This is a genomic window from Sphingobium sp. B8D3B (genome assembly GCF_025961875.1).
Classification (GTDB): Bacteria; Pseudomonadota; Alphaproteobacteria; order Sphingomonadales; family Sphingomonadaceae; genus Sphingobium.
On the sequence record NZ_JAOQON010000001.1, the window covers coordinates 3,318,015 to 3,431,800 of the forward strand.

104 protein-coding genes (1 of these 104 only partly in view) are annotated in these 113,786 nt (G+C 65.8%); 36 read left to right on the forward strand and 68 right to left on the reverse strand.

All coding sequences use genetic code 11. The features are described from left to right. Positions 1–16: 16 nt before the first annotated feature. The 3 genes from M2343_RS15550 to M2343_RS15560 all read right to left on the reverse strand — a co-directional run bounded on the left by M2343_RS15550 (position 17) and on the right by M2343_RS15560 (position 4,480). Positions 17–1,186, reverse strand: coding sequence for an MFS transporter (locus M2343_RS15550; protein WP_264577324.1), 1,170 nt, complete (start codon positions 1,184–1,186; stop codon positions 17–19). A gap of 68 nt (positions 1,187–1,254) precedes the next feature. Further along, positions 1,255–3,492, reverse strand: a complete 2,238-nt coding sequence (locus tag M2343_RS15555; RefSeq protein ID WP_264577325.1) for a TonB-dependent receptor — start codon at positions 3,490–3,492, stop codon at positions 1,255–1,257. Between the two features lie 85 nt (positions 3,493–3,577). Then, complete coding sequence (locus M2343_RS15560) at positions 3,578–4,480, reverse strand: 3-keto-5-aminohexanoate cleavage protein (RefSeq protein WP_264577326.1); 903 nt, start codon at positions 4,478–4,480, stop codon at positions 3,578–3,580. Between the two features lie 283 nt (positions 4,481–4,763). On the opposite strand from M2343_RS15560, the gene M2343_RS15565 reads away from it, so the two are divergent. Next, complete coding sequence (locus M2343_RS15565) at positions 4,764–5,654, forward strand: MarR family winged helix-turn-helix transcriptional regulator (RefSeq protein ID WP_264577327.1); 891 nt, start codon at positions 4,764–4,766, stop codon at positions 5,652–5,654. Positions 5,655–5,960: 306 nt separating this feature from the next. Then, on the forward strand, positions 5,961–8,402 hold the full coding sequence (locus M2343_RS15570) for a TonB-dependent receptor (RefSeq protein ID WP_264577328.1): 2,442 nt from the start codon (positions 5,961–5,963) through the stop codon (positions 8,400–8,402). Between the two features lie 181 nt (positions 8,403–8,583). Here M2343_RS15570 and M2343_RS15575 read toward each other — a convergent pair whose 3' ends face one another. From M2343_RS15575 to M2343_RS15605, 7 genes are all read right to left on the reverse strand, one after another. Next, positions 8,584–9,426: a c-type cytochrome domain-containing protein gene (locus M2343_RS15575; RefSeq protein ID WP_181560657.1), complete on the reverse strand. Its 843-nt coding sequence runs from the start codon at positions 9,424–9,426 to the stop codon at positions 8,584–8,586. A gap of 42 nt (positions 9,427–9,468) precedes the next feature. After that, a complete protein-coding gene (locus tag M2343_RS15580) occupies positions 9,469–11,073 on the reverse strand; it encodes an ankyrin repeat domain-containing protein (protein ID WP_264577329.1) in 1,605 nt (534 codons plus the stop codon). Continuing rightward, positions 11,073–12,395: a DUF1552 domain-containing protein gene (locus M2343_RS15585; RefSeq protein ID WP_181560655.1), complete on the reverse strand. Its 1,323-nt coding sequence runs from the start codon at positions 12,393–12,395 to the stop codon at positions 11,073–11,075. The genes M2343_RS15580 and M2343_RS15585 overlap by 1 nt, the downstream gene beginning before the upstream one ends. Before the next feature lie 52 nt (positions 12,396–12,447). After that, a complete protein-coding gene (locus tag M2343_RS15590; RefSeq protein WP_264571326.1) occupies positions 12,448–13,305 on the reverse strand; it encodes a VOC family protein in 858 nt (285 codons plus the stop codon). Next, positions 13,305–15,692, reverse strand: a complete 2,388-nt coding sequence (locus M2343_RS15595) for a DUF1592 domain-containing protein (RefSeq protein ID WP_264588452.1) — start codon at positions 15,690–15,692, stop codon at positions 13,305–13,307. The genes M2343_RS15590 and M2343_RS15595 overlap by 1 nt, the downstream gene beginning before the upstream one ends. Before the next feature lie 164 nt (positions 15,693–15,856). Next, positions 15,857–17,191: a spinster family MFS transporter gene (locus M2343_RS15600; protein ID WP_264577331.1), complete on the reverse strand. Its 1,335-nt coding sequence runs from the start codon at positions 17,189–17,191 to the stop codon at positions 15,857–15,859. Between the two features lie 110 nt (positions 17,192–17,301). Further along, positions 17,302–18,111, reverse strand: coding sequence for an IclR family transcriptional regulator (locus M2343_RS15605; RefSeq protein WP_264577332.1), 810 nt, complete (start codon positions 18,109–18,111; stop codon positions 17,302–17,304). A gap of 288 nt (positions 18,112–18,399) precedes the next feature. On the opposite strand from M2343_RS15605, the gene M2343_RS15610 reads away from it, so the two are divergent. The 3 genes from M2343_RS15610 to M2343_RS15620 all read left to right on the forward strand — a co-directional run bounded on the left by M2343_RS15610 (position 18,400) and on the right by M2343_RS15620 (position 22,135). After that, complete coding sequence (locus M2343_RS15610; RefSeq protein WP_264577333.1) at positions 18,400–19,230, forward strand: hypothetical protein; 831 nt, start codon at positions 18,400–18,402, stop codon at positions 19,228–19,230. A gap of 43 nt (positions 19,231–19,273) precedes the next feature. Continuing rightward, positions 19,274–19,927, forward strand: a complete 654-nt coding sequence (locus M2343_RS15615; protein WP_264577334.1) for a YceI family protein — start codon at positions 19,274–19,276, stop codon at positions 19,925–19,927. A 120-nt stretch (positions 19,928–20,047) separates the two neighbouring features. Next, positions 20,048–22,135, forward strand: a complete 2,088-nt coding sequence (locus M2343_RS15620; RefSeq protein WP_264577335.1) for an AsmA family protein — start codon at positions 20,048–20,050, stop codon at positions 22,133–22,135. Here M2343_RS15620 and M2343_RS15625 read toward each other — a convergent pair. Then, positions 22,132–22,596: a hypothetical protein gene (locus tag M2343_RS15625; RefSeq protein ID WP_264577336.1), complete on the reverse strand. Its 465-nt coding sequence runs from the start codon at positions 22,594–22,596 to the stop codon at positions 22,132–22,134. The two genes, M2343_RS15620 and M2343_RS15625, sit on opposite strands and share 4 nt — an antisense overlap. A gap of 99 nt (positions 22,597–22,695) precedes the next feature. Here M2343_RS15625 and M2343_RS15630 point away from each other — a divergent pair, with 99 nt between their 5' ends. After that, positions 22,696–23,226, forward strand: a complete 531-nt coding sequence (locus tag M2343_RS15630; protein ID WP_264577337.1) for a nuclear transport factor 2 family protein — start codon at positions 22,696–22,698, stop codon at positions 23,224–23,226. 21 nt (positions 23,227–23,247) lie between these two features. Here the strand turns inward: M2343_RS15630 and M2343_RS15635 are convergent, their stop codons facing one another. The 7 genes from M2343_RS15635 to M2343_RS15665 all read right to left on the reverse strand — a co-directional run bounded on the left by M2343_RS15635 (position 23,248) and on the right by M2343_RS15665 (position 29,388). After that, on the reverse strand, positions 23,248–24,234 hold the full coding sequence (locus M2343_RS15635) for an FAD:protein FMN transferase (RefSeq protein ID WP_319799415.1): 987 nt from the start codon (positions 24,232–24,234) through the stop codon (positions 23,248–23,250). A gap of 2 nt (positions 24,235–24,236) precedes the next feature. Further along, complete coding sequence (locus M2343_RS15640) at positions 24,237–25,085, reverse strand: DUF4198 domain-containing protein (protein ID WP_264577338.1); 849 nt, start codon at positions 25,083–25,085, stop codon at positions 24,237–24,239. A 30-nt stretch (positions 25,086–25,115) separates the two neighbouring features. Further along, entirely contained in the window at positions 25,116–25,592 is a 477-nt protein-coding gene (locus M2343_RS15645) for a DUF2271 domain-containing protein (protein WP_264577339.1), read from the reverse strand. Between the two features lie 14 nt (positions 25,593–25,606). Further along, the gene (locus M2343_RS15650) at positions 25,607–26,269 is read right to left on the reverse strand and encodes a PepSY-associated TM helix domain-containing protein (protein ID WP_264577589.1); all 663 of its coding nucleotides are present in this window, start codon (positions 26,267–26,269) and stop codon (positions 25,607–25,609) included. Positions 26,270–26,521: 252 nt separating this feature from the next. Beyond that, positions 26,522–28,315 carry a glycoside hydrolase family 127 protein gene (locus tag M2343_RS15655; RefSeq protein ID WP_264577590.1) on the reverse strand — a complete coding sequence of 598 codons (1,794 nt, stop codon included), beginning with the start codon at positions 28,313–28,315 and terminating at the stop codon, positions 26,522–26,524. A 347-nt stretch (positions 28,316–28,662) separates the two neighbouring features. After that, positions 28,663–28,950, reverse strand: a complete 288-nt coding sequence (locus tag M2343_RS15660) for a DUF3297 family protein (RefSeq protein WP_264571315.1) — start codon at positions 28,948–28,950, stop codon at positions 28,663–28,665. A gap of 117 nt (positions 28,951–29,067) precedes the next feature. Next, positions 29,068–29,388: a hypothetical protein gene (locus M2343_RS15665; protein ID WP_264577340.1), complete on the reverse strand. Its 321-nt coding sequence runs from the start codon at positions 29,386–29,388 to the stop codon at positions 29,068–29,070. A 218-nt stretch (positions 29,389–29,606) separates the two neighbouring features. Between M2343_RS15665 and M2343_RS15670 the strand changes: the two genes are divergently transcribed. Continuing rightward, positions 29,607–30,230 (forward strand): DUF4157 domain-containing protein, encoded by a 624-nt coding sequence (locus M2343_RS15670; RefSeq protein WP_264577341.1) that lies wholly within the window; start codon positions 29,607–29,609, stop codon positions 30,228–30,230. 341 nt (positions 30,231–30,571) lie between these two features. Here the strand turns inward: M2343_RS15670 and typA are convergent, their stop codons facing one another. Continuing rightward, positions 30,572–32,404 carry a translational GTPase TypA gene (gene typA, locus M2343_RS15675; protein WP_264577342.1) on the reverse strand — a complete coding sequence of 611 codons (1,833 nt, stop codon included), beginning with the start codon at positions 32,402–32,404 and terminating at the stop codon, positions 30,572–30,574. Between the two features lie 306 nt (positions 32,405–32,710). Between typA and ybaL the strand changes: the two genes are divergently transcribed. Both ybaL and M2343_RS15685 read left to right on the forward strand, forming a co-directional pair. Continuing rightward, positions 32,711–34,363 carry a YbaL family putative K(+) efflux transporter gene (ybaL, locus tag M2343_RS15680; protein WP_264577343.1) on the forward strand — a complete coding sequence of 551 codons (1,653 nt, stop codon included), beginning with the start codon at positions 32,711–32,713 and terminating at the stop codon, positions 34,361–34,363. 113 nt (positions 34,364–34,476) lie between these two features. After that, the gene (locus M2343_RS15685; RefSeq protein WP_264577344.1) at positions 34,477–35,343 is read left to right on the forward strand and encodes a class I SAM-dependent methyltransferase; all 867 of its coding nucleotides are present in this window, start codon (positions 34,477–34,479) and stop codon (positions 35,341–35,343) included. Between the two features lie 92 nt (positions 35,344–35,435). On the opposite strand, the gene M2343_RS15690 is transcribed toward M2343_RS15685, so the two are convergent. From M2343_RS15690 to mbhE, 7 genes are all read right to left on the reverse strand, one after another. Beyond that, on the reverse strand, positions 35,436–36,044 hold the full coding sequence (locus M2343_RS15690) for an outer membrane protein (protein WP_264577345.1): 609 nt from the start codon (positions 36,042–36,044) through the stop codon (positions 35,436–35,438). Between the two features lie 186 nt (positions 36,045–36,230). After that, positions 36,231–36,590 carry a monovalent cation/H(+) antiporter subunit G gene (gene mnhG, locus M2343_RS15695; protein WP_264577346.1) on the reverse strand — a complete coding sequence of 120 codons (360 nt, stop codon included), beginning with the start codon at positions 36,588–36,590 and terminating at the stop codon, positions 36,231–36,233. Next, on the reverse strand, positions 36,587–36,862 hold the full coding sequence (locus M2343_RS15700) for a monovalent cation/H+ antiporter complex subunit F (protein ID WP_264577347.1): 276 nt from the start codon (positions 36,860–36,862) through the stop codon (positions 36,587–36,589). The genes mnhG and M2343_RS15700 overlap by 4 nt, the downstream gene beginning before the upstream one ends. Then, on the reverse strand, positions 36,859–37,194 hold the full coding sequence (locus tag M2343_RS15705; protein ID WP_264577348.1) for a Na+/H+ antiporter subunit E: 336 nt from the start codon (positions 37,192–37,194) through the stop codon (positions 36,859–36,861). Before M2343_RS15705 ends, M2343_RS15700 begins: the two co-directional genes overlap by 4 nt. Then, positions 37,191–38,675, reverse strand: coding sequence for a complex I subunit 5 family protein (locus M2343_RS15710; RefSeq protein ID WP_264577349.1), 1,485 nt, complete (start codon positions 38,673–38,675; stop codon positions 37,191–37,193). The genes M2343_RS15705 and M2343_RS15710 overlap by 4 nt, the downstream gene beginning before the upstream one ends. Further along, a complete protein-coding gene (locus tag M2343_RS15715) occupies positions 38,668–39,048 on the reverse strand; it encodes a sodium:proton antiporter (RefSeq protein ID WP_264573620.1) in 381 nt (126 codons plus the stop codon). Before M2343_RS15715 ends, M2343_RS15710 begins: the two co-directional genes overlap by 8 nt. Continuing rightward, positions 39,045–41,774 (reverse strand): hydrogen gas-evolving membrane-bound hydrogenase subunit E, encoded by a 2,730-nt coding sequence (mbhE, locus tag M2343_RS15720; RefSeq protein ID WP_264577350.1) that lies wholly within the window; start codon positions 41,772–41,774, stop codon positions 39,045–39,047. Before mbhE ends, M2343_RS15715 begins: the two co-directional genes overlap by 4 nt. Positions 41,775–41,919: 145 nt before the next feature. On the opposite strand from mbhE, the gene bla reads away from it, so the two are divergent. After that, entirely contained in the window at positions 41,920–42,816 is an 897-nt protein-coding gene (gene bla / locus M2343_RS15725) for a class A beta-lactamase (protein ID WP_264577351.1), read from the forward strand. Between the two features lie 159 nt (positions 42,817–42,975). Here bla and M2343_RS15730 read toward each other — a convergent pair whose 3' ends face one another. Both M2343_RS15730 and M2343_RS15735 read right to left on the reverse strand, forming a co-directional pair. Further along, positions 42,976–43,791 carry a ferredoxin--NADP reductase gene (locus M2343_RS15730; RefSeq protein ID WP_264577352.1) on the reverse strand — a complete coding sequence of 272 codons (816 nt, stop codon included), beginning with the start codon at positions 43,789–43,791 and terminating at the stop codon, positions 42,976–42,978. Then, on the reverse strand, positions 43,784–44,095 hold the full coding sequence (locus M2343_RS15735) for a hypothetical protein (RefSeq protein ID WP_264603904.1): 312 nt from the start codon (positions 44,093–44,095) through the stop codon (positions 43,784–43,786). The genes M2343_RS15730 and M2343_RS15735 overlap by 8 nt, the downstream gene beginning before the upstream one ends. A 557-nt stretch (positions 44,096–44,652) precedes the next feature. On the opposite strand from M2343_RS15735, the gene M2343_RS15740 reads away from it, so the two are divergent. Further along, entirely contained in the window at positions 44,653–45,783 is a 1,131-nt protein-coding gene (locus M2343_RS15740; RefSeq protein WP_264577354.1) for an alanine--glyoxylate aminotransferase family protein, read from the forward strand. A gap of 93 nt (positions 45,784–45,876) precedes the next feature. Here M2343_RS15740 and M2343_RS15745 read toward each other — a convergent pair whose 3' ends face one another. The 4 genes from M2343_RS15745 to M2343_RS15760 form a co-directional block, all read right to left on the reverse strand. After that, positions 45,877–46,218 (reverse strand): hypothetical protein, encoded by a 342-nt coding sequence (locus tag M2343_RS15745; protein WP_264577355.1) that lies wholly within the window; start codon positions 46,216–46,218, stop codon positions 45,877–45,879. 142 nt (positions 46,219–46,360) lie between these two features. Then, positions 46,361–46,951: a JAB domain-containing protein gene (locus tag M2343_RS15750; RefSeq protein ID WP_264603905.1), complete on the reverse strand. Its 591-nt coding sequence runs from the start codon at positions 46,949–46,951 to the stop codon at positions 46,361–46,363. 140 nt (positions 46,952–47,091) lie between these two features. Beyond that, positions 47,092–49,629: an ABC transporter permease gene (locus M2343_RS15755; protein WP_264577357.1), complete on the reverse strand. Its 2,538-nt coding sequence runs from the start codon at positions 49,627–49,629 to the stop codon at positions 47,092–47,094. Positions 49,630–49,637: 8 nt separating this feature from the next. Next, positions 49,638–50,339: an ABC transporter ATP-binding protein gene (locus tag M2343_RS15760; RefSeq protein WP_264577358.1), complete on the reverse strand. Its 702-nt coding sequence runs from the start codon at positions 50,337–50,339 to the stop codon at positions 49,638–49,640. Here M2343_RS15760 and M2343_RS15765 point away from each other — a divergent pair. Then, positions 50,338–51,096, forward strand: a complete 759-nt coding sequence (locus M2343_RS15765) for an arylesterase (RefSeq protein ID WP_264577359.1) — start codon at positions 50,338–50,340, stop codon at positions 51,094–51,096. The genes M2343_RS15760 and M2343_RS15765 overlap by 2 nt on opposite strands. A 664-nt stretch (positions 51,097–51,760) precedes the next feature. Here M2343_RS15765 and M2343_RS15770 read toward each other — a convergent pair. Continuing rightward, positions 51,761–52,657, reverse strand: a complete 897-nt coding sequence (locus M2343_RS15770) for a hypothetical protein (RefSeq protein WP_264577360.1) — start codon at positions 52,655–52,657, stop codon at positions 51,761–51,763. A gap of 144 nt (positions 52,658–52,801) precedes the next feature. On the opposite strand from M2343_RS15770, the gene M2343_RS15775 reads away from it, so the two are divergent. Next, positions 52,802–54,427, forward strand: coding sequence for an NAD(P)/FAD-dependent oxidoreductase (locus M2343_RS15775; protein ID WP_264577361.1), 1,626 nt, complete (start codon positions 52,802–52,804; stop codon positions 54,425–54,427). A 176-nt stretch (positions 54,428–54,603) separates the two neighbouring features. Here M2343_RS15775 and M2343_RS15780 read toward each other — a convergent pair whose 3' ends face one another. Both M2343_RS15780 and M2343_RS15785 read right to left on the reverse strand, forming a co-directional pair. Continuing rightward, positions 54,604–55,044 carry an aconitase X swivel domain-containing protein gene (locus M2343_RS15780; protein WP_264577362.1) on the reverse strand — a complete coding sequence of 147 codons (441 nt, stop codon included), beginning with the start codon at positions 55,042–55,044 and terminating at the stop codon, positions 54,604–54,606. Next, positions 55,041–56,330, reverse strand: coding sequence for an aconitase X catalytic domain-containing protein (locus tag M2343_RS15785; RefSeq protein ID WP_264577363.1), 1,290 nt, complete (start codon positions 56,328–56,330; stop codon positions 55,041–55,043). The genes M2343_RS15780 and M2343_RS15785 overlap by 4 nt, the downstream gene beginning before the upstream one ends. 201 nt (positions 56,331–56,531) lie before the next feature. Here M2343_RS15785 and M2343_RS15790 point away from each other — a divergent pair, with 201 nt between their 5' ends. Further along, a complete protein-coding gene (locus M2343_RS15790; protein WP_319799416.1) occupies positions 56,532–57,347 on the forward strand; it encodes an arginyltransferase in 816 nt (271 codons plus the stop codon). Positions 57,348–57,931: 584 nt separating this feature from the next. Here the strand turns inward: M2343_RS15790 and M2343_RS15795 are convergent. Next, on the reverse strand, positions 57,932–58,420 hold the full coding sequence (locus M2343_RS15795) for a GAF domain-containing protein (protein WP_264577364.1): 489 nt from the start codon (positions 58,418–58,420) through the stop codon (positions 57,932–57,934). A gap of 119 nt (positions 58,421–58,539) precedes the next feature. On the opposite strand from M2343_RS15795, the gene M2343_RS15800 reads away from it, so the two are divergent. Together M2343_RS15800 and arfB are read left to right on the forward strand one after the other, a co-directional pair. Further along, complete coding sequence (locus M2343_RS15800; RefSeq protein ID WP_264603906.1) at positions 58,540–59,421, forward strand: hypothetical protein; 882 nt, start codon at positions 58,540–58,542, stop codon at positions 59,419–59,421. Positions 59,422–59,482: 61 nt separating this feature from the next. Beyond that, positions 59,483–59,905, forward strand: coding sequence for an alternative ribosome rescue aminoacyl-tRNA hydrolase ArfB (gene arfB, locus M2343_RS15805; RefSeq protein ID WP_264577366.1), 423 nt, complete (start codon positions 59,483–59,485; stop codon positions 59,903–59,905). A 30-nt stretch (positions 59,906–59,935) separates the two neighbouring features. Here the strand turns inward: arfB and M2343_RS15810 are convergent, their stop codons facing one another. Both M2343_RS15810 and hemW read right to left on the reverse strand, forming a co-directional pair. Then, positions 59,936–61,267, reverse strand: coding sequence for a hypothetical protein (locus tag M2343_RS15810; protein WP_264577367.1), 1,332 nt, complete (start codon positions 61,265–61,267; stop codon positions 59,936–59,938). A 122-nt stretch (positions 61,268–61,389) separates the two neighbouring features. After that, positions 61,390–62,541 (reverse strand): radical SAM family heme chaperone HemW, encoded by a 1,152-nt coding sequence (gene hemW / locus M2343_RS15815; RefSeq protein ID WP_264577368.1) that lies wholly within the window; start codon positions 62,539–62,541, stop codon positions 61,390–61,392. A 179-nt stretch (positions 62,542–62,720) separates the two neighbouring features. Here hemW and M2343_RS15820 point away from each other — a divergent pair, with 179 nt between their 5' ends. Further along, a complete protein-coding gene (locus tag M2343_RS15820) occupies positions 62,721–63,317 on the forward strand; it encodes a CAP domain-containing protein (protein WP_264603907.1) in 597 nt (198 codons plus the stop codon). A gap of 15 nt (positions 63,318–63,332) precedes the next feature. Here M2343_RS15820 and rdgB read toward each other — a convergent pair whose 3' ends face one another. The 3 genes from rdgB to rph are packed head-to-tail and all read right to left on the reverse strand — an operon-like array spanning position 63,333 to position 65,297. Next, positions 63,333–63,956, reverse strand: coding sequence for an RdgB/HAM1 family non-canonical purine NTP pyrophosphatase (rdgB, locus tag M2343_RS15825; RefSeq protein ID WP_264577370.1), 624 nt, complete (start codon positions 63,954–63,956; stop codon positions 63,333–63,335). 5 nt (positions 63,957–63,961) lie between these two features. Next, positions 63,962–64,549, reverse strand: a complete 588-nt coding sequence (locus tag M2343_RS15830) for a hypothetical protein (protein WP_264577371.1) — start codon at positions 64,547–64,549, stop codon at positions 63,962–63,964. Between the two features lie 31 nt (positions 64,550–64,580). Beyond that, entirely contained in the window at positions 64,581–65,297 is a 717-nt protein-coding gene (rph, locus tag M2343_RS15835) for a ribonuclease PH (RefSeq protein WP_264577372.1), read from the reverse strand. A gap of 91 nt (positions 65,298–65,388) precedes the next feature. Here rph and hrcA point away from each other — a divergent pair, with 91 nt between their 5' ends. Genes hrcA through M2343_RS15850 form a run of 3 tightly spaced genes read left to right on the forward strand, consistent with a single transcriptional unit; the run spans position 65,389 to position 67,378 of the window. Further along, positions 65,389–66,432, forward strand: a complete 1,044-nt coding sequence (gene hrcA, locus M2343_RS15840; protein WP_264577373.1) for a heat-inducible transcriptional repressor HrcA — start codon at positions 65,389–65,391, stop codon at positions 66,430–66,432. An 8-nt stretch (positions 66,433–66,440) separates the two neighbouring features. Then, the gene (gene grpE, locus M2343_RS15845; protein WP_413715579.1) at positions 66,441–67,001 is read left to right on the forward strand and encodes a nucleotide exchange factor GrpE; all 561 of its coding nucleotides are present in this window, start codon (positions 66,441–66,443) and stop codon (positions 66,999–67,001) included. 23 nt (positions 67,002–67,024) lie between these two features. After that, entirely contained in the window at positions 67,025–67,378 is a 354-nt protein-coding gene (locus M2343_RS15850; protein ID WP_264577374.1) for a hypothetical protein, read from the forward strand. A 26-nt stretch (positions 67,379–67,404) separates the two neighbouring features. On the opposite strand, the gene M2343_RS15855 is transcribed toward M2343_RS15850, so the two are convergent. Beyond that, positions 67,405–67,734, reverse strand: a complete 330-nt coding sequence (locus tag M2343_RS15855; protein ID WP_181561513.1) for a heavy metal-binding domain-containing protein — start codon at positions 67,732–67,734, stop codon at positions 67,405–67,407. Between the two features lie 65 nt (positions 67,735–67,799). Continuing rightward, entirely contained in the window at positions 67,800–68,039 is a 240-nt protein-coding gene (locus M2343_RS15860) for a DUF2312 domain-containing protein (protein WP_181560613.1), read from the reverse strand. Between the two features lie 198 nt (positions 68,040–68,237). Between M2343_RS15860 and M2343_RS15865 the strand changes: the two genes are divergently transcribed. Together M2343_RS15865 and M2343_RS15870 are read left to right on the forward strand one after the other, a co-directional pair. Continuing rightward, complete coding sequence (locus M2343_RS15865) at positions 68,238–68,702, forward strand: carboxymuconolactone decarboxylase family protein (RefSeq protein ID WP_264577375.1); 465 nt, start codon at positions 68,238–68,240, stop codon at positions 68,700–68,702. Positions 68,703–68,719: 17 nt separating this feature from the next. Further along, entirely contained in the window at positions 68,720–69,580 is an 861-nt protein-coding gene (locus tag M2343_RS15870; RefSeq protein ID WP_264577376.1) for a sigma-70 family RNA polymerase sigma factor, read from the forward strand. Between the two features lie 66 nt (positions 69,581–69,646). Here the strand turns inward: M2343_RS15870 and M2343_RS15875 are convergent, their stop codons facing one another. Further along, positions 69,647–71,452: a DEAD/DEAH box helicase gene (locus tag M2343_RS15875; RefSeq protein WP_264577377.1), complete on the reverse strand. Its 1,806-nt coding sequence runs from the start codon at positions 71,450–71,452 to the stop codon at positions 69,647–69,649. A gap of 325 nt (positions 71,453–71,777) precedes the next feature. Between M2343_RS15875 and M2343_RS15880 the strand changes: the two genes are divergently transcribed. Beyond that, the gene (locus M2343_RS15880; RefSeq protein WP_264577378.1) at positions 71,778–72,197 is read left to right on the forward strand and encodes a GNAT family N-acetyltransferase; all 420 of its coding nucleotides are present in this window, start codon (positions 71,778–71,780) and stop codon (positions 72,195–72,197) included. A 54-nt stretch (positions 72,198–72,251) separates the two neighbouring features. Here the strand turns inward: M2343_RS15880 and M2343_RS15885 are convergent, their stop codons facing one another. The 5 genes from M2343_RS15885 to M2343_RS15905 all read right to left on the reverse strand — a co-directional run bounded on the left by M2343_RS15885 (position 72,252) and on the right by M2343_RS15905 (position 76,322). Continuing rightward, positions 72,252–73,295 (reverse strand): aspartate-semialdehyde dehydrogenase, encoded by a 1,044-nt coding sequence (locus M2343_RS15885; protein WP_264577379.1) that lies wholly within the window; start codon positions 73,293–73,295, stop codon positions 72,252–72,254. A gap of 282 nt (positions 73,296–73,577) precedes the next feature. Next, positions 73,578–73,925: a glycine zipper 2TM domain-containing protein gene (locus M2343_RS15890; RefSeq protein WP_181560607.1), complete on the reverse strand. Its 348-nt coding sequence runs from the start codon at positions 73,923–73,925 to the stop codon at positions 73,578–73,580. 112 nt (positions 73,926–74,037) lie between these two features. Next, entirely contained in the window at positions 74,038–75,387 is a 1,350-nt protein-coding gene (locus M2343_RS15895) for a PepSY-associated TM helix domain-containing protein (protein WP_264577380.1), read from the reverse strand. A gap of 159 nt (positions 75,388–75,546) precedes the next feature. Continuing rightward, a complete protein-coding gene (locus M2343_RS15900) occupies positions 75,547–75,969 on the reverse strand; it encodes a hypothetical protein (protein WP_264577381.1) in 423 nt (140 codons plus the stop codon). Between the two features lie 59 nt (positions 75,970–76,028). Beyond that, entirely contained in the window at positions 76,029–76,322 is a 294-nt protein-coding gene (locus tag M2343_RS15905; RefSeq protein WP_181560605.1) for a DUF1244 domain-containing protein, read from the reverse strand. A gap of 98 nt (positions 76,323–76,420) precedes the next feature. On the opposite strand from M2343_RS15905, the gene pyk reads away from it, so the two are divergent. Continuing rightward, the gene (pyk, locus tag M2343_RS15910; RefSeq protein WP_264571276.1) at positions 76,421–77,878 is read left to right on the forward strand and encodes a pyruvate kinase; all 1,458 of its coding nucleotides are present in this window, start codon (positions 76,421–76,423) and stop codon (positions 77,876–77,878) included. Between the two features lie 203 nt (positions 77,879–78,081). On the opposite strand, the gene M2343_RS15915 is transcribed toward pyk, so the two are convergent. The 4 genes from M2343_RS15915 to M2343_RS15930 form a co-directional block, all read right to left on the reverse strand. Next, positions 78,082–78,660: a nuclear transport factor 2 family protein gene (locus M2343_RS15915; protein WP_264577382.1), complete on the reverse strand. Its 579-nt coding sequence runs from the start codon at positions 78,658–78,660 to the stop codon at positions 78,082–78,084. Continuing rightward, positions 78,657–79,655 carry a hypothetical protein gene (locus M2343_RS15920; protein ID WP_264577383.1) on the reverse strand — a complete coding sequence of 333 codons (999 nt, stop codon included), beginning with the start codon at positions 79,653–79,655 and terminating at the stop codon, positions 78,657–78,659. Before M2343_RS15920 ends, M2343_RS15915 begins: the two co-directional genes overlap by 4 nt. Positions 79,656–79,762: 107 nt before the next feature. Then, entirely contained in the window at positions 79,763–82,342 is a 2,580-nt protein-coding gene (locus M2343_RS15925; protein ID WP_264577384.1) for a TonB-dependent receptor, read from the reverse strand. A 282-nt stretch (positions 82,343–82,624) separates the two neighbouring features. Then, entirely contained in the window at positions 82,625–84,103 is a 1,479-nt protein-coding gene (locus M2343_RS15930; protein ID WP_264577385.1) for an MFS transporter, read from the reverse strand. 139 nt (positions 84,104–84,242) lie between these two features. Between M2343_RS15930 and M2343_RS15935 the strand changes: the two genes are divergently transcribed. After that, positions 84,243–85,145, forward strand: coding sequence for a CmcJ/NvfI family oxidoreductase (locus tag M2343_RS15935; RefSeq protein ID WP_264577386.1), 903 nt, complete (start codon positions 84,243–84,245; stop codon positions 85,143–85,145). Between the two features lie 98 nt (positions 85,146–85,243). Beyond that, positions 85,244–85,726 carry a MarR family winged helix-turn-helix transcriptional regulator gene (locus tag M2343_RS15940; protein ID WP_181560599.1) on the forward strand — a complete coding sequence of 161 codons (483 nt, stop codon included), beginning with the start codon at positions 85,244–85,246 and terminating at the stop codon, positions 85,724–85,726. A gap of 16 nt (positions 85,727–85,742) precedes the next feature. Here M2343_RS15940 and M2343_RS15945 read toward each other — a convergent pair whose 3' ends face one another. After that, positions 85,743–87,242: an ATP-binding protein gene (locus M2343_RS15945; RefSeq protein ID WP_264577387.1), complete on the reverse strand. Its 1,500-nt coding sequence runs from the start codon at positions 87,240–87,242 to the stop codon at positions 85,743–85,745. 187 nt (positions 87,243–87,429) lie between these two features. Between M2343_RS15945 and M2343_RS15950 the strand changes: the two genes are divergently transcribed. From M2343_RS15950 to M2343_RS15960, 3 genes are read left to right on the forward strand one after another with little or no spacing between them, the layout of a single operon-like run. Continuing rightward, a complete protein-coding gene (locus M2343_RS15950; RefSeq protein ID WP_264577388.1) occupies positions 87,430–88,590 on the forward strand; it encodes a PepSY-associated TM helix domain-containing protein in 1,161 nt (386 codons plus the stop codon). Continuing rightward, positions 88,587–88,766, forward strand: a complete 180-nt coding sequence (locus M2343_RS15955) for a hypothetical protein (protein ID WP_264577389.1) — start codon at positions 88,587–88,589, stop codon at positions 88,764–88,766. Before M2343_RS15950 ends, M2343_RS15955 begins: the two co-directional genes overlap by 4 nt. Positions 88,767–88,808: 42 nt before the next feature. Beyond that, positions 88,809–90,992, forward strand: coding sequence for a TonB-dependent receptor (locus M2343_RS15960; protein WP_264577390.1), 2,184 nt, complete (start codon positions 88,809–88,811; stop codon positions 90,990–90,992). 74 nt (positions 90,993–91,066) lie between these two features. Here M2343_RS15960 and M2343_RS15965 read toward each other — a convergent pair whose 3' ends face one another. From M2343_RS15965 to M2343_RS15990, 6 genes are all read right to left on the reverse strand, one after another. Then, a complete protein-coding gene (locus M2343_RS15965) occupies positions 91,067–92,107 on the reverse strand; it encodes an amidohydrolase family protein (RefSeq protein ID WP_264577391.1) in 1,041 nt (346 codons plus the stop codon). After that, on the reverse strand, positions 92,104–93,375 hold the full coding sequence (locus M2343_RS15970) for an MFS transporter (RefSeq protein ID WP_264577392.1): 1,272 nt from the start codon (positions 93,373–93,375) through the stop codon (positions 92,104–92,106). The genes M2343_RS15965 and M2343_RS15970 overlap by 4 nt, the downstream gene beginning before the upstream one ends. 125 nt (positions 93,376–93,500) lie before the next feature. Next, on the reverse strand, positions 93,501–94,694 hold the full coding sequence (locus M2343_RS15975; protein ID WP_264577393.1) for a glycosyltransferase family 2 protein: 1,194 nt from the start codon (positions 94,692–94,694) through the stop codon (positions 93,501–93,503). A 102-nt stretch (positions 94,695–94,796) separates the two neighbouring features. Further along, the gene (locus M2343_RS15980) at positions 94,797–95,681 is read right to left on the reverse strand and encodes an EpsD family peptidyl-prolyl cis-trans isomerase (RefSeq protein WP_181560593.1); all 885 of its coding nucleotides are present in this window, start codon (positions 95,679–95,681) and stop codon (positions 94,797–94,799) included. Between the two features lie 367 nt (positions 95,682–96,048). After that, positions 96,049–96,519 (reverse strand): PRC-barrel domain-containing protein, encoded by a 471-nt coding sequence (locus tag M2343_RS15985; RefSeq protein WP_264577394.1) that lies wholly within the window; start codon positions 96,517–96,519, stop codon positions 96,049–96,051. Between the two features lie 93 nt (positions 96,520–96,612). Beyond that, complete coding sequence (locus tag M2343_RS15990; RefSeq protein WP_264577395.1) at positions 96,613–97,203, reverse strand: anthranilate synthase component II; 591 nt, start codon at positions 97,201–97,203, stop codon at positions 96,613–96,615. Positions 97,204–97,276: 73 nt separating this feature from the next. Between M2343_RS15990 and M2343_RS15995 the strand changes: the two genes are divergently transcribed. Next, the gene (locus tag M2343_RS15995; RefSeq protein ID WP_264577396.1) at positions 97,277–97,783 is read left to right on the forward strand and encodes an asparaginase; all 507 of its coding nucleotides are present in this window, start codon (positions 97,277–97,279) and stop codon (positions 97,781–97,783) included. A gap of 119 nt (positions 97,784–97,902) precedes the next feature. Here M2343_RS15995 and M2343_RS16000 read toward each other — a convergent pair whose 3' ends face one another. Together M2343_RS16000 and M2343_RS16005 are read right to left on the reverse strand one after the other, a co-directional pair. Next, positions 97,903–99,438, reverse strand: coding sequence for an anthranilate synthase component I family protein (locus M2343_RS16000; RefSeq protein WP_264577397.1), 1,536 nt, complete (start codon positions 99,436–99,438; stop codon positions 97,903–97,905). Positions 99,439–99,448: 10 nt separating this feature from the next. Next, a complete protein-coding gene (locus M2343_RS16005; RefSeq protein ID WP_264577398.1) occupies positions 99,449–101,398 on the reverse strand; it encodes a peptidylprolyl isomerase in 1,950 nt (649 codons plus the stop codon). 189 nt (positions 101,399–101,587) lie between these two features. On the opposite strand from M2343_RS16005, the gene tpiA reads away from it, so the two are divergent. From tpiA to M2343_RS16035, 6 genes are all read left to right on the forward strand, one after another. Continuing rightward, complete coding sequence (gene tpiA / locus M2343_RS16010) at positions 101,588–102,337, forward strand: triose-phosphate isomerase (protein WP_264577399.1); 750 nt, start codon at positions 101,588–101,590, stop codon at positions 102,335–102,337. Between the two features lie 41 nt (positions 102,338–102,378). Next, positions 102,379–103,113, forward strand: a complete 735-nt coding sequence (recO, locus tag M2343_RS16015) for a DNA repair protein RecO (protein ID WP_264577400.1) — start codon at positions 102,379–102,381, stop codon at positions 103,111–103,113. Between the two features lie 97 nt (positions 103,114–103,210). After that, positions 103,211–104,254: a 3-isopropylmalate dehydrogenase gene (gene leuB, locus M2343_RS16020; protein WP_264577401.1), complete on the forward strand. Its 1,044-nt coding sequence runs from the start codon at positions 103,211–103,213 to the stop codon at positions 104,252–104,254. A gap of 46 nt (positions 104,255–104,300) precedes the next feature. Continuing rightward, a complete protein-coding gene (metZ, locus tag M2343_RS16025; RefSeq protein ID WP_181560584.1) occupies positions 104,301–105,506 on the forward strand; it encodes an O-succinylhomoserine sulfhydrylase in 1,206 nt (401 codons plus the stop codon). A 58-nt stretch (positions 105,507–105,564) separates the two neighbouring features. Next, the gene (apaG, locus tag M2343_RS16030) at positions 105,565–105,963 is read left to right on the forward strand and encodes a Co2+/Mg2+ efflux protein ApaG (RefSeq protein ID WP_181560583.1); all 399 of its coding nucleotides are present in this window, start codon (positions 105,565–105,567) and stop codon (positions 105,961–105,963) included. Then, a complete protein-coding gene (locus M2343_RS16035) occupies positions 105,960–106,754 on the forward strand; it encodes a LysR family transcriptional regulator (protein WP_264577402.1) in 795 nt (264 codons plus the stop codon). The genes apaG and M2343_RS16035 overlap by 4 nt, the downstream gene beginning before the upstream one ends. A 274-nt stretch (positions 106,755–107,028) precedes the next feature. On the opposite strand, the gene M2343_RS16040 is transcribed toward M2343_RS16035, so the two are convergent. The 6 genes from M2343_RS16040 to lepB form a co-directional block, all read right to left on the reverse strand. Then, positions 107,029–108,825, reverse strand: a complete 1,797-nt coding sequence (locus M2343_RS16040; RefSeq protein WP_264577403.1) for a monovalent cation:proton antiporter-2 (CPA2) family protein — start codon at positions 108,823–108,825, stop codon at positions 107,029–107,031. A 269-nt stretch (positions 108,826–109,094) separates the two neighbouring features. Next, positions 109,095–109,994 (reverse strand): 3-keto-5-aminohexanoate cleavage protein, encoded by a 900-nt coding sequence (locus tag M2343_RS16045; RefSeq protein ID WP_264577404.1) that lies wholly within the window; start codon positions 109,992–109,994, stop codon positions 109,095–109,097. Between the two features lie 106 nt (positions 109,995–110,100). Continuing rightward, positions 110,101–111,132 carry a helix-turn-helix transcriptional regulator gene (locus M2343_RS16050; RefSeq protein WP_264603908.1) on the reverse strand — a complete coding sequence of 344 codons (1,032 nt, stop codon included), beginning with the start codon at positions 111,130–111,132 and terminating at the stop codon, positions 110,101–110,103. 223 nt (positions 111,133–111,355) lie between these two features. Further along, a complete protein-coding gene (gene era, locus M2343_RS16055; RefSeq protein ID WP_264571252.1) occupies positions 111,356–112,270 on the reverse strand; it encodes a GTPase Era in 915 nt (304 codons plus the stop codon). A 51-nt stretch (positions 112,271–112,321) separates the two neighbouring features. Beyond that, positions 112,322–112,993, reverse strand: coding sequence for a ribonuclease III (gene rnc / locus M2343_RS16060; protein ID WP_264577406.1), 672 nt, complete (start codon positions 112,991–112,993; stop codon positions 112,322–112,324). Continuing rightward, on the reverse strand, positions 112,990–113,786 hold the 3' portion of the coding sequence (gene lepB, locus M2343_RS16065) for a signal peptidase I (protein ID WP_181560576.1). 22 nt of this gene lie beyond the right edge of the window; the window shows 797 of its 819 coding nt (coding positions 23–819); its start codon lies beyond the right edge, outside the window; its stop codon occupies positions 112,990–112,992. Before lepB ends, rnc begins: the two co-directional genes overlap by 4 nt.

A 113,786-nucleotide genomic window follows, 5' to 3' on the forward strand; every position in this document is an offset into this window, starting at 1 on the left:
CCTGCCGCCTCTGGGATTATACCCCCTCAGTCGCGACTCCACGCCTCTTGAACACCTTCATGGCGATCAACGCAATCGCTGCCGCGATGGCCGGCACCGCAAAGGAGGCCAGAATGGTGGTCTCCGCAATGCCCGCCTCGAGCTGCGCGCCAATCAGGACCGGCGCCGCGACCGTTCCGATGCGGCCGACACTCTTGGCCCATCCGATACCGGTCGATCGCAGGCGCGGCGGGTAGAAGCTGGCGAGGATGACATTCACGCCGCCATAAGCGCCGAGGGCAAAGAAGCCGCATGCCGCGAGCACGAGTTGAAGGATCAAGGCCGAGGACGCGCCCACAATCTGGCGGGCCACGAAGAAGAACGCTGCTGCGATGAGCAGGGACGAGACGAGAACGCGATAGGCGCCGTAGCGGTCGATCAAAAGCCCCATGCAGAGCGCCGCAGCGATGCCGCCGAAGGAAAAAATGGAGAGCGCCAAGGCTGCGAAGGCCGGCGCATAGCCGAGGCGGACGAGCAGAACCGGCAGCCACGAGCTGAGGCAGTAGCTGATGGTCAGCATGGCAATGAAGACGAGCCATAGCATCAGCGTGCCCAGCCGATAGTCGGGCGCCAGAAGGTTCAAGGGGGTGGCCCTGGGTTGGGGCGCGTGGCTTTGCGATGCTGTGTCCTCGGCATCCCGCAGAACCATGATGGTGATGACTGATGTCGCGAGGCAGAGCAGTCCCACGGCGCCCATCGCCACGCGCCAGCCGCCTAGTCCGGTAAAGGCGATGGCGACGATGCCCGCGATGGTGGCGCCGAGGCCGTAGCCGGTGAACAGGAAGGTGATCGCCAGGCCGCGGCGTTCGAGGGGGGCGGCTGCGGTGACGATCGCCAGGCAACTCGGCAGACAGCCACCCAATAGGACGCCGGTTATTAGCCGCATCCAGAACAACTGCTCGCCACTGTTCGCCAGACCCGTCAAGGCCTGAGCGGCGCCAAAGCCGGCGAGGGTCAGCCCCACCGTCCACCGGTCGCCAAATCTCGCGGCCAGCGGAGGAAGCGCAATCAGGCCGATGCACTGGCCGATCAGGTTGGCCGAAAAGATCGGACCGAGATCGGCATCGCCAAGGCCGAGCATCGGCGCGAATTCGGGAGCGAGCGGCCCCATGATCGTGTGGACCAGCCCGTCCAGAAAATAGACCATCGCGCAGATCGACACGATCAGAAGCGTCGAGACTTTTGCGCCAGGCTGTGGGAGCGTTGCGGGTGAAATCAGAAGGTTCCCGACAGTCGCACGCCATAGGTCCGTGGCGGGCGCAGCGACGTCGCGACCACACCAATGGTCGAATAGGCCGGGTTTGGCGCCACATTGTTGACGACGACGTCATCCTCGATGTTGTTGACGAATGCGCTGATGCTCAGGCCCTTGCCTTCGAACGCATAGGTCAGCACCGCGTCAGTCCGGGTCGAACCGCCAACGCGCGTTTCCGGCGTGTAGGCCAGATCCAGCTCGCGCGGCCCTTCATAGCGGCTGAAGATGTTCGCGATGATGCGGTCGCCCGATCCGACCGTGAAACTTTGTTCCAGCGAGGCGGCGACCACCCATTCAGGCGACTTGAGCGCGCGAAGCCCGCTGCAATCGACCGTCGTGCCGGAGGTGCGGCATTGTGAGGTCGGGCCGGGGGTCGAAACCGAGTTGTAGACGAGCTGTTTCACCCGCGCATCCAGCCATTGGGCCTGCAACCCGATCCGGGTGGACGGAGTGACCAGCAGTTCTGCTTCGGCTTCTACGCCCTTGGTGCGAACCTGGCCGATATTCTCCGTCACCAGAACCACGGCCGGGGGAATGAGCTTCACATAGCCAAGCTGCTGGTCCTTATAGTCCAGCAGGAATGCCTCCACATTGAATTGCAGGCGGTTGTCGAGGAAGCGGTTCTTCGTGCCGATGGTATAGGCGGTAACCTTTTCCGGCTCGAAGCTGTTGGCGCCCGGTGGGCCGAGGAAGAAGCCGCCCGCTTTGAAACCGGTGCCGACATTGGCGTAGACCAGCGAGCGCGGTCCCGCGTCAAACTCGAGGCCGGCGCGCCAGGTGACGGCTTCGAACGTCAGCGATCGGTCGACGACAAATGCCGGCGCGCCGACCGGAACGAGCGGGATGACGGGGTCCGGCCCGGGGGCATTGCGGATGGTGTACCGCTCGCTGTCGCTGGTCTTGCGTTCCCAGGTGTAGCGCAGGCCCCCGGTCACGCGGAATGCGGGCACGATCGCAAAGGTCAACTGGCCAAAGCCGGCGGCGGTCTTGCCCGATGTGTCGATGATCTGATCGCTATAGGTGAGGGCGGCCGCGCTTTCCGTATTGGAGCGGGCGGTGACATGCGTGTCGAGATAATAGCCCCCGACGAGCCAGCCAAAGCGATTGCCCGATGGCGAGGCGAACCGCGCTTCCATCGAAATCTGCTCGGGCTGCTGCTGCTCAATGATCTGGAAGCCGGTCTGGGCGCTGTTGTAGCTTAGCCTGGATGTCCGATAAGCGGGGATCAGCGTCAGCGTGCCGGCATCGGTCTCGACATTCACATTCGCGAGCAGCCCATAATAATCGCTGTCGATGAACGAATTGTCGGTCTGCCGCGCGAGTGGGGCAAATGCCGCATCTTGCTGGGAAAGGCTGGTGCGTGGGTCGCCGAAATAGCAGATGTCCGGTCCGCAGCGCTTGCGCACGGTCGAGCCGCCGCCGCGGCCACCCTGATGGGTATAATCTCCGACGATGTCGATGGTGACGGCGCTGCTCGGCTGGAGCCGATAGGAGAGTCGAACGGCCTGACCGCGCTCGTCGTCGAGCCCGTCCGAGAAGAAGCCATCGCGTTGCAGGATTTGGAATGCGGCGCGGAAGGCGCTGTTCTCGCCGACCGGAAGGTTGACAGCGCCGGACGCGGCAACCCGCGCATAATTGCCGACTTCAAAATTGAGTTGCGCGCCACGCTCACCGATGCGGGCGTGCTGCGGCAGGATGTTGATAGCGCCGCCCGTCGCGTTGCGGCCATATAATGTGCCCTGCGGGCCTTTGAGCACCTCGACGCGCTCAAGATCATAGAACAGGCCCTGCACCGCCGTGGGACTGGCAAGATACACGCCTGAGAAATTGACGGCGATGGCCGGGTCGGAGAAGGCATTGCCCCCAAAGTTGCTGACGCCCCGGACCGTCAGGACGGTATAGGGTCCGGTTCCTGCCGTGACCTGCAGCGCAGGAGCCACCTGGGTCAGCGCCGCTGCCGTGGTCACGCCTCGCGTCGTCAGATTTTCGCCGGAAAGGACGGTGACAGAGACGGCCGCGCGCTGCAGATTCTCTTCCCGCCGTTGCGCCGTGACGACGATATCCTCAAGCCCTGCCGCAGCGTCCTGCCGCGCGGACGGCACAACCGCCCGATCGGCAGTGTCGGTTTGCGCGTGCGCGAGTGCGGGCATGATGCTCAGGGCTGTGCCCGATAACAGCGCGAGTAGCCGGCTCGACATACAATCTCCCTTTGTTTCTGTTTATTCTTGTGACGTAGCGGCTCTGCGGGCCGAAATATGTCCTTCATCCGAAGGACAGGCGGCCTCATGATTTGAGGCCGAACCTTGCCCGGGCTTCCTCGACCGTCGCGGGCTTTGCGCCATAGAGCGCCGCGATCTGCGCGGCGGCGCGCACCATGTCGGTATTGTCCCGCGCTATGGAGCCGTCCGGCATGTACAGGCTGTCTTCCAGGCCGACGCGCACGAGATCGCACCCCATGGCGATGCCCAGGGTGACGAAGCGGAACATGTCCTGCCCGGTGGCGGTGACACCGACGATGGCCTTGGGGAAAAGCCGCAGGCCCTCATCGATCGAGAAGATCACATTGCGGGCGATCGCCGGCGTTGCCCCGAAGCCACCGCCGTGGAGCAGCCACATATTGTCCCGATCACGATCGAAAATGCCCTCATTGGCATAGCGCAGCAGGCGATGGAGGGCGCTGGCTTCCACCACCTCATATTCAAGTGCCGAGCCGCGTTCATAGACCGCCTTGATCGTGCTCTTGAGCAGTTCGGGCGAATTCACATAGGGCGTTTCGCCCGGATAATTGCCGCCCGGATTGTAGAAATCCGCCGAGCCCGCGGCGATGCCGAACAAGTCCTGCGACGGCTCAATGGAGAGAATACCGAGCCGCTCCTTGTCCGATGGCCAGTGCAATTGCCCGGTTAGCTTGTCCCGGCGAACGCCAATGCCGTTGGTGGTCTGCACAAGGATCGGCGAACGGGCGCGAATTTCGCGGATCGCCTCGGCATAGATCGCGGGATCACCGCTGTTCATGCCATCGGGGCCGCGTGCGTGGAAATGGACCATCGCCGCGCCCGCCTCGTAGCAACGCGCGGCCGCTTCGCCGATCTCGACCGGCTGCTTGGGCACCACCGCTCCATCGCGGTCCTGCTGCATTCCGCCGTTGATCGCGACTGTAATTATGACCTTGTTGTCAGCCAGCATTCCGCTCTTCTCCAGATGATGTCTGGAGCAATATGGAAGCGCCGCCGCGCCGTCTGTCCTTCGGATGAAGGACAGGATCAGGGCGATGAGCCGGGACCAACCAGTACGTTCGCTACCCCAGTGTCCCGCCCTGATCTCCCCGCGCTCGCGATTTCCGGTTGGCTTTGGCGCGTTTCATTGCATAACGCGCATCATGTCGCGAGAACCGGAATTATCCGCTGGCAAGGCGCCCGAGCGCACGCCTTTTGGCAGGCTGATCAACAGTCTTCTTGCGACCGCGCAAATGTCCAGCGCACGGCAGATCGATGCCGAGCTGGATCTTGCCAATCTCGATCGGCGGCTGCTGTCGTTGATCGGTCGCCGGGGCAAGGTGACCTTCACGCAGATTGCGCGCCTCTCTGGCATTCAGCGTGCGCAGATCAGTCGGTCGCTGGCGCATCTGACCGCCAAGGGCCTCGTCCACCGCCCCGACGTGCGCTCCAAGGCGGAGTTCACCGAAAAGGGCCGGGCGGTCTACGAGGAGATTCTGGCGGTTGCCATTGCTCGCAATGTGGAGGTCTGCGGCGGGCTCGATGCGCCGACGCGGGACTTTTTCATCCGCGCGACCCGCTTCATGATCGACGAGGCGGCGGCGATGCTCGACGCGGAAATCCAGCTGTCCGGCGGGACACAGGAGCTGGGAGCCGAGCGCAAGTCGGAGCGGCGCCCCAATGAGCGGAACGAGCCGGGCATTGCCGATGCGCGCGTCCATGTGATGGTTCTGCCGCCGTTGACGACGCTGGCCTCCTATCTCAACCGCACCGCCACCCTGCTGGCCAAGCGGGTCGGAGCGATTTCATCTTTTGAGGCGGATATGCTGGTGCTGATCGGCAAGAACGAGCCGATGACCCAGCTCAGCCTGACGCGCACGACGGGGGCCAGCAAGAGCCAGATCGTGCGCGCGTTGACGCGCATCGAGAGCATCGGGCTGGTCAACCGCACGAAAGTGCATGGCCGCCGCGATATCCTGCTCGATCTTTCGGCGGAGGGGCGCGGTTTGTGGCGCCTGCTGACCACGGCAGAGGCTGATCGCGACGCGCGGTTGCTCGGGGTTCTGGAGCCGGGAGAAGAGGCCCGCTATCGCGCCGTTCTCACCTTGCTGATGGAAAATGCCCGCGCGATGGCGCGCGGCTGATCGATCGATCAACCGGTCCCCGGCGATCGTTCGGCGGTATTCAAATCAACAACAGCATTAGGCAGAAACGCGTCGCGCAGATGTGCGTGACGTGCTGATTCTGGCTGGAATGCCGCTGGTTTCTGGGAAACTGTTTTGGCTGTTCGAGACCTCGTCAAGCTATCTGCCTAAACGGATGATCCATTTCGTTATCAAAATCAACAAAACTCTTGTGCATCGATAATTGGCCTGCAATACCCCTCCCTGCTTCGGTCACCGACAAGGTGCGGGGCCGGAAGCCAGAGGTTTCCATCTAGGGGAGGTTACATGCAGATCGTTCGACGGGCGCCCTTGCGGCGCAATGGATTGCTATTGGCTGGCGCCGCGTTGATGGGGGCGGGCGGCGTCTCTCCGGTTTCCGCGCAAGACGTTGATAATGACGATGAGGACAAGACCTCCGTCATCCATGACATCGTCGTCACCGCCGAGCGGCGCGCGATGAACCTGCAGGATACCCCGCTCTCGATCGTCGCCGTGAACGAAGAAATGGTGGAAGCCCGCGGCATCGAGGATCTGGAGGATCTGGCCAACCAGACACCCAATCTCAGCATCGCCCCGCAGCGCGGCGGCAGCACATCCACCCCCTCCTTCACGATCCGCGGCATCGGCGGCGGCGGTGGCGCACTCGGCGAGCGCGGCGTGGGCCTGTATATCGACGGCATCTACATGCCGCGCACCGCCGGCTCGGTTCTCAAAGTGATCGATATCGACCGGATCGAGGTGCTGCGCGGCCCGCAGGGCACGCTGTTCGGCCGCAACTCCACGGGCGGTGCGGTGCGTTACTTCACCAAGCAGCCGCGCCTCGGCGAGACGGAAGGCTATGCGCAGGTGACGGCCGGCAATTATGACCGGGCGGATATCGTCAGCGCGATCAATATTCCCATCGGCGATACGCTGGCCGTGCGCGCGCAGGGCGCCTATCTGCATCAGGGCGGATGGGTGCAGCGCGGTACCGAGAAGAACGGCGCGTCCACGGACTATGTCGGGCGCGTGCAGGCGTTGTACGAACCCAATGACCGCTTCAGTGCCACGCTGGGTTTTCTCTACACCGATTCCCGCGCCAACGGGTCGCCGATCGTCACCGAGGAGCTCGATCTGCGACCGGGCATCGAGCCCGCCCCGGGCTTTGTCGGCATTCAGGGCAATTATGGCGACTGGCTCAACGATGCCTTCAAGTCCGTCGGTCAGGCGCCGATTGCGCCTTATAACGATCCGCGCGTGGTGACCGGCGACAAATATCGCCAGCACGACATCTGCCTGCTCGATGATTTCAATCCCGACTTCGGCGAAGAGTGCGTGCAGCGGAACACGTCGGTCTATTGGCAGGCCGATCTGCGAATGTCCTACGAGCTGTCCGATGATGTGACCCTGTCCTCGACCTCGGGCTTGTCGAAGCTCGATTTCAACGGGGTGATCGATTATCAGCAGTTGGGCACGGAAAATCGCAAGCTCGATACCGGGTCGAGGGTTTTCTATCAGGAACTGCAGCTCAACGCGGCGCCGTTCGGTGGCGCGCTCGATGTCGTCGGTGGCCTCAATTATTTCTACGAAAAGTCGGATGAGCAGGGCCTAACCATTACCCGCAAGGGCACCAGCGTCTATCCGAACAGCCCTAACGGCAATGCCGATGGCGGCCTGGTCCGCCGGCAGGACGCCGACACGACGCAGGTGGCCAACTCTTTCGGTGCCTTCGTCAGCGCGACCTGGCACGTGACCGACCGGCTCAATTTTACGGGCGGCCTGCGCTATGCGTATGACCGCAAGCGGATCGAATCGATCGAATATGCCTCGTCGGACTTCACACCGGCGCCCGGCACAACATCGACCTTCGTCGACAGTTCGCGACATTGGCAGCAGGTCGATTATCGCGCGACCATCGACTACAAGATTACGCCGGATATCCTCGCTTATGCGACGATTTCCAAGGCGTACAAGGCCGGCCTCTATAGCTTCTCGATCGCCGACAACATTCCCGGCCCGGCGCAGAGCGGCGACGGCGTGCCGACCGTGCCGCCCGAGACCGTCCGTAACTATGAAGTCGGCCTGCGTATGGCGCTCTTCAACCGGGCGTTCATCGTCAATCCGACCGTCTTCTACATGCAATGGGGCAACCGGCAGTCAGCGCGTCGCGTGACCTGCACGACGGGGCCGTCCTGCCCGCTGGGGTTCAACCTTCAGGTTGTCGACGCCGGCGACATCGACGTTTACGGACTTGAACTGGATAGCCGCCTGCGCCTCTCGCGGAACTTCTCGCTCGATGCCAGCGGCTCGCTGACCGGCGTCAAGCTCGATCCGGTTCGTAATGGCGGACCCTTCCTCTTCCCGGATATCCCGCGCAAGCAATTGAGCCTCGGCGGAACGCTCAACGTGCCGGCCGAATTCGGCGAGTTCACGGTCAACATGAACTGGAGCTACACCGACGACCAGGCCACGCTGAACCTCGACAACCCAGATTCGAAGTACCAGCTTCCGGCCTATAGCCTCGTTAACGCCCGCATTCGCTTCATGCCGAAGAATGTGCCGGTGGTGATCTCGGTCTTCGCGAATAATCTGTTCGACAAGACGTATGCGACGGGCGCCACCCGCTTCGGCGGCGCGTATTTCGACAGCTTCACGCCCACCGGCGTCGGCGCGCCGCCGCGCAACATGCTCTCGGTGGTGCGCGGAAAGCCGCGCATGATCGGCGCGTCGATCCGCTACGACTTCTGACGGGGGCGGGTGCCCGGCACCCGCTACAACATTGCGGCGGGCGGATCGGACACCGATCCGCCCGTTTTTCTTGAGACTGGTTTTCCATTGCGCGGGCGGTGCAGGGTGGCTGGCCCCCCAGCGGGGGACCTCATAAAGATTTTGAAGACTGGCCCGGCCGGCCGCGCGTCACCGCTTGGAGTTAAAGCCCCAGCACCTTGGCGATTTTGGCGCGGATGTCCTCGGGTGCATTCAGCTTGCCCACCGTGCCTTCCGGCAGGGCGCCGGCCTCGATCCACCAGCCGATGACCGCAACTTCATCCGGGGTGAGCGGCGTGCGGCCGTTCTTGGGCATGAAGTCCTTATGATCGGCGGGCAGGGTGATGCGGCGATACAGGTCGCTGCGCTGCTTCTCGCCCGGATCGATCACCGCGCCGCTCTCGCCGCCTTCCATCAGGCTCTTATAGGTTGCCATGGAGAGGGCGCCGCGGCGCTTGTCATCATTGTGGCAGGAGGCGCAGCGCGTCTGCAGGGTGGGGTGGACCACATCGAGGAAGATGTCCGCATCGGCAACATTGGTCACCGGAGGCCGGCCACCGGGGCCAGAGCGCAGCGGGCCGGGCGCGAATTCGGTGAGGTAGGTCGGGCCGTGCGTCAGATTGCCGCCGAAATGGCCGGTGGCCACGAGCAGCCCGCCCGTGACAAGGCAGGCAAGCGGCCAGCCTCGGTCATAGATGTTCGGGAATTCTCGCTGCCAGGCCCAGACCAGCAGCGCGCTGGCTGCCAGCAGCACGCCGCTCCAGCGGTGCCAGTTGACCGCCTCGCCGGTGAAGCCGGGCTCGCTCGCGTGCATATAGCCCAATGTCACCGTGAGGAAGGCGCAGAGCGCGCCGATCAACCATGTCGCCGAGACAGCAGGACGCAGGGCGGCGAAGCGCGGCCAGCGCGTCGCGATCTCCAGTCCGATCGCCAGCATCAGGATGCCGATCGGCAGGTGCAGCACGAGAACGTGGAAGCGGCCGAGGAAGAAGATGAAGTCCTGCACGAAAATCCCCCGAATGATGCGGTCCGCTGTGTCCGGACGATGTCAGTTGATGCCGCAGGATTGCCCGGTACGCGTGCAGACCTGCTCGATCAGCTTCATAGACTCCGGCTTCGGCTCTGCGGCGGTCGTCGCCAGGAACACGCCCTTCGCCCAGGTGTAGGGCGTGCGGCCCTCGGCATCCCGAATGTCGAAGCGCGCGCCCTTGCTCGCCAGATAGGCCAGGATCTTGTTCGATCCGCGATTGGCAGCCCCATGAACGGCGGCCAGCCCCATGGCATTCGTCGCGTTCAGATCCTGCCCGAACCGCTCGTGGCAGAGCCGCACGGCCTCAAGCAGCTTGTCCTCGCCCTCGTCGAAGGTCTGGAAGAACACCCAGTTGATGCCGGCAGCGGCCATGAGCGGCGTGGTGCCGTTGTTCGTCGTGATATTGGGGTCGGCGCCCTTGCTGGCGAGCAGCTTCATGGCGTCCACATCGCCGGAGAGGGCGGCGCGCAGAAACGCCGTCTGCCCCGTGAAATCGACCCAGGACAGGGAGCCAGCCGTCAGCAGCCAGAAGCGGGTCGGCGGATAGCGCGTCACCCGCGCATTGGGGTTGGCGCCCTTGTTGAGCAGCGCGCCGATGAACTTGAGCGCACGGGGACGATCCACGCCCTTTTGTTTGGCGGTGTCGGTATCCAGCTCCATGTTGCGCACGTCGACAGCGGCCCAGAGCGGCGTGCGGCCGTACCAATCGGCGGCGTTGGGATTGGCGCCCTTGTCCAGCAGATATTGGGCGACCGGCACATTGTCATTGAGCACCGCCACGAGCAGCGGGCGCGCATCATTGGCCTCGGGCTGCTCGATCTTCGCCCCGGCCTCGACCAGCGCCTTGGCCATCTCTACCGTGCCCTCGCGGGCGGCGAGGTGGAGCGGGGTGATCTTGCCGGGCCACTCGGCGCGCGAGCCCTCGGGCGGCACGCCGCCGCGCACGATGCCGTCGCCATGCGAGCCGCCGCCTTCGCCGGGTGCACGGAACGCGGGCTTCCTGCCCAGCTTCGTGGCGGCGTTGACGTTGGCGCCGGCCTCGATGAGCGCCTGCACCGCCTCCACGCTGCCGCCGCGCACCGCGAGCATCAGCGGGGTCTGGCCATAGGCCTTGTCGGTGAAATTGGGGTTCGCGCCGGCCGCCAGCAGCGCCTTGACGTTGGCGCCGTCGCCCTCGCCTGCGGCAATCATGAGCGCGGTCTGGCCGGTGTGGGAGAGGGTGTCCACAGGCGCGCCGGCCCTGAGCAGGCGGCGCAGCACAGCGGAGGCGCCAAATTCGGCGGCCACATGCAAGGGCGTCAGGCCATATTCGTTCGCGAGCCCCGCATTGGCGCCAAGATCAAGCAGGCGGTCGACATCGTCCGCGAGGTTGCGCCGCGCCAGCCAGTGCAGCGCGGGCGTGCCGTCCGGCGAGCGCGCATCGAGATTGGCGCCGCTGTCGACCAGCTCGTACATGCGCTTGAGCTGATTGTCACGTGCCGCCGAGGCCATCTGCACGCCCAGCTCCTGCGCCTTGGCCGGCGGCAGCACCGGCCGCTGCGGACGCAGCAGCAGGAAGGCGACAAGGGCGAGCGCCAGGAGCGCCAGGCCTGCCAGCGCGATGCGTTTGCTTGTGGCCGGCATCAGATGTCGATCGTGCCGTCGCTGTCGCCGAAGCTTTCCACCGGTGCGCCCGCCTTTTGCAGGATGGAGAGCAGCAGGTTGGAGAGCGGACGATCCTTGCCGACGCCGCCGCTGATGTGGCGCTTGCCGGCGATCTTGCCCGAGCCGCCGCCCGCGAGGACGATCGGCAGGGGGCCGTGATTATGGACGTTGGAATCGCTCATCCCACTGCCCCACATCAGGATGCTGTTGTCGAGCAGCGAGCCATTGCCATCGGGCGTGCTGGCCATCTTGTCGAGCAGATAGCCGAACATGGAGACGTGATAGGCATTGAGCTGCGCCAGCCGGTCCTTGTTGGCCGGGACGTTGCTGTGGTGCGAGAGCGGATGGAAGCTCTCCATCACGCCGCTGCCCGGGTAGATGCGGTTGCTGTTCTCGACCGCCAGCATCAACGTGGAAATGCGGGTCAGCTCGGTCTGCCAGGCCAGAACCTGCAGATCGAACATCATCTTGATGTGCGTCTCGAAATCCTCGGGAATGCCGATCGGCTTTTCCGGCACCACGATATCGTGGCTGGTCTGTGCCTGGGTGAGTTCCAGCCGCCGTTCGACCTCGCGCACGTCGGTCAGATACTGGTCGAGCCGCCGCCGGTCCTCGGCCGGCAGATCGGCCGAGAGCTTGCGCGTCTGGTCGGTCACCGTGTCCAGCATGCTGCGCGATTCACTCCAGATCGCGGCGCGTTCCTCCGGCGTGCCACCGGCGCCGAACAAGCGCTCGAACAGCAGTTGCGGGTTGCGCTGGATCGGCAGCGGTGTGTTGGCGTCCTGCCAGCTGATCGTATCGCGATAGGCGCAGCTCCACCCTTCACCGCAGATTGCCGAGGGCTCCTCGATACCGAGTTCGAGCGAGGGCAGGGGCGTATCCTGGCCGAGATGCTTGGCGGCGACCTGGTCCGCCGTCATGCCGAGCTTGTTCACATTCTTGGTCATCGCCGTACCGGAGAGGTAGACGGCGGAGGAACTGCTATGATTGGCCGCGGCCGAGGCATCCTGCGTGTAGGCGAGCGGCAGGGTCAGATCGCTGATGACGTTGATCTTGTCGTGAAAGGCCGCAAGCGGGCGCAGCGTGGGCGACAGCTCGAAGCCGGCGCCCAGCGTCGCCGGGCGGAACCTGTCCATCACCGCGCCATGGGGCACATAGAAGAAGCCCAGCCGCGTCCGCGCCGGTGGCAGCCCGGACGATGCGGCGGGTATCATCGATTCCAGGAAGGGGAGCGCAAGACAGGCGCCGGCCCCGCGAAGCACGGTCCGGCGCGAAAGCGATTTGCGGGTAAGGTAGGTCATCGACGTCTCCAGACCTCAGAGCCAAGCGGAAAGGGCGGGGCGGGCCGGCGCATCAGCCGGCCATCTTCATCGTGAGCGGCAAACCATTGGGATCGAGCAGGCGCAGCGTGCCGGGCGCGGAAGGCAGGATGACTGCCCCCATCTGCGCGAGCGCGGCGGCGACCTTGCCACTGTCGAAGCGGCGGCAACTCACCGTCCAGTCATCCACGGCCGGCTTTTCCCGGCCGACCGTCTGGCGGATGGCGATGGGCGTGTTCGCCGCGGCAAACCAGCGCTGGCCCGGCGCCGGCGCGCGCATCTCCTTGAAGAAGAGCGACATGAACTTGCTGGTGGCAGCGAGATCGCTGACGCGCAGCAGGATGCTTTCCATCTTGAGCGGGGTGACGAGGGGCGCGCCCTCCACGATGTTTCCGGCCGGCACCGTCGTGCTGGCGAGGCCGGCCGGTTCTTCCAGCAATTGCAGGCCAATGTGATCGGGATCGTAGACGATGCCGCGCATGGCAGGGGCCAGCCCTTCACGCTCGAGGCGCGCATCCATCGCCTTGCGGTCGTATTTCTCGAGCAGCACGCAATAATGGTCGATCGCCGGATCGGGCGCGGTGGCGCGCGATCCCAGAGCGATATAGCCCTTGCCCAGCACGACATAATAACGCAGCGGCGGATCGGCCTCCTTGTGGACCGCCGGATTGAACAAGCGGCCATAGAATTGCGCGGCCTTCGTCACGTCCGGCACCAGCATGCCGATATGTTCCAGACCCGTGGTGCGCAGCGGTAGTTCGTCACCGCGCAGGGCTTCCGCGGCCATCGCCACACCCGACGAGAGCGCCAGCGAAAGCAGCGAGCCGGCGGCGATCACGCTGCGCCGGTCGAATATGCCCGCGCCATCGCCCGAAAAGTCATCGCCGTTCATCACTTCTTTCTCCCAATCATGGCGGGCGGCTGCCGGCTGGTGTTCCAGGTCAACTGGCTGGGCGACACGCGCAGCCGATCTTTCTGGCTGCCCGCCGGCATCCGGAACTGCCGGCTGGTGACGACGCCGCGCAGGATCGTCTGGAAGCGATCGCCATTGCCGGCGCTGGTCCGGGCGATCCGGCGTACTTCCGGCATGTCGGCAAAGGTAAGTTCGCGGCCGATGGCGAAGGTCATCAGTTTCTCGATGAAGGTGTGGGTGAAGGCGTCCGAGCGGGCGAGGATGGCGTTGCGCAGATCGCGCGGGCCATTGATCTTGGTGCCGTCGGACATCACGCCGGAGGCATCGACGGGAAAGGCGCCGTCCCGCGTCCGCCACTGGCCGACCAGATCGTAATTCTCCAACGCCAGGCCGATGGGGTCCATCATATTATGGCAGGAGGCGCACACCTTGTTCTCGCGATGCACGGCAAGGCGCTGGCGCAGGCTCGTCGCCTCGGCATTCGCGTCGAGATTGGTCTCCACGCCGGGCGGCGGCGGCGGCGGCTTCACGCCGAGGATGTTCTCCAGCACCCACGCACCGCGAATGACCGGCGAGGTTCTGTTGGCGACGGAGGTGACGGTGAGGATCGCGCCCTGCCCGAGCAGGCCACGGCGCACGCTGTCCTTGGGCAGGCTGACCTTGCGGAAATAGTCGCCGCGCACGCCGCTAATGCCATAATGCTGGGCCAGCCGCTCGTTGACGAACGTGTAGTCGGCATCGAGCAGATCGCGGATCGGGCGGTTCTGCAGCATCACATAGCGAACGAGGCCCTTGGTCTCATTCTCGAAGGCGACGCGCAGATTGTCATCGAATGCCGGGCTCTCGCGCTGGACCGAGCGCAATTCCCGCAGATGCAGCCACTGGGTCGCGAAATTGTCGACCAGCGCTTCCGCCCTTGGGTCGGCGAGCATGCGGTTGACCTGCTGGTCCAGCACAGCCGGGTCGCTGAGCTTGTTCTGCGCCGCCAGATCGAGCAATTGCTGGTCGGGGATGCTGCTCCACAGGAAGAAGGAGAGGCGCGAGGCGAGGTCGAGATCGCTGATCGCGAACTTGTCCTGCGCGACCGGCTGCTCGAACCGGTAAATGAAGCGGGGATCGACGAGAATGTAGGAGAGGCCTGCGCGGACGCCGTCCTCGAACGTGCCTTGCGCCCGGCCCGCATCATACATCTTCATGATCGCGTCCACCTCGCCGCCCATCGGCTTGAGCGGGCGGCGGAAGGCAAGGCTGCCGAGGCGCGTCAGGATCGCGCGGGCGCAGGGCTTTTCCTCCATCCAGCTCTTGGGGCGGCAGGAGAAGACCGTGGCGCGCGGCGCGCTGCGGCCCGGCCCCTGTGTCGTGAATGGCCCGTTGACCGCGACGTTGAGGACGAGGCCCTTGGTCAGATAATTGGCATAGATGTCGTTCACACCCGCGCCGGCGACCTCGTCGAGCAGCGCCGCCGTGATTGTGCGCCGCCCGGCGCCCAGCTTCACGCGGACCTTGTCGCCCTTGCCCAGCGCGACCCGGCGGCCATCGATGGTGAGGTTGACGGCCGGCATGGGGGCCGGCGCCCGGCGTCCGGCGATGAATCCGCCGGTGCTGGTGCGCACGCTGATCTCGTAGGTGCCGTCGACCGGGAAGAAATGGTTGACCCGCATCCCGCCCCGGGTGCCGAGCGGCAGCCCTTCCAGATGCTTGGTCTGCACGAGTTTGCCCGGCGCGTTGTAAACAGTCCGCGTCAGTTCGAGCGTTGAAGCGCCCGTGGCGATGCTGCTGATCTTGAGCCCGGCATTGAGATAGCCCTGAATGAGCGCCGGGGAGGTGGTCAGTACGCTGGAGATATTGTCGAACCCGCCGGTCGCGGCATCGGGCGGCAGGAAGTCCGCCGGATTGATTTCCAGCCCGATGAGATCGCGCACGGCATTGGCATATTCGGTTCTGTTCAGGCGGCGCAGGTTGGCCGAGGGGAGTGGCGCGGGCGTGGAATCGAGCCGATCGGTCAATTGGCCCAGAAAGGAGGCCAGTTCGCTCGCCTCGGGCCGAGGGCTGTTGAGCGGCGGCATGGCGCCCGCGCTCACCTTGCGCACCACCTTTTCCCAAATGGCCGCATTCTTGCCGGTATGGTCGAAGTCCATGCCCTCGAAGGAGAGGCCGGCGACCCGCTCCTCCGAATCATGGCAGGACATGCAGTATTTGCCGATCATCGGGTGCGGTGCATTCTCCGCCACGGCAGTCGGCTCGTCGCCCTGCACAGGGAAGGCAGCGCCGAGCGCGGCCAGATAGACTGCGCCCGCCGCAAGAATCACAGCAGCGCCCTGGCGTGATCCGCCGAACCGGGCTGCCTCTCCTGCCATCGCGCTCATTCTCTTGCGCGCCGTTTCAGAAATCCCCTTCATGAGTCTCGGTATACAAAATCAATTTTCTTTTGTCACGCAATGAAGGCAGGATTTCTAATATATGGAAGGAGGGCATGGCGGCGTTGAGCAGCGAACACGATTTCCGAAATCAACTCTTCGCGCGGTGCTGCTCAACCCTCCTCATTCGCGGTGCGCACGTAGAGGCGCGAGGCTTGCCAGAAGCAGGCGCCGGCACAGAGCGGCGTGATCGCGATGAGCAGCAGGGAATAGCGGATGGCGGACTGGCCGAAGTCCGCGGCCAGCACATCGTTCAAAATGCCGACCGCCGTCGGGCCAATGATGTTGCCGACGAGACCGCCGCCCAGCAGCAGCATCGCGATGGCCAGCGCGCGCTGGTCGGGCGCCACCACATTGACGACGGCGGCGTAGATCGGCCCCTGATGCAGCAGAGTGAAGAAGCTGGCGCCGGCAAAGCCCAGCACCCAGATCGCGGTCTCCTCGCCGAGCAGAAACAGCAGTTCCGCGGGGCCGATCGCCAGGCAGGCGAGCGCCGGAATGCCGACCCGCCAGCGCAACTGGCTCTTGCGCAGCCGATCCACCAGCAGGCCGCCCAACAGAATGCCCGCCGCGCCGAGAAAGCCGCGCGAGGGGCCGATGATCGTCGCCGCTTCCGCCATGGTCAGGCCGTGGACGCGCTGGAAGAAGGTCGGCGTCCAGGAGCCGGTCGCCCAGATGTTGGACCCCATGAACGTCATGCCGAGCAGCATCCAGGCATAGCAGCGGTTGGCCAGCAGCGCGCGCACGTCGGTTTTGATCGCGGCAATCGGCGAGCGGTTGTGCGCCGGCCGAGCAGCAGTGCGGGCCGGCTCGCGGACCGTGAGCCGAAAGATCAGCGCCGCCGCGATGCCGGGCACGCCGGCCGCGATGAACATCGCGCGCCAGCCATAGGCTTCCGCGATCCAGCCGGCGACCGGAAACAGTACGATGTGTGAGATGGTCGCCGCGACGCCGTAAATCGCCAAGGCCAGCGGGCGCCTTGTAGGGTGAAACAGGTCGGCGATCATCGAATTGGCCGGCGCCGTGCTGCTGGCCTCGCCCGCGCCCAGGCAGAAGCGCGCGAAAGCGAGCTGCCAGATGTTGGTCACCCAGCCGGTTGCGAGCGTGACGGCGCTCCAGAAGGCGAGGCCGATGGAGATGATCGTACGGCGATTGAACCGGTCGGCCGCCCACGCGATGGGCAGGCCCATCAGCGAATAGATCACGATGAACGCGACGCCCGAAACCAGCCCGAGCGCGGTGTCGGAAACGCCCATCTCCGCCTTGATCGCCGGCAAGGCGAGCCCGAGCAGGGACCGGTCCAGATAGTTGAAGATGGAGACGACCATCAGCATTGCGAATGGCCATGTCGATTGCCAGGGCCAGGGCGCCCGCTGTTCCTTGGGCAGAGAGGATGGGGCGGCCGCGCTCTCCCGGCCCAGGGGCAGCGGCTCAGTAATCGGCCGCATGGCGCTTGCCCCGTAATCCGCCAATATGTGTCACCCCGCCTCTCCCCCTTGCGCACTGTGTGCAGCTTTGCCTGCCAGACAGGGGTGGGGGCGCCATGGCGTCAATCCTCTCAATGGACATCGGGCCGCAATTCCGGAATGTGGAAGGAATGGGCGCGCCCTGTGCTGTCCGCGGCGCGGCCTGCGAAGCTGCTCGCGGCCCTCACCACGTCACGGACGAGATCGGCATCGCGCGCCGCGTGGAAGCGGGGCAGGGGCATCACGATGCCAAGCGAGCCGATCAGCCGTCCCGCGCCATCGAAAACCGGCGCCGCGACCCCGGCGACGCCAAGCTCCTCATCCAGATTGCGCGCGACGCCCTCGTCGCGGATCCGCCGCATCTGCTCGAGAAACTGCGCGCGCTTTGCCGGCGGTCTGCCCGCGATGGGGCTGCGGGTGATGGACCGGAAGATGGCCTCGCTCTCGCCCGGTGGCAGGCTGGCGAGAATGGCCTGGCCGAGCGATCCCCAAGGTAGCTCGATCTCGATGCCTTCTTCCAGCGCCGGGCAATGGTCGCAGGCGGCATTGGCCACAGCGGCGACCACGGCGCGGCGCCGAACCGGGGCATAGAGGCACAGCACGGCCGTCTCCGACCATTTGCGCACCAGCCCGGCAAGCAGCGGCCGCGCGCTGCGCACCGGATCGAATTGTGCCAATAGCTGCGAGGCCAACCGGGTGAGTTCGCGTCCGGTGCGGTAGGTCTGGCCATCGCCGCGCTCGACGATGCCTTCGGTGAGCAGGGGGCGCAGCAGGCGGTGGACGGAACTGAGCGGCAGGCCCGACCGCTCCGCAAGCTCGCCGAGCGTGAACTGCTCGCTGCCCTCGATCACCAGCCTGAGGAGATAGATGACTCGCTCTGCCGAGCCGCGCGGGCTGGTCATTGCGCGTGCATCCAAGCGGCGCGCGAGCTTGGCGCGTGTGCCCGGTATCGCGTCCCCCATGGACATGACCATGCCGCGCCGATCCGGCCCCGGCTTTGCGTGCCGCCCATCATTCCCCTCCATTGCGCGTGCTATTCGGATAGCACTGTCAATCAGCATCTGTCAGTTTTCCGATTGACGGAAAAACGCAGTGCAACGTCATGATCCAGATACAAATCTGTTCGCAAATCCGTCAATGGAGTTCACAAAGTCAATTGAAAAGTCTCGGGGCAGAAGGGGAGGGATCACATGCAATCGGGAGCAGCGGAGGATATTGTCGGCGGAATCGGGCGGCGTGCGTTCATCGCCTCGCTCGGCGGTGCGGCCGCGGTCGCGGCGATGAGCGCGGAGGCCAAGGCCGATGCGCTGGAACATGCGCTGGCGGAAAATCTTGGTCCGGTGGGGCGCACCTTCCCCAGCGTCGCGCAGGTCGATGCGCAGATCCCGACGCGGCACTATCGGCGGGGTGTGGGCAATGTCTTCATTGCCGAGCAGGGGACTGTCGACGTGTTGGCGCCCATGCCGGAAAAGCCCAAGCTCGCCGATTTCATCCGCCTGCGCTTTCAGAGCACGTCCAACCACTGCCTGCAGAGCGCCACGCAGGCGCGCAAGCGCAACATGGATGAGGATATCGTCTTCGCCTGCCTCGTCCATGACCTGTCGATGGCAATGATGCGCGCGAATCATGGCTTCTGGAGTGCGCAGCTTTTCGAGCCCTATGTCTCCGAGAAGGTCGCCTTCGCCATCCGGCACCATGCCGCGCTGCGCTTTTTCCCGGACGCGGAGACGGGCTACACTTATCCCGATATCTATCGCGAGATGTTCGGCGAGGATTATGTCCCGCCGCCGCATGTGCAGCGGGAGTTCGCGATGGTCCGCCAGCACCGCTGGTACATGGCGGCGCGCCTTGTGACCGTGAACGATCTCTACGCTTTCGATCCCACTGCGCAGGTCTCGCTCGATCCTTTCGAGGATGTGATCGGACGCCATTTCCGTCAACCCGCAGAGGGCCTCGGCTTCGACAGCAGCCCGAGCGCCCATATGTGGCGGACCTTGTTCAATCCGGATTCGCCGCTCTGAGCGCGAACCGTATGCCTTTCTTGACTGGTTGGAGGACCTTGGAATGATGAAAAGAACGAAAATCGCTCTGGCGACCGCATTGGTGGCCCTCCCGGCCATTCTCGTGGTGGCGCCGCTGGCCGCGCAGAATGAGGCGCAACTGCCCGGGCAGAAGGATGTCAGCCGGGTCGCAGCCGGCACCTACAAGGCCGATGCCGGCCACACGCTCGTCGGCTGGCGCGCCAATCACTTCGGCTTCAACGACTATTTCGGCATTTTCGGGGACATCACCGGCACACTGGAGATCGATCCGGCGAAGCTCTCCGCCGCGAAGGTGGATGTGTCCATTCCGGTCGCGCGCGTGGTGACGGCCAGCACGGGCCTCAACGGCCATTTGCTGCGCGCTGGCAAGGATGGCGGCAAACCCGACTTTTTCGGCCCCGATCCGGCGCCGGCCCGCTTTGTCTCCACCAGTGTGGTCGCGACGAGCGCCACGGCTGCAAAGATCACCGGCGACCTGACACTCAACGGCGTGACCAAGCCGGTGGTGCTTGAGGCCGAGTTCACCGGGGCCGGCAAGCATCCCTATAACGGCAAGGCGACGCTTGGCTTCGAGGCGACGGCGGCGATCAAGCGGTCGGACTTCGGCATGACCTATGCGATCCCCATCGTCTCCGACGAGGTCGAACTGACGATCAGCGCGGCCTTCGAGAAGTAAGTCATCGCGAGCGCTCAGCGGCGGTTCAGCTTGCCGGCGCTAGTGCGGCGGCATGAACTCCGGGGATGAGCGTGGGGCAGCGGCAGCGCTGACGATCCGGCGCGCCAGTGCAGGCGCGCCGTGACCGCACCCCCGCACCTGACGCCCTCGGGCGATCCTCACCCTTCCGTTCCGCGGGCCGCCCGCCGGCGCCGCCCGCTGCTTTGGGTCGCGCTGGCTGTGCCGCTGCTCGGCTGGGCGGGGCTGGCCGCCGGTCTTGGCACCACGGTGCTGCGTGAGCCGATCGAGCGCCGGGCGAGCGCCGCGCTGGGCCGTGCCGTCGCGATCGATGGGGATGTCCGCCTGCTGGTGACGCCTTTCTCCCTGCAACTGGCTGCGGACGATGTGCGCATCGCCAATGCCGCCTGGGCGCAGGCGCCCGATCTGCTCAATGTCCACGCTCTGACGGCGCGCTTCTCCACATTCGATCTGCTGATCGGGCGCGCCGGCCCGCGTGCGCTCGGCTTGCGCGGCGGCACGCTCGATCTGGAGCGGCAGGCAAGCACGGGCGCGGCAAACTGGAAACTCGGCGGCAAGGATGGTCTGTTTGCCGTCGCTGGCGTGCAGCGGGTGGACGCGGACGATCTCGTGCTGCGTTACCGGGACGAGCGCGAGGGAATCGAGAGCTGGCTCAAGCTGGTCGGAAGCGGTCCGGGCGCGGTGCGTTTCGCCGGGCGAGCCAGTCTTGCCGGTGATGCCTTTCGCATGAATGGCTCCAGCAATTCAGCCGAGGGGCAACCGTTCCGCTTTGCCCTGCGCGCGGGCGCGGAGACACTGGACCTGCGGCTGGAAGGGGAAAGCGACAGCCCGTTCCGGCTGGCCGGGGCGGACCTGCGGGTCGGAGCGCGCGGCCCCGATCTTGCAGCGCTGGCGGCACTGGCGCGCATCGATCTTCCAGCCGCGCCCTCCTTTGCGCTGACGGCTCGGCTCGCGCAACGGCGCGGCGGCTGGCATTTCAGCCGCATTGCAGGGCAGCTTGGCGAGACCGATCTCAGCGGCAGCCTGACGCTCGATCAACGCGGCGCCCGTCCGCGCGTGGTGGCGTCTCTGGCGTCCGAGGCCCTGCATCTGGCGGACGGCATGGCTGTGCTGGGGTTGCGCACGGCGACGTCCCCATCCGATGGCGAAGGCCGTCAACCCGTCGCCTCATTGTTGCCGGATGCCACCCTGTCTCCCGAGGCGCTGCGCAGTTTCGATGCCGTGGTCGACTATAAGGCCGAGCAGATCGAGGGCGTCGGGGACGCGGGCTCCGCGCTCAAGCCCGCGCATCTCGCCATGCGGCTCGCGCTGATCGATGGGCGGTTCATGCTCTCGCCGGCCAGTGTTGATCTGGCGGGCGGGTTCGTCTCATCGGATATCTACATCGATGCGCGATCCGGCCCGGCGCTTGCCCGCTACGATATTCGCCTCTCGCCGACACCGATGGGGCCCCTGCTGGCCGGCTGGGGCCTCGCCCAGCGCGAGACAACGGCGCTGGCGCGCGGGCGCATCCAGCTGAGCGGGCGCGGCGAGACCCTGCGCGAGACGCTCGGTCATGCCGCTGGCCGCATCGCCCTGGTGCTGCCCGCCGGGCGCGTGGGCATGGCACGGGCGAGCGAATCGGAGCTGGATATGACCAATCTGCGTGCTGCGATGTTCGGCACGCGCAGCGGCAACGGCGTGGATTCGACGGGAGGGATATTCTGGCGCCTCGGCCAGCGCCTAGGGATCGGCGGCGATGGCGAGGCTGCGAATAACGCGACCCACCTCAATTGCGGACTGATCGCCTTTTCGGTCCGCGACGGGCTGGCGACGGCCGACCCGATCCTGATCGATACCGATGGTCATGTCGTCACCGGGCGCGGCGAGTTCGATCTGCGCGGCGAACGGCTCGATCTGCGCTTGCAGGCGCAGGGCAAGAGCCGCGAATGGTTCGGTCGCCCCTCGCCGATCCTGATCGGCGGCACGCTGGCCACGCCGACCGTGCTGCGCGAGCCGGTCGACCTGTTCCGGCCCCAGCGCCTGTTCGGCTTGTCCATGATGCTGCCGGATGTGCGGGCCATCTTCGGTTTTGTCGACCCGGACGAAGCGCAGGCGCCGGCTTGCGGGACGCTGCTGCGCGGCGGAGCGACGGCCGACGCGGCGGCGGCTGGACCGGCGCCGAAGCCTGCGGAACTGGCCTTGCGCTAAGCGGGCGGGGCGGCTTCGGCGTGGCGCCGGTCCGCCAGCCAGAGCGACAGGCCGGTCAGGCCGTGCAACAGAACGATCATCGTGAGCAGGAAGAAGGTGGCGCTGACAAAGCGCGGGAGGAGCAAGAACTCGACCGCGCACAACAGGAACACCGCCATGGTGAGCAGCAGATTGGCGATGGAGGATGCCCCGCGCCGCGTCGATCGCACCACCTCGACCAGCAGGAAGACGATGGTGAGCAGCAGCAGCATGTCGCCCCAGTTCAGCATCAGCACCACGCCTGAGAGCATGGGCAGCGTGAAAGCCTCGCCCCGCATCACGGCGGCCAGCGCCGGCTCGGTTTGATCCGGCTGGGGCGCGCCGGCGAACAGCGCCACCAGATTGTAGATCAGCACCGGAATGAGCAACAACGGGAAGCTGTTGAGCAGGTCTACGGCCTGGCGATTGTTGCGGTCTTCCATGCGGTCTCTCCCTCAGGCTCGCCAGCATGGGACTTTTGGGGCACAAAGGCCAGAGCCGCCGGCACGGGACGCACGGGCGGAATGGAGAGGGGAGAGAGCATGAGGGTTTTCGCACGCATTCCGACCATCGCGGCGCTGTTAATTGCCATGACCATGGTCACCAGCCCGGGGCATGCTCAGGTCGCGGCCAGCGCCGAGGCGCAGAAGGCGATGCTCGCCAGCCCGGACCCAAAGCTCACCGCCAACAAGAAGCTCGTTTACGACATGTATCGCCATATCGTGCAGGGCGGCCATGCCGATCTGGTCGAGCGCTTCTTCACGCCGGAATATATCCAGCATAATCCCAATGTCGCCTCGGGCCGGGATGCGCTGGCGGTCTTCCTGCGCGGCTCGCGCCCCGCCCGCCCGATTTCGCCGATCATTACCCTGCCGATCATCAGGATCGTGGCGGAGGGCGATTATGTGCTGGTGATGAGCGAGCGCCCGATGAAGGACGAGGCGGGCAAGCCCTATGTCACCAGCTGGTTCGATGTGTACCGGATCGAAAACGGCCTGATCGCCGAACATTGGGACCCGGCTCTCAAAAGTGCGGCGATGCTGAAATTTGACCCGAATGAAATGGGGAAATGAAGGCGAAGTAACTGGCGGGGCTCAATCGCCCAGCATCTCCGCCAGCGCAGGGCTGATCCACTCGCGGGTCGTCGCGCCATCCTGGACGAGCATATGGACGGCCAGCCCCTCGCGGATCGCCAGTGCGGCGCCGGCGTGCAGTCCTAGCACGGTGAGCGCGCTGGCCCAGGCGTCGGCATCCATGGCGCGGGCGTGGAGGACGCTGACCGAGGCAACGCCGTTCTCCACCCGCCGCCCGGTGCGCGGATCGAGCGTGTGGGCGCCGCGCACATAATTGCCCGAGGTCGCAACGGCCAGTTGATGCAGGGCGATGCGGATCGGGCGGGCGCGCACGGACGGCGGAATTTCAAGGTCGACCCACCATGGGTCGCCATCCGGACGCATCCCGCGGCCCACCAATTCGCCGCCCACCTCGACGAGGCAATGCGCCACGCCGCGCTCGGCCAGCAGGTCCGCCACAGCATCGACGGCATAGCCCTTGGCGATGCCGGAGAGGTCCAGCCACAGGCCACCCGGCTGACGCAACCGGCGGGTGGTTGGCTCGAACGCGAGGCGCCGCCAGCCCGATTGGGCGAGCGCCTGCGCAAGCGCTTCATCCGTCGGCTCGCTTTGCATGGGGTTGGGGCCCAGCCCATAGAGATCCGTCAAACGCCCGATGGCCGGATCGAACGCGCCGTCTGTGCGCTCGGCAAGAGCGAGGCCGGTCTCCATCACGGCGGCAAAGTCGGCGGACAAGGTGGTCCACTGCCCACCCGGCGCCGCGCCGAAGCGGCTGAGGGCGGAATCTGGCGCCCAATGGCTCATGTCCGCCACAATGGCATCGAGCCGTGCCTGCACATCCGGCTTGAGCCCTTCGGCATCCACATCCGGCGGGGCGCAGAAGCGCACCCGCCAGATGGTGCCCATGGTTTCACCGCCAATCTCCCGCACCGGCGCGCCCGGATCGATCCCGGCGAGGGCGCCGGACTGGATCGGGGGCACGACGATGCGCGGGACGGCGCCGAGCATGGTCAGGGCGCCATCACTTCCAGCGTGGCGGTGTAGCTCATCCGCCGCGCCGTGACGCGCGGGGTGGCCGGCTTGTCGTCGCTCAGCGAGGCGTTGAGCCAGATCATGCCCGCCATCGGCCAGTTCACCGTGGCCACGCCCTCGGCATCCGTCGTTACCTCGAACACACCCTCATTATCGCGATAGCGCTTGCCGCCCGGCACCAGCGTGACCTTGAGGCCGGCCGCCGGTTGACCATCGACCAGGAAGCGCAGCTTGGCCGGCTCGTCCTGCACCAGCTCCGCCGGGTGGGTAATCGGCACCATTTCCAGCCCCTTGCCCAGCGGCTTGATGGCGCTCGGCTCGCCCTTGGTGGCGAAGAACTCATTGCGGCCGCTTGTTTCGGTCAGCTTGAGGTCGGTCGCATTGGCCGGAATCTCTGCGACGCTGCTCACCTGATTGGCGGGCGCCTGCGCGCCCGGTGCCGGCGGCGGTCCGCGCCGTCCACCCAGGCGCCACTCCACGCCATCGATCTTGAACGTGCCCATCACGCCCGATTGCGCGCTGCCGATCCGCCAGGTGCCCGGCTGGTCGAGCTGCACGTCGAACACGGAGCGATAGCGCCCGGTTGCGGCATTCTTGATCTCCGCCTCGCTGCCGTCTGGGCGCCATGCTTTCACGCTGTCGAGCCGCATGGCATTATGATCGGCATAAAAGAGGTCGTTGGAGCTGGCCGCATCCACCGTCACCCACGGGTCTTCGCCCGAGAAGATGGTGCCGGAGGGGAGCAGCCACTGGCGGTGAGCATTGGCGGGCATCGCCGTGGCAGCGATCAACGCGGCGGCGGCAAGCAGAGCGGTCTTGATGCGCATGGGGTCGTGGCCTTTCGGGTCTTGGAAAGCTCAGCGAGCGGAAATGGTGATGGCGCCCAATTCGGACTTGCCGGTGGCGGAACCGCCCTTGGCGGGCACCTGCAGCGGAATGGAGACGATCTCGCGGCCGCCGGTCTCGCGCGCGGCTTCCACGTAGAGCGTATACTGGCCCGGCTTGAGCGTGGCGGGCAGGGCGATCCTGTGCGTGCCCGGTGCGCGGGTGGCGCTGCTCACGCCATCGGCGGGCAGCTTGAGGCTGCGGCCGCCCTTGCGCCACCAGGTGCGCAGATCGGAGAGCCACTTGGTGCCGGGCTCGCGGCCCTGCAGCTTGACGTCATACCAGACGAAGATGGTCTGCGCCGCGCCGCCGCCGGTCGGCTCCACCCATGCCGCGACATAGGGGCGGTGATATTCGGCGACATTGAGGCGGGGAATGGTCACGCTGATCGTGCCGGCCGTGGCAGGCGTGGCGACGAGACCGGCAAGGACGAGGGAAGTCTTCTTCATGGGAGAGCGGGTCCTCAGTGAATGAACAGCAGGGCGATGACGAGCGGGATGAGCAGCCCCAGCCCGACCAGCGGCCAGGTGGAGGGGCGATGCCGGGCGTGAAGCTGGAGCAGCAGCAGGCCGGTGAGGGTGAAGACGATGCAGGCGACAGCGAAGATGTCGATGAACCAGCTCCACGTGCCGCCGGTGTTGCGGCCCTTGTGCAGATCGTTGAAGTAGGAAATCCAGCCGCGATCGGTGCGCTCGGCCGTGACGGCGCCGGTCGCGCGATCGATGGTGATCCACGCATCGCTGCCGGGGCCGGGCAGGGCGACATAGACCTCCTCGTCCGACCATTCCGCCGCGCGCCCGGTTGCGTCGAGCGAGACCACCTGACGCAGATGCGCGGCGACCGGCGCGGGCAGCGGCGCATCGGCTGAAGCAGGCGCTGCCTCGATCTGGGCGAGCAGGGCGGACGGCAGGGTGGCGGTTCGCTCCTCGACCTTCGGCGCGGCGCCGATGGAATCGGCGTGGTTGAGCGTGATGCCGGTGATCGCGAACAACATCATGCCGATCAGCGAGATCGCCGCGCTGATCCAGTGCCAGCTGTGCAATTGCTTGAGCCAGAAGGCGCGCGCCTTGCGCTTGCCCGGGGCCTTTTGCGCGAGCCGAGCGGCGCTGGAGGGAGATGCCGACACGGACGTCCCGCGCGCGATGGCTGCCGCGCCGCCGCCTGCCGCTACCGGCTCATCCGCCCGCTGCCTGTCCACCCGCTGTCCGTCCACATGCCCCCCGACGATGATTGGCGACGCGCAGCGATCAGCCTGCGCGAATCATGTTCGAGCGCCTCCATTGCATATATTGAGAAGCATTCGCAAGACGAGATGGCGGTATCGGACCGCTAAGCCGCTCTGAAGCACAGGCCGATCAGGGAGAGTCTGGAGCGATCCTCAGCCGGTGGCAGGCTGCAGCGGCCAGTAGGTCGCGTAGCGTTCGTGGCGGATTTGATAATAAGGGATCAGCCGCACGGGGCGGCCCTCCCGGTCGGCGATGATGAACTCCAGCGGGGCGGTGCCGGGGCGGAGCTGCCCCGCTATCGTCTCGGCATCGCCCACCAGTTGCGGCGGGGAGAAGGGCGTATCGTTATACTGGCCATAAAGGCGCTCGTTGACGACCACATCCGATCCCGGGGCCAGCCCCTCCGTCCCGAGTGCGCCAGAGAGCACGACCGGCCCATAAGTGAATGCCACGATCCCCGGCGCCGCGGGCGATTCTTCGACGCGGACCTGCATGTCCAATTGGAGCGTCAGCATGTCGCCATCCCGCCAGCTGCGGTCCAGCTCCAGATAGCTGCCCGGTTTCGTCGATTGCGCCAGCGGCGCGCCGTTCAGGCTGACGCGCGCGGTCCGGCTCCAGCGCGGGTGGCGCAAGCGCAGGGTCGCGCGGGTGGGGCGGGCCAGAGACCAGCGCAGGGCGGTGGAGGGCTCCTCGGGGAAGTGCGTGGTCTGGGTCAGCACCGCGCCCTTCTCCCGCCAGCGCACCGATGAGGGGATGAACAGGTTGACGACCAGCGCCTCGGCGTCATGAAAATAGATCGAATCCCGATATTTCGCATGGTTCTCCATGCCGGATCCGGTGCAGCACCAGAAGGAGTCGACCGGGGTGCAGTAGAGCTTCATGTAGCCCGGCCGCGCGCCCTGAAAATAGGTGACGAGGCCGGTCTCCGGGTCCTGTGACGCCAGAATGCCATTGTAGAGCGCGCGCTCGTAAAAGTCGGCCAGCTCCACCTGCGGATCGTGCAGGAACAGCGCGCGGGTGAGCTTGAGCATATTATGCTGGCCGCAGGTTTCAGAGCCCTTGGCCGAGAAGACATGTGCGGCGAAGTCTGCCGGCGGATAGAAGAACTCGGCATCGCCATGGCCGCCGGTCGCATAGGAGCGGGTGCGGGCGACCGTGCGCCAGAAGAAGGCCGCGGCATCGCCATAAGCCTTCTCGCCATTCACCTCATAGACGCGCTGGAAGCCGACGAACTTGGGCACTTGTGTGTTGGCGTGCATGCCATCCAGCAGGTCCCGGCCCTTGGCGGCCGGCTCCATCACCGCCTTCTGGGAGAAGCGCTCGGCCAGGGTGCGGTAATCGGCCTTGCCGGTCAGCACATAGAGATCGGCGAGCACCTCGTTCATGCCACCATGCTCGGTGGCCAGCATCGCCTCGAAGGCGGCGGCGTCCATCGGCCGGGTGGCGACCACCGCCCAATCGGCCATGCGCAGCAGCACGAGACGGGCGGTGTCGCTGCCGGCAAGCTGCCAGGCGTCGCGCAGTCCGGCGAAAATCTTGTGCAGCGTGTACCAGGGGACGCCGGTGATCGGCTCGCCCCGGATATGCGCGGCGACGAGCGCGGCGCCTTCAGGAAAGGCGCAGACCAGCCCCACGCCGGATGCGCGCTGGCAGGCATACAGCTCGTCGGCGATATAATCGATGCGCTGCTTGAATCGCCCATCGCCGGTGGACCGGAACATCAGTGCGCAGGCGGAGAGATAATGGCCGAGCGTGTGGCCGTGGCAGTGGATGTCGGCCCAGGTCGCCTCGGATTCCCAGCCGCCATAGACCGGCGCCTTGGAAGCGAGCCCGGCATTTGTGCGGAAATTGGCCAGCATCCGGTCCGGCTCGAGCGAAAGCAGATAGGCTTCCGTGCCCCGTTGCGCGGCGAGAAACGGACTTTCCAGCAGCGTCACATCTGCCATGTCAAAGGGCTGGAGACGCGGCGCCACGCTGAGCGCGCCCCTGGGCTGAGCTGACGGCAAGGCCGCACCCGCGGTCACTCCGCTCCCCAGCGTCACCAGCGTGGCCGAGGCTACGGAAGCCAGCAATTCACGGCGAGACGCCGACACGCCCCTTGCATGCATATGACAGGACGTAGCCGCCATCTGATCCTCCCCAGTCGCGCTCAACTTCGCGTTTTGATAACGCTACCATAAACGAGGCGGGCGGGAAGGCAATTCTTTCGATCGGATGGCGATCATCCGCCACTATCGGCGAGGCCATCAACGCAGATGGTTTGGCCCGCGCGCCTGTCGCGGGCCATCAGGGCTCAATCCTGCTTGGCGTCCTCGAACCACGCCTCGACCGGGCCGGAGAGCTTGATTGTCAGCGGCTGGCCATGGCGGTCGCGCGTCTTGCCGGCGGCGACGCGGATCCAGCCTTCGGAGATGCAATATTCTTCCACATCGGTGCGCACCCGGTCCTTGAAGCGGATGCCGATGCCCCGCTGCAGCGTCTCCACGTCGAAATGCGGGCTGCGCGGATTGGTGGAAAGGCGGTCGGGCGGCGTCTCGCTCTGCGGTGCGGCGGGCGTGTCGGATGCGGGAGTATCAACCATGGCTCGTCCTTGCCGAAGAGCTTTCGGCCAGTCAACGCTTCTCAGGAGCGCGCATGGGGCAGTCCGCGAGGGCGACCGGGCCGGAGACTGTCCGGCCCGGTCGTGCGGGTGGCATGATCAGCGGCAGATGCGCACGCGATACCGCTCGCCGCGCCAGCGGTCCCAGCGGGTTTCGGTCCAGCAGCGGCGACGGTCGTTATAGCCGTATCCGCTACGATAGCCGCGGTCATGACGGCGCCAGTCCCGGCGGTCGCCGCGATAAGACCGTTCGCGATAATGGCGGTCGCGGTAGCCATCACGATAGGCGCCCCGATCATAGTCCCGATAGCTGATCGACAGGCTGCTCTGGGCCTGAGCCGGTGTCGCAGCGAGCGGCATGAGGCCGAATGTGGCCGCAACGGCGAAGGCGACCGAAGCGAGGCGGGGGGTAAGAGGCATGTCATTCTCCTATGTCCAATGTCGGCGTCGCGCGCGGCCTTCGCTCGTCCGATCCATCCTTTCTGCCAGACCGGCCTGAACGCCCGCGAAACAGGCCGTTCATCTGCCCATGGGGCGTGCCCTGGATGCGGTGATATGTGGAAGGACGGTCGCGGATCGCGTGGGACACGTAAGGCGTTAAAAGCCGGTTCAGCCGCGACGACCTAGAGGTCTGCTCTATGCCCCGTTTCTCCTTTCCCTCCTTGCTGGTCGTGCCGCTTGCTGCGGTGGGGCTTCTGATTCCCGCATCCGGTTTCACCGTTCCCGCGCGGGCTCAGGACGCCGCCCGCCAGGTCGTCCCGGCATTTGACGAGGCCGGCCGGCGCTTGCTGACCGATCTGCAGGGCGCGGGGCAATTGTTCGCGGCGCAGGCGCTGGCGAGCTGGATCACCGCCTCGCGCAACGATGCGGTGGCTGCCGGCGTCGAGCCGATCCCGCCCGCCATTCGCGCGCGGCTGCGCGGCCATATGCCGGACGCCCTGCTCGACCGCGTGCGCTATCGCGTTGGCCAGGGTCACGAGTTCAGCTTGCAGACCAATACCTTCAACCGCAGCAATGCCGCGGCGATCACGCTGGACGATGTGGTGCTCTTCCGCTCCGCCGAGGATGCCGCCTCGGATGTCGGCCTCTGGGCGCATGAGCTGCATCATGTGCACCAGTATCGCGAATGGGGCGTCCAAGGTTTCGCCCAGCGCTACACGCGCGATTATCAGGGTGTCGAGGCGGAGGCCCATGCCGAGGCGGATCGGGTGGTCGCCGCGATGCGAACGACTGGGACAGCAACGCCCACGCCTGCGCGCTAGGTTGCAGGGACGAAGTGGCGCGGGTCAAATTCAACCTTCTCCCCTTGAGGGAGAAGGATACGGAGCCTTGTCGCCATCTGGCGGTTAGGCGGAGTTGAATGAGGGGTGGCGGATCTTCGATTCGCGCGATCCTTTTGGATCGCTTACCCCTCTCCCAGCTTCGACTAAGGCAGCAGGCTGCCAAGTCTGCGCATCCCTCTCCCTCAAGGGGAGAGGGTTTGGAGCTTGTCCCTCGCGCGCACAACCCCCTCGAGCGGGACTGGGAATGGGGTCGTTCGGCGCACGCCGCCTCTTCTCCAAAAGAAAAGGGCGCTCGTCCGGCTGGACAAGCGCCCCTTGGATCAGGCGGCCTTGGACCGCGAAGCGCGTTTGCGCTCGTTCGGGTCGAGGTAACGCTTGCGCAGACGGATGGTCTTGGGTGTTACCTCGACCAGCTCGTCATCGTCGATATAGGCGATGGCCTGCTCCAGCGTCAGCTTCCACGGCGGCGTCAGGCGGACGGCGTCGTCCTTACCGCTGGCGCGGAAGTTGGTGAGCGCCTTGGACTTCATCGGGTTGACCTCAAGGTCTTCCGGCTTGGCATTCTCGCCGATGATCATGCCTTCGTAGAGCGCCTCGCCCACGCCGACCATCAGCACGCCGCGCTCCTCAAGGGGCCCGAGCGCATAGGCATTGGCCTCGCCGGCGCCGTTGGAGATCAGCACGCCGTTCTTGCGGCCTTCGATCTTGCCCTTGTGGGGACCGTATTTCTCGAACAGCCGGTTCATGATGCCCGTTCCGCGCGTATCGGAGAGGAACTCGCCATGATAGCCGATGAGGCCGCGCGAGGGCGCCGAGAAGGTGATGCGGGTCTTGCCGCCACCCGAAGGCCGCATGTCGGTCATCTCGGCCTTGCGCTGGTTCATCTTGTCGACCACCGTGCCGGAGAATTCGTCGTCCACGTCGATGACGACGGTCTCATAAGGCTCGGTGCGGTTGCCGTTCTCGTCTTCGCCGAACAGCACGCGCGGACGCGAAATGCCGAGCTCGAAGCCCTCGCGGCGCATTGTCTCGATCAGCACGCCCAGCTGAAGCTCGCCGCGACCGGCGACCTCGAAGCTGTCCTTGTCCGCGCTCTCGGTGACCTTGATCGCGACATTGCTCTCGGCTTCGCGGAACAGGCGGTCGCGGATCATGCGGCTGGTCACCTTGTCGCCCTCACGGCCCGCCATCGGCGAATCGTTCACCGCAAAGCGCATGGAGAGTGTCGGCGGATCGATCGGCTGCGCCTTGATCGGCTCGGAGACCGAGGTGTCGGCAATGGTGTTAGCCACGGTGGCGACGGTCAGGCCGGCGAGGCTGATAATGTCACCGGCCTGGGCTTCGTCGACCGGCACCCGGTCGAGGCCCCGGAAGGTCATGATCTTGGACGCGCGGCCCGTCTCAATGACCTTGCCGTCCATGTCCAGTGCGTGGATCGGCTGGTTGATCTTCACGGTGCCGGAGGTCACGCGGCCCGTGAGGATGCGGCCGAGGAAGTTGTCGCGGTCCAGCAGCGTTACCAGGAAGGTGAACGGCGCGTCGATGTCCAGCGCCGGCGGCGGCACATGGTTGACGATCGTCTCGAACAGCGGCGTCAGCGTGCCTTCGCGCTTGGTCGGGTCGGTGCTGGCATAGCCGTTGCGGCCGGAGGCATAGAGCACGGGGAAGTCGAGCTGCTCGTCGGTCGCGTCGAGGCTCACGAACAGATCGAACACCTCGTCCAGCACTTCCTGGATGCGCTGGTCGGGCCGATCGACCTTGTTGACGACGACGATGGGACGCAGGCCGAGGGCCAGCGCCTTGCCGGTCACGAACTTGGTCTGCGGCATCGCGCCTTCGGAGCTGTCCACCAGCAGCACCACGCCATCGACCATCGAGAGGATGCGCTCCACCTCGCCGCCGAAGTCGGCGTGGCCGGGCGTGTCGACGATGTTGATGCGCGTGCCTTCCCACTCGATGGAGGTGGGCTTGGCGAGAATCGTGATCCCGCGCTCCTTCTCCAGATCGTTGGAGTCCATCGCCCGCTCATCGACGCGCTGATTGTCTCGAAAAGTGCCGGACTGGCGGAAAAGCTGGTCGACGAGGGTGGTCTTGCCATGATCGACGTGCGCGATGATGGCAACGTTCCGCAGAGCGTTGGGACGGGGGCTCATGATAATCTCTCTGGGCTTGTGGACGGCCGACACGGGTCATCCGGCCGGAATTTCTCGCGGCCCTTAGCGGAAAGCGGCGCTCGGCGCAACGGCCAGCAACGCGGATGGTCCGCGGCCTCGTCATAGTCGGTGCGGCCAGCCTAAGTGCTTGAAGGCAATGACCATCGTTGCGCATGGTCTTCAAGCCATTACACTCCACGCGACAAAGCGATGGTTGCGGTGCCGCGCAAAACCCCCGGTCGGGGCCGCCGCAGGTCTCGCAGCCCGCGCGACAGGATCTCGCATCAACAGGAGCTGCTATACAGGATGCCGCATTACACGCCGCTCATCGCCACGGTCGTCGCCGGCCTCGTCGCTGCCTTTTTCATGGGCGCGCTGGCGATGCGGCTGCGGGTCTCGCCCATTGCGGGCTATCTCGTCGCAGGTGTGATGGTGGGACCGTTCACGCCGGGCTTCGTCGCCGATCCCAACCTCGCCAATGAACTTGCCGAAATCGGCGTCATTCTGCTCATGTTCGGGGTCGGCCTTCATTTTTCGGTGAAGGATCTGATGGCGGTGCGGCGCATCGCCGTGCCCGGGGCGGTGGTGCAGATCGCGACGGCCACGGTGCTCGGTATGGCGCTCGCCTGGCTGATGGGCTGGGGCCTGCTCTCGGGGTTCATCTTCGGCCTGGCTTTGTCGGTCGCCAGTACCGTCGTGCTGCTGCGCGCCCTGCAGGTGCGCGATCTGGTCGAGACGGAGCGCGGGCGCATCGCCGTGGGCTGGCTGATCGTCGAGGATCTGGTGATGGTCCTGGCGCTGGTGCTGCTGCCGGTGCTGGCCGGCATCGCGCTCGATCCGCAGAGCGAGGGTCTCTCGGCCATCGGTTGGCCGGTTCTCGTCACGATCCTCAAGGTGAGCGGCTTTGTCGCGCTGATGCTGCTGGTCGGGCGGCGGATCATTCCATGGGCGCTGCACTGGGTGGTGCATACCGGCTCACGCGAGCTGTTCCGCCTTGCGGTGCTGGCCATTGCGCTGGGCGTGGCCGCCGGATCGGCCTTCATCTTCGATGTGTCCTTCGCGCTCGGCGCCTTCTTTGCGGGCATGATCCTCGGCGAAACCCCGCTCAGCCGGCGCGCGGCCGAGGAGACGCTGCCGTTGCGCGATGCGTTCGCGGTGCTGTTCTTCGTCTCGGTCGGCATGCTGTTCGATCCGATGGTCATCCTTCGCCAGCCCTTGCCGCTGCTCGCGACAGTGACGATCATCACGGTCGGAAAATCGCTCGCTGCCTATGCCATCGTCCGGGTATCCGGCTATCCGCGCGAGACGGCGATGACGGTCGCGGCCAGTCTTGCGCAGATTGGCGAATTCTCGTTCATTCTTGTCACGCTGGGTTTTGGCCTCGGCGTCCTTCCGTCCGAAGCGCGCGACCTGATCCTCGCTGGCGCGATCATCTCGATCTTCCTGCACCCCTTCCTGTTTTCCTACATCGCCCATCGCGCGAGCGAGGCGGCCAAGGTCGATGCGCCGCCGGTCGCCGCGCCGTCCGCCACGCTCGTGCATGTCGTGCTGGTCGGTTATGGTCGGGTCGGGCGGCTCATCGCCAAGGCGCTGCGGGAGCGGGGCAAGCCCCTGGTGGTCATCGAAGCGAATGCCGAGCTGACCGACGCCGCGCGCCGCGACGGTCATGAGGTCGTGACCGGCAACGCGCTGGACCGGCGGGTGCTGGAAGCCGCCGGCATCGACCGCGCGACCAGCCTGCTCATCGCCATTCCCGAAGGGTTCGATGCCGGCGCCATCGCCCAGAAGGCGCGGGCGCTGCGCCCCGGGATCGGCATCGTCGCGCGGGCCCATTCGGACGGCGAGGTGGAGCATCTGATCAAGCTGGGGATCGGCGACGTCGTGATGGGCGAGCGCGAACTGGCGGCGCGGATGCTGGAGCTTGCGCTGCGCGGAAACATGCAAGCGCAGGGCATCTGATGTCGCGCGTATCACCGCTCGACAGCGGGACGGGACATTGTCATCTATTGAGCAAGCGGCCTGCCGAACAGTCATGACGGCAGGGGCTGCATCATGGGTCGGGAGACAAAGGCATGGGTGCCGATGACAGCGGGGTGGGGATCAGCAAAACTGCTGAAGGCTGGGCAGGCGACATGGGGCGCAACTGGCTCGCCAATCTGGATCGGCTTGAGGGGATGATTGACCCGATCGGCGCAGTGGCGCTGGCTCGGGCGGACTTCCAGCCGGGCGAGCGCGTGATCGATGTCGGCTGCGGCGGTGGTGGCACCAGCCTTGCGATTGCCCGGGCGGTGGCGCCGGAGGGGCATGTCACCGGCGTCGATATCTCGTCCGACCTCATCCTGTCCTGCGGTGCGCGTGCGACGCTCAGTGGCCTGCAGAATGTCAGCTTCGTCTGTGCCGACGCTGGCGCGGCGCCGATCAACGGCGCGCCGTTCGACCGGCTGTTTTCGCGCTTCGGGTCGATGTTCTTTGCCGGGCCCAAGGCGGCGTTTCGCAATCTGCGCGGGCAGGTCCGCGACGGCGGCCGCATCGATCTCACGGTCTGGGCGGCGCCGCCGGAAAATCCCTGGATGCAGCTGATGCAGCATGCCTTGAAGGATCTGCTGCCGGCGCCCGATGCCCCGCCGGATCCCAGAGCGCCCGGCCCGTTCGCCTTTGCCGATACGGCATGGCTGGGAGAGGTGCTGGCGCACGCAGGCTTCGCAAACATGGAGGTGGCGCCGTGCCTGCGCGACCTGCCCGTCGGCGGACCCGGCGCGAGCGCGCAGGATGCCGCGACCTTCGTGCTGTCGGCCATGCACATAGGCAATCAGGTCGCGCCTGACCGGATGCCCGAGGCGCAGGCCCGCCTCGCGGCCGCCTTTGCGCCGCATCATGTGCCGAGCCAAGGCGTCATCCTGGCCGGCAAGGCGTTGCTGGTGAGCGCCGTCGCCGCCTAGATCGGAACCGGCGCGCCTGGATTGGCCATGTCGCGTACAAAAAAGAAGGGCCGGCGCAAGGCCGACCCTTCCCGTTTAGCGAAATCGCTGGATCAGAACTTGCCGACGAGGCCGACCATGACCTGATGGCGCTGCATGCTGATGCCGGTGTCGACATCGTCGAACTTCAGCTTGCCATAGTCGGAGAAGCGGTACTCGCCACGGATGCCGAAGCGGCCGAAGCTGTACTCAACGCCGGCACCGAGACGATAGCCGTCGAGATTGTCGCCGTCGCTGATGGAGTCGACGCCGTCGGTGTAGCTCACCTTGAGGCGGGCGTTGGTGTAGCCGGCCTTCGCGTAGATCAGCGCGTTGGGGGCGAGCTTGGCGCCAGCGCGGACGCCGACGTACAGATCGCGCGCTGCTGACAGGGACAGCTCATCGCCCGTCACGAACTGGTCCGTGACCGATTCCTTGACCTCGGAGTCAGCGACTTCCGCTTCGACGCCAACCACGGCGGAACCGAGATCGGCATTGTAGCCGAGGCTCACGCCATAAGCGAAATCATCGCTGCTTCCATTGTCGACGCCGTCGCTCAGCCGCACCGAGTCATAGCCGCCGAGGACCGCGAGGCTCAGGCCGGAGAAGGTGGGGCCTTCCTGCGCAGCGGCAGGGGTGGCAACGATCACGGCGGCTGCGGAAGCCAGAACAGCAAGTTTCATTGTATTTTCCTTGTTTTAATCTCGCCTTCTGCACGAGGCGGACGGGCCGCTTATGGAGCCCGGTTAACGGGGTCAACCTTCTCGTGGTTGCGATGCATCACTAGTGGCGTCGGATTGTTGTAAATGGGCAACATTTCCGCACTAGCGAACTTGGGATTTTTGTCCGTTCTAGGGGGACGCTGAGGCCTAGCTGTCCCGCGTCAGCTCATCAGGCTTGCCGGGATGGCGCTCCAGTTCCTCACTGAGCGGATCATGCGCCAGCCCTTCCAGCCGCGTGCCGGAGACATAGGCAGCGCGGCCCAGTAATTGCGCGCCGATGGGCAGGGTGATGAGCAGGAACAGGATCGTTAGTCCGCTGGTCCAGTTCAGCTCCGCGATATCGGCCGCCAGCACGACGCCGAGCAGCATCAGCGTTGCCCCCAGTGTGCCAGCCTTGGTGGCGCTGTGCATCCTCTGCAGGGGATCGCGCAGTCGTACGATGCCAATGGCGGCGATGAGCAGAAAGGCGGTACCTGCAATCAGCAGGGCCATGGCGAGGATCATCATTGCCGCCTCCGCTTGCGTTCCAGGAACACGGCGAAGGCTGCCGTGGCGACGAAGTTGATGAGCGAGATGCCGAGCGCAATGTCCAGAAAGGCGCCGCGCCCGGTCGCGAGCGTGGTCAGTGCCGCGAACCCGACGGCGATGGCGGTCAGCATGTCGAGGGCGACAAACCGGTCGGCAAAGCTCGGCCCGGTCACCATGCGCCAGCCGGCCAGCAGGAAGGCCAGTGCCAGCGGCACGGCGAGAACAGTGGTGAGCGTCGACATATCGATCATCGCTCCAACTCCATGATCCAGCGCTCGTAGATCCGCTTGAACCGCGCGATGGTCGTCGCGGCATCGGCGGTGTTGAGCACATGGACGTACAGGCTGCGCTGGTCCTCGGAGACATGCAGGCAGGTCGATCCGGGCGTGAGCGACATGAAATAGGCGAATAGGGCAACGGCCCAAGGCCGCTGCAAGTCCGTCTCCACACGGATGATCGCTGGGGCGGTGCGGATGCGCGGGGACAGGACAATCCTGGCGACCGCGAGCGAGGCGACGAGGAGATCCCACAGGAACATCGCGACCAGGGTCAGACCGGCGCGCAGGCGGCGGGCGGGCCTCATAAGCCGCCTCCGCTGACGGCGGCCAGCGCGCGGCTGGAGAGGAGTGAGAGCGTCCACAGGCTTTGTGGCAGCAGGCCGATGGCGATGGTCGCGCCGGAGAGGATCGCCATGGCAATAACCCCCGCCAGCGGCACCTTGCGCACCGGCTTGCCACGCGGTTCCTTCCAGCAGGCATCGGACCAGAAGATGGACATGGAGACGATGGTCATCAGCCCGCCGATCAGTGCGATCATGCCCAGCCAGGCCATGCCGGCATCGAAGCTCTCGCGAATGACGATGAACTTGGCCCAGAAGCCGGAGAGGGGCGGGATGCCGGCCAGCGACAGCACCGGCACGGCGAGCACCAGCGAAAAGAGCGGGTTCGTCCGCGCCATGCCCCCGGCGCGGGTGAGATCCCAGCTGCCGCTCGCCCGGCGGATGAGGCCGGCGCCAAGGAACAGATTGGCCTGCACGATGATCGAGTGGACCATGTAGAACACCGCGCCGGCAATCCCCTCGCGCGTGGCGATCGCCAGCCCAATGGTCATGTACCCCACCTGCGCGACGATATGGTAAGCAAGGATGCGGCGCATGTCCGTATGGGCCAGCGCGCCGGCGCAGCAGATGAGCACGGTCGTCGCCGCAATCCAGCCGAACACCGGCACCATCTGCGCCGCGCCCATGCCGCCCGCGCCGATGCCGAACATCCCGGCGAAGATCAGCAGCAGCGCATAGAAGCCCATCTTGGTGAGCAGGCCGGCAAACACGGCCACGGCGGTGATCGGTCCGGTATGATAGGATGAGGGCAGCCAGAGGTGGAAAGGAAACAGCCCGGCCTTGAGCGCGAAACCGGCCATCAGCAGTGCGGTGGCGGTGGCGGAGGCGAAGCTGGGCGGGCGGCTGGCGAGCGCAGCGGCGGCCGCGCCGACATCCAGCGTGCCGGTGATCCCGTAGATCATGCCGACGCCGAGCAGGATGAAGGTCGCCGCCAGCATGGAGAAGCTGGCATAGCGGATCGCGCCGTCAATCTGCGCCGGGCGGCGGTCCAGCGTCAGCAGGCCCAGCGCGGCGATCAGCGCCAGCTCGAACCAGACATAGAGGTTGAACAGATCGCGGGTCAGGAACGCGCCGTTCACCGCCCCGGTCATCGCCAGCATCAGCGCGTCATAGCCGGCGCGGCGGCGGCGCGGGCCGACGTCGACCAGCGCGTAGATCGCGGCGGCAAAGGCGATGAGTGCCGTGACGACCACCAGCACCAGCCCCGGCATCGTCGCCGAGAAGCTGATCGAGATGCCGTGCGGCCAGCCGCCGAACACGGTGAGCGGGACGAGGTTGCCGCCATTGGCCTGCACGAACAGCAGCAGCGAGACGACCAGCAGCAGGCCGTTCGTGAGCAGACCGATGGCGCGGGTGAGCGCGATGCGCGCCCGCAGGATGAGCACCAGCGCCGCGCCGATGAAGGGCAGGATGACGGGCGCGGGCAGCAGCAGCGCATCAGTCATCGGTCAGCTCCCGCTCTTGCGGCGTGCCCAGCGCTTCGGCGGAATCGACGTTGCGCGCATCGATGCTGTGGCTGTGACGCCAGGCGCGCAGCACCAAAACGGCGAGCATCACCGTGAGCGCGAAGCCGATGACGATGGCCGTGAGGATCAACGCCTGCGTGATCGGATCGGCAGCCTCGCCCAGAGTGCGCCGGCCTTCGCCCACGATGGGCGGCTGGCGGCTCTGGATTCGCCCGGCGAGGAAGATCAGGATGTTGACCCCCGTCGCCAGCATCGAGAAGCCAAGCAGCATCTTCACCAGATTGCGCGAGAGGATCATGTAGAGCGCGCAGGCGATGATGCCCGCACCGACAGCGCCGTAGAGCAGGGTCATCGCGTCGCCTCCCGCTGGAGGCCGAAGTGGAAGGCCAGCACGGCGCCGAGCACCACGAGATAGACGCCCAGATCAAAGATCAACGTGGTCGAGAGGGCCGGGATGAGGCCACCTGGCTCCCACCAGAGATGGGTGAGGAACGGCTCGCCGGTTATCAGGCCGGGCAAGCCAGCGAGTAGGACGCATAGCATGCCAAGGCCCACCAGCGTCAGGGTGCGCAGGCGCAGCACGCGCTGGGCGTGATTGACGCCATAAGCCAGTGCCAGCAGCGCAAAGCTGAGAGCCGCGACCAGCCCGCCCACAAACCCGCCGCCTGGCTGGTTGTGACCGCGGAACAGAATCACCAGCGAGGCGAGCAGCAGCAGCAGGCTGATCCAGCGACCGGCGACCTGCAGGGAGAAGTGGACCGGCTCGGGACCGGGCACTGGCCCTTCACTGCCCCGGCTGCGTAGCAGCGAGCGCGCCATGACAGCGGCAATGGCAATCACGATGGTCTCGCCCAGCGTATCGATGGCGCGGAAATCCACGAGGATGACGTTGACGACATTATGGCCGTGCGCCGCCGCGAGGCTCATCTGACCAAAGAAGTGGCTGGCGGCGGACACATGTTCGCGCGCGGCCATGTCCATCACCGCCAGGAACAGTAGCGCGCTGATGCTGGTTGCGAGCAGGGCATCGCGCTTGCGCATGGCGCGGGTGCGGGTCGCCGGGCTGGCGAGCGGTACGGCCAGTAACAGGGCGGAGAGCAGCACGACGAGCAGCGCTTCGACGGTGAACTGGGTGAGCGCAAGATCGGGCGCGCCGTTCATCAAAAAGGTGATCGCGGCGGCAAAGCCCGCAAGGCCGGTGGCGATCATGCCGCTCAGCAATGTGTTGGCGCGAGCAGCGGCGATGGCCCCGCCCAGCCCGATGAGCGCGACCAGCGCCTCGCCGGGACGAATATCGTCGGGGAACGGAATGTCAGGCGCGACGCCGGCTTTCGCCACCGACCAGGCGATCAGCAATCCGGCGCCGCCGACCACCGCCAGCAGATAGCGCCGCAGATCGCCATGCTGGAGCGCGTCGGTCAGCCTGCGGGAGGAGAGGATGAGGGCGCGCAGGCTGATTTCCCACAGCGGCTCGATCTCATAGGTGTTGAACTGCTTGGTCTGCCGCAGCCAGATGTGGATCTTGCGCCAGAAGGCCACGATCAGCGCGCCGATGGAGACCACGACAAAGCTCAGCAGCAGCATCGGCGTGAGGCCGTGCCACACGGTCAGGTCCACCTCCACGGCCCGACCATAGACCGAGGCGACCGCCGGGCGAATGGCGACGCGCGTGATCCAGTCCGGCGCGAGGCTCATGAACAGGCCGGCGGCAGAGAGAAGCAGCGGGGGCATCACGAGCGAGAAGGTCTCGCCATGCTGCACCTTGTTCACCTTGCCGCGGCCCATGAAGAACGGCCGCAGCGTCACCACTCCCGCCACGCCGACCATGACGGCGTTGACCATCACGGCGATGGCCAGCGGGATGACTTCCCAACTGCTCTCCAACTGCGCCTGAAACAGGAATTCCTTGGAGATGAAGCCGATGAATGGCGGGATGCCGGCCATGGAGAGGCTGGCGCCGAGGCAAGCCAGCGCCGTCAGCGGCAGATGCCGGGCAAGCCCGCCCATGGCGCGCAAGCTGTAGAGGCCCGTCGCGTGCAGCACAGATCCCGCGCAGAAGAACAATGCCGCCTTGTAAAGGGCGTGCGCGAACAGGAAGCCGATCATCGCCACCGATGCCGCCGGCCCGTCCAACCCGACGAGGAGCACGAGAATGCCGAGTGATGCGACCGTGGAATAAGCCAGCGCGGACTTGAAGTTCTCCGCCCGCAGGGCCTGCAACGCGGCGACGAGCATGGTGACGCAGGCCACGGTGATCAGCGCGCCCCGTCCCCAGCTTTCCGCGCCGATCACCGGCTCGAACCGGGCGAGCAGATAGATGCCGAGCTTCACCATCGTCGCCGAGTGCAGATAGGCCGAGGCGGGCGTCGGCGCCTGCATGGCGTTGGGCAGCCAGAAGTGGAACGGGAATTGCGCGGACTTGGTGAAACCCGCGATCAGAATGCACACGACGATCGCCGTGCCCCACGGGCTGTCATGCAATTCGCCAACCCGTGCCACCGCCTGCGCCATGGAATAGGTGCCGAGCACATGGCCGATCATCGCGACGGCCATCAGCAAAGCGAGACCGCCGAACGCCGTCACCTGCAGCGACATCAGGGCCGCCCGGCGGGCGCGGGCGCTGCGTCCCTCAAAGCCAATGAGGAGGAAGGAGAGAATGCTCGTCGCTTCCCAGAAGACGAGGAAGACGAGCAGATTCTCGGCCAGCACCGCGCCGAGCATCGCGCTGAGAAAGAGCAGGATGTAGCAGAAGAAACGGGCACGTTCGGCCGGCGACTTGTTGGTGAGATAGCCGCCGGCATAAATCGTCACCAAGCCGCCCAGCCCGGTGATGAGCAGGCAGAGCAGGAAGGAAAAGCCATCGAGCCGCAGCGTAAAATCAAGGCCGAGCCAGGGTGCCCATTCCGCCGCTTCCCCCTTGACCCAGCCTCGTTCCACGAACTGCGCCATGTTTACGAACGCCGCGAGCAGGCCGAAGGGGAAGAGGGCGATCACCATGCCCGCACCACGCCCAATGACGTAGGCAAGCAGCGGCATCAGGCAGGCGCCGAGGAAGGAAATCAGCAATATCGTCAGCATCTACCGAACCTAATGCACAGTTTTGCCTTGTGATGCAGCACCCAATAGGCCGTCCTGGCGAGTTTTCTCGCTTAGCATGCCGGGCAACGCGCGGCGCAGTCAGGAAGGGTTGGCGAAACCGGTTCGTCCCGCTTATCAAAGCCGGATGATCGATCGTCGCGATTTTGCCCTGGCTATGGGCGCGAGTGTTCTGCTGGCCGGCTGTGCCGACAAGCGGGAGGGGATGAATGACCCGGTGGCCCGCCTGCAGGCGATGGAGCGCGCGATCGGCGGCAGGCTGGGCGCGCTCGTGCTCGATACCGGCAGCGGACGCAGCTTCGGCTGGCGGACCGACGAGCGCTTCTGTCACTGCTCGACCTTCAAATTGTCCTTGGCGGCAATGGCGCTGCGCGAAAGCGACGCCGGGCGCCTCGATCTGGCGGAAGAGCTGAGCTTCAGCCAGGCGGACCTCGTCGCCTACGCGCCCGTGGTGGAAGAAAATCTCTCCAAAGGGCGCTTGCCGATCCTCACCTTGGCCCAGGCGATCCAGATCACCAGCGACAATGCCGCCGCCAACATCCTCATGCGCCGGCTCGGCGGCCCGGAAGCGTTGACCGGCTTTTGGCGGGAGATTGGCGACAGCACGAGCCGGCTGGATGGCTATGAACCGGAGATCAATGTGATCCCGCCCGGCACCGAGCAGAACAGCACCACGCCAGCGTCAATGGCGCAAACCGTGCGCAAGATCGTGCTTGGCGATGTGCTCAGCGCGGCCAGTCGCGACCGGCTGAGGGACTGGATGGTGCAGACCCAGAGCGGGCGCAATCGCATCAGGGCCGGCATTCCCGCCGATTGGCAGGGCATGGACAAAACGGGCACCGGGATGCGCCAGGGCGTTGGCAACAAGACAAACGATCTGGCGGTGTTGGTCCCGCCGGGCGGACGCAGTCCGCTGATTGTGATCGGTTATGTCGAGACGCCGACCTTCGCCGAAGATGTCCGGCCGCAAGACGAAGCCGCCCTCAAGGCGCTGGGCGCCCTCGCGGTCTCCTGGAGCGCCTGATCGCCATCGGCGAGTGGGCGACCAGCATTTCGTCATTCCCGCGCACGCGGGAATCCAGTTCCACGCCTGCGCCGGGAAGCAACGTCCAAGCTGGATTCCCGCGTTCGCGGGAATGACGGAGGTGAAGCGCCTTCGCGATTAACCCTCTGACCCTAAAACCTAATCTACGAACGCCCGCTCGATCACATAATCCCCCGGCTTGGCATTCGAGCCCTCCTCAAAACCAAGCGCATCGAGGCGGGCGGAAAAGTCGCGGATCATCGCCATCGATCCGCACATCATCACCCGGTCCGTTTCCGGGTCCAGGCGCGCGGGGCCGCTCAGGCCGCGGAACAGCGTGCCGTCGTCGATCAGGGCATCGAACCGCCCCGTGGTGCGGAAAGGCTCGCGCGTCACCGTGGGGCAATAATGGAATTGCAGCAGGGCCTGATCCTGCACCAGCGGGTCGCCGGCGAGTTGGCTTTCCAGATCGGTGCGGCATGCCAGATCGGCGACCGTGCGCACGCTGTGCGCGAGCATGAGCTGGCCGAAATACTCATAGACATCCGGATCGCGCACGAGGCTGAGGAAGGGCGCGAGGCCCGTGCCGGTGGAGAGCAGGAATAGGCGGCTGCCGGGCCGCAGGGCGTCCATCACCAGCGTGCCGGTGGGCTTGCGGCCGAGATAGAGGCCGTCGCCGGGCTGGATCTTGCACAGGCGCGAGGTGAGCGGGCCATCCTCGACGCGGATCGAGAGAAATTCCAGTTCCTCGGCATAAGCGGGGCTGGCGATGGAATAGGCGCGCAGCAGCGGCCGCCCATTCTCGCCCGGCAGGCCGAGCATCACGAACTCGCCGGAGCGGAAGCGGAAGCTCGCCGGCCGCGTGATCGCGAAGCTGAAGAGATGGTCGTTCCAGTGCTTCACCCAGCGAACGGATTCCACGCTGAGTGCGCCGGTCGGCTCGAGCTCGAAGCCGTGATGGGTCATGTCATTCATTGGGGAACCTTACAGTGGCGGGATCGAACATGGGCAGCGCGGGCCAGAGTTCAACCGCCCGTAGCGCCGCGCCGAGCGAATCAAGCGCCATACGTAGCGCCGGAGCCCCCTCGGGCTGCACGACAAGCGCGACCGTCGCGGGCGTTTGATCCGCGTGTGCCCCGTCGGGCAGGCGGATCAGACTGAGCAGAAGCGCCTCGCCATCGCTGAGCCGGGGGCAATCGACGTCGGCAAAGGACAGCTTCTCGCGCGCGTGGCGGTTGAGCACGGCCATCATCATGTGGAAATGCGGGAAGCCGGCCATGAGATCCGCCTTGTGAAAGGCCGGGCCGACATCGCCGCAAGGGCAGCGCCCGCAAGAGACCGCCTTTGCCCAATGCCGCATGGCCCAGACGAGCAGACGGCCGCCACGATCGAGCAAGGAAAGCGGGCAATCCAGAAACGCATACATGGGCAATCTCTCCCGTGGCAGTCAGGGGCGATGGCAGGCGGCGCTGGCGCCGGCAAGGCCAGCGCGCATATCGCCGGTGGAAGGACGTCCCCGGCCCGCTGCACCTGCAGGCCGGGAACGTCCGCGCCGCGCGAAGAGGGGTTCGCGCAGGTGAAGGCGTCGCGACTGCACTGATCTACTAATGACAATGAATCGCATTAGCAGCGTCATGCCGATCCCGTCGGACGTCGTCAAGCGTGGTCTGCATTTCTCGGTTCATCCGAGCGCCGAATTGTTATGCGAAGGATCAACTGGCATCCAGCACCATGCCCGGCTATGCGCGGCCAGCGGCGATTGCACGGCATCGAGTCAGCGCCGTCGCACGAACGGGCAGCATCAGGATGCGCTGCCTGAAGCAAGGAGAACCATCTATGCCCGCCCTGCGCCCCGATATCGATCCCGATGGCCTGCTCGAATATTCGGTGGTCTTCACGGATCGCTCGCTCAATCACATGAGCCAGGCTTTCCAGGGCGTGATGCGCGATATCCACGCCACCTTGTGCGAAGTCTACAACGCCGAGCGCGCCGTGGTGGTACCCGGCGGCGGCACCTATGCGATGGAGGCAGTCGCCCGCCAGGTCGCGACCGGCGAAAAGGTGATGGTCATCCGCAATGGCTTCTTCTCCTATCGCTGGACGCAGATTTTCGAGGCGGGATCGATCCCGGCATCAGAAACGGTGATGAAGGCCCGCCGCATCGGCAATGGCGGCGCGGACCAGCCTTTCGCGCCTGCGCCTGTCGACGAGGTCGTCGCCGCCATCCGTGCCGAGCGGCCCGCAGTCGTCTTCGCCCCGCATGTCGAGACCGCGTCGGGCATGATCCTGCCGGACGATTATATTCGCGCCGTCGCCGACGCGGTGCATGAGGTCGGCGGCCTCTTCGTGCTCGATTGCATCGCATCGGGCTGCATCTGGGTGGACATGGTCGCGACCGGCGTCGACATCCTCATTTCCGCCCCGCAAAAGGGCTGGTCCGCGCCGCCATCGGCTGGGCTGGTGATGATGAATGCCGCCGCGCTGGAGCGCTGCCGCGCCCGCCAGTCGACCAGCTTCGCGATCGATCTCGCCAAGTGGAACAGCATCATGGAAGCCTATCTGAACGGCGGCCATGCCTATCATGCCACCATGCCCACCGATGCGCTGCGCACCTTCCACAAGGCGATGATGGAAACCAAGCAAATCGGCTTCGAGACGCTGCGCGCCGCGCAATGGGAGCAGGGCAATGCCGTGCGGGCGATGCTGGCGGAGCGCGGCGTGCGGTCGGTCGCCGCCGATGGCTTTGCCGCGCCGGGCGTGGTCGTGGTGTTCACGGAGGATGCCGCGATGCAGACCGGCAAGCCCTTCGCCGCGCTCGGCCTGCAGGTCGCCGGCGGCGTGCCACTGATGGTGGATGAAGGCCCGGATTATCGCAGCTTCCGCATCGGCCTCTTCGGCCTCGACAAGCTCAAGGACGTGCCTGCCAGCCTCAAGCGGCTGGAAACGGCGTTCGATCAGCTGTTCTGAGCTGGTCCGTCAGCCCTCTCCTGCCAGCAGGAGAGGGTTGGACTGGGCTGGAAATCAATGCTGCTCTTCAACGGAGTGAGAGCGAAAGGGGGCCTATTTGGAACCCACGCCATTGCGGACGATCAGCTTTCCATTGTCTTCCGCGATCAGAGCTCTGTCGCCGTTATAGCGAATATGGCTGCGCGCCATTTTTGCACATTCGGCGTCATGATTGATTTGGCGCGCGACCCATCGTTTCCAGGCAGGCTGCTGCAAAGCCCGGCACTCGGCTTCATAAATGCCGCAACTATGGGCGGCCCGCATTTCTTTGATTAACAGCAGCCAACGACTTCGATCTTTCGGAATGCCCTCCTCTGGAGGCTGGCGGTCATAGCCCACACGGTCTTCTGGGCTTTCCATAAGCCGATCATAGCGATCACTATGTTCACTGCCCATGCCTTTTCTGAGATATTGCTGTGGGCCACAGAGCATCAAAGTGGACTGACTGCATCCCCAGCAGGTTCTGCCAGCCGACATGGCCTGAAGCCGCTTCCTTCAGCCGTGCCAGGCCTGCGAGCCATTGCCGCAACCCCGCCCGCTACAACAGGCCGTGTCCGGCGAAGCTGAAGACGGCCTGACCGGCAAAAACCCAGTGGTCTGCGACATGAATGTCCAAGGGGTGCGCCGCTTTGCAGATTTGGTCCGTCATGATCCGGTCGGCCTTGCTGGGTTCGGCGATGCCGGAGGGGTGGTTGTGGGCAAGAATGATGTGCGCCGCCCCGAGGATGATCGCGGTCATGACGATTTCGCGGACATAGACCGGGGTGCTGTCATATCCCCCGGACCAATGAGTACGGCTCTCGATGACGTGTTTGAGCTGGCTCAGATAGACCACATGGAAGTGCTCGATCCGGCAATGCCCGATTTCCGCAGCAAGGTGACGCTTCAACTTTTCGACATCGAGGGGCTGCGTGGTCTTCAACGCTTCGGATGCCAGCACGCTGAGATGAAGGCTCCGAAAGTCCTTGATCGCGCGTATCTGCGCCTCCGAAGCGCCCCGCAATTTGAGGACGTCCGGTGGAGCGTGGACCAACTCAGCCAGCGAGGCGAATTGCCTCGAAAGCTGCTTTGCGATCGCCCATGGCCGCGGCAGGCCGTAGAGCGCAAAAAGACCTGTCAAATGGCTCAAGGAATGCTTCATCGGCCGTTTGATGATCCGTTAAATGGTCATGCTTCTGAGATGCATTAACCATAATTTGGACCATAGGTGCCTGTAAAGCGGACTTGTGTCTACAAGTCTACATAAGTTGTGGACAAAATTCCGGACTCTTACAATTCCCGCAGGGCCCGCGAGGGCCGCAGCGACATCAGTGGGATCGATCCGGCCAGCCCGATGCCCAGCGTGATGATCGCGCCGCCCGCCAGTGTCGCCAGCACCACGCCCCAGTCCGGTGCCCAGCCGAATTCGAAGACCTGCACGATAACATACCAGGCCGCGCCCATGCCCAGCGCCAGCGAAACCAGCGCCAGCGTGGCGGCGAGCAGGGCATATTCCATGGCCTGCGTGCCGAGGATCTGCCAGCGCGTCGCGCCCAGCGTCTTGAGAATCACGCTGTCATAGCTGCGCGCTTGCCGCGAGGCAGCGATGGCGCCGATCAGCACCGCAACGCCCGCGAAGATGGCGATGGAGGCCGCCGCCACGATGGCGCCGGACATCTGCTCCAGCAGCCCGCTGATCTGCTCGACCACTTCGGCCACCGCGATCACCGAGACGCCCGGGAAGGCGGCGAGCAGCGCGCGCGTCACGCCCGCGCCTTGCGCCTCGTCCATGGTGATGGTGGCGGTGAGGCTGTGCGGCGCGCTCGCCAGAGCGCTGGGCGAGAAGACCATGACATAGTTGAACCCCATGCTGTCCCAGTTCACCTTGCGCAGCGAGGCGATTTTGGCTTCGATCTCGCGGCCGAGCACGCTCACCGTCATGCTGTCGCCGATCTTGAGGTTGAGCGTCTTCGCCGCTTCCTCGTCCAGCGAGATGAGCGGCGGCCCGGCATAATCGGGCGCCCACCATTGCCCGGCGACCAGATCGCTCCCTTCCGGCAGGGTCGCGCTATAGGTCACGCCACGTTCGCCGCGCAGGAACCACGCGCCCTCGGGCAGTTCCTCCATGTCGGCGACGCGCTGCCCGACATAAGCCACGATGCGCCCGCGCAGTGCCGGCACCACGTTCAGCTCCGCCGCCGGCGCCTCTTGCGCCACGATCTGCCGGAAGCGCGCTTCCTGATCGGACGGGATATCGAGCACGAACTGGTTGGGCGCCTTCTTGGGTACCGTCCGGTCGATCTCGGCGGTGAGGCTGGTCTGCACGCCGGCCAGCGTGACGAACAGCGTGAGCGCCAGCCCCAGCGCGATCACCAGCGCGCTGGTCTGGGCGCCGGGGCGATACAGATTGGCGATGGCGAGGCGCCAGAGCGGCCGGCGCGGGCGCGGCACGCGCCGGGCAATCGCGCTGATCCCCCAGCCGAGCAGCAGCAGCAGGCCGAGCACCGCCGCCGTCGCGCCCAGCACTGCGGCGGAGAACAGGGACTCGCGCGCCGTGCCCAGCGCAATCGCGAGCACCGCCATCACGCCCAGCACCACGCCCGCCACGCTGCGCCGGTCCAGCCGGCTGCGCGGCTCGACATGCGCGCGCAGGATCGCGGCGACCGGCAGCGTACGCGCGCGGTCCAGTGGCGGCAGGGTGAAGATATAGGCGATCAGCAGGCCATAAGCCGCGCTGGTGATCAGCGGCAGCGGATGGATACGGAAGCCCGGCTGCACCGGCAGCACATCGCCCAGCACGGCAATCAGCGCCGGCGGCAGCAGCGCGCCCGCGATCAGCCCGCAGGCAATGGCAATCGCCGCCACGGTGCCGATCTGCATCAGGTAGATGCGCTCGATATCCGCAGACGTCGCCCCCAGCACCTTGAAGGTCGCGATGCCGCCGCGCTTGATCGCAAGGTAAGAGGAGACGCCATTGCTCACCCCGATGCCCGCGATCACCAGCGCGGTGAGGCCGATGAGCGAGAGGAACTGCCCCATGCGCTCAATGAAGCGACTGGTGCCCGGCGCCGCATTCTCCCGGTCGCGGAACGACCAGCCCGCCTCGGCCTGCTCGTCCTCCAGCCGCTTGCGCAGCGCCTCGACATCGGTGCCCGGCGCCACGCGCACGCGATATTTGCTCTCATAGAGGCTGCCCGGCTGGATCAGCCCCGTGCGCCGCAGCCCGTCGAGCGAGACGATGGCGACCGGCCCGAGCGTAAAGCCTTCGCCCACCCGGTCCGGCTCCTCGGCGATGATGCCGGCGATGGTGAAGGTCGCGGTGCCATAGCGTAGCGCATCGCCCGGTTTGACCTGCAGACGCTCGGCCAACGCCTCGCCGATCAGGATGCGGTCGGCGGCAAGCGGGGCATAAGTCCCTTCGCGCAGCAGCAGGTCGCCATAGAGCGGATAGGCGCCGTCGACGCCCTTGAGTTCGGTCAGAACCGCAGCCGGACCATCGGTATCGCCGGACCCCACGGCATTGGCCCCAACCGCATTCGCCATCGCCCGCAGCCGGATCGTCTCGCTCATCGTGCCCAGCGCGCGCAGCGACTGCTTCTCGGCCTCGCTCGCCTCGCGCTGGCTCATCCGCGCCTCGATATCGCCGCCCAGGATCGTCTGCCCGCGGGCGCTGATCTCGCTGGTGATGGAGGTCGTCAGGCTGCCGATCGCCGCCAGCGTCGCTACGCCGAGGAACAGGCAGACGAACAGCAGCCGCAGCCCGCGCAGGCCCGCATTCAGGTCGCGCCGGGCAATCGACCAGCTCGCCCGCAAGCTCAAAGCCCTCATGCGCGTGGTCATGCGTGGGCGCCCTCCACGATCAGCCCGTCGCGCATTTCCACGATGCGGTCGCACCGCTGCGCAAGATCGGGGTCGTGGGTGATGATGATCAGCGTCGCCCCGCTCGCCTGCTGCCGGGTGAAGAGCAGGTCGATGATCGCCGCGCCGGTGTGCCCGTCCAGATTGCCCGTCGGCTCATCGGCAAAGATGATCTGCGGCCCCGGCGCCACCGCGCGCGCAATCGCCACGCGCTGCTGCTCCCCGCCGGAAAGCTGGGCGGGATAATGGTCGACGCGATGCCCGAGACCCACCGCCGTCAGCTCCGCGCGCGCTCGCGCAAAGGCGTCCTCAAGCCCCGCCAGCTCCAGCGGCACGGCGACATTCTCCACCGCCGTCATCGTCGGCAGCAGGTGGAAGGCCTGCAGCACGATGCCGATCTGGCCGCGCCGCGCGCGCGCCAGCCCGTCCTCATCCAGCGTGCTGAAATCCGTGCCTGCCACGCTCACGCTACCGCTGCTCGCCTGCTCCAGGCCGGAGAGCACCGCCATCAGCGAGGACTTGCCCGATCCCGAGGCGCCGAGGATCGCAATGCTCTCCCCGCGCATTATGTCCAGGTCCACGCCCTTGAGGATATCCACCTTCGCCTCGCCCGTGCCGAGCGAGAGGGTGACATTGCGGGCGCGGATGGCGATATGGGAGGCATCGATGGGTGCATGCATGCGGAAAGGGCCTCGCGTGGCAAAGACGTTTACTCGTTATGGTGTCTCACTGCTGCTTGTCCAAGCACTGCTCGCCTGTTCTCCACAAACTCCCGACACTCAGGGGGGTGCTGGTGCCGGCAATAACGCCGCCGCAGCCCTCTCCAATACGGCAAATGGCCCTGACGCCCGCAGCGCCCCGGTCGCGGACCGCAAGCTGGTCGTGGTGTTCGGGGATAGCCTCTACGCCGGCTATAATCTTGGGCCACGCGAGGGCTTTGCCCCGGTGCTGGAGCGCGCGCTGGGGGGGCAGGGCGTGCCCGCGCAGGTGGTCAATGCCGGCGTCTCGGGCGATACCACCGCAGCCGGCCGCCAGCGCCTCGCCTTCACGCTCGACGGGCTGGAGCGCAAGCCGGATCTCGTGATCGTCGGCCTCGGCGGCAACGACATGCTGCGCGGCCTGGAGCCAAAGGAAACCCGCGCCAATCTCGATGCGATCCTCGCCGAGCTGCAAAAGCGCGGCATCCCCATCATGCTCACCGGCATGGTCTCCGCCCCCAATATGGGCGCGGACTACGCCAAGGCCTTCGATCCGATCTTCACCGATCTCGCGAAGAAGTACGACGCGCCGCTCTACCCCTTCTTCCTCGATGGCGTGATCGGCAACCGCACCCTCATGCTCCCCGACGGCATCCACCCCAATCCGCAAGGCGTGGAGACGATTGTGGGGCGGGTTGGGCCGCTGGTGGCGGGGGTGTTGAAGGGGGAGGGGGAGTAGAGCGCACCCGCGCGACGGTTCCGCCACTCCACGCACGGCATCCCCATAATCCCATGCGCGTCATGCTGAACTTGTTTCAGCATCCATGGCACGAGACTGAATTGATCTCGACTGCAAGATGATCCGCAGCGTCATTTCTCGACCGATAGACGTGAGGCGAGGGCGCAGGCTAACAAGGGCCTAAGCGGCGTCCAGTGAAGGTCCTTATTATTTCGTACCCATATAGCCGCATGGTTTCGGTGACTGTGACGCTGCTATCACCGTAGTGGTCATTTACTTCTACGGGGATTCCCTTGATCTCACGTTCTGGTGTGTCAACTCGTGTAAATCCGGTAATACGACCTTTCTCCATTACAGCGCTATCAAAGTGTTTTGGTGCGGCAGGGTAGCGATGGAATAGAAGAGATTTTACAGTAATCGACTCCGCCTCCTTCTTTGTAATGCAAAAAGAATGAGTGGCAATATCTGGAGGCGCACCTTTTACGTTCAGTCTCGCAACTGTTATTTCCCATTTCCCGTCCCGGATTCCCTCAGCAGACGCACTATCGCACGCGGTCAACGGGAGAATGGCACTGATCAACAGTGCTAAGGCAGTTCGTCTCTCTTTCATGGTTCTGGTTCTCTGCCGAACTTGTTACCGAAATACATATGAGCGTGCCGGAGATCAGTGATCAATTGGTCGCAGAAATTCTACGATCTGAATACGAGTTACCCGCCCGGCTTTGCGACCTAATCGCCCCGTTACCTCAACTGCGCCGCGCTTGCCGGCAGCTGCAGTGTAAGGATTGGATTCATTCTCAAAAACTGGGTCAAGTACCTCCGCCATAAGGAAGCCTCCATCCGGATTTTCTACGCTTAGGCCGTTTGTGTGGAAACGAAAGCCGTCCGTGCGGAGTGTTAGGTCACCCAGAGGAGTCCAGTCGAGCTTTTGAGATTCTCTTATCGCCTCGGCATCATCTGCGTTCACGATGAGTGGCTTGGCGTCGCCGGATACGAAGCTTGCCGTGCTGACAGACCGGCCCACGGGAGCGACATAATCGGTCGCTGCTTGTCCACTGCCTGAGATCGCTGCGCGAAGAACATCATGTAAGCTTATTATTTCACGGTGACGCCGCTCGTCAGAACGATCTACACTCTCGTGTGCCATCCGCTGGGATTTGCTCATGGCGCCCAAAGCCGCCTTGTGCATCTCTGCCATTTTTTGAATCGCAAATTCCACGGTGTCATCCTTTCCACGGAACTTGTCGATTATCGCAGTGACGTAGTGGGTGAGGATATCAGGACCAATTGCAGCGATAATTGGTATGCCATAACTCAGGGCTGTAGACACTTCGCCGAACAGGCCATCCATGCCATATGAACCTCTTTTAGGCTCGTGGACTTTCAGAAGAAGGGGCACCTTCTCGTTTCGGTTAGGCAATCTCTCGAAGGCAAAAATAAAGAGGCAGTCTGAAACCATCCTCCCGATCCCTTGGAGGGATTTTCCAAGTAGCCGAGCGTCGATCGTATGGTTGGCGGCATCGCCGCCATCATAGACGATATGGATTGCACTTTCAGACACTACTAGTTCCCCCAGTTCTAGGTAGGTCTAGCGACAAACCGTGCATATTTTGAGTCCCGAAATACTGTAAGAAATGAGGGTTGGAATAAGGGTAAATCCCCGTCCCCCATTCCCCTCCCGCGCCACACGCGCTAGGGCCGGGCCATGATCCGCCTGACCGGTCTCACCCTGCCCCTCGATCACCCGGACGATGCACTCGCGCCCGCCATTGCAGCGCGCCTTGGCATTTCGCAGGGCGATCTGCTCGGCCATGAGGTCGTGCGGCGCGGCAATGATGCGCGGCGCAAGAGCGCGATCCTGCTTGTCTATTCCGTGGACGTCGCGCTGCGCGACGAAGCCGCCGTGCTGGCGCGGTTTGCGGGGGACAAGGATGTGCGCCCGCGCCCGGATACGGATTATCATTTCGTCGCCCGCGCGCCGGAGGGCTGGTCCGGCCTGCGCCCGGTCGTCATCGGCGCGGGGCCATGCGGGCTGTTCGCGGGGCTGATCCTCGCGCAGATGGGTTTTCGCCCGATCATCGTGGATCGCGGCAAGGTGGTGCGGGAGCGGACCAAGGACACCTGGGGCCTGTGGCGCCGCTCGCAGCTGAACCCGGACAGCAATGTCCAGTTCGGCGAAGGCGGGGCGGGCACCTTCTCGGACGGCAAGCTCCATTGCCGGGTGAAGGACCCGCGCTTCCTTGGCCGCAAGGTGCTGGAGGAGTTCGTCCGCGCCGGCGCGCCGGAGGACATCCTGACCGAGGCGCATCCGCACATCGGCACCTTCCGCCTCGTCACCATGGTGGAGAGCATGCGCCGCACCATCGAGGGGCTTGGCGGCGAATATCGCTGGCAGACGCGGGTGGACGGGCTGGAGCTGGAGCGCAGCCCGGACGGCAACATGGCCCTGCGCGGCTTGCATCTGCACGACGGCAGCTTTCTGGAGGCCGATCATGTCGTCCTCGCCATCGGCCACAGCGCCCGGCCGACCTTCGAGATGCTGCACGAGCGCGGCGTGTTCATCGAGCCAAAGCCTTTCTCGCTCGGCGTGCGCATCGAGCATCCGCAGGCCTGGGTGGATGAGGCGCGCTACGGGCGATACGCCAAGCATCCGGTGCTGGGCGCGGCCGCCTATAGCCTCAGCCATCACTGCGCCAACGGGCGCACCGTCTACAGCTTCTGCATGTGCCCGGGCGGGCGGGTGGTCGCGGCGACCTCCGAAGAAGGGCGCGTCGTCACCAATGGCATGAGCCAATATTCCCGCGCCGAGTTCAATGCCAATTCGGGGCTGGTGGTGGGCATCGATCCCGCCCGCGATTATCCCGATGGGCCGCTGGCGGGCATCGCGCTGCAGCGGCATTGGGAATCGCTGGCCTTTGTCGCGGGCGGCTCCAACTATTGCGCGCCGGGGCAGAAGGTGGGCGATTTCCTGGCCGGGCGCGCCTCCACGGAACTGGGCAGCATCACCCCCTCCTACAAGCCGGGCGTCAAGATGACGGACCTCGCCACCTGCCTGCCGGAGTTCGTGCTGGAGTCCTTCCACGAGGCGATCCCCGCCTTCGGCCGCCAGATCGCGCGCTACGATCATCCCGATGTGGTGATGACCGGCGTGGAAACGCGCACCTCCTCACCGATCCGTATCACCCGCGGCAAGGATTATCAGAGCCTCAACGTCGCCCGCCTGTTCCCCGCCGGCGAGGGCGCGGGCTATGCCGGCGGCATCCTCTCGGCGGCGATGGACGGCATCAAGGTCGCCGAGGCCGTGGCGCAGAGCATCATGGGCCGGCGGTAAGGTAGCGAGCCGAAGCCTGCGCGGATAACTTCACGCCCGGTTCCTCTTCGTCATTCCCGCGAACGCGGGAATCCAGGTCAGCGCTTGCGCTATGGGGCAGTGTCGAAGCTGGATTCCCGCGTTCGCGGGAATGACGAGGGATGAGGATCAGGGGAAGGCCGATCCGCACCCGCCGTTCACCCCGGCTTACGATCCCAAACCGTAATCGTCCCGGCATCGCCATCCACCCGCACCCAGTCGCCGGTGCGGATGGCGTCGAGCGGGTCCTGGTCGCACTCGGTTACGGTCGGGGTGCGCATCACCACGGCGCCCAGCGCGGCCTTGGTGGTCATGATGTTGAACACCATCGCCACCGGCGAGGCACCGCGCAGCTTGGACATGTGGAAGATGCTCGACCAGCCCGAGGAGCCCTTGGCGCCGGGGAAGACCAGCACCTTGCCGGCGAAGCTCTGGCCCTTCAGCTCATGGCGGCTCTCGATCACCGTGCCGCTCATCGGGTTGACGCCGCCCCAGCCGGAGATCGTCTCGCGCGTTACCAGCGCCTCGCCCTCGGCGACACCGGGTACCACGGCGCGGCCACGGATGATGAGGCGGGGCTTGTCCAGAACGTCGCTCATGCCAGGGCTCCTTTCCACTTGCCGGTACAGGCCGCATCCACGCAGTCGGCGGAGGTGCCGTACCAGCCCTCGATGCCCATCATCGCGGGCAGATAATGCACCTGCTTGGCGCTATCGAGCGCCGCGACCTTCGTGCCCTTGGGCACCGCCTGGCTGATTGCCGAGCAGGTGTCGGTCATGAGGTAGGCGCCGGCATCGCGCAGGATCTTGGAATAACCGTTGGCATCCGCCGTCGCCTTCACCGCGCGGCTGGTGAACACCCACAAGGCGCTGTTGGCGCTCACCTTGCGCCCTTCGATCAGCGCGCAGACCTGCGCAATCTGCTCGATGGAATAATGCGGGCAGCCGAGCATGACATAATCGACATCCTCGCTGGAGCCGACGCTGTTCAGCGTCTCATAGATGCGCCGCCGCGCCGCCGCGTCATAGACGAAGCGCTCGCCCTTGGCTGCTCCGCCAAAGGCCGTCTCCACGCTCGGCGCCTCGGGGGTGATGCCGACCATGTGATACATCTCGACGCCGCCGGACGAGGCCGCGGCCGCGCCGAAATGCTTGTGGCGGATGAGGCTCGCCTCGCTGATGTCGCCAGTGATCACGGGGATGGTATCCTGCACGGCATCGCCGACGAAATAGCCGAGCATTCCCCATTCGAAGATGCTGTCGACCGGCACCTGCACGTCCACGCTATGCTGCCCCTTGCGGAAGTCGTCGCGGTGGAAGCCCCAGTCGGGAATGCGCTTGGCCAGCATCGCGGCGCTGGTGGATTCGCGTCCCTCGCAATTGGTCCGCGCGCCGATGACGGAGTTGGCGAACACCACCGCGCTCGATTCCATCCACGCGCAGTGCTCGCCCATCACCGGCACGTTGCCGGCGAGATAGGGCGTGCAGGTCTTGAGGATCTGGATACCGTGGGCGGCGACTTCCGCCTCGTCAGAGACGAAATTGTCGTGCGCCTCCGTCGTCATGCCCTGCTCCTGCCAGAGCGTGGGGTCCATGCCGCCCTGCAGATGGCACGAAAAGGCGTTCATGCGCGGCACGTCCACAACTTCGTCGCTGTCGAGATCGAAGCGGGAAAAAACGGCGCGATAATCTCCGCCATCTGCGGCATAATAATCCTTCACCCATTGCGGGGCGGAGCCGGGCACGCCGGCAACGTTGTTTGTCTCGACGAAACGCTCCGCGCCAAGCGCGTCGGCATAGCGGATGAGCAGTTCCATGGCTTTTTGCGTCGCGGCGCCGGACTCTCCGTCCAGCATGGCTTGTTCGGCATCGGTCAGCATCACCATGGCAGGCTCTCCATTATTCGTTACCTTACTATCGATCAGGATGGCGCGAGAAGCAAGGCTCGTGATTGCCTCGCAGCGCGAAGCCTGCCTCATCGAGCACAGAAAAATCCGTGGTAAATGCTCTTTTCACACTGGGGGGATAGAGGCATAGTCTCCTGAGCCATTGAATCACGGGCCTTTGCCGGGCCGCTGGGAGTTGATGTGAGCGCTGCTTTCCGCTTTCCGCGGTTCTTCATGACCAATGCCGGACCGTGCCCCTATCTGCCTGGGCGCACGGAGCGGAAGGTGTTTACCGAGCTGACCGGCGAGCACGCGTCCGAGCTCAACGACGCGCTGGGCCGCATCGGCTTTCGCCGCAGCCAGAACGTCGCCTATCGCCCGAGCTGCGCGGATTGCACGGCCTGCGTCTCGGTGCGGATCGTGGCGAACGAATTCAAGCCCAACGCCACGCAACGCCGCCTCGTGCGCCGCAACAGCGATCTGGTGGTGCGGGCGTGCAAGCCTTGGTCCACCGACGAGCAATTCTCGCTGCTCCAGCGCTATCTCGCCGCCCGCCACCCGACTGGCGGAATGACTGAGATGGACGAGATCGATTTTGCCGACATGGTCGAGCAGACGCCGGTCGAGACCTATCTTATCGAATATCGCGAACCGGGGGAAGACGGCCGCCCCGGTCGGCTGATCGGCGCCTGCCTGACCGACAAGCAGGGCGACGGGCTGTCGATGATCTACAGCTTCTTCGAGCCGGAGCTGGAAGGCCGCAATGGCCTCGGCAGCTACATCATCGTCGACCACATCCTGCGCGCCCAACGCGCCGGCCTACCCTATGTGTACCTCGGCTACTGGGTCGAAGGCTCGGACCGGATGAATTACAAGGTCCGCTATCAGCCGATGGAAAAGCTCGGCCGTGCCGGCTGGGAGCGGCTGGTGCTGCCGGCAGCCTCCGCAGAAACGCAAAGCGCCGTGCGCCCGGAGCAGAGCCTGACTCGCGACCATGAGGGGCGGGTGCTTAAGTAATCGGCCTGCGTCGGTCTGAACGGGGGTGTCGTGCGCGCTTGCGGTCGTGCGCTATGAGTTCCGCTACTTGAGAGCAGGTAAGGCTAAGCCTGCGGCTGGAAACTCGTGGGGAGTGGTCTTTGCCAAACCTCCCCGTTCGTGCTGAGTAGGGTCTGAGTGGCGCCGCAGGCGCGTATCGAAGAGCCGTATCGAAGCATCGCAGCGCATAGGCTGGTCCTTCGATACGCCGCTTCGACAAGCTCAGCAGCTACTCAGGACGAACGGACGGGAGATCCGCAATGTCGTCGCGTCCGGAACGTCCGCTTTCGAGCTAAAAACTCGAAAAGCCGCCCTTTCGTGCAAGAGCGCCTTGTGAACACCACCCGTCCATAAACGCTAAGGGTCCGGCCGCTCGAAAGCTGCCGGACCCCTGCTGGAAAGCCCCCCGGTTCCAGTTCGCTCGGGGCGTGCGGCCGCGATGTTGCGCCTTGCGGTCATGCGCCTTGGTGCGAGCGATAAGGGGAGGCTATCAATGCCTTAGCGGCTTGGCGAGTCCGGTGGCCGGGCTGCCCGTCCCAAAGTGGATCAGCCGAAGGGTCCGTGCGTCAGCCTGCCAGAGCGGGGGCGATTGCTGCGCAGAGCGCGTCCAGCCCGGCGGCGTCGGCCTCGTCGAAGCGGGCGGGGCGGGGACTGTCGAGATCGAGCACGCCGATCAGCGCGCCTTCGTGGATCACCGGCACGACCAGTTCCGATGCGGAGGCGGCATCGCAGGCGATGTGGCCAGGGAAGGCGTGGACATCCTCGACGCGCTGGACCTGCCGGGTCGCCGCAGCCGTACCGCACACGCCGCTGCCCAGCGCGATGCGGATGCAGGCCGGCTTGCCTTGAAATGGGCCGAGCACCAGCACCTCATCCACCAGCCGGTAGAAGCCGGCCCAGTTGAGGTCCGGGACATATTGCCAGATCAGCGCTGCGACATTTGCCATATTGGCGATGGCGTCTGGCTCGCCCTCGGTCAGCGCGCGCGCCGCAGCGAGGAGATCGGCATAAAGAGCGGGCTTGTCGCTGCCCGTTGCGGGAGAAAAATCGTACATGCCTGCCCATTTAGGCGCCGCCTGTCCCCCGCGCCAGCCTCTTGGCTCTTGCGGATCGGGCCGCCGCATGGTCTTCAGGCTCAGGATTATCGGGCGGTTAACGAAACGGGGAAGCAGCCATGGAGCCGATCGGGCAGACAGGCGTGAGCGAAGCGGAGGAGATGCGGGCGCTGGGCCGGGACGTCGGGCGCCGTGGCGTGGAGCGGCTGGGCGCCGGCATGACGCGCTTGGTGGAGGAGACCTCCGCGCTCTATCGCTGGGCGCTGACGATGCTGGTTCTGCTGAATGCCGGCGGCCTGTGCCTGAGCCTGCTCGCGCGGGACAGCCTCGGGCCGGATGCCCTCTCGCAAGTGGCTCTGACCTTCTTCGGCGGCATGATGATGGCGCTGCTGGCGGCGCTCGTTGGCCTGGCGCTCACGGTCCCACTGGCTGGAGCGATGCGGCGAGCGATGACGGATTGGACCGAGGTTTCTCTCTCCGGCGAGCTGAGCGATGCGGCGACGACCTCCGCCCGCTACGTCCGCCGGATGGGGACGGTGTGGATCGCCGCAATGGGCCTCGTCGGGCTGATTGCGCTGGCGTTGTTCGCGGCGGGGGCGCTCATGCTCGGCGAGCGGCTGGGCATCTTCGGTCCCGCCAGCGAGCCTGCCGCTGCGGTGGAGAGCGTGGCGCCCGAGGCCGCTGCGAACAGCACCGCGCCCGCCATTCCTCTCCCTGACGCCGCCGCGCCGCCGGTGTCGGCGGTTGCGCCGGCGTCCAGTCCTGCTACGCGCCCGGTCCCAAGCCAAACACAGGCGCAGCCACGCGCCGCGACAGCCGCACCTGCGCCGTCAGCGCGGACCGAGCGGCAGGCCTCACCGCCGCCGGTCCGATCCGCGCCTGCACGCACCACATCCCAGCCCGCGTCTGCGAATCCGGCCCCGCCTCCCGCCGCGTCCTCGCCTTCGGTGCCGAGTGAGGCGCCGCTGCTGTCTCCCGGCGCCCCCACCACCGGAAACTGATCGTCAGGCCCGGCAGCGATTGGCTCTTGCGACAGTGCCCCGCGCCGGGTGATGAGGGGCCATGCCGCGCATCCAGATCACGCGATCGATCAGCATCGATGAGGACGAGCTTCTCGAGAGCGCCACGCGCGCGTCCGGGGCTGGCGGTCAGCATGTCAATACCACCGACAGCGCGGTCATTCTGCGCTTCGATGTCGCCGGTTCGCCGTCGCTGCCGGAGGCGGTCAAGACGCGCCTCGCAGCGCTGGCGGGCACACGAATGACGGGGGAGGGGGTGCTCATCTTGCGCAGCGAAGGCTCGCGCTCGCAGTTCGAGAACCGGCGCGAAGTGCGCCAGCGGCTGTGCGATCTGATCGCGCAGGCCACCATCGTGCCCAAGAAACGCAAGCCGACCAAGCCCACCAAAGCTTCGCAGGTGCGCCGTGTCGAGGGCAAGACCAAGCGCGCGTCGGTAAAAGCCGGGCGGGGGAAGTGGCGGGAGTGATGGCCTGCGAGGCCATCCGCCCCTGCCGGATCACATCTTCACGCAGCCCCGCAAGGCCGCGCGCAGCGCCATCGTCGCATTGCTGAGCGATGCCTCGCCCTCCAGCCTGCCGTTGATCCGCAGCATCGCCGTTCCTTTCTGCTGTGTCAGCAGCGGCACCAAAGGTGTGCCGGTGATGCCGCCGATCCAGTGGGTGCCGTTGGCGCTGCCACGCTGGACGGGAATGTTGACCAGACGGCCGGCGAAATTCCAGGTCATCGTCAGGGCGTTGCCGGCGGTCGGCTTGTTGAGCAGCATTGCCATATAAGGCTTCCCGCCCTCGCAATAGAGGCTGAGGGCTTCGATGTGGGGGGATGCTGCGGCGCTGACATAGGCCATGGGCGCGCGCCCGGCGACGGGCACGACTTCCCACGGCGTGCCGGGCAGGGCCACCGCCGTCTCGGGCGGACTGTTATCAAGCAGGGTCTTGATCTCGGGCGCGACGGGCAGCCGTGTACCGGTGGCGGGGGCGTAAACGCTCAGCTTGCCGCGTTCCCACAGGCCCACCTGCACCGCCCGTCGGGCCGGGTCGATCATGATATAGGCCTGCTCCTCGCCGCCCTTGTGCTGCGCGTTGCCGGAGAGATAATAATAATTCCCGACGCGCTTGAGCGGGGTGACGACTGAGAGATTGGTCCGCAGCACGTCCATCTTCGGCCCTAGCCGGGCCTTGAGCGCCGCCGCGACGGCGCCGCGATCCAGCAGATCGATATTATCTTTGGCGTAGCTGCCCGGATATTTGCCCACGAGGCTGGCAAGGTTCGTCCATTCCGCCGGGATGCCCTGCACGGCGGCGGCCGGTGTTGCCGCTGGTCGCGGTGGCGTCGGGGCTGGTCTGCCGACGGCCGCGCTGCCCTTGCAGAGCATGAACAAACCGCCTGCCGTAAAGGCGGCATGAAAAGGGTCAGGTCTCTGACCGCGCATCAGATTGTCCTCGAACCGGATGACCCCGGCCTTTTCGTCATCATTGACGTACATATAGACGCGCCCGGAATCGCTGGCGCTGATCGGAAACGGCATGAACACGGCCGTGATGCCCTCATAGCTCGGGCCCATGAAGCTCACTGCATATTCGACGCGCGGCGGCGTGACCGTGCGGCCATTGGCGCGGAAGGTCATGCCCTTGTCGTCGATGGTGACGCGGGGCTCCCCGCTGCAATCGCCGCGCGGCGCGTAGCTGCCATAGATGTGATCGAGGCCCTGGCCCTTAAGACTGGCGATTGTCAGGGCCTGCGTAGCGCTCCCTTGGAGCGCAAGCGCACAGGCAGCGATGATCACGCCGGACCGGCGCGATGCGATTTTGGAAAGGATCGGAAAGGCCATGTCTACTCCCCCACGAAGTTGACGCCTTCCCTCAGATGAGCTGACTCGGGTGGGAAGGACTATGGCCATTATCCACGAGTTAACCCAAATGGTCGAATGGTTAATGAGGGGGGCTGGTCGCCTCAGCCTGCGATTACGATGTCCGCTAGAATGGCATCGAGCAGCAGCATTCCAGCCGGGGTGACGCGCAGGCGCTCACCGGTTTGCTCCAGCAAGCCGTGGCCGACCAGCTTTGCAATGGCGTGCTCGTCTACCAGCGCTGGGCGGTCCAGCCCGGTGCGCTGGCTGAGCGCGGCCAGATCGATGCCTTCAGCGAGGCGCAGGCCCATCATCAGCGCTTCGGCCGCCTGTTCGCCGGCGGGCAGCACGCGCTCCTCGGCGAGGCCATGGCCATTGCGATCCAGCGCCGCCATCCAGTTCTCGGGCTTGCGATGACGCACGGTGGCCATGCCGCCGCGCCGACCATGCGCACCGGGACCGACGCCGGCATAATCGGCATAGCGCCAGTAAGCGAGGTTGTGCCGGCTCTCCTGCCCGGGCGCGGCATGGTTGGAGACTTCATAGGCCGGGCGGCGGGCCGCCAACGTCATGGCCTGCGTCAACTCGAACAGCGTCGCGGCATGGTCCGCATCGGCGGGCACCAGCGTGCCCCGGCGCACATCGGTTTCGAACCGCGTGCCGGGCTCGATGGTCAGTTGATAGAGCGAGAGATGATCGGTGCCGAAGCTGAGCGCGCGGGCCAGTTCGCGCTCCCAGTCCGCCTCGCTCTGGCCGGGGCGCGCATAGATGAGGTCGAGGCTGACGCGCGGCACGCAGGCCTGCGCGGCCGCCAGAGCCCTGAGGCCTTCGTCCACGCCGTGCGCCCGGCCCAGAAAGCGCAGGGCCGCATCATCCAGCGCCTGCAGGCCCAGCGAAAGGCGGTTGACCCCGGCGGATGCCACCTGCGCAAAGCGCGCGGCCTCGGCGCTGTTCGGATTGGCCTCCATGGTGATCTCGATGTCGTCCGCGACCGCCCAGTGGCCGGTCGCCGCATCGATCAGCGCGGCCACGGTCTCGGGCGGCATCAGCGAGGGCGTGCCCCCGCCGAAGAAAATGCTGCCCAGCGTCCGGCCCGGCAGCAGCGCGGCTTCATGGGCCAGATCGGCGAGCAGCGCCGCGCGCCACGCTTCCTGATCCACCGTATCGCGGACATGGCTGTTGAAGTCGCAATAGGGACATTTGGCCACGCAGAACGGCCAGTGGATATAGAGGGCAAGCGGCGCGGGAGAGGCCATGGCCGCCGCTATAGCGGATTGCGCGCCAAAGTCAGCCCATGGCGAATATACCACGGTTCAGTGGTTAAATATTAATTAACAATGATTTAACGCAATTTATTGGTGAAGAAAATGTTTTCCCAACCGTTCATACTGAGCTAGGTTCCACACCGGAACCGCAGGGGGAACGGCGGACGCACATGGACGCGGGCAAAGGGCGAGAAGTGGTGCGACGGCCTATGCGGGCGGCGATGGGCCTGCTCGCGCTCTGCACCCTGACGCCGGCGCCCGTGCTGGCTGGCGATGCGCCTTCTGCTGCCATGCCGCGCGATGCGGCGCATTTCCGCGATATCATGCTGGCTGCTCACAATGGCGAACGCGCCGCGCGGGGCGTGCCGAAGCTGGCGTGGAGCGATGAACTCGCGGCCGATGCGGCGCAGAGCGCTACCCGGCTGGCGCAGGAGCCGGACCCGATTGCGGCCCATCACAAATCCGGCGGCGCGGGCAACTATGGCGAGAATCTCTGGGCCGGCACCCGCGATGCCTATGCCTATGAGGAAATGGCGGAAAGCTGGCTGGAAGAGCGCGCGCTCTACCTGGATGCGCCGGTGCCGGATATTTCGCGCAGCGGCAATTGGGCGGATGTTGGCCATTATTCACAGATCATCTGGGCCGGCACGCGCCGCGTCGGCTGCGCGCTCCACCCCACGGCGACGCTGGACGTGCTGGTGTGCCGCTACGATCCGGCGGGCAATGTCTACGGGCACCGCGCGTCGGTCGATTACGCGGGGCGCTGAGCGCGGGGCGTCCTTTCAGAACAGCGCAGTGACCAGTTGCTCGAATGCCCGGGCGCGGTGGCTGACCGCCTGCTTCGCCTCGATGGGCATCTCGCCAAAGGTCTGCGTCGCCCCGGTCGGCAGGAACACCGGATCATAGCCAAAGCCCTGCGCGCCGCGCGGCGGCCAGACAAGGCTGCCGGCGACGCGACCCTCGAACAAAACGGTCTCGCCATCCGGCCAGGCGAGGCAGAGCGTGCAGACGAAGGCCGCGCTGCGGTCCACCTGCGGGCCTTGCGCGCAGAGCAGCCCCTCCACCTTGCCCATCGCCATATACCAGTCGCGCCCGGGCTCGCCCTCGAACCATTGCCGCTCTGCCCAATCGGCGGTGTAGACGCCGGGCCGTCCACCCAGCGCCGCCACATCGAGGCCGCTGTCATCGGCCAGCGCAGGCAGGCCGGAGGCGGTGGCGGAGGCGAGCGCCTTGAGTGCGGCGTTTTGCGCGAAGGTGGTGCCGGTCTCCTCCGGCTCGGGCAGGCCGAGCGATCCGGCAGACACCGGCGCCATGCCATAAGGCCCGAGCAGCGCGCTGATCTCACGCACCTTGCCTTCATTGTGGCTCGCGATGACGAGCTTGCCGGGTTCCAGTTTGCGGGTCATTGCGTTCATCGGGCCGAGGTAATTTTTAGGTCTGTAAAGAGAAATTCGCCAGTGGAGCAGACGATACGCACCACGGGGTCCGGCACCGCGAACGCTATTCTCGTTTCTTCGCCAGCGATCGTGCCCACGACGGACTGACCGTCGAACGTTAGAGAGAAATCATAGACCGGGGCATCTTCCGCGATGCCGAAGAGCTGATGTTCGACTTCTTGTCCACCGTGGAACTCATCCCACTGGAGGTATTGCACGACAGCATTCTTGTGCCTGGTCTTCAACCCTACCTTGCTGGCGAGCAATGCTTTCAAGATGAAGCCGGCCTGATCACCCGAGGATTGTCCCGGCGGCGACGCAGCCATGAAGTGAACGCGCGCAAGCGGTGCCCACTTGCTATCTTTGGCGATGTTCAGCAGCTTCATTTTCCCGGATACTGTCACCGAGCCCTCCGGCACGGGAAATGTCAGCTCGGAGAAATGCCCCGGAGCCGTATCGCAGGCATAGGTGATGCCCCTCGTTTGCGCGTTCGGGGCCTGCGCAATTGCCACTGTCGGGGTGATAAGGAGCGCCACGCCCAAACATGATCGCCAGATTGTCATTCGATATCCCCCTTCGTTTTTCCAAACTGACTTACCGCCCCGTGGCGCGGTCCTGCGCGGCGAAGATCTGCGTGCAGCCGATGCGTGCGAGGCGCAGCAGGCGCAGCAGCGCTTCCTCGTCATAGGTTGCGCCTTCCGCCGTGGCCTGAGCCTCGGCAATGTTGCCGTTGGAGAGCAGCACGAAGTTCGCGTCGGCATGGGCATTGCTGTCCTCGATATAATCGAGGTCGAGCACCGGATTGCCCTGATAGATGCCGCAGGAGACCGCCGCGACCTTGGCCTGGATCGGATCAGCGGTCAGCGCGCCGCTGGCGAGCAGCTTGTCCACTGCGATCCGCAGCGCCACCCAGGCGCCGGAGATGCTGGCGGTGCGGGTGCCGCCATCGGCCTGGATCACGTCGCAATCGAGCGTGATCTGCCGCTCGCCGAGTGCCTTGAGGTCCACCACCGCCCGGAGCGAGCGGCCGATCAGCCGCTGGATTTCCTGCGTGCGGCCGGACTGCTTGCCCTTGGCCGCCTCGCGCGATCCGCGGGTGTGCGTGGCACGGGGGAGCATGCCATATTCCGCCGTCACCCAGCCTTCACCCTTTCCACGCAGAAACGGCGGCACGCGCTCTTCCACGCTCGCCGTGCAAAGCACCCGCGTCTCGCCAAAGGAGACGAGGCAGCTGCCTTCGGCATGGATGGTAAAACCGGGTTCCATGGCGATCGTACGCATTTCGTCGGGGGCGCGGCCGGATGGGCGCATGAGCATGTCCTTTTGTCTGCTGAAATTTGCCCGCGCTCTAGCGCCCCTGTTGCGACTTGGCCAGCGCCGCGCGCCGTCCTACATACGGGGGATGTCCGGGCCGCCCATCAACCTTTTGAGCGATCGCGCGCGCGATATCTTTCGCGTCGTCGTGGAATCCTACATCGGCACCGGGGCGCCGGTCGGTTCGCGCACGATCAGCCGGTTGAGCGGGCTCAACCTTTCGCCCGCGTCGATCCGCAATGTGATGCAGGATCTGGAGGAAGCGGGGCTGCTCGCTGCACCGCACACCTCGGCGGGGCGGATGCCGACCGAATCCGGTCTGCGCCTCTTCGTGGACGCGATGATGCAGGTTGCGGAGCCGTCCGAAGACGAGAAGCGCGCCATCGAGCGGCAATTGACCGGCGAAGGGCCCATCGAGGAAGCGCTCAACGCCGCGTCTGCCTTGCTTTCTGGCCTCTCGGCCTGCGCCGGGCTGGTGATGGTCCCGCGCCGCGAGACGCTGCTCAAGCAGTTCGGCTTTGCCTGGCTGTCGGACCGGCAGGCGCTGGCCGTGCTGGTCGGGCAGGATGGCACGGTCGAGAACCGCATAGTCGATCTGCCGGCAGGCACGACGCCCTCGATGCTGGTCGAGGCGGCCAATTATCTCTCCGTCCACGCCACCGGTCGCACGCTGAGCGAGGTGCAGGCCTGGCTGAGCGGGCAGATCGAGGCGGAGGAAACGGCGCTCGATGAGGCTTCGCGCCATTTGGTCGCGCGGGGCGTGGCAGCGTGGAGTCGCGATACCGAGGATCGGCCCGTGCTCATCGTGCGCGGCCAGGCCAATCTGCTCGACGAGCAATCCGCCGCCGATCTGGAGCGCGTGCGCCAGCTGCTGGACGAGCTGGAGGGCAAGAGCGAGATCGCCCGCCTGCTGGACAGCGCCCGCGCTGGCGCCGCGACCAAGATCTTCATCGGGTCGGAGAACAAGCTCTTTTCCCTGAGCGGCTCTTCGGTCATAGCAGCGCCATATCGCGGACCCGGCGGGCAGGTGGTCGGCGTGGTTGGTGTGATCGGCCCAACCCGGTTGAACTATGCCCGCGTCGTCCCCATGGTGGACTTCACCGCACAGACCCTCAGCAGATTGATGAAATGACGGAAGACATGACTGACCAGACCAACAATGAGAATGAGACCCTGGCCGCTGACATCGCCGAGGGCGCGGGCGAGACGCTGAGCCGCGAGGAGATCGCCGCCGCGCGTATCGCCGCGCTGGAGGAAGAGCTGGCCAACGCCAAGCAGGAGACGCTCTACGCTGTCGCGGATACCCAGAATGTCCGTCGCCGGCTGGAGAAGGAACTGGCCGATACCCGCGCTTATGCCGCGACCGCCTTCGCCCGCGACATTCTCTCCGTGGCCGACAATCTCAGCCGCGCGCTGGAGGCGATTCCGGCCGAACTGCGCGCGGACGAGAAGGTGAAAGGGCTGATCGCCGGCCTCGATGCCACCGGCAAGGAGATGGAGAGCGCGCTGCGCAAGCATGGCGTGGAGAAATTCACCTCGGTGGGCGAGCCGCTCGATCCCAACAAGCATCAGGCGATGATCGAGATGCCCTCGGCAGAGGCTGCACCCGGCACCATCGTGCAGGAGATGCAGGCCGGCTACATGATCAAGGATCGCCTGCTGCGCCCGGCTCTGGTCGGCGTGGCCAAGGCGGCGGAGTAACAGGCGTCGTGCGCGGCGCGGCCATGGCGGTCCTGACCGGGCTGGTCGCGCTCGCCTGGCCGGTCGCGGCGCCGCTGGCGGCACAGGCGCCTGCCGCGTCACCCGCACCAAGTCCGGACGCACTCTCGCATGCCTTGCGGGATCATGGCAGCGGAGAGGTGGATGCCGGTGATCTGCGCGCCGTGACCTGCGTGGAAACCAGCGAGGCGCCCGGCGCCTTCGATTGCCAGTGGGAGCAGCGCCGGGACGGCAACTGGCATCCCTATACGAGCTGGCTGGCGCTGGTCGGCGCGCAATGGACCATGCTCGATGCGCCGATCCCGGTGCCGGATTTCAATCGCGGGAAGCTCAAGCCGCTGGCGCCGTCCACCCCCTGAGCGGCGGCGGTGCTTCCGGCGTCAGTTCAGGCCGGGTCCGCGAGCAGCACCGCCGTGCCTGTGGCCGAGACCATCAGCATCGATCCGCCCGAGCCGAGCACTTCATAATCCAGGTCCACGCCGATGATCGCATTGCCACCGGCCGCGGCGGCGCGCTGGCGCATTTCCGCCATGGCTTCCTCGCGGGCGCGGCTCAGCACTTCTTCATAGGCGCCGGCCCGCCCGCCAACGATATCGCGCACGCTGGCAAAGAGATCGCGGAAGAGATTGGCACCCACGATCACCTCGCCGGTCACCACGCCGCAATAACGCTGCACCGTGCGGCCATCGATATTGTTGGTGGTCGTGACGATCATCTCGGTCGGGGCATTGCCCCAGGGATTATCGGCCATCTCTCCGCTCCTCTCGCCGCGCGTGCGGCTTATTCCATGCCAAGGGCCGCCAGATAGGTCTGGAGGATTGCCTCCATCTCCTGGCGATCATGCGGCGGCAGCTTCCGCAGGCGGACGATCTGGCGCATGATCTTGACGTCATAGCCTGTTGCCTTGGCTTCGCCATAGACATCCTTGATGTCGTCCGAAATGCCCTTCTTTTCTTCTTCGAGGCGCTCGATGCGCTCGATGAGAAGGCGCAACTGGTCGGCGGCGATGTTGTCGCTCATGTCTGCAAGGTCTCCGGAAGGAATGTGTCAGAATCGAATGCGCGGTCCTAGCCAGCCGCTGCCCTACCTGTCTAGGCATCGATCGCACCGGACGGCGTAGCCATTGCGACGGTGGCAAAAAAATTTCCCGCCATGTCACAATCGTCGCCCGCCCGCTCGTCATGCCTGTGCAAACCCCGATGGACAGGAGACACGATCATGACCGCACGCCTCGATCCCTTCACCGCCGCGCCCGCGCTCATCAAGCAATGGATGGCGACCTCGCTTGCCATCAACGACAGCCTGGAGCCTGCGCTCGTGGAACTGGTGAAGGCCCGCGCCTCGCAGATCAACCAGTGCGCCAACTGCCTCAACATGCACACCGCCGAAGCCCGCGAAAAGGGGGAGAGCGAGCAGCGCCTCTACTTGCTCTCGGTCTGGCGCGAGGCGCCATGCTATAGCGCACGGGAGCGGGCCGCGCTGGCGTGGACCGAGGCGCTTACGCGTCTGTCGGAAGGGCATGGCGGAAAGGACGAAGCCTATGCACAGCTCGCGGCCCAGTTCAGCGAGGAAGAGCAGGTGAAGCTGACGCTGCTGATCAACATCATCAATGGCTGGAACCGCCTCGCGGTCGGCTTCGACCTGTGGATCGAAACCCCGGCGACCCGCAAGCTGGCTGCCTGATGCGCGCAGGGCATCCCATGTCCCCTCATCAGCAGGAGGATGCAGCGATCAGTTTCGATCCGCTGCGTCCCCGGCTGGTGCGGGTCGCGTACCGGATGCTCGGTTCCGTGGCCGATGCCGAGGATGTGGTGCAGGAGGCATTCATTCGCTGGATGCGGGTCGACCGTGCAGAAGTGCGCGAGCCGGAGGCGTTCCTCCGCCGCACGGTCACGCGGCTTTGCCTGGATCATGCCAAGTCGGCGCGGGTCCAGCGGGAGCATTATGTCGGGCCATGGCTGCCCGAACCGGTCATCGAGGATGAGGAGGAGCAGGAGGATGTGACCCTGCCGCTGATGCTCGCACTGGAGCGGCTCTCACCTCTCGAGCGCGCGGCGTTCCTGCTGCATGATGTGTTCGGCGTCTCGTTCGAGGAAATCGCTGCCACCATCGATCGGGAGCCGGCGGCCTGTCGCCAGCTTGCCGCCCGGGCACGGGACCATGTGCGGCAGGCGCGGCCCCGCTTCGAGGTTGAGAAGCAGCGGGGTCTGGAGATCGCGAGCGCTTTCTTCGCGGCGTCGCGCACCGGCGACATGACCGCGCTCGGCGCGATGTTGGCCGCTGATGTCAGCATGCACGCAGATGGCGGCGGCAAGCGCTCGGCAGCGGTCGCCGAGGTTCTCGGGCGACGCAATGTGCTGCTGTTTCACAAGGCGCTGGCGGTGCTGTTTCGCAAGCATGGCTCGCAGCTTGTGCGCACAGCGCTCATCAATGGCCTGCCGGGGTTCGTGACGCGCGAGGCCGATGGCGAGCTGCAGACCACCGCCTTCGAGATCGAGGCGGGGCGCATCATTGGCATCTATGTGGTGCGCAATCCCGATAAATTGCGGCACTTGCACTAGGCGGAATGCAGTGAGGGGGAAGCAGCGCTCCCCCTCATCGGATCTCGATGATATCGGCCTGACGGATCAGCCCGCGCGGCCGGCGCCGCTGCGACGACCGCCACCGGGATTGCCTTGCGGACGTCCGCCGCCGAAGTGGCGCGGACGCTGACCGCCCGGCTTGCGGGCGCGATCACCCTCGGAGCGGGTGTCCGTCTGGCGCTGTTCGCCCGATGCGGCAGCATAGACCGGGCGCAGGCGCTTAGGCAGGCGCTCGGCATCCATGGTCGCGGCAGGTTCAGGGCGCTGGGCCAGCGGGTCGAAGCCGGGCCGGTTCGGGGCGTGGCCATCATGATAGCGGCCGCCGGGATTGCGCTGGCCGCCGCGCTGGGCGTCCTGCCCATCGCGAGGCGCGCGCGCCGGGCGGGCGGTCTGGCCGTCCCGCTCGCCACGGAAGGGGCGTTCGCCGCGTTCACCGGCATTCCGGCGCTGGCCATCCTGACCGGGCGCGCGGTCGAAGCGGGCCGGGCGCTCGCCGCGTCCCTCGCCCCGTCCATCATGGCGCGGTGCGCCGGCGCCGGCTTCGCGACGGTCGTCGGACCGGCCGCGTTCCGGGCGATCACGGCGCTGCTGCGAGTCGGGGCGCCGGCCCTGGCCCTGACCGCGTCCCTGACGGCGCCCATCGGCATCGCCGACGGCGTCCGCAACAGCAGCCTTGGAGGGCAGCGGCAGACGGCGGGCTTCTACCACGAAGTCCTCGGGCAGCGGCATCACCGCCAGTTTGACGCGGGTCAGCTTCTCGATGTCGCGCAGATAGGGCTTCTCGTCCGGCGCGACGAAGCTCATCGCAATACCGTCGGCGCCGGCACGGGCCGTACGACCGATCCGGTGGACATATTGCTCGGCGACATTGGGCAGCTCGAAGTTGAAGACATGGCTCACGCCCGACACGTCGATGCCGCGCGCGGCGATGTCAGTTGCCACCAGAACCTGCACGCTACCGGTGCGGAAGCCCTGCAGGGCGGCAGTGCGCTGGCCCTGGCTCTTGTTGCCGTGAATGGCCGCCGCGCTGATCTTGGCGGCAACGAGGTGCCGCGCCACGCGGTCCGCGCCATGCTTGGTGCGGGTGAAGACGAGCGCCCGGTCGAGCGCGCCGGAAGCGATGGCATCGCGCAGGCGCAGGGTCAGCAGCGCCTGCTTCTCCTTCTGGTCGATGAAGGTCGCATATTGCTCCACGCGCTCGGCGGTGGTGGATTGCGGCGCGACCTCGACCTTGACCGGATCGTTGATGAAGCGCTTGCCCAGTTCCGCAATCGCCTGCGGCATGGTCGCGGAGAAGAACAGGCTCTGGCGCTCGGCCGGCAGCATCTTGGCGATCTGCGTGAGCGGCTTGATGAAGCCCAGGTCCATCATCTGGTCGGCCTCGTCGAGCACGAAGATCTCGACATTGCGCAGCGTCAGCGCGCGCTGGTCGATCAGGTCGAGCAGTCGGCCCGGCGTCGCGACGAGAATGTCGGTGCCCGGCACCAGCGCGCGGGCCTGCTTGCCCACCGGCACGCCGCCAAAGACGACCTGCACGTTGAGGCTGAGATACTTGGCATAGCCGCGCATGTTCTCGGCGATCTGCGCCGCCAGCTCGCGGGTGGGCGAGAGCACCAGCATCCGGCAGGAGGCCGGTTTGCGGGGCTGGGGATTGTTGAACAGCCGGTGCAGCGAGGGCAGCGAGAAGGCTGCGGTCTTGCCGGTGCCGGTCTGCGCGATGCCGAGCAGGTCGCGGCCCTGCATCAGCGCCGGAATGGCCTGCTGCTGGATCGGCGTAGGGTCCGCATAACCCTTGGTCTCAAGGGCGCGGAGGATAGGCTCGGCAAGGCCAAGCTCATTGAAAAAAGACATGAATAGACTTTCGATATGACATGCGTCGCCCTCGCGTCTGTCGCGAGCGGGCGCAGCAGTGGTCTCCAAACGGGCGACCCTGCGTGAATAAGGAAGCTTGAGCGATTCTCGCATCCGTCCGTCCCGGCGGCCCTTGTGCAAGATGCGGGGCCTCACGCTGCGCGGGATTGCGCCGGATCACTAGTCCTGGCGCCGAATGCTGCGATGCACATAGAGGGCGTTTGTGGAAAAAGCAAGTATGCTCGCGTCGGCATGCGATTTCAGGCGAGCCGCCGAGCTGGTCGTCAGCCTTGCCATGCCCAGCATTCGGCCTACTAATCAGCCTATGCCGCTTCATATCACCGTGCCCGAGCAGCCCTCCGAGGCCGACCGCAACGCTGTGTTCGCGCCTTTGCTGGCCTATAACATCGCGCAGGCAGGGGATCCGAACATCCGCCCTGTCGCCATCCTGCTGACCGACGAGCAGGGCGAGCGGGTGGGCGGCATCTGGGGCAAATGCTCCTATGACTGGATGTTCGTGGAGCTTCTCGCCATCGCGCCGGAGCATCGCGGCGGCGGCCATGGCAAGGCGCTGATGGCCGAGGCGGAGCGGGTGGCGCGCGCCCATGGCTGTGTCGGCATTTGGCTCGACACCTATGCCTTCCAGGCGCGCGGCTTTTACGAGAAGCTGGGCTTTAGCGTGTTCGGCAAGCTGGACGATCATCCCGTCGGCCAGCAGCGCTTCTTCCTGAGCAAGCGCCTCTGAGAGCAGCGCTCTATGTCCTCCCCGACCAGCGGCCGGGGAGGCACGATATGGATTTTAGCGCCCGGCGAGCACTTCGCCGATCTGCACGGCATTGAGCGCGGCGCCCTTGCGGAGGTTGTCGCCGACGACGAACATGGCGAGGCCATGCTCAACCGTGCGGTCCGGGCGCACGCGACCGACGAACACCGGGTCCGCGCCCGTCGCGTCGAGTGCGTTGGGCACATCGCTCACCACCACGCCCGGCGCCTTGCCGAGCAGCGCCAGCGCTGTCTCCGCATCGATCGGCCGCTCGAACTCGGCATTGATGGAGAGGCCGTGGCCGGTGAACACGGGCACGCGCACGCAGGTGCCGGAGACGGGCAGGCCGGGGATTTCGAGAATCTTGCGGCTCTCGTCGCGCAGCTTCAGCTCTTCTTCGGTATAGCCGTCCTCGCCCAGCACATAATTGAGCGGCACGATGTTGTTGGTGATCGGCACCGCCCACTTCTCGGGCTGGGGCACGAAGTCGGCCTTGCCGTTGAAGGCGAGCGCGGCGCCCTTGTCGCCCACGGCGGCGATCTGGCGCGCCAGCACGTCGATGCCTTCCATGCCGCCACCGGAGACGGCCTGATAGGTGGCGACGATCAGGCGCTTGAGGCCGGCGGCTTCATGCAGCGGCTTGAGCACGGGCATGGCGGCCATGGTCGTGCAATTGGGGTTGGCGACGATGCCCTTGGGCAGGTTTGCAAGCGCGTGCGGGTTCACTTCGGAGACGACGAGCGGCACCTCCGGATCGGAACGCCAGGCCGAGCTGTTGTCGACCACGATGGCGCCCGCTGCGGCGACCTTGGGCGCCAGCGCCTTGCTGGTGGAGCCACCGGCGGAGAAGAACACGATGTCGAGGCCGGCGAAATCGGCGGTCGCGGCATCTTCCACCGTGACCTGCTGGCCCTTGAACTCGACCTGCGAGCCGGCTGAGCGCGCCGAGGCGAACAGGCGCAGCGTGCCGACCGGGAAATCGCGCTCGGCGAGCAGCTGGCGCATCATCGAGCCAACCAGGCCGGTGGCGCCGACCACGCCGATATTCAGGCGGGCATCGGGGGAAAAGCGGGCAACCATCTATACGTTCCTTCCTGTTGATTGAAGGACGCGGCGGTCAGGCTTTCTTCTGGAAAGTCGGCCCCGCGCACTTCGCGGGGCTTCCTGTCCGGCTGATCGTGGCTCTCAGGCCGCGCGCATCCGAACCGCCCCGCTGATGCGGGTCGGTTTGGTAATAATCGGCTGAACGATCATTATGGACATGGCGCGCGCCTCTAGCGAGGGTGGCGCCTGCTGTAAATGGCAAAGATGCCTGCTCTCGGGAGAAAGCAGACATCCATGATGTTCAGATTTCGGAGTGGATCAGCGGCAGCGTACTTCACCCCGGTCGATCGAGCGACCGAGCAGGCCACCACCAACGGCGCCGAGCAAGGTCCCAACCGTGCGGTCGCCCTTCGTGTCTATCGCGCGGCCGGCGAGCGCGCCGACGCCGGCACCGATCAGCAGACCGGTCGTGCCGTCATTGCGCTTGCAGCGATACCGGCCATCGTCGCCGCGCCATATGCGGTCGTTATGGGAGAGGGCGCGGCCATTGTCCCGGTCTTTCGCGCGCTTTCCGTGCGCGGGCGCCCAGTGCGGCGGATCGGCCATGGCCGGTGCCATGGGCATCGCAAACGCCATCAGCGCTGTGGCGAGCAGGATCTTCTTCATCGGACTCATCCTCGTAATATCAAACAAGCGACCGGCACGTATCGCGCCGGCTCGTGCTGAATAACGCCGTACAACCGCCCTTGTTCCGGCGGTATCACGACTCATCGCTCGATCAGCCCGCCATGGCGGCTCGGCTTCGCCAGCGTCCCATCAGCATGTCGAGCGCCAAGGCGGCCGCCAGCGTGAGGCCGGTCAGGGGGAGGCACAGGCCGATGGCGAGCATGATCGCCGCGACGCCCTGCGCATTGCGGGGATCGGCGGGCCGGGCAGGCGCCTCCAGCCGGCCGTTCTTGCGGCGTTTCCACCAGAGCACGGGCGCGGTGAGGCACAGCAGCATCAGCGCGAGGCAGCCGAGCAGCATGAGCGTGCGGTTGATCTCGCCATATTGCTGGCCCTGATGGGTGGCGATGCCCCATTCGATCGCCCGCGCGCCGATGCCAAAATGCGCAAAGCGGGCATCCTGCATCACCGCGCCGCTTGCCGGATCGACGTAAATGGCGCGCGCATCCTGCGCTCGGCGCACGGACTGTGAGATGAGATAGGGCGCGCCGTCCGCCATCGGCAGGGTGAGCGTCCAAGGGGCGGCGAGGCCGCGCTTGCCGGCGATCTCCGCAGCCCGGTCGACGCCGATGTCGTCGTTGCCCGATGCGGCTGGCGGCGTCGCTTCCTGCATCGACCAGGGCAGGCTCTGTTTCGCGCCCTCGTCATGGCCGTGACCATCATGCGAGCGTGGTGCCGGCGCCTCCCAGGGATTGGGACCGGGCGCCTTGGGGCGGCCCAGCTCCGCACGGGCGACCCAGCCTTGCAACTGCTTGCCGGCAAAACCGGACCAGGGCAGGCCAGTGATCGCCAGAAACAGGATCACCCCGCCGGCGAGCAATCCAGTCGAGGCATGCAGATCGCGCCAGAACAGCCGCCCGCGCGCCTGCCCACGCAGGCCGACGACCGGGCTGCCGCGCCGGGGCCACCACAGGTAAAGCCCGCTCAGCACCAGCAGGATCGCCCAGCCGGCGACGATCTCCACCAGCGCATTGCCCACCGGTCCGGTGATGATCAGGCTGTGCAGATCGCGCACGGTCTGCATGACGCCGCCGGCCTTCGTGGTACCGAGCAGCATGCCGCGATAGGGATCGACAAAGGCGAGCCGGCGCGTGCCGTCCGCGCCTTGCAGGGTCATGCGCCAGCTCGCTGTCGGCTCGGCAGGCCGCTGGATCTGGCTCACCTGCTGGCCGGATTCCCGCTCGACGGTGGCGATCATCTCGCTCAGCGGCTGGGGCGCATCCTTTGGCGTCACATGCGACCAGTCCGCATAGACCAGCCGCTCGATCTCCGGTTTGTAGAGATAGAGCGCGCCGGTGATCGCCATCCACAGCAGCACCGGGAGGACGATCAGGCCGGCATAGAAATGCCAGCGCCAGACAGCCTGATAGAAGCCGCCGCCGGTCTTGGAGCGCGCGCTCATCGGCGGCCTCCGGCGGACAATGGCGCACGGGCGAGGGGAGGGCGGCGCATGGCTGCGCAGCAGAAGAGCAATCGGGTCATGAAAGGGTCAGCCTTGACGGGCAGCGCGCGGGGGCGTGCCGAAATGGGGATGTCGCGCGAGGCGACAGCGACGGGAGCGTCAGGGCTGATGCGGCGGGCCGGTCTGCGGGGGCGGCGGCGCGGCCAGACCGCGTCCGATGCTCACGGCCGTGCTCGGGCTGAGGATGGGTACCGTCACTATCGTCACGGCGACCCGCGCGATCCCGGGCGGGATGCTGTCCAGCGAGGCGCCGATCCCGGCAAAGGCGCAGGGCGCATCCGGGGCGGTGTTTTGCTTGTCCTGCTGCTTGCGGACGGTGCCGTCCGCATCGATCCAGCCGGTGATCATGCCGGCGCCGGTGCAGAGCACGACCGCGGGACCGTTTTGCACGGCGGGCATGAAGCCGGCCGGCACCAGCAGCCGCGCGAGCAGCACAAGCGCCAGCCACGCGGCGATCAGGCCACCGGCATGCGCGGTGCCGGTATCAGTGCTGGTATCAGTGCGGGTCAGGCGCGCGAGCATGTCCGCGCTTTACGGGATCGCGCCGCGTATGAGAAACGGCTTTTTAGACGTGTCGTCGCTCAGTGATTGTTCTTCGCCACGCTATCTTTCATCCGCGCGAGCTGCTCAGGCGTCGCCTCGGTCTGGTAGCGCGTCTTCCACTCATCCTGCGGCATGCCGTAGATAAGTTCGCGTGCAGCGGCCTTGTCCAACGTGCCGTCGGCCTCGGCCACCCAGTCGGCCAGGCAGTTGCGGCAGAAGCCCGCCAGACCCATCAGATCGACATTCTGCGCATCAGTGCGGTGACGCAGATGGTGGACGAGCCGGCGAAAAGCTTCTGCCGCTGTCTTGTCATCGAGCGTGTCTATCGTCATTGCTTGCACCTTCATGTCCGGTTCCAACCTCGGGCCACGCCGGTGGCCGCCACGGCATTCGCCATGTGGGCAGAGACCGCACCGAAGCAAGAGGCCAAATGAAGAAGCTCACTCCCCGCACCCGCAAGGTTCGCATTCTGGCGACCCTCGGCCCTTCGAGCAGCAGCGAGGTGATGATCCGCAAGCTGTTCCTGGCTGGCGCCGATGCCTTCCGGCTGAACATGAGCCACGGCACGCACGACGTTCATGCCGCCAATGTCGCGATCATCCGGGGACTTGAAAAGGAATTCGGCCGCCCGACCACCATCCTCGCGGACCTTCAGGGACCGAAGCTGCGGATCGGCACCTTCGCGCAGGGCGCGGTTTTTCTGGAAAAGGGCGCCGCCTTTCGGCTGGATCGCGACCCCGCGCCCGGCGACAGCAGCCGCGTCACTTTGCCGCACCCGGAGATTTTCGCCGCCGCGCAGGAAGGGATGCGCCTGCTCATCGATGACGGCAAGCTTGTCCTGCGCGTGCGGGCGGTGCGTGACGATGTCATCGATACGCTGGTCGAGGTCGGCGGCTCGCTGTCCGAGCGCAAGGGCGTCAACGTGCCGGACGTCGTGCTGCCGATGGCGGCAATGACCGAGAAGGACCGGCGCGATCTTTCCTTCGCCATCGAGGCGGGCGTGGACTGGATCGCGCTCAGCTTCGTCCAGCGGCCCGATGACCTGGCCGAGGCGCGCAAGCTGATGGGTGGCTATGGCTATCTGCTCGCCAAGATCGAAAAGCCGGCCGCGCTTGGCCGGCTGGAGGAAATCGTCGAGATGTCCGACGCGGTGATGGTCGCGCGGGGCGATCTCGGCGTGGAACTGCCGCCTTATGCCGTGCCGCCGCTTCAGAAGCAGATCGTGGAAAGCGCCCGGCGCTTGGGCAAGCCGGTCGTCGTCGCCACGCAGATGCTGGAATCGATGATCAAGGCGCCCACGCCGACCCGCGCCGAGGTGTCGGACGTCGCCACGGCGGTCTATGACGGCGCGGATGCGGTGATGCTCTCGGCGGAGACGGCGGCGGGCGACTGGCCGGAGGAAGCCGTGGCGATGATGGACAGCATCGCCCACAGCGTCGAACATGATCCGGGCTATCTGGACCGGCTGCACTTCACCAAGACCATGCCGGACCCGACGACGTCGGACGCACTGGCCGGCGCCAGCCAGCACATCACCAACACGGTCTCGGCCAAGGTGATCGTGTGCTTCACCACCTCGGGCAGCACCGTGCGGCGCATCGCGCGCGAGCGGCCGGGCGCGCCGATCCTGGCGCTCACCCCGCGCATGGATACCGCCCGGCGCATGGGCCTCATGTGGGGCGTCCATGCCGTGCGCACCAAGGATATCGGCAGCTTTGAGGAAATGATCGGCAAGGCCAAGCGCATGGCCATGCGCCACGGCTTTGCCGGCGCGGGCGACAAGATCATCGTGCTCGCCGGTGTCCCCTTCGGTACGCCAGGGTCCACCAATGTGCTCCATGTCGCGACCATTCGCGGCGATGAGTTGCGCACTCATCGCGAGGAATGAGGCGTCCCGGGGGCGTCGTATTGCACCAGTGATTGGCGCGGAGGAAGGTATGGAAACGACGCTCCGGCACCCCACTCCCGTCATTCCCGCGAACGCGGGAATCCAGCTGCAACGCTGCTCGTCAACGCGAGGCCGAACTGGCTTCCCGCGTTCGCGGGAATGACGAAGGGTGACTGCGCGTGCCTGCGAAGTTGTCCCACCCCTCAGTTCTTCACCGTGCCCTGCAATTGCGATGGCAGCGGTGGGCGCTCGGGATTGTCGCCATCGCGCCAGGGAATCACGCCGTGGCTGGTGCGGGTCTTGATCTTCCAGGCGCCATTCTCGCGCACGAAATGATCGACATAGCGACCGGCCAGCGTGGTCGCGGGCCGGTTCTCGCCATCGGCCGTGTAGAACATGTAGCGGGAGCGAGCGATGGCGGTGTCGCCGGTCACATCGATCACCTCGGTGGTAACGAGGTGAAAGCTGCGCTTGTTGACGAAGCCCGCTTCCGGCTTGCCCAGCTTCTCCTCCAGCAACTTCTGGATCGCCGCCGGCCCGGTAGCGCTGCCCAGCCCGCCGGACCAAGTCCCGTCGCTGGCGAACAGCCCGGCATAGCCGGCATAATCGCGCGCATCGAGATATTCGCCATAAGCGATGATCGCGCGGCGGATCGCCTCGCGGTCCTCCAGCACCTGCACGCGCTGGGCGAGCGCTCTGTCAGAAGTGCCACCCTGCTGCGCGGACGCCGCGCCGGGCGCGATCAGCGCCAGAGCCAGCGCTGCCCGCAACAACGCGCTCATGGCAGCGTGTCCAGCTTGCGACTTTCGATCGTCCACGCGGGGTCGCTGCACAGCTTGCAATCATCCCCGACGAACCACGCTCGTCCCGCCTTGTCGCCGCGCAATTGCCAGTCGAGCCACGCCACCACTGCCTGCGCCGCGCGTCCGCCATTCGGCTCGGCATAGGTGCCGGCGTGCGTCACGTCGGTGTTGATCACGGCGGAGGGGATGTGGGTGAGCCGCGCATAATCGTCCATGCCATTGGGGTAGGCGATGTCCGTCTTGCCGCCGAGCACATAGAGGGTCGGCTTGTCGATCTTCTGGAGCAGGCTCTTCTGCGCAGACATCTCGCCCGAGCCGCCCGGGACCGGACCGTTCATGATGCCGCTGTTCATGATGACGAAGGTGCTGACGCGCTTGTCGCCGGCATATTTGAGCGCCTGAATGCCGCCACAGGAATAGCCGGAGACCGCGACATGCGCAGTGTCGATCTTGCCCTTGAACGGGCTGCCCGCGCGGCCATTCTCGGCTGCGGCCCAGTCGATGGCCTGCCCGAGCTGCTGGTAGCGCGTTTTGTCGCGATGCTGCTCCCAGCTCTGCGGCGTGACGGTCACGCCCGGGCCGCTGTAGATGCCGCCCGGCGCGATGACGAGATAGCCATGGGAGGCGACCTCCAGCAAATGCTGGCGGGATGAGGCGCCGTCTTCGGTGCAGGCGCCGTTACCGAACACATAGACCGGCATCTTGCGAACGCCGAGTGCACTCAGATCGGCGGGCTGATAGACGACGAAGCCAGGGAAATTCTCATATTGCCGTTTGATGGCCTTGTATGGCCCGGTGCCTGTGCTGTCTGGCGCCCGGCTTTCTTCCATCATCTGGATGGCGGCCTGTGCGGCGAGATCGGCGCCAACTCCCGGGGGCGGCGCTGAACTCGGCTGGGCCTGGAGGGCCGCCGGGACGGTCATCGCCAGCAGGGACAGAAGGAATGCGCTCGAACCGGTCCGCCAATATGTCATGCCACTCTCCCAATTTATCATTCTGCTGTCGCCCCAGCGACAAAGAGGAGAGGGTCGCCCCTCTCCTCTTCTTTCTATCGGATCAATCTGTGTTGCGCACTGCTTGATCAGAACTTGCGGCGCACGGTCACGGCCCACTGGCGCGGCAGGCCGGGCTGAGCCGTCGCATACCAGGCGTTCGTGAACTTGTTGAGGTAGACCAGTTTGTCGAACAGGTTGGTCACTTCCAGCGCGACCGACCAGTCCTTGTCCACCGTCTCGTAGGTCAGGCGGGCATTGGCCAGCGTGTAGCTGTCCACGATGGCGATCGGCGTGCAGAGGAAGTCGCCGCAATATCCGTCCGTATAGGAGACGTCGATGCGCGGCGTCAGCGTGCCAACATCACCCAGATCAGCCTGATACTGCGCGCCCAGGCTCCACTTCCACTTGCCCACGCCGGGCCGGCTCGCGCCGACGACGATGGAGGTCGTGGGATAGTTGATGGAGGTGAACTTGAAGTCGGTGAGGCTGAGCGAACCGTCGATGGTGAAACCCTCGACCGGGCGCAGCGTGGTTTCCAGCTCGAAGCCGTTCACGCGGGCATCGCCGATATTCAGATACTGGCCGCACAGGCCGGGTACGCCGCCCTGGTTGACCGGGAGCGGATTGTTGTTGGAGTCGAGGCAGACCTGCGGAATGCCCTGATAGTCGGTATAATCCATGCGGAATCCGCTGGCGTTGATCCGCAGGAGCCGGTCGAACAGGTCCGCCTTGATACCGATTTCATACGACTTCAGCTTTTCCGCGCCGAACGGACGAATCTGCTGGAAGCTGTACGGACGGGGTGCCACGCCGCCACCCTTGAAGCCGGTCGCGAACTGGGCATAGGCCATGATGTCGGGCGTGATCTTGTAGGAGAGCGCCGCACGATAGTCGGTCAGCGTTTCCTTGTAGGTACCCACTTGGCCGGTCAGCGGATTGGTGGCGTTGCTGAGCGGCAGATAGTCGCCGACCCCATTGGGGTTGAGGCGGTTGTAGAGATAGTCCTTCTTCTCATGGCTCACGCGGATGCCGGCTTCCAGTGTCAGCGCAGGCGTGATGTTCCACGCAACGTTACCGAAGCCGGCATAGGTGCGCAGGCTGGCGGTATCGTCGTTGATGAACGAGAAGGTCGGCTTGGCGATCACGCACGCCGGGAGCGCGCCACCGCAAGGGGAAACGGCATATTCGCCGAAGCCCGAGAACGGCGTGTGGATGCGGGCGTTATAGCGCGTGTCCGCATCATAATAGAAACCGCCGATGGTGAAGGAGATCGCATCGTCCAGCACCTTGCCCGAGAGGCGCAGTTCCTGGCTGAACTGCTTGTGCGAGAAGTCGCTGTAGACGCCGCCGATGAAAGCGATCGGCGAGTTGTCATTGTCGTCCGAGCTACGCGAATCATATTTGCGGTAGCCGGTGATCGACTTGAGCGCGAGATTGTCGCCCAGCGTGTAGTTGATCTCGGCGGACACGCCCCAGCCTTTCACACCGCTCAGGGGTTCGGCATAGGTCGGGCCATTGGGCGCGCCGGCCGTGCCGGGGCCACCCGCAGACGCCGTCGTCGCCGCGCGATAGGTCACGCCCGGATCGTAGAAGTTGGCGTAGGTCGCATAGGGATCGTTCAGCACCGCGCCGGCGCGACGATACTGGCCGTAGGTCACGAAGCGGTTGTCGAACGGCGCGCCCTGATAGGGAATGCTGTTATTCTGCCGCCCGGTCAGCTCGGCGCTGGCGATGAGCACGGAGGCCTGCGTCGTGGAGGTGTCGTGGGTATAGTCGCCCGACAGGTTGATCTCCAGCGGGCTGCCGACCGGCGCAATGCGCAAGGATCCGCGCACGGCGTACATGCTCTGGCCGCCCAGCGTGCCGAGCTTGCAATTGCCGCCCGACGCCAGGCTGGGGATCGCCGCGCCGCCCGGCTGCACCACGCTGGTGCCCGGCTGTACATAGGGATCACTGGGGTTGAGACAGGCATAATCGTAGCGCGTGACATGCCCATCGCGGTTGCGTGACACGCCAGTGATGCGGGCGAACACGGCATCGGGCACCACGGTGAAGTCGGCGCTCGCCTTGATGTCGCGGCGGTTGAGCGAGCCGGCGGTCAGTTCGACATAGCCGCCTCGGCCTTCGGGCTTGCGCGAGTAGAGCTTCACCGCGCCGCCCAGCGAGTTCATGCCGGCCAGCGTGCCCTGGGGGCCGCGCAGCACTTCGACGCGCTCGAGGTCGGTCAGGTCGAAGGCCGAGGCCGTGACGGTGCCGAAATAGATATCGTCGACATAGATACCCACGCCTGGCTCGACCGAGGGGCTGGCATCGCCCTGGCCGACGCCACGGATGTAGGCGCGCATCGAGTTGCCCGAGCCCGAGGGGTTCTGCTGTAGGATGACGTTCGGTGCCTGCGCGGTGATGTCGGTCAGGCGCGTCTGGCTGCGTGCTTCGAGCTGGTCGCCGCTGATGGCGGTGATTGCCAGCGGAATGTCCTGCACATTCTGCGCACGCATCTGCGCGGTGACGATGATGTCGTCGACATTGCCCTCGGCGGCGCCCTGCGGCGCGGCGGTCTGGGCATTTGCCGGCATTGCGAGCATCAGCGCGCCGGACAACATCGTCCCGGCGCTCAGCGCCATGCGCGACACGGTGCGTGCGCGGTTATGACGAACTTTGTTCATTGGTGAATCTCCCCTCCTCTTCGCTTTGCCGGTCGTTTCTTCGTCCCCGCGCGAGCCGCCTGCCCGCCTCTGTCAGGCGGAAAGGTCGGGCGGCTGTCGCCGATGAGACGCAATGACCGGCAGCCAGACGACGCGGCGCGAGGCTCTCATGGAGCGCCCCGTCCGTCCGTTGGCTAGGAAGCTCACTATCCTTTTGCCCGAAGCGAGGCTTTGACTGAGATAGAGCCACGCTTTGACGCAGACGGAAAAGCAGCGGGGTCGCGCGGAGGCTGTAGCACTCATCTAAACCTCCTCGCTGCGAATCGCGCGCAGGCCCCGCGTCTCGCGCCCGGTCACGGCGGCGCCGGTATCCTTCGCAAGGCGCGCATAGAAAGGCGCAGCGGCCAGCGCGAGGCCGGCGAAGACGAGCATGGCGATCTGGAAATCGGCGAGCGTCGGTGCCGCGACACCGAGCGAGAGCAGGTTGAGCAGGGCGGCCGCGGCGGAGATCGCCAGCGCCTGCGAGATCTGGTTGGCGATATTGCCGAGCACAGTCGCTCCGCCGACTTCGCTTTGCGGCACGTCGGCAAAGCGCAGCGCCATAATTGCGGTCATGTGCACCGAGCGGGCCATGCCGACGAAGACCATGATCGCCACCAGCAGCCAGAATGGCATGGCCGGGGTCAGCAGCGCGCAGGCGGCAAAGGAGAGCGCCATGGTCACCACGCCGCTGGTCAGCGCCATCCGGATGCCGAGCCACCGTACCGAGGGCGTGGCGATCGCCTTGAGCGCCAGGTCACCGGCATTCTGAGCGAGCAGCAGCAGCCCGGCTTGAAAGGCGGTGAGGCCGAGGCCGACCTGCATCATCAGCGGGATGATGAACGCCGTCGCCATGAAGGCCGTTCGCGCCGGCATTCCCGCGCCGATCGTGGAAACGAAGAAACTGCGGTGGCGCAGCGCATCGAGCGGAATGACCGGGTGGGGCACGCGACGGATGTGTCGCCAGCACAGCCAGCCCAGGAAAATCCCGAGCGCGATCAGCGGCAGCCCTTGCTGCCAGCCGCCGCCCTTGGCGCCCAGCCGCTCGAACCCGGCAATGATGCAGGCGAGGAACCCGCCGACCAGTGCAAAGCCGCGCCCGTCAAAGGGCCTTCGCTCCACAGCATGGATATTGGGGATGAAGCGCAGGGTGAGGACAAAGGCGAGGAGACCTGTGGGCACGTTCAGGAAGAACACCCAGCGCCAGTCCAGAAAGGTGGTGATGAGGCCGCCGATGGGCGGGCCGATCACCGGCGCGATCAGGGCCGGGGTGGAACTGATCGTCATCGCCGTGACAAGGTAGCGTTTGGGAGTGATGCTGAGCAGGGCGATGCTGCCCACCGGCACGATCAGGGTGCCAAAGGCCGCCTGACACATCCGCATTGCCAGAAAGACGGGAAGATTGGGCGAAAGGCCAGCCCCCAGCGAGGCCAGCACGAACCCCAGAATCGCGAGCGTACACACACGGCGCGTGCCGAAGCGCTTGCCCACCCAGTCGCTGATCGGCAGCACCAGCACGGTGACGAGAATGTAGATGGTGATCGTCGCGCTCAGCAGAGTCAGCGGCACGGCGAAGTCCTGCGCCATGCGCGGCAGCGCGGTCAGCAGCACCATCAGATCGATGGCGACCATGAAGGACGTGGCGGCCAGAACGACAGCGGCCAGCCGCGAGCGACGCAAGGCCGCGGCGTCGTCCGACGCTATGCTGGCTTTTCCCTCCGATGGATTGTTAGTCAAACTCATTCTGCGCCAGCCATGACAGGCGGGCGCGCGTTCGCCAAGAGGCGCCGAAGAATAGTTGCCGATGCAGGCGCTTGCGGGGGAGCGGGATAGCCTGCCATGGTGCGGCAAAAGAGTCGGGCGTCGCTTAGGAGAGCAGATAATGAGTAATGAGGTCATGGATCCCGAAGCCACGGTGCGCAGCGTCGAGGCGCAGCTTCAATATCTGCTGCCCGGCCCCGCGATCAATCGGCGGTTCGTCTCCGCCGGGGTGGAAGTGAACACCGGCCGCTACGGGCCATTCCCCGTCACGATCCGCGACGCGCGCGCCATCCGCCCACATTTCACGCTCGATCGGCAGGGCTTCGTGCTGCTCGATGCGCCGAGTGACGTCGCCGATTTCACCGACCGGGATGAGGTCAATCGCGTCTACCCGGGCGAGGTCTCCCGCTATGTCCAACAGGCAACCGGCGCCGATCTCGTCGTCGTCGGTGGCTGGATGATCCGCACGTCCGGCGATCTTGCCAGCCGGCAGAAGAAGCTGGATGCGCCCTATCGCCATGCCGAGGGCGTGCAGCCGCCTGCTGGCGAGGTGCATGTCGATACCGACCCCGCTCGGCAGCAGCGCGCCGCAGAGATCGCCTATCGCAAGGCCCGTCCGGACGGGCCAGGGTTCCGCCGGTTCATCGTCTCCAGCTTCTGGCGCAGCTATTCGCCGCCGCCACAGGATTGTCCGCTGGCCCTGTGCGATGCGCGCAGTGTCGGCGATGATGAGGGCACCACCAATATCCTGTGGATCGTCGACAAGATCCCCGAAGGCGACGCCATGTTCGCGCCGATGGACGATGATCGCCAACCGGCTGCGCACATCTTCCGGCACAATCCCGCTCACCGCTGGTGGTATTTCTCCAACATGGTGCGGGATGAAGCCCTGCTGTTCAAATTCCACGATAGCGACCGCAGCGGCGCCTGGCGGGTGCCGCACACGGCATTTGGGGATGACAGCCTGCCCGACCCGGTGCCGCGCGAGAGCATCGAATGCCGGAGCATCGCCTTTTTTGAATAGCCCTTTGGTCCACGATCCAAATAGTCGGGCACCACAATCATTGCTATAAGTTACACAAGCGGCAAGCCAAATAAGGCACCGGGTCGAAGGGGAGTGTTATGAAAGACGGGAAGCGGCCGGAGGAGACCGGCCTGAACTGGGGTGCGCTCGATCAGGCAGTGGGCACAGTCGTTCGGCTGTTACGGAATGAGCTGTCGGTGCGGATCGTGGACGTCTATTCGTCCTTCGGCCTTCGCCACGGCGCCCTCTCTACCATGGCACTGATCGAGGCGAATCCCGATTGCTCCCAATCCGAAATCGCGCGGGAAGTTGCGATGGACGACTCGGCGATGGTGGCGATCATCGACGATCTGGAAGCCCGCGGTCTTGCCCGCCGGATGCGCTCGACGCGGGACCGGCGGCGCAACACGCTGTCGCTCACGCCCGAAGGCCAGCGCCTTGCCGCGCAGATGATCGCCCGCGCCCAGGACGTCGAGCAGCCGATTCATGATGCCTTGTCTGAGGAAGAGGTGAAGACGCTGCAGCAACTGCTGCGCCGGGCCTATGAGGCGATGCAGAAGTCTCCGCCAGCCACCGCTTAGCGCATCCTGGCGGCGGTCAGCCTTCAGCCGGGGCGGTGGCCAGTCCGAGTTCGGGAATGCCAACCGAACGCCGCCCACCGAAGTCGGTCCGCACGACGATGAGGTCGCCCTTTTCCAGATAATCCAGCAACCGCCGGATTCGCCCCACCGAGCGCGTCCCATAAGCGCGGGCCAGCGCCTCGTCGTCGGGGCAGGGCTGCCCCTTGATCGCGGCGCGGGCGATGAGCAGGAACGGCGCGAGCACATCGTCCTGGACGCGGCTGGAGAGCGCGAGCGCGGCCTGCCAGCGCGGGTCTTCATCCTCCTCGCCACCCGCCACGGCGACCGCGAAGCGCCGGCGAAAGCTGAGCAGATCGATGCCGGGATTGCCGATCCGCTGCATCCGGCAGCGCACTGCGAAATCCTGGAATAGCGCCGCGGTCGAGCGATAGGTGCAGTCGTCTTCCGCAGCCATGTCAGCCAAAACCGCGCGGATCACCGGCTCGCGGGCTGGCCTGTCCGGCGTCTCGGGGGCGGCAGGACTGGCTGTTTCGATGCCCGACTCGACATCGGCTGATGTAATGTCGGTGGCTTCGGGCAGGTCTTCGCGCTCCAGTCGGGCGCTGTTGTCGATGGCCGGTGGCGGCGCGATCAGCGCGGCAAAAAGTTCGGGCTGTTCCTCGCCGGGCTGCGGCGCGAGCAGATCCTCAAGATCGCTGGTCGGCTCGCCGGGCAGGGGAATGAGGGAATGCGATGAGGTGCGCGCGCTCGTCTTCACCGCGCCGATCTTCACGGAAACCGGGCGACGGCTGATCGCCGGGCCGAGCGCGAGGAAGCGGCCGCGCTCCAGATCGCGGATCTGCTCGGCCTGCCGTCGCTCCATGCCGAGCAGATCGGCCGCGCGCGCCATGTCGATGTCGAGGAAGGTGCGGCCCATCAGGAAGTTGGACGCCTCTGCAGCGACGTTCTTCGCCAGCTTGGCAAGGCGCTGCGTGGCGATCACGCCGGCGAGGCCGCGCTTGCGGCCTCGGCACATCAGGTTGGTCATCGCCGCGAGCGACATGCGGCGGATGTCGTCAGCCACTTCCCCAGCGGCGGCTGGAGCGAACATCTGGGCCTCGTCGACCACCACCAGAGCGGGATACCAATGCTCGCGGGGCGCATCGAACAAGGCGGCGATGAACTGAGCGGCGCAGCGCATCTGCGCTTCCAGCTCCAGCTCGTCCAACGCCAGCACCACGGAGGCGCGGCGCGCCCGGACCTTGGCCGCCAGCGTCTCGATCTCGCCGGGATTATGCGCCGCGCCGTTGATGACGATATGGCCGAACGGCTCGGCCAGCGTGACGAAATCGCCTTCCGGATCGATCACCACCTGCTGCAGCAGGCCGGCGCTTTCTTCCAGCATCCGGCGCAGCAGATGCGACTTTCCGGACCCGCTATTGCCCTGAACGAGCAGCCGGGTGGCCAGCAGTTCTTCCATGTCCATGGGCACCGGCGCGCCGTGCGCATCCGTCCCGATCACGATTGAAGAGGTCACCGCGCCGTCATAGCCATGGACAGCGTGGGGGCAAGGGCTGGTTGGCCGTGGTGTTCGCGGGACAACTCGTCTGCGCCAATCGACGCAGGGTTTATGCGCCGAATTGCCGCCGGCTCATGTTGCAATTGCGAGGGCTTCCTATTAAGCGCCCATGCAAATCGCTCGCAATATCAAGGTTTGTGTCTCGTTGAGAACGCGCAGTCTCCGCATCTGGTATCTCGTCCATAAATGGACGAGCCTGATTTGCACGGCGTTCCTGCTGATGCTCTGCCTGACCGGCTTGCCGCTGATTTTCCATGACGAAATCGAGCTTATGACCGGGGAGGCACCGGCGATGCAGGGGGCGGGCTCGTCCGGCGACGGGCCGGGGCTGCAACCGCTGGACGTCATGCTCGGCAAGGCATTGGCCGCGCGGCCGGGCGAGGTGCCGGTGTTCATGGCCTTCGACAATGAGACGCCCATCCTCACAGTCACCACTGCCCCGGCACCGGATTCGCCGGGCGGTGCCATGACCATCCAGCTCTTCAACCGCGTGACCGGGGAGCCGGCGGGGAAAGTGGTCGAGGAGGGCGTGATGCACTTCCTCCTGCAGCTCCATACCGACATGTTCCTGGGCCTGCCGGGCATGCTGTTCCTCGGCGCGATGGGCGTGCTGTTCTTCGCCGCCATCGTTTCCGGCGTGGTTCTCTATGCGCCCTTCATGCGCAAGGTGGAGTTCGGGACGATCCGGGTCAGCCGCAGCCGCCGGCTCAAATGGCTGGATTATCATAATCTGCTCGGCATCGTGGCGCTGGCCTGGATGAGTGTCGTGGGCCTGACCGGGGTCATCAACGCGCTCGCGACGCCCATCATCAAGGTGTGGCAGATGAGCGAACTGGCCGAGATGACCGGTGCTTATGCCGGTCGCCCGGCCTTGCCGCCCGAGCGCTATGGTTCGCTGGACAAGGCCATGGCCGCCGCCCGGCAGGCGTTGCCCGGCAACAATCCCCAATTCATCGCCTTTCCCGGCGGCTCGTACAGCAGCAAGCACCATTATGCGGTTTTCTTCCAGGGTAACACGCCGCTCACCCAGCGCGCGCTCACCCCGGCGCTCATCGATGCCGAGACCGGCGAACTGACCGATGTGCGGCCAATGCCCTGGTACACGCTGGCCTTGCTCTATTCGCAGCCGCTGCACTTTGGCGATTATGGCGGGCTGCCGCTCAAGCTGCTGTGGGCGGCGTTGACGCTGTTCACCATCGTCGTGCTGGGCTCGGGCCTCTACCTCTGGCTCGGCAAGCGCCGCGCCCCGCTGGCGGCCCGTGTGCGGGAGGTCGAGAGCGGCGGCCTTGTGGCGCCAGCCGAATGAGCCGCCGCGCGCCGCTCGGCCGCATCTTCGCGATGCCGCTCACCCTCGCCCTGCTCAGCATCGTCGGTCTGGTCAGCGCGCTGACCGGCGACGGCTGGGCCGACGCTTTGTCCTGGATCGCGCTGGCCGCGCCGCTCGCCGCCACCATCTGGGCCTTTCGATATCGCCGATCATGAGAACAAGCCGCGCATGCAAGCGCGTTTCAAAGGGAAAAAAGCATGAATTTCCATCGTTCCAGCCAAATTCTGAAAGCCGCGCTGATTGCCTCGGTCGCCGCGGTGGCCATGCCCGCCGCGGCGCAGGAGGCCAGCGAGATCATCGTCACGGCGCAGCGCGAGAATCGCAGCGCGGTGACGCTTGGAGGCAATGTGGGCGTGCTTGGCGAGAAGTCTGCCGAGAATGTGCCCTTCAGTGTAAAGAGCTATAACGCGGCGCTTATTCTCAACCAGCAACCGCAGACGCTGGGACAGGTGCTGGAGAACGATCCCTCGGTCCGCACCACCTACGGCTTCGGCAATGCCGCCGAGCAGTTCGTTATCCGGGGCTTCCCCCTGTATGGCGACGACGTCGGGCTGGACGGCCTCTACGGCATCACCCCGCGCCAGCTCGTTGCGCCGGAGCTTTACGAATCCGTTCAGGTCCTGAATGGCGCGAGCGCCTTCCTCAACGGCGCAGCGCCGGGCGGGTCCGGCATCGGCGGCAGCGTCAATCTCGTGCCCAAGCGGGCCACGGGACGCCTCAGTCGTGCGACCCTCAATTATACCTCAGGCGAGCATTTCGGCGGCTCGCTCGATCTGGCGCGCCGTTTCCCTGCTGGTGCGGGCACCATGGCCATCCGGATCAACGGCGTCGCGCGCGGCGGGGATGTCGCAATTGATGGCGAGTATCGCAGCACCTATGCTGTCGGCGCCGCATTCGATTATGATGGTGGACCGCTGCGGATGTCGCTCGATCTCGCGTATAACCGCGTGCATGTGCGTGGCCTGCGCCCCAAGGTGACCATCGCATCCAGCAGCATTCCGGCAGTGCCCGAGGCGGATGCCAATTATGCGCAGCCTTGGACCTACACCACGATGCGTGACATCTTTGGCCTAGCTCGTCTGGAGTATGACCTGGCGGACAACGCCATGCTATACGTCATGGGTGGCGCGCGCGACGGGATGGAAGACGGCATTTATGGGGGCATCACCGTGTCGGACGCCGTGACGGGCGCCGCCAGCGGCAATGGCCTGTATGTGCCGCGCACTGATAACAACGAGGCTGTGCAGGCCGGCATCCGCATCAATCTGGCTGCTGGGGGGATTGCCCACGAGTTCAACATTGGCGGCTCGGCGACTTGGCAGGTCAATCGCAACGCCTATGACTTTCTCTACGGGCCCGGCTTCGCAGGCTTTGCTACGAACCTCTACGACGCGCAGCCGGTTACTATTCCCAGCTCGGCCCTCGTCGGCGGCGATCTGGACAATCCCTTTCCGATCAATCGCACCAAGCTGTTGAGCGTGTTTGCATCCGACACCGTTAGCCTGCTGGGTGATCGTGTCCTGCTCACGGTGGGTGGACGTATTCAGCAGATCAGGACCAGCAGCTACTCCTATGGCAATGGGGCGCTGGATTCGGCATACAAGAACAGCGCCCTCACGCCGGTCATCGGTCTGGTGATCAAGCCGGTGGCCGGCCTCTCGCTGTTCGCCAACCGCATCGAAAGCCTGGCGCAGGGACCGGTGGCACCCTTGTCCGGCTTCTACCCCGGTTTGGGAACTTTGCCCGTGAGCAACGCGGGCGAGATTTTCCAGCCCTACCGCTCGGTGCAGTATGAGGTGGGCGGAAAGCTGGCCCTCGGCCCGGTCAGTGCAAGCCTCGCCGCCTTCCAGATCGAGAAGCCCCTTGGGCAGGTGGCGCCCGACCCCACAAATTCGGCCGCGCTGGTCTATGATCTCTTCGGCACGCAGCGTAACCGAGGTCTCGAACTCAGCGTGAGCGGGGAGCTGACGCCCGGCTTGCGGATCATCGCCGGAGGCTCGGTGATCGAGGCAGAGCTTCGGGATACGCCGGGTGGCCTGCAGGATGGCAACGGGGCGCAGGGCGTGCCGGATTATTTGCTCAACGCCAATGTGGAGTGGGATCTCCCGTTCCTGCCTGCGCTTACGCTGACTGGGCGGGTGGTGCAGACTGGCAAGCAATGGCTAGATACTGCCAATACCTTGCGGCTGCCCTCGTGGACTCGCGTCGACGTCGGTATGCGCTATGTGGCGGTGGTGGCGCAGCGCCCGCTCACCCTGCGCTTCAACGTCGATAATGTCGCGAACGAGCGCTATTGGGCGTCGGCTTACGACGCCTTCGGCCAGACCCTCCTGCAGGGCGCGCCGCGCACCTACAAGGCGTCTCTGTCCGTCGATTTCTGACCGGACTGTCACCACAAAAAGGGGCCGGACGTCGATGACGCCCGGCCCCTTTTGCTAGGTTTAGTCAGTCGCCGTCAGTCGCTGAGCGGCGCGATGTGGAAGATCCGTTCGGCATTGCCGTGGTACAGCGCGTGCCGCTCTGCGTCGGTCACCGGCGCCGCATCCATGAAATCCACTGCCGGGTGCTGCGGCTGATAGGGGTAATCGATCGCCCAGAGCACATTATCGATGCCGAGCTTGTCGATGGTGTAGCGCAGGGCCAGCGGGTCCTCGACGCCGCTCGTCGTCACCACAAAGTTACGCTGGAAATATTCCGCGATGCTCAGTTTCGTCTTCGGCGCGCGGCTGATCTTCTGGGCGCGGGTGTTCATGAAATTGATGCGCCAGATCCAGAAGGGGATGGCCTCACCCATATGGCCGATGCAGATCTTGAGCTTGGGGAAGGCATCGAACACGCCGCTGGCCATCATCCGCACGACATGTGTGCCGACCTCGACGCCATAGCCCCACATGGCGCTGTCCATGCCGTAATCCTGCAAAGGCCCCTTCAGCGTGTCGGAGGCGGCGCGGGGGTGGATGTAGATGCAGGCATCGAGCGCTTCGGCGGCTTCGAGGCAGGGCCAATATTTGGGATCGTCCAGATATTCGCCATGGGTGTGGCTGTTGAGGATGAAGCCGTTGAGCTTGAGGTCGTTGATCGCTCGCTCCATCTCCTTCGCCGCACGCTTGGGGCTGTGGGGGGCGAAGCTGGCGAGGCCGGCGAAGCGGTCCGGGCGCTTGCGGCAGATCTCGGCCAGCCGGTCATTGGCGAGCGCGGCCAGATCGGTCGCCGTGTCGGCATCGAACATCTGCACGCCCGGCGCGGTGAGCGAGAGCAGGTGCATGTCCACGCCCAGCGCGTCCATCTCCGGCAGGCGCTTTTCCTCGATATCGAGCAGGCCATCGAGGAAGTTCATCGCGGCATAGCCGGTCGCATTTTCGGGCGGATCGTAGATGCCACCGACGAGCAGCTTGTCGAGGCTTTGCGATGGCCCGCGCGTCACATCCCGCAGGGCATGAGCGACCTCGGGGATCGACCAGGCTTCTTCGGTGGCGATCTTGCGCATCTTCGTCATCGGGCAGTCTCCGTGATGGGGGCGGGAAGGGGTGCAGGGCTGTCCTGGGCGCTGGCCTCGGGCACGGCAGGGCCGGTCCGGCGCGCGAGCCAGAGCGCCAGCCCGGCGGCGATCACCAGCGGGATGACCGGCAGGATGAAGAAGGTGCGCGGCGCCGACAGGCCGAGCAGCACTGCGAGCGAGCCGACCAGCGGCCCGGCGATCGAGCCGACGCGCCCCATGCCGAGCGCCCAGCCAAGGCCGGAGGCGCGCATGGTTGCGGGGTAGGTGGCGCCGCATGAGCCATTAAGGCCATTCTGCGTGCCGGTGCTGAACAGGCCGACCAGCACCAGCAGCACGGTCAGGCCGACAATGCCCCAGTCATGCACGGTGATGATCGCCAGCGTGAGCGCGCCAAGCCCCGCAAACAGCGCCACGACCGACCAGTTGCGGCGCACCAGCAACAGGCTGGCGACCACACCGCCGACCACGCCGCCGGCATGGGTGCCGGTGGCGATCCATGAGGCGGTGGTCGTCGAATAGCCCTGATCCTTGACCAGCAGGGGCACCCAGCCGCTCACCAGATAGACGACCATCAGCACTAGCGCGAAGATGATCCAGATCGCGATCGTGCGGGCGCGCTGGGCGGGGGAAAGGATGGCCGAAAGGCCGCGCTCGCCCGGCGCATGGGTCTGTGCGCGGTTGAGGACCGGGCTTTCCGGCAGGCCGATCCACAGCAGCGCTGCAATCGCGATGGGCAGGAGACCGCCGAGGATGAACAAGCTCTGCCAGCCATAAGGCGCAAGCAGCTTGGCGGCGGCGATCCCGGCGAGAACCCCGCCAAAGGTGATGCCGATGCCGACCAGCGCCGTCGCCCGCGCGAGATATTTGCGCGGCGCCAGTTCGCCGGCCAGCGCCAGCGCATTGGGCAGCACGGCGCCGAGGCCAATGCCGATGAGGAAGCGCAGCACGATGAGTTGCGTCAGGTTGGTCGCCAGCGCGCCGACCAGCGACATGATGCCATAGCCGATGCAGCAACTGATCAGGATCGTCCGGCGACCCAGCCTGTCGCCCTGCGGACCGATGAACACGGCGCCGATCAGGACGCCGAACAGGCTGGCGGAGAGCAGCGGGCCGATCTCGGCGCGGCTGACGCCAAAGTCCTCCAGGATGGAGGGCGCGGCGAAATTGGCGGCCTGCAGGTCGAAGCCTTCGACCATCAGCGCGATGAGGATCAGCACGAACCCGCCCCAGCCGCGCGCGCTCGTCGCTTCGCTCGTCCCCGTCATGCCCTCTCCTTCACCTGCTGGCGTTGCGCCATCATAGCGCGCTTTGCGGCGGCCAATGCAAGTTGAAAGATCATCAATGCGAGGCTGTTGAGCGGTTCAGGGCACCGGTTTAGCGCCCCGCTTCATCACTCGCCCTTGCGGCGCGTGCGCACCCATTCTGTCTCGCGCTTCTTGACCAGTCGTAGATAGACGGGGATTTTCCATAGAATGTAGAGTGGGATGCGCGCCAGCGTCGCGGCCGACACGGTGTCCCGCCCATCGCGCTTCCAGGCGAAGGCGAGCAGCAGTGCGACCAGCACGAGCAACCCCGCCAGCGTGGCAGGCGCGGCAGCGGTGGCGCCCAGCAGCGCGAGCCCGGCGCTCACCACAAGCGCGATCAGGCTCAGGCTCATCAACAGGGCCAGCGGCGGCACGAGCAGGCTCAGGCCAAACCAGGCGAGGCTCGGCTTGGCCTTGGCGATACCCTCAAGCACGACCGGTGCGCCTTGCTGCAGGGCGGTCTGGATATAGCCGTGCTCCCAGCGCGCCCGCTGTGTGAGCGTGTCGCTCTGGCTCGCAGGGTCGCTCCAGGTCGTCGCGGCCTCCAGATAGCGGGGCGCTGCGCCCGCTCGCGCGAAATGGAGGCCGAGCACAAGGTCTTCGACCAAGTGGCTCGTCGCCAGCGGCGCCGATTCGATCAAGGCCCATGGGAAGGCCATGCCGGTGCCGCCGAGAATGGCGGGCGATCCCAGAATCGAGGCGCCGCGCTGGCGAACGCGATTCTTGATGAGCATCGCAAAGTTGGAAATCTGCGTCATCGCCCCGTCATCGGCGGCCGAGCGGAGCAGGTAGCAGCTCTGCACCGGGCGCTGGCGGACGCAGGTCGCGTCGATCAGCGCGCGCAGCGACGCACCATCGATTTCGCAGTCGGCGTCCAGCACAACAATACAATCCGGCGGTGCGGCATGCGTTGCGGCCTTGATCCAGTCCCGCCCGAAGGCCAGCGCATGGCCCTTGCCGCGCTGGCTAGGGTCATTGCGCTCGATAACCTGTGCCCCAGCCGCGCGCGCGGCGGCGGCGGTGTCGTCCGTGCAATTGTCGGCAATGACGATGAGGCGGATATGCACATCCAGCGCCGGCTGGAGCAGCGCGATGGTACGGGCAATGCCGGCGGCCTCATTATGGGCGGGCATGAGGACGATGGCGCTGTGGGGGGCGGCAGCGCGCGGCCTTGCCGGGCGGCCGGCGATCAGACCCAGGGCCAGCTCCACGGCCAGCACGGCCAGCAAGAGCGCAGGTATGGCAATGATGAGCCAGGCCAAAGAGTCGAGGATCATCATGCCTTCATTCCCGCGTCTGGCGACTGGCGCGTCGACGCTTCGAGGGGGTGGAGAGGAGGCTGGTGCCTCCTCTCCTCATATCATGCGGAAAACGCCTCGCCGTTACTTGGCGGCGGGCGCCGCGGCGTTGCCGGCTGCGGGCAGGGCGCCGGCGGCCTTGGCATCGTCCTTGGGTGCATAGCCCGGCTGATACTCGATCTTGGCCTTGGCCTTGGCTTCCTTCAGGCGCGATTCGCCGATCTTGTTCAGCTCCTCGTTGCGCATGGCCTGCGCAGCGATCTGGCGGGCCTGCTCCTGCGGAACCGGCGTGGCTTCGCTGCCGGTGATCACGCTCACGACCAGCTTGCCATTGGCCGGCACGATGAACGGCTCGCCCGGGGGCAGCGCCTCGATGCGGGCCAGCATCTGCGGATCGATCACGGCGGTGTCGAGCGAGCCACGGCCACGCTCGAAGGCGATGCCCATGGCGGTCAGGCGGGATGCGACCTCATCGAGCGTCTTGGCGGTTTCCAGCTCCTTGAGGCCATCTGGCTTGGAGGGCGGGTCCATCTGCAGCTGCTCAAGGGCGAAGCGCTTGCGCTGCGCGAAGGCGTTGGGGCGCTCGCTGATATATTTGTCGATGGCGGCGTTATCCGGCACCTTCACCGTGTCCATCGTCTTGCGACCGTACAGGTTGACGAGCAACTGCTCGCGCATCCGGCGCTCCTGCGTCAGATATTCAGGGTCGCGGTCCAGCCCGGCTTCCTTGGCGGCCTGAACCAGCAGCCGGCGGTCGACCATGCGCTGCAGCACGCGGCTGCGCACCATGTCCTTGTCGGCGCTGGCAGGGACGTTGAGATCGGCGATCTCGGCGTTCAGTTCGGTCAGGGTGATTTCCTCACCATTGACCACGGCCACGACCTGACCTTCGGCTTTTTTCTCGCAGCCGGCGATCGTGAGGGAAAGGGAAGCGAGCGCAACGAGCGAGACGTTCCTCAGCAGTGACATCCATAGTCTCCAGAACAAGCGTGAAGTGGTAAAAATCGGTTCTCGGTTGAAGGCCCGGCGATCCCCCGATCGAGCCTGTCATCCTAGAAAGCGGTGGGCGAGGCAAGATGCCTACAAATCATTACATGTGCAGCGGGAAGATTGCGGCCAGTATATGCCCGGCCATCGGCTGCCTGAACATCCCCCTCATCTTGTCGAGCAACATGGATCGGATTGTCGTACTTTGTGGCACCTATTAACTCGCCGCTGGAGCGTGAACAAGCGGCAACCATGGCAGCCGCACCGGGATCGGACAGGGGCGTCCTATCAGCCCGGCGTTAATATTAGGTGGATTGTCGCGGGCGCCAGACGTGGCCGGCGCTTGCCCTCAACGGGCGTTGGCTGCTCCGTGAGACGGCGCTGAATCGGCGGTGGCAGCTGCGGGCTGGTCAGGATTGGCCTTGGGCAGCGCGGCGATCTGCGTAGGGGTAAGGCTCGTGACGATCGTCCAGTCATCGCCCTCGCGTAGGGGCGCGAGACCATCGAGGGGGAGATAGACATGCTGCTCGGGCACGCTGCCTTCGACCGCGATCACCAGCCCTTCGACAGCGCCGCCGGGACCGCGCTTCAGGGCGATCACATCGCCCAGCTCCGTGCCGTCGGTATCGACCAGTTCGGCATCGAGCAGTTCGCGTTCAGTCAGGTTCAGCGCGGCCTTGCCCTTGGCGGCCTGAGAGCCGGGGTGGGCGATCAGCTGGACGGCAGGCTCATCGGAGTGCTGATTGGCCGCGTCGTCGCGACCGCTGCAGGCCGCAAGTAAAAGGGCCAAGGCGAGCGCGGCCGCAGGGTCGATTTTCACCTATAGTCTCCACTGTTGCGGCGCATTCGCATGATGGCCGACCAACGTGGGAGATAAATGGGCGTTCCCTCAAACGGGACGAACGGTTTCGGGTCAGGCCGTTGCGCGCGCGGTCACCGGCATTCCGGCGAGGCGCATGAAATTGGCCAGCATCGCGTGGCCGTGTTCGGTCGCGATGCTCTCCGGGTGGAACTGCACGCTTTGGATGGGCAGGCTCGCGTGGCGGAATGCCATCACCGATCCATCTTCACTGGTGGCATTGACCAGCAGGCAATCGGGAATGTCCTCGACGATCAGCGAGTGATAGCGCGTGGCGGTGAAGGGCGACGGCAGGCCTTCGAAAAGCCCAGTGCCGTCATGGGTGACCGGTGATGTCTTGCCGTGCATCAGGCCGCCGCGCACCACCTTGCCGCCGAAATGCTGGCCGATCGTCTGATGGCCCAGGCACACGCCGAGCAAGGGCTTGCCGGCATCGGCGCAGGCCGCGACGAGATCGAGGCTGATCCCGGCTTCGTTGGGCGTGCAGGGGCCGGGCGAAAGCAGAAAGGCTTCCGCGCCCGAGGACAGCGCCTGTCCGGCCGACATGGCATCGTTGCGCACCACCTCGACCTGGGCGCCCAGCTCCATCAGATAATGGACGAGATTCCAGGTGAAGCTGTCATAATTGTCGATGACGAGGATCATGGCCGGCTTCTACGGGCCGGCGCTCCACCGCGCAAGCGGGACAAGGCCGCACCGACCGGTTATAAGCGCGGGCATGACCCAGCAAGACCCGCGCATCCATGTGCTCACCACCGGCGGCACCATCGACAAGCTCTATTTCGATGCGCTGAGCGAATATCAGATCGGCGAGTCGATTCTGGCGCGCCTGCTGGAGATCGCGCGGGTGACGCTGCCGGTCGAGATCGAGGAAGTGGCCCGCAAGGACAGTCTGGAGCTAACCGCCGATGATCGCGCGCTGATCGCGGCGCGGGTTGCGGCCTCGCCCGCCGAGCGCATCGTTATCACCCACGGCACGGATACGATGACGGACACGGCCGCCGCGCTGGCGGGCATTGCCGGCAAGACCATCGTGCTGGTGGGCGCGCTGGCCCCGGCGCGCTTCTCGGAGAGCGACGCGACCTTCAATCTCGGCATGGCCTTCGCGACGGCGCAGATCGCCCCGCCGGGCGTCTATATCACCATGAATGGCACGGTGTTCCGTGCGGATCAGGTGGTGAAGGATCGTGCCAAGGGGGCGTTTGTCGCGCGGTCAGAGGGCTGATCGGGGTATTTGAGAACTATCGTGTCCCTGCGAAGGCAGGGACCCAGGGCGCAACGGACGGCCCTACCCGCCCTGGGCTCCTGCCTTCGCAGGAGCACGACACTGCTGAGAACAGCTTCTTACTGCCCGAAGCGGGCGTCCTGCGCGACCTTCACGGCTTCCCGCGCGGCCGCAAACAGCGCGCCGGCCTTGTGCTCGCATTCGCGCTGTTCATAGGCCGGCTCGGAGTCCGCGACGATGCCGGCGCCCGCCTGCGCGTGCAGCACGCCGTCCTTCACCAATGCCGTCCGCAGCACGATGCAGCTATCCATGTTTCCATCCGGCGAGAAATAGCCGACGCCGCCCGCATAAGGCCCGCGCGTCTCCGGCTCCAGTTCTGCGATGATCTCGCAGGCGCGCACCTTGGGCGCGCCTGACACCGTGCCGGCCGGGAAGCCCGCAAACAGCGCATCGAGCGGATCGTGCTTCGGGTCGAGCTTGCCGACCACATTGGAGACGATGTGCATCACATGGCTGTAGAATTCGATGGTGTAGCTGTCTGTCACCTTCACCGATCCGGCGCTGGCGACGCGGCCGACGTCGTTGCGCCCCAGGTCGAGCAGCATCAGATGCTCGGCGCGTTCCTTGGGATCGGCGAGCAGCGAATCGCGATTCTCAGCATCCTCGCTGGCCGTCTTGCCACGCGGGCGGGTGCCCGCAATCGGCCGGATCGTCACTTCCCCATCGCGCACACGGACCAGAATCTCCGGGCTGGAGCCGGTGAGCGCGAAGCCTGGCAGATCGAGATGGTAGAGGAAGGGCGAGGGATTGATCCGCCGCAGCGCCCGGTAGAGGTCGATCGGCGGAAGCGGGAAGGGGGTGGTGAAGCGCTGTGCCAGCACGACCTGAAAGATGTCGCCCGCGACGATATAGTCCTTGGCCTTGCTCACCATCTCCGCATAGGCGCCCGGCGCCATCACCGGCGTCGGCGTGATCGCGTCCAGATCGATGGCGGGGGCCTGACTGGTCTGCGCGGCGAGCGGCCGGGCGAGCTGCGCCGCGACATCCTCGATGCGCCCTACAGCCGTATCGATCAGCGCGTCGATGGGGGCCTCGCCGGTGCCGAGCCGGTCGGCCCAGGTCGGCGCGACGATGTAGAGCGCATCGGCCAGCCGATCGAACACCAGTACCACCGTCGGGCGCACAAACAGCATGTCTGGCGTGCCGAGGCCATTGTCGGCGGGACGCGGCAGCTTCTCGACCAGGCCGAACGTCTCATAAGCGAAATAGCCGACAAGGCAGGCAAGCGCAGCCGGCAGCGCCGGGTCGACGTCTGCCCGGCATTCCGCCACCAGATCGCGCAGCGCGGCGAGCGGATCGCTCTCCAGCGGCGTGAAGGCGGTCCGGTCGGTCCGCCAGTCGCGGTTGATCTCGGCGCTGCGCCCAGTGGCGCGAAGCACGAGGTCCGGCGCGATGCCGATCAGGCTGTAGCGCCCGCGTACTGCGCCACCCTCCACCGACTCGAGAATGAAGTCGCCCCGTTCCGGCTCGATCAGCTTGAGTGCAGCGGAGACCGGCGTTTCTGTATCCGCGATCAGCCGTGCCCACACGAGCGCGGAGCGCCCGGCGGAGAGGGCCGCGCGTGCGGCGTCGATGCTGTCCTGCGCGATGGTCAACGGGTCCGCCTTATTCCGCGCTGCCGCCATAGGCGCGGCGCAGTTCCTGCTCCACAGCCGCCATGGCCGCCTCGCTGCGCTTCACGCCCAGCTCTTGCTGGATCGCCGTGACGAACTGCTGCGCATATTCCCCGCCCAGCACATTGCTGAGGCCGGCCGCGGTGGATTGCATCAGCTGCGGCACCTGTGTGGGATCATTCTGCGTGATCTTGTCCAGGCGCACGACGATGAAGCCCTGATTATTCTCCAGCGGCACCATCTGCGTTCCGCCCTGGCGGATGCTGAACAGCGCCTTCAGCGGCGGGGGGATCTGACCGCCCTGCTGGTTGATATCGGCGCGGCGGGCGGAGAGCGGCTGGCGCGGCGCGTCGGCGATGCCGAGCTTGGCGAGCAGCGGACCCGGTTCGGCGCCCTTGCCCAACTGCGCCGCAAGCTGCGTGGCGATTTCGCGCGCCTTGCCAACGCCCTGCGCCAGCTTCCAGGCGGCTTCCACAGCGGGCTTTACCTGCGCGAAGGGCGGCGGGCCGGCGGGCACCACTTCGGCCACGGTCAGCAGCGCGGCTTCCTCGTCGGGCTTTACCGGCACGATCTGCGCATCGTCATCCTGCCGCGCGGCAAAACCGCCTTCGAGCAGCGCCTGCAGCGTCGCGTCCGGCTTGAACGCCGGATCGCGCAGCGACTGGCCGTTGCGCACGATCAACGGCGTCTCGACGATGGTGAGGTTGTGCTCCTTGGCGATGTCGGTCAGCGTCGCGCCGGCGCCCAGGCGGCCATCCATATCGTTCAGGAATTCGCTGAAGAGCTGGCGTTCCTTGATCTGGCGCACTTCGGCGGACAGTTCCTCGCGCGCTTCGGCCAGCGTCTTGCCGGGCACGTCACGCTGGGCTTCCACGCGCAGCACTGCCCAGCCCGCGGGCGAGCGGACCGGACCGACGATGGCCCCCTGCGCGGCGGCGAAGCCGGCCCTGGCGATCTCCGCATTCATCTGCGTGGCAAGCTGCTTCTCGTCAACGCCATCAACGCGCGAGGCGGCGAGGCCGAGGCTCTTGGCGACATCCTGCAGCGACTGGCCGGCCTTCGCCTTGGCGGCGGCATCCTTGGCGAGCGCTTCCGTCGCGAGGATCAGCTGGCTGAAATCGCGCGTCTTGCGGCCGGCGAACTGGCTCTGGCGGCTCTTGTAGAGATCGGCGATTTCCGCGTCGGTCGGCGTCGCCTGGGGCTCGAAGCGGGCGAGATTGACCAGCGCGTAGCGCAGCTGGCGCTGCTCGGGAATCGCGAACTGGCTGCCATGCTGCTTGTAATAATCCTGCAGCTGCGCCTCGGTCGGCGCGGTCTGCGGCGCGAACCTGGCGGCGGAAATCGCGAACATCTCGCCGGCGCGTTCCTCGATCAGCATCGCGGCATAGGGCGGCACCATGCTCGCCGGCGCCTTGGTGCCCACGCCCACCGGCTGGAGCAGCTGCTGCTGGATGATCTGCGCGGCAATATCGTCCCGCAGATCCTGCTCGGAGACGCGCTGTTGGGCGAGCATCTGGCGGAATACCGTCTCGCTGAAATTGCCGGTCGCGTCCGTGAAGGCGGAATTGCGGGCGATCTCCGCATCGATCAGCGCCTTGCTCACCCGCATCCCGTGTTTCTCGCCATAGGCAATCAGCGCGCGCGAGGAGATCAGCTCGTCGGCCACGCGCTTAAGGCCGCCTTGGGCCAGGAACTGGTCGATGGTCAGCGCGGGATTTTCCTGCCGCTGCCGCTCGAACACCATCTGCGTGCGGCTCTGCAACTCGGCGACGGTCAGCGGGCGGTCGCCAATCTTGGCGACTTCCGTCTTGGAGCTGCCGCCGAAACTGACGTTGTTGCCAGTGAGATCGCCGGCGATGAACGCAAAGGCGATGATGGCAAGAAATCCGATTGCGAACACGCCGCCAAATTTAGAACCGAGAAGACGACGGAAAATCTGCATGGGGTCTTTGTCCAGAAAGGCGGCGAAAGGCTGGGGGCTGCTTTAGGGCGGGCATCCGATGGCATCAAGCCTTTGCGCGCTTGGCTGTCCGTGGGCCTCCGCAGCCATGCGGTGCCGGCTGGACAAAGCCGTCCTGCCCGTTCATCCGGACCGCCAGATCATTGATCACCTGTGCAGGAGAGTGAAGCTATGACCGTCCGCCGCAAATTCGTCGCCGGCAATTGGAAGATGAACGGCCTCAAGGGGCAGCTTGGCGAGGTATCCGCCATTGCCGAGCTTGCCGCCGCCCGCAACGATATCGATGTGGCGCTCTATCTCCCCGCCACGCTCATCGCGGCCGCCGCGCCGCTTGGCGGCGCCGTGCTCATTGGCGCGCAGGATTGCCATCAGGCGGAGGCCGGGGCGTATACCGGCAATCTCTCGGCCGCCATGCTGGCCGAAGCTGGCGCGCGCAGCACGCTGGTCGGGCATAGCGAGCGCCGGCAATATCAGCATGAGAGCAATGCCGATGTCGCGGCCAAGGCGCTCGCCGCGCACAAGGGCGGTCTCTCCGTGGTGCTGTGCGTCGGTGAGACGCTGGACACGCGCGAACAGGGCGACGATGTGGCGCATGCCTTCGTGGCCGATCAGCTTGTCGCCTCGCTGCCGGAGGGCGCCGATCCGCAATGGCTGACCATCGCCTATGAACCGGTCTGGGCGATCGGCACCGGCAAGGTCGCCACCCCGCCGCAGATCGCGGCCATGCACGCCGCGTTGCGCGCCGCGCTCGTCAAGGCGCTGGGTGGGGAGGCCGGCAATGCCATGCGCATCCTCTATGGCGGCTCTGTGAGCGGCGACAATGCGGCGGACATCCTCCACACCGACAATGTCGATGGCGCGCTGGTCGGCGGGGCGAGCCTCACCGCCGCCAAATTCGGGCCGATCATCGCCGCGGCCTGATCGGCATCGCTAAACCGGTCGCGAGCCGGTAGACAGCGCCCATGTCCACGCTCGCCGCCACCGCCATCGTCTGCGCCGTCCGCGCGCATGGCGAGCATGGCGCGATCGTGCGGGCGCTGACGGCAGACGCGGGGCTGGTCGCGGGCTATGTGCAGGGCGGCCGCTCGAGCCGGATGCGCCCGGTGCTGCTGCCCGGCAATATCGTGCGCGGCACCTTCCGCGCCCGCACCGCCGATCAGCTCGCCGGCCTCTCGGTCGAGCTGGAGCACAGCCGGGGGCCGTTGCTCGCCGAGCCGCTGCCCGCCGCCGCCATAGACTGGGCTTGCGCCTTCACGGCGATTACGCTGCCGGAAGGCCATCCCTATCCGGCGCTCTTCGCCGCGCTGGGCGCGGTGCTCGATGCGGTGGAAGCCGCGCCCGCCGCGCGGGGCTGGGCCGTGGCGCTGGTGCGCTACGAACTGCTGCTGCTCGCCGAGCTGGGCTTCGGGCTCGATCTGGCGGAATGCGCCGTCACCGGTGCGCGTGAGGGGTTGGCTTATGTCAGCCCCCGCACCGGCCGCGCGGTGACGGCAGTGGCGGCGGGCACGCATCGCGATCGGTTGCTGCCCTTGCCCGCCTTCCTCACCGAGGGCGGCGAGGCGGGCTGGCCGGACATATTCGCCGGATTCGATCTCACCGGCCATTTCCTCGCCCAGTCGCTGTTCGATCCGCGCCGGTCAGACGTGCTGGCCGCACGCGAGCGGCTGATCGAACGGCTGAAAAGAGCGGTTGCGTGACCCGGCCTGCTTGAGGCAATGGCTCAGCCCACATCTTCAGGGCCGGCGCGCCTGTCTCGCAGCACCGCTGCGTCTTCAGATTGAGAAAGGGAAACCCATGCTCGTTGCAATCCTGCCCGGAGACGGCATCGGCCCGGAAGTCACCGCGCAGGCCAAGCGCGTGCTCGATGCGCTGGCGATCCCCGGCCTGACCTATGAGGAAGCGCCGGTCGGCGGCGCGGCCTACAAGGCGCAGGGTCACCCGCTGCCGCCCGCCACGCTCGAGCTGGCAAAGCGCGCCGATGCGATCCTGTTCGGCGCGGTGGGCGATCCCGATTGCGATTCGCTTGAGCGCGCCTTGCGGCCAGAGCAGGCCATTCTCGGCCTGCGCAAGGAGCTGACGCTCTTCTCCAACTTGCGCCCCGCAAAGATGTTCGCCGAGCTGGCCGATGCCTCCACGCTGCGCAAGGAAGTCGCCGAGAAGATCGACCTGCTGATCGTCCGCGAACTCAATGGTGACGTCTATTTCGGCGAGAAGGGCATCCGCAAGACCGCCGACGGCCTGCGCGAAGGCTATGACATCATGTCCTACAACGAGGCCGAGGTGCGCCGCATCGCCCACAGCGCCTTCCGCGCCGCGCAGGCGCGCAGGGGCAAGCTCTGCTCGGTGGACAAGGCCAATGTGCTGGAAACCAGCCAGCTGTGGCGCGACGTGGTGATCGAGGTTGCCGCCGAATATCCCGATGTCGAGCTGTCCCACATGTATGTCGACAATGCCGCCATGCAGCTCGTGCGCAATCCGGGGCAGTTCGATGTGATCGTGACCGGCAATCTGTTCGGTGACATTCTCTCCGATCAGGCGAGCATGTGCGTCGGCTCCATCGGCATGCTGGCCTCGGCCTCGCTCGATGCCAACGGCAAGGGGCTGTACGAGCCGATCCACGGCTCCGCGCCGGATATTGCCGGGCAGGGCAAGGCCAATCCGCTGGCGACGATCCTCTCCGCCGCGATGATGCTGCGCTTCTCGCTCGATCAGGCGCAGGCGGCCGATCGCATCGAGGCGGCCGTGGCCAAGGCGCTGGCCGGTGGTGCCCGCACTGCCGACCTTGGCGGCTCAATGAGCACGTCTGCCATGGGCGATGCTGTGCTCGCGGCGCTCTGACGCCATTGGATTGACCGGCCCCTGACAGGGTCTAGAAGGCAACGTCATGAAGAGACAAACCGGACAGGATCGTTCCCGCACCAGCCGCTGGCGGCCCGCGACACAGGCCGTGCGCGGCGGCACCTGGCGCTCCGAGCAGGGGGAGACGAGCGAGGCGCTCTTCCTCACCTCGGGCTATACCTATGACAGCGCGGAGGAAGTCGCTGCCCGCTTCGCCGGGGAAGCGACGGGGATGCAATATTCCCGCTTCCAGAACCCGACGGTGCAGATGCTGGAAGAGCGCATTGCGCTGATGGAAGGCGCCGAGGCGTGCAAGGTGCAGGCGAGCGGCATGGCGGCGATGACCAGTGCGCTGCTGTGCATGCTGAGCGCGGGCGATCATGTCGTCGCCGGGCGCGCGGCCTTCGGCTCGTGCCGTTGGATCCTCTCCAATGTGCTCAACCGCTTCGGCATCACGCACAGCGTCGTCGACGCGCGGGACAATGATGCGTGGGAAAAGGCGATCCAGCCCAACACCAAGGTGTTCTTCTTCGAGACGCCGGCCAATCCCACGATGGACATCGTCGATCTGGAGCATGTCTGCGGCCTTGCCCGTGCCCATGGCATCACCACGGTGGTGGACAATGCCTTCGCGACGCCCGTCCTCCAGCGCCCGCTCGATTTCGGGGCCGATGTCGTCGCCTACAGCGCCACCAAGCTGATGGACGGGCAGGGCCGCGTGCTCGCCGGCGCCATTTGCGGCACGGATGCGTGGATCAACGGCGTCCTCTCGCCTTTCCAGCGCAATACCGGGCCGATCTGTTCGCCCTTCAACGCCTGGGTGGTGCTGAAGGGGCTGGAGACGCTGGACCTGCGTGCCCATCGCCAGTCCGAAAACGCGCTCAAGGTCGCGCGCTTCATGGAGCAGCGTGGCGTGGATGTGCTGTATCCCGGCCTGCCGAGCCACCCGCAGCACAATCTCGCGATGAAGCAGATGAGCGCCGCCGGGCCGATCTTCTCGTTCAACCTCGCTGATCGCGGGCAGGCCATGGCCCTGCTCAATGCGATGGAGCTGTGCGACATCTCCAACAACATCGGCGATTCCCGCACCCTGCTGTGCCATCCCGCCTCTACCACCCATAATAATATGGGGCCGGAGGGCCGCGCCGAGGCCGGCGTGGGCGAGGGCATGGTACGCATCAATGTCGGGCTGGAAGACCCGGAGGACATCATCGCCGATCTGGATCAGGCATTGACCGCTGTCGGCCTTTGAGTAGGGTCGGTCTCGGGGCCAGGCAGGACACAGGACGGGTCGTAGCATGAATGCCTTGATGAACGCCCTTTTCGCCTATGCCGAGACGACACATGACGTGACCGTGCGCGTGTCCGTCAACTTCCTGTCCGAGCAATCGGAGCCGGACATGGGCAAGTGGTTCTGGGCCTATCACATCCGCATCGAGAATGGCCGCAAGGCGCCGGTGCAGTTGCTCACGCGCCATTGGACCATCGCGGACGGGCGCGGCGCGCTGTACAAGCGCGAGGGCAAGGGCGTGGTCGGCGAGGAGCCGGTGATCCATCCCGGCGCGGCCTATGATTATGTCTCCGGCTGCCCGCTCTCCACGCCGACCGGCTGGATGGAAGGCAGCTACCAGATGCTCGATGCCGGCGGCAGCCTGCTGGATGTGCGCATCCCCCGCTTCGCGCTGCAGGCGCCGGCGGTCTCGGGATGAAGCGGACCCATCTGCCGCTGAACGGCTTGCGCGTGTTCGACGCGGCGGCGCGGCATCTCTCCTTCACTCGCGCGGCGGATGAGCTGGCGGTGACGCCCGCGGCCGTAGGGCAGCAGATCCGCGCGCTGGAGGATATGCTCGGCGTCGTCCTCTTCCGCCGCACGCCCCGCGGGCTGGAACTGACCCCGGAAGCGGAAGCGGGGCTTCCTGCGCTACGCAGCGCCTTCCTGGAACTCGAGGAATCAGTCCGCGCCATGCAGGCCGGGCAGAGCAGCCAACATCTCACTATCGCCGCACCCCGCGACCTCACCGCCAAATGGCTCAGCGCGCGCCTTGCTGCGTACGCGGCGCAGGAGCCGGGCGTGCAGTTCATGCTCGTGGCTGCCGACGATGCGCTCGATTTCACCGAGGCCAATCTCGATCTCGCCTTGCGTCTGACCGACGGTGCCGGCGAGCATGAGGGCGTCGCCCTCGGCGAGCCGCGTTTCGTCACGGTCGGCGCGCCCGATGGCGGCGGACTGGAGTCGCCCATTGCCTGGCCCGGCTGCCCGGTCGATGACGGCAAGGCCATCGTCCGCGTCGCCGACGCCGGCCTCGCCATCGATGCCGCAGCCAACGGCCTCGGCCGCGCCTGCGTACCCGCGCTGCTTGCGGAAGCGGACATCGCCACCGGCCGCGTGTCCGCCCTTGGCGAACCACGCAATGGCCCCGGCTACTGGCTCATCGCTCCCCTCCCGCAATGGCGGCAGAAGAAGGTGAAAGCCCTGGTGGCTGCGCTCAGCGAGGGCTGAGGCGAGCCGCCCTCGCGCCGACTACTCCTCTCACCGTTCGCCCTGAGCGAAGTCGAAGGGTGAGCCGCGCGCAGCGAGCTTCGCTTGGCTTCCGCTCAGCAGGGCCCTTCGACTTCGCTCAGGGTGAACGGAAAAGGGAAGAGCGGGATTTACTCCCACCCCTACCCCCGTTCGTGTCGAGCGAAGTCGAGACACCATGCGCAGTTCTGGCGTGTCTCGACTTCGCTCGACACGAATGGAACGCGGGCATGATACTCCGGCCCGCCCAACCCCCCTAGCCGCCCTCAGCCCGCTGCGGCGGGAAGAAGGGCTCCGGCTCCGGCGTCACCATATTCCCGCGCATCAATGAGCGCCCCGCCGTGATCCCCCCGACCAGTTGCAGCTCGACCCGCTGCGCATCGCGCTCGCGCACATCCTCGATCGCCTCGCGCGCGTCGTCCTCGTCAACGCCGAGGTCGGTCAGCACCGCCTCGCTGAAGGCCAGCGCGGATTCGAACGTCTCGCGGATCTGATAGTCGACGCCCGCCTTGATCAGGCGCAGCGAATGGCCGCGGTCGAAGGCGCGCACGTAGAGCTTGGCGAGTGGGAATTCGTGCCGGCAAAGCTCGACGATCTTGTCGGCCACATCCGGCTTGTCGACGCAGACGAGGATTGCCTCGGCCCGCCCGGCGCCGGAGGCATGAAGCACGTCCAGCCGCGTGCCATCGCCATAATAGACTTTGAAGCCGAAATTGCCGGCCGCCTGGATCATCTCGACATCATTTTCGATCAGCGACAGCTCGAAGCGCCGCGCGAGCAGCGCTTGGCTTGCCACCTGCGCAAACCGGCCGAAGCCAATGCACAGGATGCGGCCGGTCAGGTCCTTGGCCTTGTCTACGCCGTCGAGCGAAACCGGCGCGTTGCGGCGCATCCGGTTCTGCACGATGAGCACCAGTGGCGTCAGCGCCATGGAGAGGATGACGATCGCGCTCATGATCGCCGCGATCCGCGCATCGAAAAGGCCGACCGCCAGCGCCGCGCCATAGAGCACGAACGCGAACTCGCCGCCCTGCGCGAACAGCGCTGCGCGGTGGCTTGCGGCGCTGTGGGCCGAGCCCATCAGCCGCGCGACGGCATAGATGCCGATCGCCTTGACGACCATGAAGCCGAGGACGCCGCCCAGCACCAGCTGCCACTCGCGGAGCACCGTCGAGAGATCGAGCGACATGCCCACGCTGATGAAGAACAGGCCGAGCAGGATGCCGCGAAACGGCTCGACATCGGCCTCCAACTCATGGCGATAGCTGGATTCGGAGAGCAGCACGCCAGCGAGGAAAGCGCCCATCGCCATGGATAGCCCGGCGGCATCCAGCAGCACGGCTGATCCCAACACGATGAGCAACGCCGCGGCGGTGAGCACTTCGCGTGCGCCGGCCCGCGCGATCAGGCCGAACAGCGGATCGAGCAGCCAGCGCCCCGCCGCGATCAACGCCGCGAGCGCCGCCAGCGCCAGGCCGATGCTCTGCCAGACGGGCGGCGCGTCCTCCACGCCCGCCGCGCCATGGAACGCCGCCCAGAAGGCGACGAGCGCCAGCAGCGGCACGATGGCCAGGTCCTCCAGCAGCAGGATGGAGATCGCCTTCTGGCCATCCTCGGTGCCCGCGTCCCCAGCTTCGTTCAGCATTTGCATGATGACAGCGGTGGAGGAGAGGACGAAGCCCATCGCGCCGGCTGCCGCTACGGCCGGAGGCAGGCCGGCCGTCATGCCGAGCAGGGTCAGAAGCGCACCGCACAGCAGCACTTGCGCTGCGCCGAGGCCGAAGATCTGCTTGCGCAGGTTCCACAGCTTGCGCGGCCGCATTTCGAGGCCGATGATGAAGAGGAACATCACCACGCCCAGCTCGGCGATGTGCAGCAGTGCCTGCGGATCGTTGATCAGCCCCAGGCCGAAGGGGCCGATGGCGAGGCCGGCGGCGAGGTAGCCCAGCACCGATCCGAGGCCCAGCCGCCGGAACAGCGGCACCGCGATCACGCCGGCCCCCATCAGGATGATGGCCTGACCCAGCCCGAAACCCATCGATGCGTCCGCCATGCTGTCCGTCCCAATCCCCGGCAGCCGTCAGGCCGGCGCGGTCAGCGCGGACAATCGGGCGGCTCCATGCTCGATGAGGCAGATCTCAGCAGCCCGTCCGCGCGTTCATCGACCGGGCAACCTTGGATGGTCGGTGCAGCAGAGTCAAACCGCTGCGCGCATCCTCCTAAGCCCTTCCCGTTCAGGGGAGGGGTTGGGGTGGGGAGCAAGCTCGCACCTGTGCCTGCCGTCGAGGCAGCGGCACATCACTCACCCCCCACCGCCTGACTTCAGACCGCCTTCAAACCCAGCAGCTCCCGCGACTCGGCCGCGCTCATCGGCTCGATGCCCATCTCGTTCATGATGCGCACCTGCCGCTCGATGAGCTGCAGGTTGGTCGCCTTCACGCCGCGTGAATAATAATGATTGTCCTCCAGCCCCACGCGCACATGACCGCCGAGCAGCAGCGCCTGCGTGGTGGCGGGAAGCTGCGCCGGGCCGATGCCGGAGATGCACCAGATCGACTGCGGCGGCAGGCACTTTACCATGAAGTCGAGAATGTCGGTGCTGTAGGGCATTGCGCCCTGAAAGCCCTTTTCGCCGCCCAGCACGATGTTGATGTAGTAGGGCGGCTTGTCATAGCCCTTCTGGATCAGCCGCGTGACGTCCTGTAGGATGTGGTCGGGCGAGAAGACCTCCCATTCCGGCTTGATGCCCTTGTCGACCATAGCCTTGACCAGCGTTTCGCAGCGCGAGGGCGGGGTGATGACCAGCACGTCCTTGCCGCTGATCGTGTCGACCACGGTCACACCGTCGAAGGTGCACATTTCCGCGCCGCCCTCGGTGCCCTTGAGGCGCTCCTCGAAGCTGTTCTCGAACATGCCGTCGGGCCGCTCGATGAGCATGTCGCCGCTGTTGCCGCCGCCCGTCGAGTTGTTGAGGATGATGTCGCACTTGGCGCGGATGCGATCGTTGATATCGCGGTAGATGGCCGGGCTGCAGGTCGCCTCGTCGTCCGGGCGCCGCGCGTGGATGGCGGCGATGGAGGCGCCGGCCTTGTAGCAGGCATAGACGTCGTCGGCGATTTCCTGCGGCTGGGTGGGCAGCGCCGGGTTGGCGCTCTTGAAGGTGGTGCCCCCGGTGGGCGCAATGGTCACCATGCGGCGATCGCTCATATTTCCGGCGCTCATATTTCCGGCTCCTCTCGAAAAGTCTCGTGCTGCCGCTGCTGCCCGCTTGTCCCCCGCCGGTCAAGCCATGCGCGATGGTTGACGTTGATAAAGTCCGAAAAGCCGCTCAGCGGAGCAGGCGATTGATCAGCGCGACCAGCTCGGCTTCCCGATTGGTGCCGGTCTTCTCGAACAGGCGCTTGATCTGGATGTTGACGGTGCCAAGGCTCGTGCTGCGCTGCAGGGCGATCATTTCGCGGGAGGTGCCTTCGGCCAGCAGCATGGCGATCTCGGTCTCGGCCCGCGTCAGGCCCATCATGCGTTGCAATGCCTGGCGCTCCATCGCGCCAATGTTGCCAGCCGCGCGTACAGTGACGAGCAGCCGCGGCTCGAAGCCGAGCGCGGCGGGTTTGGCCGGCAGGCGGAAGATCTCGCACAGGCGGCGCTGGGCGATAGGGCGCTGCTGGCCCAGCCACACCCCGCAACTCGGCAGCGCCAGGTCACCTGCCTGCAGCATCGCGCCGATCTGCATCCGCAGTTCGCGCGCTTCGGCGCTGTTGGGGGCGGTCAACCGCTCGTCGCGCAGCATGATCAGGTCTTCGGCGCGGAGCAGCGCCTCACCGGCTCGGGTGGTGGCGCACACCCGGCCCAGCCCGTCGCACACGAAAGCGGCGGTGTTCATCGTGTCCAGCGATCCGGCGAGCAGCTTTGCGCCTTCGCCTTCCAGCGTGCGCTGCATCCGGACGGCGGACTGCATCAGCGGCGCGGCCTGCGTGAAAACGGCGCGATCAGCCTCGGTGGTGCGCCCATCCTGATAGGTGCGCAGAACGGCCAGTCCGACCATCACCTGCCCGTCATTGACGAGCACCACTTGGCAGCCATGTGGCATGTTGGCGTCATGCGTGAAGTCGTCATAGATGTCGGTGTTCTGCGCGGCCTTGATGGCATCATAATGATATTCGTGGCGCACATCGAGCGGACCGCTGGCAGCGGCGACCCGCCAGTTCCCATGGGAATAATTGGCAACCTCGCTGTCAAACTGGCGGCAGAGACGCTCGTTCACCGGATCAGTGAGGAGGTTGAAGGCCAGCGTGGTTGGCGATCCGATCCCGAGCAACTGGCCGGACAAGGACCGCGTCTCTCTGGCGAGCGCACGCAAGGCGCCCTCCCAGCCGCCCTCGGTGAGAGGCGCACTCAGGATAGCTTCGGTCAGACTGGGCAGCGCTCTTCCCAAAAGCGATCAATCCTCCCACCCCCGCGACCGAGCCTCCCGGCGTTCGGTAGCGACCTAAGCTCCATGAAAAAGCAGGGTCGTGGCGTCAACCACTGGTTTCGACGCGAGGAGCGGATTGATCCAATCCGGGATTGCGCGAGGGATGGGGTCAGTCCACCCAGTCGAGACCGATGTCACGATAAACGTGGCGGTCCTCGTCCCAGCCTTCCTTCACCTTCACATGCAGGTAGAGGTGGACGGGCACGCCCAGCAGGCTCGACAGTTCGGCCCGGGCCTTGCTGCCGATCTCCTTCAGCCGCTGCCCGCCCTTGCCGAGAATGATGCCGCGCTGCGTTGCCCGCGCGACGAGGATCTGCTGGTGGATCTCTACCGACCCGTCGGCGCGCTCCTTATATTGCTCGGTCTCGACCGCGCTTTGATAGGGCAGTTCGTCGTGGAGCTGGTGATAGAGCTGCTCGCGGGTAATTTCAGAGGCGAGCAGGCGGTCCGTCGCATCCGAAACCTGATCCTCGGGGAAATGCCACGGCCCTTCCGGCACCGCGGCGGCCATGGCGGCCTTGAGGTCGACCAGCCCGTCCGCGGTGGTGGCGCTCACGAAGAAGGTCTCCGCGAAATCCACCCGCTCGTGCAGACGCTGGGTCAGCGTGAGCAGCTTGTCCTTGGCGGCGATGTCCACCTTGTTGACGATCAGCCATTTTGTTTCGCGCCGCTGGGCGAGGCCATCGAGGATCGGCTCCATCTTGGGCCCAAGGCCGGCGCGGCCATCGACGATGAGCGCGATCAGGTCGGCATCCTGCGCGCCGCCCCACGCGGCCTGCACCATAGCGCGGTCGAGCCGCCTGTCCGGCTGGAAGATGCCCGGCGTGTCGACGAGGATGATCTGCGCGGGCCCCTCTATGGCGATGCCCATTACCCGCGTGCGGGTGGTCTGCGCCTTGGGGCTGGTGATCGCGATCTTCTGGCCGACCAAGGCATTGGTCAGCGTGGACTTGCCCGCATTCGGAGCCCCCACGACCGCGACGACGCCGCAGCGTTGATGGTCAGGCGATGGCGTTGAGGTCACTGGTCACTCCGTCGGGCGCATGGCGCGCGCTGGCTGAAAAGGGGGTGCGGATCATGCCTTGAGCTTGGCGAGCAGGGCAATGGCGGCGGCCGTCTCGGCCTCCTGCTTGGAATGGCCCTCGCCCTGCGCCTCACCCGCATTGCGGATGGACACCGAGATGGTGAAGCGCAGGGCATGTTGCGGCCCGCTGCGCTCCAGCAGCTCATAATGCGGCGGCTGGCGGTTATGGGCCGCCGCCCATTCCTGCAGCGCGGATTTGGGGTGCTTGGGCGCGCTGGCCTGTCCCTCGACCATGGGCTCCCACATGCGGTGGATGAATGCGCGCGCCGCATCCATGCCGATGTCCAGATACATCGCGCCGATCAGCGCTTCCACGACATCGCCGAGCACATTGTCGCTCTCGACCGCGCCATCGTCGCGCGCCTGCTTGCCGAGGCGCAGATGCGTGCGCACGCCGATCTCGCGTGCCACCTGTGCGCAGCTGGTGCCGGTCACCAGCTGATTGAACCGGCGGGAGAGCTGGCCTTCCTTCTCGGCGGGAAAGCGGACGTAGAGCCAATCGGCCATCACCAGCCCCAGCACCCGGTCGCCCAGAAACTCCAGCCGCTCATAATGGGTCGCGCTCGCGCTGCCATGGGTCAGCGCCTGCTCATAGAGCGCCCGCTGCCCCGGCGCCTGACCGATAAGGTCGGCGAGCCAGGCGTCGAGATCGGCCGTGCTCAAAAGCCTTCGCCGATGCGTTCAGGCCGGGCGGCGGTGAACCATGTCCAGGGCAGGAGCAGATTGGCGGAACCGTCGGTGGAGAAGAAGCTGACCAGCGCCCTCCCGATCAGATGGTCGATAGGCAACGGCCCGACGCCCCGGGCGTCGACGGGAATGCGGCTGTCGGCACTTCGGTCGCGATTGTCGCCCATGACGAAGACGTGGCCCTCCGGTACAACAGAGACGGCGCTATTGTCCGCCGGACCGTCGATAAGGTCCAGCACTTCGTAGCTTTTTCCGTTCGGTAGCGTCTCGCGATAGCGCGGGTAGCGGCAAAAGGCCTCGCCCTTGGCATCCGTGAACTCGAATTCCTCGATGAAACAGGGCGAGGGGCTGCGCTCGGTATTGGCTGCCTGCAGCATGTTGGCGGTCACCGGGATCACCAGATCATCGATTCGCCGCTTGGGAATGGCCTTGCCGTTCAGATAGACGACGCCGTCCTGCATCTGGATGGTATCGCCCGGCAGGCCGATGACGCGCTTGATCCAGTCTTCCTTGGGATTGCCCGGCGAGGCGAACACCACCACGTCCCCGCGCTCGGGTACCTTGCCCATCACCCGCCCCTCGAACAAGGCGGGCTGGAAGGGGAAGCTGTAGCGCGAATAGCCGTAGGACCATTTGGAGACGAGCAGATAGTCGCCGATCAGCAGGCGCGGCTGCATGGATTCGGAGGGAATATTGAACGGCGCGATCAGCAGTGAGCGGATCGCCACCACGATCACCACAAGCTTGACGAGGAACCACAGGAAATCCC

Coding starts and splice junctions, on each gene's coding strand:
- M2343_RS15795 (WP_264577364.1), bottom strand. CDS start 58,420: ATGTACGATTTTTCTCCCGCAACGGGCAGCGACAAGCCCGCTCTTTAT.
- M2343_RS15830 (WP_264577371.1), bottom strand. CDS start 64,549: ATGACAATCTGGCGATCATGTTTGGGCGTGGCGCTCCTTATCACCCCG.
- M2343_RS15665 (WP_264577340.1), bottom strand. CDS start 29,388: ATGCCTCTTACCCCCCGCCTCGCTTCGGTCGCCTTCGCCGTTGCGGCC.
- M2343_RS15980 (WP_181560593.1), bottom strand. CDS start 95,681: ATGTCACTGCTGAGGAACGTCTCGCTCGTTGCGCTCGCTTCCCTTTCC.
- M2343_RS15940 (WP_181560599.1), top strand. CDS start 85,244: ATGAAAGACGGGAAGCGGCCGGAGGAGACCGGCCTGAACTGGGGTGCG.
- M2343_RS15685 (WP_264577344.1), top strand. CDS start 34,477: ATGGGTGCCGATGACAGCGGGGTGGGGATCAGCAAAACTGCTGAAGGC.
- M2343_RS15630 (WP_264577337.1), top strand. CDS start 22,696: ATGAGGGTTTTCGCACGCATTCCGACCATCGCGGCGCTGTTAATTGCC.
- M2343_RS16040 (WP_264577403.1), bottom strand. CDS start 108,825: ATGGCGGACGCATCGATGGGTTTCGGGCTGGGTCAGGCCATCATCCTG.
- M2343_RS15610 (WP_264577333.1), top strand. CDS start 18,400: ATGCAATCGGGAGCAGCGGAGGATATTGTCGGCGGAATCGGGCGGCGT.
- M2343_RS15900 (WP_264577381.1), bottom strand. CDS start 75,969: ATGCTCGCGCGCCTGACCCGCACTGATACCAGCACTGATACCGGCACC.
- M2343_RS15800 (WP_264603906.1), top strand. CDS start 58,540: ATGGAGCCGATCGGGCAGACAGGCGTGAGCGAAGCGGAGGAGATGCGG.
- rph (WP_264577372.1), bottom strand. CDS start 65,297: ATGCGCCCATCCGGCCGCGCCCCCGACGAAATGCGTACGATCGCCATG.
- M2343_RS15785 (WP_264577363.1), bottom strand. CDS start 56,330: ATGGTGATGCTGACCGATGCCGAACAAGCCATGCTGGACGGAGAGTCC.
- M2343_RS15775 (WP_264577361.1), top strand. CDS start 52,802: ATGATCCGCCTGACCGGTCTCACCCTGCCCCTCGATCACCCGGACGAT.
- M2343_RS15865 (WP_264577375.1), top strand. CDS start 68,238: ATGACCGCACGCCTCGATCCCTTCACCGCCGCGCCCGCGCTCATCAAG.
- M2343_RS15895 (WP_264577380.1), bottom strand. CDS start 75,387: ATGAGCGCGCGCTCCAAGACCGGCGGCGGCTTCTATCAGGCTGTCTGG.
- M2343_RS15870 (WP_264577376.1), top strand. CDS start 68,720: ATGTCCCCTCATCAGCAGGAGGATGCAGCGATCAGTTTCGATCCGCTG.
- M2343_RS15640 (WP_264577338.1), bottom strand. CDS start 25,085: ATGCGCATCAAGACCGCTCTGCTTGCCGCCGCCGCGTTGATCGCTGCC.
- M2343_RS16035 (WP_264577402.1), top strand. CDS start 105,960: ATGAAGCGGACCCATCTGCCGCTGAACGGCTTGCGCGTGTTCGACGCG.
- M2343_RS15605 (WP_264577332.1), bottom strand. CDS start 18,111: ATGACCAGCCCGCGCGGCTCGGCAGAGCGAGTCATCTATCTCCTCAGG.
- M2343_RS15555 (WP_264577325.1), bottom strand. CDS start 3,492: ATGTCGAGCCGGCTACTCGCGCTGTTATCGGGCACAGCCCTGAGCATC.
- M2343_RS15595 (WP_264588452.1), bottom strand. CDS start 15,692: ATGAGCGCGATGGCAGGAGAGGCAGCCCGGTTCGGCGGATCACGCCAG.
- M2343_RS15920 (WP_264577383.1), bottom strand. CDS start 79,655: ATGACATATTGGCGGACCGGTTCGAGCGCATTCCTTCTGTCCCTGCTG.
- M2343_RS15915 (WP_264577382.1), bottom strand. CDS start 78,660: ATGAGCGCGTTGTTGCGGGCAGCGCTGGCTCTGGCGCTGATCGCGCCC.
- M2343_RS15810 (WP_264577367.1), bottom strand. CDS start 61,267: ATGGCCTTTCCGATCCTTTCCAAAATCGCATCGCGCCGGTCCGGCGTG.
- M2343_RS15960 (WP_264577390.1), top strand. CDS start 88,809: ATGAATTTCCATCGTTCCAGCCAAATTCTGAAAGCCGCGCTGATTGCC.
- M2343_RS15705 (WP_264577348.1), bottom strand. CDS start 37,194: ATGAGGCCCGCCCGCCGCCTGCGCGCCGGTCTGACCCTGGTCGCGATG.
- hrcA (WP_264577373.1), top strand. CDS start 65,389: ATGTCCGGGCCGCCCATCAACCTTTTGAGCGATCGCGCGCGCGATATC.
- bla (WP_264577351.1), top strand. CDS start 41,920: ATGATCGATCGTCGCGATTTTGCCCTGGCTATGGGCGCGAGTGTTCTG.
- arfB (WP_264577366.1), top strand. CDS start 59,483: ATGCCGCGCATCCAGATCACGCGATCGATCAGCATCGATGAGGACGAG.
- M2343_RS15925 (WP_264577384.1), bottom strand. CDS start 82,342: ATGAACAAAGTTCGTCATAACCGCGCACGCACCGTGTCGCGCATGGCG.
- metZ (WP_181560584.1), top strand. CDS start 104,301: ATGAAGAGACAAACCGGACAGGATCGTTCCCGCACCAGCCGCTGGCGG.
- ybaL (WP_264577343.1), top strand. CDS start 32,711: ATGCCGCATTACACGCCGCTCATCGCCACGGTCGTCGCCGGCCTCGTC.
- M2343_RS15580 (WP_264577329.1), bottom strand. CDS start 11,073: ATGCCGGCCACAAGCAAACGCATCGCGCTGGCAGGCCTGGCGCTCCTG.
- M2343_RS15965 (WP_264577391.1), bottom strand. CDS start 92,107: ATGACGAAGATGCGCAAGATCGCCACCGAAGAAGCCTGGTCGATCCCC.
- M2343_RS15820 (WP_264603907.1), top strand. CDS start 62,721: ATGGACGCGGGCAAAGGGCGAGAAGTGGTGCGACGGCCTATGCGGGCG.
- M2343_RS15955 (WP_264577389.1), top strand. CDS start 88,587: ATGAGCCGCCGCGCGCCGCTCGGCCGCATCTTCGCGATGCCGCTCACC.
- M2343_RS15990 (WP_264577395.1), bottom strand. CDS start 97,203: ATGATCCTCGTCATCGACAATTATGACAGCTTCACCTGGAATCTCGTC.
- hemW (WP_264577368.1), bottom strand. CDS start 62,541: ATGGCCTCTCCCGCGCCGCTTGCCCTCTATATCCACTGGCCGTTCTGC.
- M2343_RS15635 (WP_319799415.1), bottom strand. CDS start 24,234: ATGCTCGGCGCCGTCCCGCGCATCGTCGTGCCCCCGATCCAGTCCGGC.
- M2343_RS15700 (WP_264577347.1), bottom strand. CDS start 36,862: ATGATCGATATGTCGACGCTCACCACTGTTCTCGCCGTGCCGCTGGCA.
- M2343_RS15730 (WP_264577352.1), bottom strand. CDS start 43,791: ATGAATGACATGACCCATCACGGCTTCGAGCTCGAGCCGACCGGCGCA.
- M2343_RS15645 (WP_264577339.1), bottom strand. CDS start 25,592: ATGAAGAAGACTTCCCTCGTCCTTGCCGGTCTCGTCGCCACGCCTGCC.
- M2343_RS15565 (WP_264577327.1), top strand. CDS start 4,764: ATGTCCAGCGCACGGCAGATCGATGCCGAGCTGGATCTTGCCAATCTC.
- M2343_RS15970 (WP_264577392.1), bottom strand. CDS start 93,375: ATGACGGGGACGAGCGAAGCGACGAGCGCGCGCGGCTGGGGCGGGTTC.
- M2343_RS15880 (WP_264577378.1), top strand. CDS start 71,778: ATGCCGCTTCATATCACCGTGCCCGAGCAGCCCTCCGAGGCCGACCGC.
- apaG (WP_181560583.1), top strand. CDS start 105,565: ATGAACGCCCTTTTCGCCTATGCCGAGACGACACATGACGTGACCGTG.
- M2343_RS15735 (WP_264603904.1), bottom strand. CDS start 44,095: ATGGCCGGCTTCCCGCATTTCCACATGATGATGGCCGTGCTCAACCGC.
- M2343_RS15995 (WP_264577396.1), top strand. CDS start 97,277: ATGACCCAGCAAGACCCGCGCATCCATGTGCTCACCACCGGCGGCACC.
- typA (WP_264577342.1), bottom strand. CDS start 32,404: ATGAGCCCCCGTCCCAACGCTCTGCGGAACGTTGCCATCATCGCGCAC.
- M2343_RS15930 (WP_264577385.1), bottom strand. CDS start 84,103: ATGAGTTTGACTAACAATCCATCGGAGGGAAAAGCCAGCATAGCGTCG.
- M2343_RS15560 (WP_264577326.1), bottom strand. CDS start 4,480: ATGCTGGCTGACAACAAGGTCATAATTACAGTCGCGATCAACGGCGGA.
- M2343_RS15660 (WP_264571315.1), bottom strand. CDS start 28,950: ATGGTTGATACTCCCGCATCCGACACGCCCGCCGCACCGCAGAGCGAG.
- M2343_RS15600 (WP_264577331.1), bottom strand. CDS start 17,191: ATGCGGCCGATTACTGAGCCGCTGCCCCTGGGCCGGGAGAGCGCGGCC.
- M2343_RS15890 (WP_181560607.1), bottom strand. CDS start 73,925: ATGAAGAAGATCCTGCTCGCCACAGCGCTGATGGCGTTTGCGATGCCC.
- M2343_RS15550 (WP_264577324.1), bottom strand. CDS start 1,186: ATGGTCTATTTTCTGGACGGGCTGGTCCACACGATCATGGGGCCGCTC.
- M2343_RS15590 (WP_264571326.1), bottom strand. CDS start 13,305: ATGAACGGCGATGACTTTTCGGGCGATGGCGCGGGCATATTCGACCGG.
- recO (WP_264577400.1), top strand. CDS start 102,379: ATGTCCACGCTCGCCGCCACCGCCATCGTCTGCGCCGTCCGCGCGCAT.
- M2343_RS15780 (WP_264577362.1), bottom strand. CDS start 55,044: ATGAGCGACGTTCTGGACAAGCCCCGCCTCATCATCCGTGGCCGCGCC.
- M2343_RS15625 (WP_264577336.1), bottom strand. CDS start 22,596: ATGGAAGACCGCAACAATCGCCAGGCCGTAGACCTGCTCAACAGCTTC.
- M2343_RS15935 (WP_264577386.1), top strand. CDS start 84,243: ATGAGTAATGAGGTCATGGATCCCGAAGCCACGGTGCGCAGCGTCGAG.
- tpiA (WP_264577399.1), top strand. CDS start 101,588: ATGACCGTCCGCCGCAAATTCGTCGCCGGCAATTGGAAGATGAACGGC.
- M2343_RS15715 (WP_264573620.1), bottom strand. CDS start 39,048: ATGACCCTGCTCTACGGCGCTGTCGGTGCGGGCATCATCGCCTGCGCG.
- M2343_RS15885 (WP_264577379.1), bottom strand. CDS start 73,295: ATGGTTGCCCGCTTTTCCCCCGATGCCCGCCTGAATATCGGCGTGGTC.
- mbhE (WP_264577350.1), bottom strand. CDS start 41,774: ATGCTGACGATATTGCTGATTTCCTTCCTCGGCGCCTGCCTGATGCCG.
- rdgB (WP_264577370.1), bottom strand. CDS start 63,956: ATGACCCGCAAACTGGAACCCGGCAAGCTCGTCATCGCGAGCCACAAT.
- mnhG (WP_264577346.1), bottom strand. CDS start 36,590: ATGATGATCCTCGCCATGGCCCTGCTGATTGCAGGTACCGCCTTTCTG.
- M2343_RS15975 (WP_264577393.1), bottom strand. CDS start 94,694: ATGATGATCCTCGACTCTTTGGCCTGGCTCATCATTGCCATACCTGCG.
- M2343_RS15755 (WP_264577357.1), bottom strand. CDS start 49,629: ATGAGGGCTTTGAGCTTGCGGGCGAGCTGGTCGATTGCCCGGCGCGAC.
- M2343_RS15710 (WP_264577349.1), bottom strand. CDS start 38,675: ATGACTGATGCGCTGCTGCTGCCCGCGCCCGTCATCCTGCCCTTCATC.
- M2343_RS15765 (WP_264577359.1), top strand. CDS start 50,338: ATGCGGAAAGGGCCTCGCGTGGCAAAGACGTTTACTCGTTATGGTGTC.
- M2343_RS15875 (WP_264577377.1), bottom strand. CDS start 71,452: ATGTCTTTTTTCAATGAGCTTGGCCTTGCCGAGCCTATCCTCCGCGCC.
- M2343_RS15585 (WP_181560655.1), bottom strand. CDS start 12,395: ATGACCTACCTTACCCGCAAATCGCTTTCGCGCCGGACCGTGCTTCGC.
- M2343_RS16045 (WP_264577404.1), bottom strand. CDS start 109,994: ATGAGCGCCGGAAATATGAGCGATCGCCGCATGGTGACCATTGCGCCC.
- M2343_RS15850 (WP_264577374.1), top strand. CDS start 67,025: ATGGCGGTCCTGACCGGGCTGGTCGCGCTCGCCTGGCCGGTCGCGGCG.
- M2343_RS15745 (WP_264577355.1), bottom strand. CDS start 46,218: ATGGGCAGTGAACATAGTGATCGCTATGATCGGCTTATGGAAAGCCCA.
- M2343_RS16005 (WP_264577398.1), bottom strand. CDS start 101,398: ATGCAGATTTTCCGTCGTCTTCTCGGTTCTAAATTTGGCGGCGTGTTC.
- M2343_RS15860 (WP_181560613.1), bottom strand. CDS start 68,039: ATGAGCGACAACATCGCCGCCGACCAGTTGCGCCTTCTCATCGAGCGC.
- M2343_RS15740 (WP_264577354.1), top strand. CDS start 44,653: ATGCCCGCCCTGCGCCCCGATATCGATCCCGATGGCCTGCTCGAATAT.
- grpE (WP_413715579.1), top strand. CDS start 66,441: ATGACTGACCAGACCAACAATGAGAATGAGACCCTGGCCGCTGACATC.
- M2343_RS15855 (WP_181561513.1), bottom strand. CDS start 67,734: ATGATCGTCACGACCACCAACAATATCGATGGCCGCACGGTGCAGCGT.
- leuB (WP_264577401.1), top strand. CDS start 103,211: ATGCTCGTTGCAATCCTGCCCGGAGACGGCATCGGCCCGGAAGTCACC.
- M2343_RS15615 (WP_264577334.1), top strand. CDS start 19,274: ATGATGAAAAGAACGAAAATCGCTCTGGCGACCGCATTGGTGGCCCTC.
- M2343_RS15760 (WP_264577358.1), bottom strand. CDS start 50,339: ATGCATGCACCCATCGATGCCTCCCATATCGCCATCCGCGCCCGCAAT.
- M2343_RS15905 (WP_181560605.1), bottom strand. CDS start 76,322: ATGACGATAGACACGCTCGATGACAAGACAGCGGCAGAAGCTTTTCGC.
- M2343_RS15570 (WP_264577328.1), top strand. CDS start 5,961: ATGCAGATCGTTCGACGGGCGCCCTTGCGGCGCAATGGATTGCTATTG.
- M2343_RS15690 (WP_264577345.1), bottom strand. CDS start 36,044: ATGAAACTTGCTGTTCTGGCTTCCGCAGCCGCCGTGATCGTTGCCACC.
- pyk (WP_264571276.1), top strand. CDS start 76,421: ATGAAGAAGCTCACTCCCCGCACCCGCAAGGTTCGCATTCTGGCGACC.
- M2343_RS15655 (WP_264577590.1), bottom strand. CDS start 28,315: ATGGCAGATGTGACGCTGCTGGAAAGTCCGTTTCTCGCCGCGCAACGG.
- M2343_RS15670 (WP_264577341.1), top strand. CDS start 29,607: ATGCCCCGTTTCTCCTTTCCCTCCTTGCTGGTCGTGCCGCTTGCTGCG.